96 protein-coding genes (1 of these 96 running past the window's edge) are annotated in these 115,343 nt (G+C 72.2%); 58 read left to right on the plus strand and 38 right to left on the minus strand.

Annotated elements, in window-relative coordinates:
- Positions 1–51: 51 nt before the first annotated feature.
- Positions 52–3,420 (minus strand): NACHT domain-containing protein, encoded by a 3,369-nt coding sequence (locus AB0C21_RS10525; protein WP_500203752.1) that lies wholly within the window; start codon positions 3,418–3,420, stop codon positions 52–54.
- A 180-nt stretch (positions 3,421–3,600) separates the two neighbouring features.
- On the opposite strand from AB0C21_RS10525, the gene drmA reads away from it, so the two are divergent.
- From drmA to AB0C21_RS10550, 5 genes are all read left to right on the plus strand, one after another.
- Positions 3,601–7,437 (plus strand): DISARM system helicase DrmA, encoded by a 3,837-nt coding sequence (drmA, locus tag AB0C21_RS10530; RefSeq protein WP_500203753.1) that lies wholly within the window; start codon positions 3,601–3,603, stop codon positions 7,435–7,437.
- The gene (drmB, locus tag AB0C21_RS10535; RefSeq protein ID WP_500203754.1) at positions 7,434–9,332 is read left to right on the plus strand and encodes a DrmB family protein; all 1,899 of its coding nucleotides are present in this window, start codon (positions 7,434–7,436) and stop codon (positions 9,330–9,332) included. Before drmA ends, drmB begins: the two co-directional genes overlap by 4 nt.
- Before the next feature lie 221 nt (positions 9,333–9,553).
- Positions 9,554–10,363, plus strand: coding sequence for a DISARM system phospholipase D-like protein DrmC (drmC, locus tag AB0C21_RS10540; RefSeq protein WP_500203755.1), 810 nt, complete (start codon positions 9,554–9,556; stop codon positions 10,361–10,363).
- Entirely contained in the window at positions 10,360–12,204 is a 1,845-nt protein-coding gene (locus AB0C21_RS10545) for an N-6 DNA methylase (protein ID WP_500203756.1), read from the plus strand. Before drmC ends, AB0C21_RS10545 begins: the two co-directional genes overlap by 4 nt.
- Before the next feature lie 8 nt (positions 12,205–12,212).
- Complete coding sequence (locus AB0C21_RS10550) at positions 12,213–13,751, plus strand: serine/threonine-protein kinase (protein ID WP_500203757.1); 1,539 nt, start codon at positions 12,213–12,215, stop codon at positions 13,749–13,751.
- 61 nt (positions 13,752–13,812) lie between these two features.
- Here the strand turns inward: AB0C21_RS10550 and AB0C21_RS10555 are convergent, their stop codons facing one another.
- On the minus strand, positions 13,813–14,286 hold the full coding sequence (locus AB0C21_RS10555; protein WP_500203758.1) for a GNAT family N-acetyltransferase: 474 nt from the start codon (positions 14,284–14,286) through the stop codon (positions 13,813–13,815).
- A 104-nt stretch (positions 14,287–14,390) separates the two neighbouring features.
- On the minus strand, positions 14,391–14,774 hold the full coding sequence (locus AB0C21_RS10560) for a nuclear transport factor 2 family protein (RefSeq protein WP_500203759.1): 384 nt from the start codon (positions 14,772–14,774) through the stop codon (positions 14,391–14,393).
- 107 nt (positions 14,775–14,881) lie between these two features.
- Here AB0C21_RS10560 and AB0C21_RS10565 point away from each other — a divergent pair, with 107 nt between their 5' ends.
- Positions 14,882–15,490, plus strand: coding sequence for a TetR/AcrR family transcriptional regulator (locus AB0C21_RS10565; protein ID WP_500203760.1), 609 nt, complete (start codon positions 14,882–14,884; stop codon positions 15,488–15,490).
- A 170-nt stretch (positions 15,491–15,660) separates the two neighbouring features.
- Complete coding sequence (locus tag AB0C21_RS10570; RefSeq protein ID WP_500203761.1) at positions 15,661–16,140, plus strand: suppressor of fused domain protein; 480 nt, start codon at positions 15,661–15,663, stop codon at positions 16,138–16,140.
- On the opposite strand, the gene AB0C21_RS10575 is transcribed toward AB0C21_RS10570, so the two are convergent.
- Complete coding sequence (locus AB0C21_RS10575; RefSeq protein ID WP_500203762.1) at positions 16,094–18,055, minus strand: SpoIIE family protein phosphatase; 1,962 nt, start codon at positions 18,053–18,055, stop codon at positions 16,094–16,096. The two genes, AB0C21_RS10570 and AB0C21_RS10575, sit on opposite strands and share 47 nt — an antisense overlap.
- Positions 18,056–18,427: 372 nt before the next feature.
- Here AB0C21_RS10575 and AB0C21_RS10580 point away from each other — a divergent pair, with 372 nt between their 5' ends.
- The 3 genes from AB0C21_RS10580 to AB0C21_RS10590 all read left to right on the plus strand — a co-directional run bounded on the left by AB0C21_RS10580 (position 18,428) and on the right by AB0C21_RS10590 (position 20,578).
- Positions 18,428–18,805 (plus strand): hypothetical protein, encoded by a 378-nt coding sequence (locus AB0C21_RS10580; protein ID WP_500203764.1) that lies wholly within the window; start codon positions 18,428–18,430, stop codon positions 18,803–18,805.
- Complete coding sequence (locus tag AB0C21_RS10585) at positions 18,799–18,924, plus strand: hypothetical protein (protein ID WP_500203765.1); 126 nt, start codon at positions 18,799–18,801, stop codon at positions 18,922–18,924. The genes AB0C21_RS10580 and AB0C21_RS10585 overlap by 7 nt, the downstream gene beginning before the upstream one ends.
- 202 nt (positions 18,925–19,126) lie before the next feature.
- Positions 19,127–20,578, plus strand: coding sequence for a DHA2 family efflux MFS transporter permease subunit (locus AB0C21_RS10590; protein WP_500203766.1), 1,452 nt, complete (start codon positions 19,127–19,129; stop codon positions 20,576–20,578).
- Here the strand turns inward: AB0C21_RS10590 and AB0C21_RS10595 are convergent.
- The 3 genes from AB0C21_RS10595 to AB0C21_RS10605 all read right to left on the minus strand — a co-directional run bounded on the left by AB0C21_RS10595 (position 20,551) and on the right by AB0C21_RS10605 (position 24,771).
- On the minus strand, positions 20,551–21,099 hold the full coding sequence (locus AB0C21_RS10595) for a hypothetical protein (protein WP_500203767.1): 549 nt from the start codon (positions 21,097–21,099) through the stop codon (positions 20,551–20,553). The genes AB0C21_RS10590 and AB0C21_RS10595 overlap by 28 nt on opposite strands.
- Before the next feature lie 183 nt (positions 21,100–21,282).
- Positions 21,283–23,439, minus strand: a complete 2,157-nt coding sequence (locus tag AB0C21_RS10600; RefSeq protein WP_500203768.1) for a TerD family protein — start codon at positions 23,437–23,439, stop codon at positions 21,283–21,285.
- 72 nt (positions 23,440–23,511) lie between these two features.
- Positions 23,512–24,771 carry an acyltransferase family protein gene (locus tag AB0C21_RS10605; protein ID WP_500203769.1) on the minus strand — a complete coding sequence of 420 codons (1,260 nt, stop codon included), beginning with the start codon at positions 24,769–24,771 and terminating at the stop codon, positions 23,512–23,514.
- A gap of 143 nt (positions 24,772–24,914) precedes the next feature.
- Between AB0C21_RS10605 and AB0C21_RS10610 the strand changes: the two genes are divergently transcribed.
- Both AB0C21_RS10610 and AB0C21_RS10615 read left to right on the plus strand, forming a co-directional pair.
- Positions 24,915–25,442, plus strand: a complete 528-nt coding sequence (locus AB0C21_RS10610) for a VOC family protein (RefSeq protein ID WP_500203770.1) — start codon at positions 24,915–24,917, stop codon at positions 25,440–25,442.
- A gap of 62 nt (positions 25,443–25,504) precedes the next feature.
- Complete coding sequence (locus tag AB0C21_RS10615; RefSeq protein WP_500203771.1) at positions 25,505–26,173, plus strand: nitroreductase family protein; 669 nt, start codon at positions 25,505–25,507, stop codon at positions 26,171–26,173.
- Positions 26,174–26,450: 277 nt separating this feature from the next.
- Here AB0C21_RS10615 and AB0C21_RS10620 read toward each other — a convergent pair whose 3' ends face one another.
- The 5 genes from AB0C21_RS10620 to AB0C21_RS10640 are packed head-to-tail and all read right to left on the minus strand — an operon-like array spanning position 26,451 to position 33,936.
- Complete coding sequence (locus AB0C21_RS10620) at positions 26,451–29,012, minus strand: glycosyl hydrolase family 18 protein (protein WP_500203772.1); 2,562 nt, start codon at positions 29,010–29,012, stop codon at positions 26,451–26,453.
- Positions 29,013–29,021: 9 nt separating this feature from the next.
- A complete protein-coding gene (locus AB0C21_RS10625) occupies positions 29,022–29,642 on the minus strand; it encodes a DUF305 domain-containing protein (protein WP_500203773.1) in 621 nt (206 codons plus the stop codon).
- A gap of 13 nt (positions 29,643–29,655) precedes the next feature.
- Entirely contained in the window at positions 29,656–30,531 is an 876-nt protein-coding gene (locus AB0C21_RS10630; protein WP_500203774.1) for a lytic polysaccharide monooxygenase, read from the minus strand.
- Between the two features lie 53 nt (positions 30,532–30,584).
- Positions 30,585–32,348 (minus strand): chitinase, encoded by a 1,764-nt coding sequence (locus tag AB0C21_RS10635; RefSeq protein WP_500203775.1) that lies wholly within the window; start codon positions 32,346–32,348, stop codon positions 30,585–30,587.
- A gap of 10 nt (positions 32,349–32,358) precedes the next feature.
- Positions 32,359–33,936 carry a chitinase gene (locus tag AB0C21_RS10640; RefSeq protein WP_500203776.1) on the minus strand — a complete coding sequence of 526 codons (1,578 nt, stop codon included), beginning with the start codon at positions 33,934–33,936 and terminating at the stop codon, positions 32,359–32,361.
- 411 nt (positions 33,937–34,347) lie between these two features.
- Here AB0C21_RS10640 and AB0C21_RS10645 point away from each other — a divergent pair, with 411 nt between their 5' ends.
- Both AB0C21_RS10645 and katG read left to right on the plus strand, forming a co-directional pair.
- Complete coding sequence (locus AB0C21_RS10645; RefSeq protein ID WP_200842112.1) at positions 34,348–34,752, plus strand: Fur family transcriptional regulator; 405 nt, start codon at positions 34,348–34,350, stop codon at positions 34,750–34,752.
- A 30-nt stretch (positions 34,753–34,782) separates the two neighbouring features.
- Positions 34,783–36,996, plus strand: coding sequence for a catalase/peroxidase HPI (gene katG, locus AB0C21_RS10650; RefSeq protein ID WP_500203777.1), 2,214 nt, complete (start codon positions 34,783–34,785; stop codon positions 36,994–36,996).
- Positions 36,997–37,128: 132 nt separating this feature from the next.
- On the opposite strand, the gene AB0C21_RS10655 is transcribed toward katG, so the two are convergent.
- Together AB0C21_RS10655 and AB0C21_RS10660 are read right to left on the minus strand one after the other, a co-directional pair.
- Entirely contained in the window at positions 37,129–37,563 is a 435-nt protein-coding gene (locus AB0C21_RS10655; protein ID WP_500203778.1) for a Fur family transcriptional regulator, read from the minus strand.
- Positions 37,564–37,705: 142 nt separating this feature from the next.
- Complete coding sequence (locus AB0C21_RS10660; protein ID WP_500203779.1) at positions 37,706–39,274, minus strand: cellulose binding domain-containing protein; 1,569 nt, start codon at positions 39,272–39,274, stop codon at positions 37,706–37,708.
- 226 nt (positions 39,275–39,500) lie between these two features.
- On the opposite strand from AB0C21_RS10660, the gene AB0C21_RS10665 reads away from it, so the two are divergent.
- Positions 39,501–39,671: a hypothetical protein gene (locus AB0C21_RS10665; RefSeq protein ID WP_500203781.1), complete on the plus strand. Its 171-nt coding sequence runs from the start codon at positions 39,501–39,503 to the stop codon at positions 39,669–39,671.
- Between the two features lie 58 nt (positions 39,672–39,729).
- Here AB0C21_RS10665 and AB0C21_RS10670 read toward each other — a convergent pair whose 3' ends face one another.
- A complete protein-coding gene (locus AB0C21_RS10670) occupies positions 39,730–40,302 on the minus strand; it encodes a cysteine hydrolase family protein (protein WP_500203782.1) in 573 nt (190 codons plus the stop codon).
- Positions 40,303–40,420: 118 nt separating this feature from the next.
- On the opposite strand from AB0C21_RS10670, the gene AB0C21_RS10675 reads away from it, so the two are divergent.
- Complete coding sequence (locus AB0C21_RS10675) at positions 40,421–41,347, plus strand: NAD-dependent epimerase/dehydratase family protein (protein ID WP_500203783.1); 927 nt, start codon at positions 40,421–40,423, stop codon at positions 41,345–41,347.
- Between the two features lie 182 nt (positions 41,348–41,529).
- On the opposite strand, the gene AB0C21_RS10680 is transcribed toward AB0C21_RS10675, so the two are convergent.
- The 3 genes from AB0C21_RS10680 to AB0C21_RS10690 form a co-directional block, all read right to left on the minus strand.
- Positions 41,530–43,257: a serine/threonine-protein kinase gene (locus tag AB0C21_RS10680; RefSeq protein WP_500203784.1), complete on the minus strand. Its 1,728-nt coding sequence runs from the start codon at positions 43,255–43,257 to the stop codon at positions 41,530–41,532.
- A 67-nt stretch (positions 43,258–43,324) separates the two neighbouring features.
- Complete coding sequence (locus AB0C21_RS10685) at positions 43,325–43,804, minus strand: hypothetical protein (RefSeq protein WP_500203785.1); 480 nt, start codon at positions 43,802–43,804, stop codon at positions 43,325–43,327.
- 417 nt (positions 43,805–44,221) lie between these two features.
- On the minus strand, positions 44,222–45,616 hold the full coding sequence (locus AB0C21_RS10690; RefSeq protein WP_500203786.1) for a purine-cytosine permease family protein: 1,395 nt from the start codon (positions 45,614–45,616) through the stop codon (positions 44,222–44,224).
- Between the two features lie 155 nt (positions 45,617–45,771).
- Here AB0C21_RS10690 and AB0C21_RS10695 point away from each other — a divergent pair, with 155 nt between their 5' ends.
- Entirely contained in the window at positions 45,772–47,328 is a 1,557-nt protein-coding gene (locus AB0C21_RS10695) for a PucR family transcriptional regulator (RefSeq protein WP_500203787.1), read from the plus strand.
- A 15-nt stretch (positions 47,329–47,343) separates the two neighbouring features.
- On the opposite strand, the gene AB0C21_RS10700 is transcribed toward AB0C21_RS10695, so the two are convergent.
- The 3 genes from AB0C21_RS10700 to AB0C21_RS10710 all read right to left on the minus strand — a co-directional run bounded on the left by AB0C21_RS10700 (position 47,344) and on the right by AB0C21_RS10710 (position 50,073).
- Entirely contained in the window at positions 47,344–48,210 is an 867-nt protein-coding gene (locus AB0C21_RS10700) for a polysaccharide deacetylase family protein (protein WP_500203789.1), read from the minus strand.
- A 34-nt stretch (positions 48,211–48,244) separates the two neighbouring features.
- Complete coding sequence (locus AB0C21_RS10705; protein ID WP_500203790.1) at positions 48,245–49,375, minus strand: oxidoreductase; 1,131 nt, start codon at positions 49,373–49,375, stop codon at positions 48,245–48,247.
- 89 nt (positions 49,376–49,464) lie between these two features.
- Positions 49,465–50,073, minus strand: coding sequence for a DUF1989 domain-containing protein (locus tag AB0C21_RS10710; protein ID WP_149261344.1), 609 nt, complete (start codon positions 50,071–50,073; stop codon positions 49,465–49,467).
- A gap of 392 nt (positions 50,074–50,465) precedes the next feature.
- On the opposite strand from AB0C21_RS10710, the gene AB0C21_RS10715 reads away from it, so the two are divergent.
- The 6 genes from AB0C21_RS10715 to AB0C21_RS10740 are packed head-to-tail and all read left to right on the plus strand — an operon-like array spanning position 50,466 to position 56,441.
- On the plus strand, positions 50,466–51,299 hold the full coding sequence (locus AB0C21_RS10715; RefSeq protein WP_500203792.1) for an STAS domain-containing protein: 834 nt from the start codon (positions 50,466–50,468) through the stop codon (positions 51,297–51,299).
- Positions 51,299–51,685: an STAS domain-containing protein gene (locus AB0C21_RS10720; protein ID WP_353818301.1), complete on the plus strand. Its 387-nt coding sequence runs from the start codon at positions 51,299–51,301 to the stop codon at positions 51,683–51,685. The genes AB0C21_RS10715 and AB0C21_RS10720 overlap by 1 nt, the downstream gene beginning before the upstream one ends.
- Entirely contained in the window at positions 51,682–52,092 is a 411-nt protein-coding gene (locus AB0C21_RS10725; RefSeq protein ID WP_149261345.1) for an anti-sigma regulatory factor, read from the plus strand. The genes AB0C21_RS10720 and AB0C21_RS10725 overlap by 4 nt, the downstream gene beginning before the upstream one ends.
- Positions 52,080–53,135, plus strand: a complete 1,056-nt coding sequence (locus AB0C21_RS10730) for an ATP-binding SpoIIE family protein phosphatase (protein WP_500203793.1) — start codon at positions 52,080–52,082, stop codon at positions 53,133–53,135. Before AB0C21_RS10725 ends, AB0C21_RS10730 begins: the two co-directional genes overlap by 13 nt.
- Complete coding sequence (locus AB0C21_RS10735; RefSeq protein ID WP_500203794.1) at positions 53,089–54,864, plus strand: sensor histidine kinase; 1,776 nt, start codon at positions 53,089–53,091, stop codon at positions 54,862–54,864. The genes AB0C21_RS10730 and AB0C21_RS10735 overlap by 47 nt, the downstream gene beginning before the upstream one ends.
- Complete coding sequence (locus tag AB0C21_RS10740; protein ID WP_500203795.1) at positions 54,861–56,441, plus strand: SpoIIE family protein phosphatase; 1,581 nt, start codon at positions 54,861–54,863, stop codon at positions 56,439–56,441. The genes AB0C21_RS10735 and AB0C21_RS10740 overlap by 4 nt, the downstream gene beginning before the upstream one ends.
- A gap of 1 nt (position 56,442) precedes the next feature.
- Here AB0C21_RS10740 and AB0C21_RS10745 read toward each other — a convergent pair whose 3' ends face one another.
- Positions 56,443–57,765 (minus strand): metal-dependent hydrolase family protein, encoded by a 1,323-nt coding sequence (locus AB0C21_RS10745; protein ID WP_500203796.1) that lies wholly within the window; start codon positions 57,763–57,765, stop codon positions 56,443–56,445.
- Positions 57,766–57,990: 225 nt separating this feature from the next.
- On the opposite strand from AB0C21_RS10745, the gene AB0C21_RS10750 reads away from it, so the two are divergent.
- From AB0C21_RS10750 to AB0C21_RS10800, 11 genes are read left to right on the plus strand one after another with little or no spacing between them, the layout of a single operon-like run.
- Positions 57,991–58,974 (plus strand): urea transporter, encoded by a 984-nt coding sequence (locus AB0C21_RS10750; protein ID WP_500203797.1) that lies wholly within the window; start codon positions 57,991–57,993, stop codon positions 58,972–58,974.
- Positions 58,975–59,007: 33 nt separating this feature from the next.
- On the plus strand, positions 59,008–59,316 hold the full coding sequence (locus tag AB0C21_RS10755; RefSeq protein ID WP_500203798.1) for an urease subunit gamma: 309 nt from the start codon (positions 59,008–59,010) through the stop codon (positions 59,314–59,316).
- A complete protein-coding gene (locus AB0C21_RS10760) occupies positions 59,316–60,140 on the plus strand; it encodes a sirohydrochlorin chelatase (RefSeq protein WP_500203799.1) in 825 nt (274 codons plus the stop codon). The genes AB0C21_RS10755 and AB0C21_RS10760 overlap by 1 nt, the downstream gene beginning before the upstream one ends.
- A complete protein-coding gene (locus tag AB0C21_RS10765; protein ID WP_500203801.1) occupies positions 60,130–60,561 on the plus strand; it encodes an urease subunit beta in 432 nt (143 codons plus the stop codon). The genes AB0C21_RS10760 and AB0C21_RS10765 overlap by 11 nt, the downstream gene beginning before the upstream one ends.
- A 6-nt stretch (positions 60,562–60,567) precedes the next feature.
- Positions 60,568–62,289 carry an urease subunit alpha gene (gene ureC, locus AB0C21_RS10770; protein ID WP_500203802.1) on the plus strand — a complete coding sequence of 574 codons (1,722 nt, stop codon included), beginning with the start codon at positions 60,568–60,570 and terminating at the stop codon, positions 62,287–62,289.
- On the plus strand, positions 62,286–62,996 hold the full coding sequence (locus tag AB0C21_RS10775; RefSeq protein WP_500203803.1) for an urease accessory protein UreF: 711 nt from the start codon (positions 62,286–62,288) through the stop codon (positions 62,994–62,996). Before ureC ends, AB0C21_RS10775 begins: the two co-directional genes overlap by 4 nt.
- Positions 62,997–63,054: 58 nt before the next feature.
- The gene (ureG, locus tag AB0C21_RS10780) at positions 63,055–63,690 is read left to right on the plus strand and encodes an urease accessory protein UreG (protein ID WP_500203804.1); all 636 of its coding nucleotides are present in this window, start codon (positions 63,055–63,057) and stop codon (positions 63,688–63,690) included.
- A gap of 5 nt (positions 63,691–63,695) precedes the next feature.
- Positions 63,696–64,640: an urease accessory protein UreD gene (locus AB0C21_RS10785; protein WP_500203805.1), complete on the plus strand. Its 945-nt coding sequence runs from the start codon at positions 63,696–63,698 to the stop codon at positions 64,638–64,640.
- An 8-nt stretch (positions 64,641–64,648) separates the two neighbouring features.
- Positions 64,649–65,164 (plus strand): FluC/FEX family fluoride channel, encoded by a 516-nt coding sequence (locus tag AB0C21_RS10790; RefSeq protein WP_500203806.1) that lies wholly within the window; start codon positions 64,649–64,651, stop codon positions 65,162–65,164.
- Positions 65,161–65,517 carry a fluoride efflux transporter CrcB gene (crcB, locus tag AB0C21_RS10795; RefSeq protein ID WP_500203807.1) on the plus strand — a complete coding sequence of 119 codons (357 nt, stop codon included), beginning with the start codon at positions 65,161–65,163 and terminating at the stop codon, positions 65,515–65,517. Before AB0C21_RS10790 ends, crcB begins: the two co-directional genes overlap by 4 nt.
- Positions 65,518–65,529: 12 nt before the next feature.
- Positions 65,530–67,449 (plus strand): FUSC family protein, encoded by a 1,920-nt coding sequence (locus tag AB0C21_RS10800; protein ID WP_500203809.1) that lies wholly within the window; start codon positions 65,530–65,532, stop codon positions 67,447–67,449.
- A 24-nt stretch (positions 67,450–67,473) separates the two neighbouring features.
- On the opposite strand, the gene AB0C21_RS10805 is transcribed toward AB0C21_RS10800, so the two are convergent.
- The 3 genes from AB0C21_RS10805 to AB0C21_RS10815 all read right to left on the minus strand — a co-directional run bounded on the left by AB0C21_RS10805 (position 67,474) and on the right by AB0C21_RS10815 (position 70,246).
- A complete protein-coding gene (locus AB0C21_RS10805) occupies positions 67,474–68,688 on the minus strand; it encodes an ammonium transporter (RefSeq protein WP_500203810.1) in 1,215 nt (404 codons plus the stop codon).
- Positions 68,689–68,781: 93 nt separating this feature from the next.
- Positions 68,782–69,549: a peptidoglycan recognition protein family protein gene (locus AB0C21_RS10810; RefSeq protein WP_500203811.1), complete on the minus strand. Its 768-nt coding sequence runs from the start codon at positions 69,547–69,549 to the stop codon at positions 68,782–68,784.
- A 130-nt stretch (positions 69,550–69,679) separates the two neighbouring features.
- Entirely contained in the window at positions 69,680–70,246 is a 567-nt protein-coding gene (locus AB0C21_RS10815; protein ID WP_500203812.1) for a hypothetical protein, read from the minus strand.
- Between the two features lie 544 nt (positions 70,247–70,790).
- Between AB0C21_RS10815 and AB0C21_RS10820 the strand changes: the two genes are divergently transcribed.
- The 3 genes from AB0C21_RS10820 to AB0C21_RS10830 all read left to right on the plus strand — a co-directional run bounded on the left by AB0C21_RS10820 (position 70,791) and on the right by AB0C21_RS10830 (position 74,172).
- Positions 70,791–71,948 (plus strand): DUF5753 domain-containing protein, encoded by a 1,158-nt coding sequence (locus tag AB0C21_RS10820; RefSeq protein WP_500203813.1) that lies wholly within the window; start codon positions 70,791–70,793, stop codon positions 71,946–71,948.
- A gap of 102 nt (positions 71,949–72,050) precedes the next feature.
- Complete coding sequence (locus AB0C21_RS10825) at positions 72,051–72,878, plus strand: SAM-dependent methyltransferase (RefSeq protein WP_500203814.1); 828 nt, start codon at positions 72,051–72,053, stop codon at positions 72,876–72,878.
- Between the two features lie 256 nt (positions 72,879–73,134).
- On the plus strand, positions 73,135–74,172 hold the full coding sequence (locus tag AB0C21_RS10830; RefSeq protein ID WP_500204097.1) for an NBR1-Ig-like domain-containing protein: 1,038 nt from the start codon (positions 73,135–73,137) through the stop codon (positions 74,170–74,172).
- Between the two features lie 51 nt (positions 74,173–74,223).
- Here the strand turns inward: AB0C21_RS10830 and AB0C21_RS10835 are convergent, their stop codons facing one another.
- The 3 genes from AB0C21_RS10835 to AB0C21_RS10845 are packed head-to-tail and all read right to left on the minus strand — an operon-like array spanning position 74,224 to position 76,990.
- The gene (locus tag AB0C21_RS10835) at positions 74,224–75,174 is read right to left on the minus strand and encodes a peptidase inhibitor family I36 protein (protein WP_500203815.1); all 951 of its coding nucleotides are present in this window, start codon (positions 75,172–75,174) and stop codon (positions 74,224–74,226) included.
- 35 nt (positions 75,175–75,209) lie between these two features.
- Positions 75,210–76,100, minus strand: a complete 891-nt coding sequence (locus AB0C21_RS10840) for a peptidase inhibitor family I36 protein (RefSeq protein WP_500203816.1) — start codon at positions 76,098–76,100, stop codon at positions 75,210–75,212.
- Between the two features lie 41 nt (positions 76,101–76,141).
- Complete coding sequence (locus AB0C21_RS10845) at positions 76,142–76,990, minus strand: peptidoglycan-binding domain-containing protein (RefSeq protein WP_500203817.1); 849 nt, start codon at positions 76,988–76,990, stop codon at positions 76,142–76,144.
- Positions 76,991–77,241: 251 nt separating this feature from the next.
- On the opposite strand from AB0C21_RS10845, the gene AB0C21_RS10850 reads away from it, so the two are divergent.
- Positions 77,242–78,018 carry an aldo/keto reductase gene (locus AB0C21_RS10850; protein WP_500203818.1) on the plus strand — a complete coding sequence of 259 codons (777 nt, stop codon included), beginning with the start codon at positions 77,242–77,244 and terminating at the stop codon, positions 78,016–78,018.
- 4 nt (positions 78,019–78,022) lie between these two features.
- On the opposite strand, the gene AB0C21_RS10855 is transcribed toward AB0C21_RS10850, so the two are convergent.
- The 3 genes from AB0C21_RS10855 to AB0C21_RS10865 all read right to left on the minus strand — a co-directional run bounded on the left by AB0C21_RS10855 (position 78,023) and on the right by AB0C21_RS10865 (position 80,346).
- A complete protein-coding gene (locus AB0C21_RS10855; protein WP_500203819.1) occupies positions 78,023–78,904 on the minus strand; it encodes a helix-turn-helix domain-containing protein in 882 nt (293 codons plus the stop codon).
- Positions 78,905–78,941: 37 nt separating this feature from the next.
- Complete coding sequence (locus AB0C21_RS10860; RefSeq protein WP_500203820.1) at positions 78,942–79,751, minus strand: alpha/beta fold hydrolase; 810 nt, start codon at positions 79,749–79,751, stop codon at positions 78,942–78,944.
- Between the two features lie 67 nt (positions 79,752–79,818).
- Complete coding sequence (locus AB0C21_RS10865) at positions 79,819–80,346, minus strand: TetR/AcrR family transcriptional regulator (protein WP_500203821.1); 528 nt, start codon at positions 80,344–80,346, stop codon at positions 79,819–79,821.
- A 197-nt stretch (positions 80,347–80,543) separates the two neighbouring features.
- Between AB0C21_RS10865 and AB0C21_RS10870 the strand changes: the two genes are divergently transcribed.
- Positions 80,544–81,752, plus strand: a complete 1,209-nt coding sequence (locus AB0C21_RS10870; protein ID WP_500203823.1) for a CapA family protein — start codon at positions 80,544–80,546, stop codon at positions 81,750–81,752.
- A gap of 59 nt (positions 81,753–81,811) precedes the next feature.
- A complete protein-coding gene (locus AB0C21_RS10875; RefSeq protein WP_500203824.1) occupies positions 81,812–82,483 on the plus strand; it encodes a DNA alkylation repair protein in 672 nt (223 codons plus the stop codon).
- 114 nt (positions 82,484–82,597) lie between these two features.
- Here AB0C21_RS10875 and AB0C21_RS10880 read toward each other — a convergent pair whose 3' ends face one another.
- Positions 82,598–82,867: a metal-sensitive transcriptional regulator gene (locus AB0C21_RS10880; RefSeq protein ID WP_353818357.1), complete on the minus strand. Its 270-nt coding sequence runs from the start codon at positions 82,865–82,867 to the stop codon at positions 82,598–82,600.
- 319 nt (positions 82,868–83,186) lie between these two features.
- On the opposite strand from AB0C21_RS10880, the gene AB0C21_RS10885 reads away from it, so the two are divergent.
- From AB0C21_RS10885 to AB0C21_RS10905, 5 genes are all read left to right on the plus strand, one after another.
- Positions 83,187–83,762 (plus strand): rhodanese-like domain-containing protein, encoded by a 576-nt coding sequence (locus AB0C21_RS10885; RefSeq protein WP_500203825.1) that lies wholly within the window; start codon positions 83,187–83,189, stop codon positions 83,760–83,762.
- Positions 83,762–84,670, plus strand: a complete 909-nt coding sequence (locus AB0C21_RS10890) for a sulfite exporter TauE/SafE family protein (protein WP_500204098.1) — start codon at positions 83,762–83,764, stop codon at positions 84,668–84,670. Before AB0C21_RS10885 ends, AB0C21_RS10890 begins: the two co-directional genes overlap by 1 nt.
- Before the next feature lie 106 nt (positions 84,671–84,776).
- Positions 84,777–85,391 carry a class I SAM-dependent methyltransferase gene (locus AB0C21_RS10895; RefSeq protein ID WP_500203826.1) on the plus strand — a complete coding sequence of 205 codons (615 nt, stop codon included), beginning with the start codon at positions 84,777–84,779 and terminating at the stop codon, positions 85,389–85,391.
- Positions 85,392–85,501: 110 nt separating this feature from the next.
- Positions 85,502–85,942 (plus strand): SRPBCC family protein, encoded by a 441-nt coding sequence (locus AB0C21_RS10900; RefSeq protein ID WP_500203827.1) that lies wholly within the window; start codon positions 85,502–85,504, stop codon positions 85,940–85,942.
- A 427-nt stretch (positions 85,943–86,369) separates the two neighbouring features.
- On the plus strand, positions 86,370–87,104 hold the full coding sequence (locus tag AB0C21_RS10905) for a helix-turn-helix transcriptional regulator (RefSeq protein ID WP_500203828.1): 735 nt from the start codon (positions 86,370–86,372) through the stop codon (positions 87,102–87,104).
- Here the strand turns inward: AB0C21_RS10905 and pabB are convergent.
- From pabB to AB0C21_RS10930, 5 genes are read right to left on the minus strand one after another with little or no spacing between them, the layout of a single operon-like run.
- Positions 87,049–89,175 carry an aminodeoxychorismate synthase component I gene (gene pabB / locus AB0C21_RS10910; protein ID WP_500203829.1) on the minus strand — a complete coding sequence of 709 codons (2,127 nt, stop codon included), beginning with the start codon at positions 89,173–89,175 and terminating at the stop codon, positions 87,049–87,051. The two genes, AB0C21_RS10905 and pabB, sit on opposite strands and share 56 nt — an antisense overlap.
- The gene (locus AB0C21_RS10915) at positions 89,163–89,987 is read right to left on the minus strand and encodes an aminotransferase class IV (protein ID WP_500203830.1); all 825 of its coding nucleotides are present in this window, start codon (positions 89,985–89,987) and stop codon (positions 89,163–89,165) included. Before AB0C21_RS10915 ends, pabB begins: the two co-directional genes overlap by 13 nt.
- A gap of 2 nt (positions 89,988–89,989) precedes the next feature.
- Complete coding sequence (locus tag AB0C21_RS10920) at positions 89,990–91,543, minus strand: benzoate-CoA ligase family protein (protein ID WP_500203831.1); 1,554 nt, start codon at positions 91,541–91,543, stop codon at positions 89,990–89,992.
- Entirely contained in the window at positions 91,536–92,120 is a 585-nt protein-coding gene (locus tag AB0C21_RS10925) for a hypothetical protein (protein ID WP_500203833.1), read from the minus strand. Before AB0C21_RS10925 ends, AB0C21_RS10920 begins: the two co-directional genes overlap by 8 nt.
- Complete coding sequence (locus AB0C21_RS10930; RefSeq protein ID WP_500203834.1) at positions 92,099–92,815, minus strand: Phenylacetic acid catabolic protein; 717 nt, start codon at positions 92,813–92,815, stop codon at positions 92,099–92,101. The genes AB0C21_RS10925 and AB0C21_RS10930 overlap by 22 nt, the downstream gene beginning before the upstream one ends.
- Before the next feature lie 446 nt (positions 92,816–93,261).
- Here AB0C21_RS10930 and AB0C21_RS10935 point away from each other — a divergent pair, with 446 nt between their 5' ends.
- From AB0C21_RS10935 to AB0C21_RS10975, 9 genes are read left to right on the plus strand one after another with little or no spacing between them, the layout of a single operon-like run.
- Entirely contained in the window at positions 93,262–99,894 is a 6,633-nt protein-coding gene (locus AB0C21_RS10935; RefSeq protein ID WP_500203835.1) for an amino acid adenylation domain-containing protein, read from the plus strand.
- Positions 99,891–105,341, plus strand: a complete 5,451-nt coding sequence (locus AB0C21_RS10940; RefSeq protein WP_500203836.1) for an amino acid adenylation domain-containing protein — start codon at positions 99,891–99,893, stop codon at positions 105,339–105,341. The genes AB0C21_RS10935 and AB0C21_RS10940 overlap by 4 nt, the downstream gene beginning before the upstream one ends.
- Positions 105,338–106,372, plus strand: coding sequence for a saccharopine dehydrogenase NADP-binding domain-containing protein (locus AB0C21_RS10945; protein ID WP_500203837.1), 1,035 nt, complete (start codon positions 105,338–105,340; stop codon positions 106,370–106,372). The genes AB0C21_RS10940 and AB0C21_RS10945 overlap by 4 nt, the downstream gene beginning before the upstream one ends.
- Positions 106,369–107,505 (plus strand): Gfo/Idh/MocA family oxidoreductase, encoded by a 1,137-nt coding sequence (locus AB0C21_RS10950; protein ID WP_500203838.1) that lies wholly within the window; start codon positions 106,369–106,371, stop codon positions 107,503–107,505. The genes AB0C21_RS10945 and AB0C21_RS10950 overlap by 4 nt, the downstream gene beginning before the upstream one ends.
- Positions 107,502–108,281 (plus strand): thioesterase II family protein, encoded by a 780-nt coding sequence (locus AB0C21_RS10955; protein WP_500203839.1) that lies wholly within the window; start codon positions 107,502–107,504, stop codon positions 108,279–108,281. Before AB0C21_RS10950 ends, AB0C21_RS10955 begins: the two co-directional genes overlap by 4 nt.
- A 31-nt stretch (positions 108,282–108,312) precedes the next feature.
- Positions 108,313–108,684 carry a nuclear transport factor 2 family protein gene (locus AB0C21_RS10960; protein ID WP_500203840.1) on the plus strand — a complete coding sequence of 124 codons (372 nt, stop codon included), beginning with the start codon at positions 108,313–108,315 and terminating at the stop codon, positions 108,682–108,684.
- Between the two features lie 46 nt (positions 108,685–108,730).
- Positions 108,731–109,675 carry an ATP-binding cassette domain-containing protein gene (locus AB0C21_RS10965; protein ID WP_500203841.1) on the plus strand — a complete coding sequence of 315 codons (945 nt, stop codon included), beginning with the start codon at positions 108,731–108,733 and terminating at the stop codon, positions 109,673–109,675.
- Positions 109,675–110,454: an ABC transporter permease gene (locus tag AB0C21_RS10970; RefSeq protein ID WP_500203842.1), complete on the plus strand. Its 780-nt coding sequence runs from the start codon at positions 109,675–109,677 to the stop codon at positions 110,452–110,454. The genes AB0C21_RS10965 and AB0C21_RS10970 overlap by 1 nt, the downstream gene beginning before the upstream one ends.
- The gene (locus tag AB0C21_RS10975) at positions 110,451–111,200 is read left to right on the plus strand and encodes an ABC transporter permease (protein WP_500203843.1); all 750 of its coding nucleotides are present in this window, start codon (positions 110,451–110,453) and stop codon (positions 111,198–111,200) included. The genes AB0C21_RS10970 and AB0C21_RS10975 overlap by 4 nt, the downstream gene beginning before the upstream one ends.
- A gap of 37 nt (positions 111,201–111,237) precedes the next feature.
- On the opposite strand, the gene AB0C21_RS10980 is transcribed toward AB0C21_RS10975, so the two are convergent.
- The gene (locus AB0C21_RS10980) at positions 111,238–111,900 is read right to left on the minus strand and encodes a methyltransferase (protein WP_500203844.1); all 663 of its coding nucleotides are present in this window, start codon (positions 111,898–111,900) and stop codon (positions 111,238–111,240) included.
- Between the two features lie 56 nt (positions 111,901–111,956).
- On the opposite strand from AB0C21_RS10980, the gene pdxH reads away from it, so the two are divergent.
- The 4 genes in view from pdxH to AB0C21_RS11000 are tightly spaced (at most 14 nt apart) and all read left to right on the plus strand, a layout consistent with a single transcriptional unit that may run on beyond the window.
- Positions 111,957–112,547: a pyridoxamine 5'-phosphate oxidase gene (gene pdxH / locus AB0C21_RS10985; protein ID WP_500203845.1), complete on the plus strand. Its 591-nt coding sequence runs from the start codon at positions 111,957–111,959 to the stop codon at positions 112,545–112,547.
- A gap of 10 nt (positions 112,548–112,557) precedes the next feature.
- The gene (locus AB0C21_RS10990; RefSeq protein WP_500203846.1) at positions 112,558–114,123 is read left to right on the plus strand and encodes a (2,3-dihydroxybenzoyl)adenylate synthase; all 1,566 of its coding nucleotides are present in this window, start codon (positions 112,558–112,560) and stop codon (positions 114,121–114,123) included.
- On the plus strand, positions 114,120–115,262 hold the full coding sequence (locus AB0C21_RS10995; RefSeq protein WP_500203847.1) for a 3-deoxy-7-phosphoheptulonate synthase: 1,143 nt from the start codon (positions 114,120–114,122) through the stop codon (positions 115,260–115,262). The genes AB0C21_RS10990 and AB0C21_RS10995 overlap by 4 nt, the downstream gene beginning before the upstream one ends.
- A 14-nt stretch (positions 115,263–115,276) precedes the next feature.
- A protein-coding gene (locus tag AB0C21_RS11000; RefSeq protein WP_500203849.1) for a DUF2461 domain-containing protein crosses the window boundary here: on the plus strand, positions 115,277–115,343 show its 5' end (the start). Its footprint extends 563 nt past the window's final position; 67 of the gene's 630 nt are visible here — the first part of the coding sequence; the start codon lies at positions 115,277–115,279; the stop codon falls past the right edge of the window.

Below are 115,343 nucleotides of genomic sequence, written 5' to 3' on the forward strand. Positions count from 1 at the left end.
CCTCAACGCCTTCGAGATCACCTTCGAAGGCCGCCTGGCCGCCGCCCGCAACTAGACCCCGCAAGATCGAGTTACACCGTTAACTGGACAGACCCGGAGAAACGCCTCCATCGTCGTCGCTCTGCTTCGGCGTCTCGGAGGTGCCCCGTTGTACGCGTCTGCGGGTGCGGCGAACGAGCGCTCTAGATTGGCGCAGGCCCAAGCTGTGCCAATCATGGCGTCCATGCTCAGCCTGCCCAGATCGTCGGCGAAGACGAGGCGCGCCAAGCTCAGGGCGTATGCGAGGTTCTCGTGGATCGGATAGAGCCGAGGAGGACGGGCCTTGGCGAAGGCGAGGGCGAATGAATGGAGTCGCGCGCTTTGCAGTGCGAGGTAGAGTTCACGGGCGTGGTCGCGAGCTTGCTCGTCATCGGCGTCGGCGACGATGCCGCGCAGTGTCCCGGCCGATTTGATTAGGCGGCCGAGTGCGCGATCGACATCTAGAATGCGATCAATGTTGGCGTAGCGGAGGATCCCGCTGGGTGGGCGGACGTCGATGTTGGGCCCGCCGCGCGCGAAGCGGGCAGTGACCCGGTGGCCGAGAGCCGTGTCGATGCTCTCGACGATTTGGTGTGCGGTGTCGGAGCCGGGGCGGTAGCCGGGGAGGTCCGGCCCGAGGGCCCTGGCGAGGGCGCGCGCGTCGGCCAGGTCGCGTTCGAGGCCATCGCTCAGTACCTCTTCGAGGGGCCCGAAGAGGCGCTCGGTGTCGATGCCGCTCCCGAGGGGACTCCTGAGAATGTGGTCGAGGGCTTGTGCGGGGAGGTCGTCCCGGACGGTGTGGTGAAAATGAAGACGGAGAACGTCGAACAGAACGCCGACCAGGTTGTTCGTGCTGTTTTCCCTGTAAGCGGGAGCCCGCCGCAGCCGGGGACCGAGATCGTGGCCCTGTTCCAGGCCGAACCTCTCGGCGTAGCGGAGAGCCTGGTCGCGGAGGCGGTCGAGGTCGAGATCATCCGCCTGGCCGGGGAGGTCTTCGAAGCCGAGGTCGACGGCACGCTCGAAAGCGCGTTCGCGCAGCGGGGCGCGGACCGGCTCGCTGGCGAGGCTGAGGTCCAGGGCGAGGTCGAGGGCATGGAGCAACCGGTCCTCGGCCCGACCGAGGTCACGGGGCCTCGCGAAGGCCAGCAGGTCGACGAAGGTGGTCGGCACCGCGGACGGGAAAAGCCGGAAGAGGACATGGGCGTGCCGGAGGATGAGGGCAGGATAGGCGTCGAGTTGTCGCCCGGAGGGCCGGTGTGGAGAGACGGTTGGTGAGAAGGGGACGAGGCGCACCTGACCGTGGTCGTCGGCCCAGTCCTGATCCGCGGCGTAGAGGATCACCTTGGCCCCGACTCTGGTTCTTCTTGAGAACAGGTCTTGGCCGAGGATCTGGCGTGCCTCTGCCAGCGTGGGTAGACGATAGTCGGTTCCATCGCCGAACAGGCCATTGAGCCAGATGAGAAAGTCCTTGATGTCCCTGGTCCACAGGTCGGCGGACACGTCGGCCGGCAGGTGGCGGCCGCCCATGCGGGCGCGGCAGCGCGCCCAGAGGTCGTCTGAAACGGGGTGAGTGCAGACGCGGGTGCCGTCGTCAAGGGCATGGGTGTCCTGCAAGGTCCGCGCGGCGACGACTCCGTCCAGCAGTCGCCTCTCATCGGCATCACGGGGTGCGGTTCTCAGGAGCCGGTCGAGGCGGGTGCGCAGACCGGGATCGAGTTCGCGTGCCTCCTCCGCGCAGGCGTAGGCGAGGTTGAGCGCGGTGACCGTCCGGTCCTCCAGACAGGCTTCGACGACGGGGCTGGCGTCGGCGCGGGCGGCCCAGAGAAGCGTCACCTCCCGCCACCAGGGGGTGCTGACGTTGTCCATGAGGAGTTGGCGCCGGGACGCGTGTGCGGGCACCAGCATGGAGGCCAGGTACTCCTGCAAGGTGAGGTGCGCGAAGCCGTACCGGCCGTACTGGTGCTCTAGTAGCAGACCGCTGCGCTTGACGTGGATGAGGAAGGCTGCGGGAGTGATGTCCGGCGCGGTTCGCTCCAGGACGGTGCCGATGGCGCGCTCGGCCTCTCCAGCCGGGATGTCGCGCAGTTCGCGCCGCATCATGTACCAGGCCAACTCCTGGACGATGCGCTCCTTCTTCTCTCCGCTCATGCCGTCCACATCGGTGTCGCGGAGGTTCTTGGCCTCCTGGCGGCGGTGGAGGAGGACCTGGCACACCTCCTCGTAGAGCGCGACCCGGCTGCCGGGCAGGCTGCCGCGGTACCGGTGCACATTCGCGATCATGGTTAGCAGCAGCGGGTTCGCGGCCAGGTCCGAGAGCGTGGGACGGCCGCTGACCCGCCGGAACAGGTCGTCGGCGGCCTCCGAGGCGAGCCGGTCGATCTCCCGTGGATCGCCCTGCCGGGCGCGATGCTCGATGGCCCGGTACCAGGCATGCAGGAAGTCGCGGATCTGCCGGCTGGTGAACCGCTGCACCTGGAGGACGTCGGCGCGAGACAACCGGTTGGCGTCATATCCGACAGGGCGGGACGTCACCACGAACGCGTTGGCCGGGTAGCGGCTGATCTGGTCTTCCACCCACTGGACCACACGGCCGCGGTCCCTCGAGTCGGCCACCTCGTCAAGCCCGTCCAGCAGGACCACACAGCGACCCCGCCTCAGCCGCTCCTCCAGCCACTCGGCCGAGACCGCGTCGTTCAGCCACGGCGCGGTCACCGCGATCTGTGCCAGCCCTTTGGGTTCCTCCGTAGCGATCTCTTCAGCGTGGTCGCGCAGATACAACAGCAATGGGAGCTGTAGCCGACGCCTCCATCCGCGCCGGCGCCGCTCCGCGATCTCCAGTGCCGTGTGCCGGACCAGCGTCGTCTTCCCGGATCCTGCGGCGCCCAGGACCGCGAGCACCCGACCTGGGGCCAGGAAGGACGCCAGCGAGGCGCGCCGCCCGGCTTCCGGAGAGGGCACCGAGCCGATGCCGGTGTCGGCGACGGCCTCGGTCACCGGTCGCGGCCGCAGCATCACGTCCACGTAGACCTGGCGGGTCCGCAGGACGTACTCGGCTTGGGTGACCAGCCCGATCGTCTCCATCTGGTCGACCGCCGAGCGCATCCGCCGCAGATAGGCGCGCCGCGATCCCTTCCGCCGCCCTGCCAGCGGGGGAGAGGACGGCGCCGCGTCCGGGGCGGGCGCGGGGGGTTGCGGGGCGGCCTGTGCCAGTGCGCCTGAGACCGTGAACACCAGCGCCAGGTATCCCCAGCTCCAGCTCAGCTTGCCGTTGTCGTAGATCTGGTTGACCGCGACGCCCGCCGCGACCGCCAGCGACGCCCCGACCAGAGCGCGCCCTACGAATCTCAGCTTCCGCACAGCAGTCAGCCCCCGGCCGCTTGACGACAAGACCAGCAAATCCACTTAACCGCGTAGTTCCGCCGTGTGCCGGAGAGTCGCCGATCCGATACCGGCCACCCGGGGGATGGTGGGCGGTTGGCCGATTTCGGTCGGGAGGGAGCGCGGTTCGGCGATGCGTGGCCGCAGTGTCGGTGGGATGTGCTTGTGTAGCGAGTACACGACATCGACTGCCGGAGGCGCGGCGTGAGTGATGATGACGGGGGCCTGTTCCCGCAGCCGGGGGACGTGCAGCTCTCGCTGGTGAAGGGGGAGCCGGCCGAGGCGAAGGCGCCGCTGGACGTCCCGCAGGCGTTCGCGGAACGCACGTCGTTCGAGGTCCGCGACGAGTTGGAGAAGCTCGTCCGGCTCGACCTCCTGGGGCCGTGGGGCGGCCGCGAGGAGACGTTCGCGCCCAAGGCGATGGGGCCGCGCGAGCGGTACCTCGTCGGGATGCTCGGACCGCGCCCGTCGGCGGCGTCCACGATCGAGAACGCCGGCGAGATGCCCGACCCCGAGGTCGGGACGGGCGGCGACGCGGCCGAGGGGCAGCTGCCCGAAGTCCTCAGTCCGCAGGCGCTCGGCAAGATCTGGGCGTCCTCCATGGGGCTGTCGTTCTGCGTCCCCGGTGACGTGGACGCGGTCGTGGTCAAGGCGGCGTGGGGCCGCTACGAACTCCGCGAGGAAGAGGACGAGGAGGGAAAGAAGCTCCGCGTCTGGTCGCGCAAACAGGAGGACCGCGAGGAGGAGGTTCGGCTCGACGCTGAGGAGTCGTACAAGATCCCCCTGACCGGGGAGCACGAGGACGCACCCGGCGTGCTGCTCAGCGTGAGCGTTCGGACCAGGGACGGCAGCCGCGTTGTGGAGGTCGCTCTCGTCAACCAGCAGAGCGAACCCGAGGCCAACAAGGACACCGCCTGGCTCTTCCAGCCCGAACTGACCGTGACGGCACTCGACGGAGCCAAGGCGATCTTCCTCCCGGTCGACGACCCCGCCGACGACCTGGAGGCGGTCGGGGACGACTCTGAGGAGCTGCACCTGCGGCTGCTCTATCGGAACGAGCGCCGCTATGCCGCCGGGCGCAACGTCGCAGTCCACGCCGACGTGGCCGATGGCCGGCGAGTGGCGCACCGGCTCACCACGACCTGGCTGCCGGTCTACAACGTGCCTGCCACGATCGCGCCGACCGGCCCCGGCACCCCGCTCGAGCACGTCGTTCTGTCCATGGACGACCTCGCCGAGGCATCGCCCGCGCAGATCGAACAAGGACTACGGCCCCTGGTCGACGGATACGGCGCCTGGCTGAACGAGAGGGAAGCCGAGATCCCGGGGCTGCCGGCCCCGCTGCGGGAGGCCGCGACCAAGGCCGTCCACCAGGCCCGCAGAGCGGCGAACCGCATCGCCGCCGGGGTGACGCTCCTGTCCGACCCGACCAGCCCGCGCCACAAGGAGGCTCTGGACGCGTTCCACTTCGCCAACAAGGCGATGGCCCTCCAGCGCCGCCACACCGCCATCGCGCCCCTGCGGGAAGAGGGGCTCGGATACGCCGAAGCCCTGGCACGCGTCGAGGCGCGAGGGGAGGCCGCCGCGAGCTGGCGGCCGTTCCAGCTGGCGTTCGTCCTGCTCAACCTGCCGTCGCTGACCGACCCGAGCCACCCTGAGCGCGCCGCCGATCACACCGCCCTGGTCGACCTGCTGTTCTTCCCGACCGGCGGCGGCAAGACCGAGGCCTACCTGGGGCTCACCGCCTACACGTTCGCCATCCGCAGGCTTCAGGGCACCCTGGGGGCCGCCGAGGACGCTCGCGACGGAATGGCGGGCGTCGCTGTGCTCATGCGGTACACGCTGCGGCTGCTCACCGCGCAGCAGTTCCAGCGGGCCGCCGCCCTCGTGTGCGCGGCCGAGATCATCCGGCGGGACGACCCCGCCACCTGGGGAGAGGAGAGGTTCCGCATCGGGCTCTGGGTCGGCGCTGGAGTGTCGCCCAACTGGTTCAAGGACGCCAAGGAGCAGGTCATCGAGGCGCGCGACCAGGGCAGCGGCCACCGTGCCAACGTCCTGCAGACGCTCGCCTGTCCCTGGTGCGGCGAGGAACTACGGGCCGAAAAGGACCTCGACATCGACGAGGAGCGGCGCCGCATCCTGCTGTACTGCCCGCGCGGGGAAGGGGACGCCTGCCCGTTCTCCCGCAGGATGGCCAACCACGAAGGCCTTCCGATCCTCACCGTGGACGAGGAGATCTACCGGTACGCGCCCAGCCTCGTCATCGCCACCGTCGACAAGCTCGCCCAGCTCCCCTGGAGGGGCTACGCCGGGATCCTCTTCGGACGCACCCGGAGCCGCTGCGACCGGCACGGCTACCGCCACGACGACCTCGACGAGAAGACCGGCTGCGCCGGCAAGCACAACAAGAAGGGCTCGCTTCCGGCGGTCAGCGCCCGGCCGGTCGCGAGGCTCCGCCCGCCCGACCTGATCATTCAGGACGAGCTGCACCTCATCTCCGGTGCGCTCGGCACCACGGTGGGCCTGTTCGAGGCCGCCGTGGCGGAGCTGTCGTCCTGGCCGTTCGAGGGACGCCGCACCGGGCCGAAGATCGTCGCCTCCACGGCCACCACCAAGCGGGCGCGCGAGCAGGTCCGCGGCGTCTTCGGCCGCGAGCTGGCCGTGTTCCCGCCGCAGGTGACCGACGTCGCCGACACGTTCTTCTCCCGCCAGGAGCCGGTCACCCCGAAGACTCCCGGCCGGCGCTACCTCGGCATCTGCGCGCACGGCGTCCGCATCAAGTCCGCCGAGATCCGGCTCGCCGAGATCCTCCTGCTGGCCGGTCAGACCCTCTTCGACAAGTACGGCGAACCGGCCGACCCCTACATGACCATGGTCGGCTACTTCAACGCCACTCGCGAGCTGGCCGGCATGCGCCGCTACCTGGACGACGACGTGACCACGCGCGTGCGCCGCCACGGCAGGGCCAAGGGCCTGGCGAACCGGATCGTGCAGCGGGGCGGCATGCTCACCATCCAGGAGCTGACGTCCCGCATCTCCTCCGGCGACATCAGCGACGTCCTCAAGCTGCTGGAGCACGGCTTCGACCCCGAGATCGACACCTCCCGCCGCCGCACCGAGATCGGGGCCGACATGCGGCGGTTCCTCCAAGAGCAGCGCGACTCCAAGGCGAAGGCGAAGGCGGCCCCGCAGCATCCGCTCACCCGCCGGTTCTACGATCGGAACCGTGCCGGGCTTCAGCCGGTGGACGTCGTGCTCGCGACGTCCATGCTCCAGGTCGGCGTGGACGTGTCCCGCTTCGGTCTGATGGTGATGGTCGGCCAGCCCAAGAACACCGCCGAGTACATCCAGGCGTCGTCCCGGGTAGGACGCGACGCCGACCGGCCCGGCCTGGTCGTCACCCTCTACAACTGGTCCCGGCCCCGCGACCTCGCCCACTACGAGGACTTCGAGCACTACCACTCCACCTTCTACCGGCAGGTCGAGGCCCTCTCGGTCACCCCGTACACCCGCCGCTCCCTCGACCGGGGCACGGCGGGGACGCTCGTCGCCGCCGTCCGGCACGCCGCCGAGGAGTTCTCCCGCAACCCCGACGCGTTCGACGTCGACCGCGCCGACCCGCGCGTGGAGGAGATCGTCGACAGGATGCTGGGCCGGGCCGAGGCCGTCGCGGGTGAGCGAGGGCGCGGCTACCTCAAGGAGCGCATCGAGGTCGTCCTCGACGCGTGGGAGGCCCGCAAGACGGTCGGCAGCGCCCGGCTCGGCTACCAGGACGGCACCTGGAACAAGCAGACGATCAGGGGGCTGCTCCGCCCGGCCGGCAACGGCCGTTGGGAGACCATGACCGCCGGCATGTCCATGCGGGAGACCGAGAACGAGATCAACCTGCTCTTCCCGGGCGGCGAAGGCATCTTCCACCCCGTCTACAACGAGCCGGAGTGGTCGTTCGGCCCGCCCGCCGACCCCGACGAGGACGAGCCCGAAGGCGACGAGCTCGGCCAGTCCGCCCTTGACGCGCCGAACGCCAGGGAGACTCGATGACCGAGACCGCGTTCTTCCGCCGCCGTGTCGGCAGCGTCCGCCCGAGCCACCTGATGTTCACCGCGGGTGTCGGGGCGCTGATCGACCTGCCGAACTTCTCCGTCCTGGTCAAGGGGCTGGACGACTGGAGCCACCAGGGCCTGCCCGAGGCGCTGCCGATCGACGAGCCCCGGCTGCTCGCCGCCGTCCAGCAGAGCATCGGCAAGAGCGTCCAGAAGCTGATGCCCGCCCCCTGGATGGAGGGCCTCGACAAGGACCCGACCGGCCCGGCGTCCCGGATCGGCGTGCCCGTCGCGCCGTTCCCCGGCTGGCTGCGCTGCACCGCCTGCAACGAACTCGGCGGCCTCGACTCGCAGGTCTTCGGCTTCGAGAACTCCAACGCCCGCAAGCCGCACGAGGCCCGCTTCTACCACGACAAGTGCAAGAAGCGTAAGCCGCTCGCGGTCGCCGCCCGCTTCGTCCTGTCGTGCACGAACGGGCACCTCGACGACTTCCCGTACGCCCACTTCGTCCACCGCGGCGGGACGTGCCCGAACGCAAGCCACCCGCGGCTGCGGATGGACGACCGGGGCGGCAACCTCGGCGCCAACGTCGAGATCAAATGCGTCAACTGCGGGGAGCACCGCAACATCCGCGACGCGCAGGGCAAGCGCGGCGAGGGGAACCTGCCGCGCTGCCGCGGCCGCCACCCGCACCTGGCCGTCTTCGACCCGCAGGGCTGCGACGAGGCGCCGAAACTGCTGATCGTCGGCGCCTCCAACCAGTGGTTCGCCAAGAGCCTCGCCGCCCTGGCGGTCCCGCCGTCCGGCGCGAGCGCGCTGGACGCCAAGGTCGAGCTGAAATGGGAAGCCATCAAGGACCTCCCCGAGACGATGTATCCCTACGCGCGGGAGCACGTCCCGGCCTTCAAGGAACTCGACCAGTGGAGCAACGAGGAGATCGCCGAGGCCGTCGCTCGGCATCGTGCCAAGCTCGCGGGGGCGGGTGAGGAGAAGACGACCGGCCACGTTGACCTGCGCACCGCCGAGTGGGAGGTCTTCTCCGCCGAGAAGCTCCCCGACCCGAACACCGACTTCACCCTCCGGCGCGGCTACCCGTCGGTCCCGGACGAGCTGACCGGCATCTACGCGGACGTCGTGCAGGCCGAGCGGCTCCGCGAGGTGCGGGCGCTGATCGGCTTCACCCGCCTGGACGCCCCCGACCCGGAGGACCCCGACCTCGTGAAGCTCGTCCGCCTCTCCCGGTCGAACCCCTCCTGGGTCCCGGCCAGCGAGGTCCGCGGCGAGGGCATCTTCCTCAAGGTCCCCGAGGACCTCCTCCAGGCATGGGAGGAACGCGTCGAGAAATCCGAGGCTCTGCGCCTGCACCAGGACGCCTACGCGCGGCACCGCCGCAACCGCTACTCCGACCGCATCGCCACCATGTCGGAGTTCGACGAGATGGCGCACTGGCCCGGCGCCCGCTTCATCGCCCTGCACACCCTCTCCCACCTGCTGATCCGCACCATCGCCCTCGAATGCGGCTACAGCTCGGCGAGCCTGTCGGAACGCATCTACTCCGGCACGGAGGACGACCCGCACCGCAGCGGCATCCTCATCTACACCGCCGTCCCCGACGCGGAGGGCACGCTCGGCGGTCTCGTCTCGCTCGCCGAGCCCGAGCAGCTCGTCCGCCTCACGCGTCGGGCGCTCGCCGACGCGCGGCACTGCTCCTCCGACCCGCTGTGCGCCGAGCGGCTCCCGCACGCCCCCGCCGACTTCCTGCACGGCGCCGCCTGCCACGTCTGCCTGTTCGTGTCGGAGACGACCTGCGAACGCGGCAACAGGTTCCTCGACCGCCGCTTCGTCGTCCCCGTCGCGGGAGCCGACCTCGCCCTCTATCCGGAGCTGCCGTGAACGCCGCGCCACGGCCGATGCCCATCGGGTCGATGCCCATCGGGTCGATGTCCCTCGGGGCGACGCGGTGTCGGGGCGACGGGCCTTGGGGCGATGCGCGGCGGTGCGATGCGCGGCGGTGCGATGCGCGGCGGTGCGACGGGCCTCGGGCCGATGCGCGTCGGGTGGAGAGGCCTCGGGTCGATGCGCGTCGGGCCGGGAGTCGGTGAGGGGATGCATCCGTGAGCGCTATCGAAGATGACGACTTCTTCGACGACGGCGACGGTCTGCACGAAGACGACGAAGCCACGCCTCTCGACAGATTCGAACGGGCCGCGCGCGGGTCCGCCGCGCGGCTCTCCCCGGACGGATTGCGCACCCTGGCCGAACTCTTCGACTGGTCGTCGCCCTTCTCCGTCATCCGCGCGAGCGTGCCGGGGTTCGAGGAGCAGGCGGATGCGATCATCTCGGCCTCCCAGCAGGAGGATCTGCCCGTGTGCGCCGTCGCCGCCTACCTGCGGGGCATGGCGGCGGGCCTGGAGAGGGCGGCCGTGGAGGTCGAGCCAGTGTGGAGCGGGCCCACTGAGCACGGGGTCCCCGTACGGGCCACGGCGCAGGTGCTGTCCCGGCTCGTCCGGCGCGCTCGGCACGAACTCCTGCTCATGACATACTCTGCCAAGCCATACCAGCCGCTGAGGGAGGCGCTCGCCGACGCCGTCGAACGAGGGGTCGTCTCCCGGGTCGTCGTGGAGACCCTCCAGGGGGCGGGCAGCGCGATCTCCGGTGCGGAGCCCGCCGCCGCCTTCCACGGGCTGGGCGTCGAACTCTGGCACTGGCCCGTCACGCGGAGGGCGGAGGAGAAGGGCCGGATGCATGCCAAGATCGCTGTCGCGGACCGCCGTGAACTCCTCGTCTCCAGCGCCAACCTCACCCAGTCCGGGGTGAACAGCAACATCGAGGCCGGGCTGCTGGTGCGCGGCGGTACCGCACCGGAACGGGCCGCCGAGCACTTCGACGCGCTGCGCGCCGCCGGGGTCCTGGAGCGGCTGTGAACGAGGACGTCGTGCTCGTCAGCGCGGCCGAGATCGCCCGGCTGACCGGCTTCGGGCGGGCGGCGGTGAGCAACTGGCGGCGCCGGTACGAGGACTTCCCCCAGCCGGCGGGCGGTACCGCCAACAGCCCCCTGTTCGCCCTGCCGGACATCGAGTCGTGGCTCAACGGCCAGGGGAAACCCCTGAAGCTGACGCCCGAGGAACGGCTGTGGCAGCTGCTGCGCACCACCACGGACGATCTCCGCCTCGGCGAGGTCGTCGGCGACCTTGGCCTCGATGTCTACCTTCAGGAGCGCGGCGTCACCGTCGCGCCGAGCCTGGTCGCCGCCGCGCGTGAACTCCGGGAGCGGCGCGGCCCCGGCACCTTCGAGTACCTCGTGCGGCGCCTCGTCGAAGCCCACGCCAGGCGCATCGTCCCGACACCGGTGGCGACCGCGCAACTGATGGCACGGCTCGTCAGGGTGAAGGGCCGCACCGTCTACGACCCGGCGTGCGGCCTCGGCGACCTCCTGCTCACGGCCCAGAACGGGGGAGCGGCCGGCCTCGCCGGGCAGGACCGGCAGCCGTACGGGGTCGGGATCACCCGCACCCGCCTCCACCTCCACGGTGACAGCGACGTGCGGGTCGTCCTCGGAGACTCGCTCGCCGCCGACGGATTCCCGGATGCGCGCTTCGACGCCGCCCTGTGCGACCCGCCGTTCGGAGACCGGGCCTGGGGATACGACGAGCTTTCCGGTGACCCCCGCTGGGTGCACGGGCTGCCGCCGCGCGGCGAGCCCGAACTGGCCTGGGTGCAGCACGTCCTCTGGCACCTGCGGCCCGGCGGCGAGGCCGCCGTGCTCATGCCGGCCGCCGCCTCGCACCGCCGCTCCGGCCGCCGCATCCGGGCCGCCCTGCTGCGCACCGGGGCCCTCCGCGCGGTCCTCGACCTGCCCGCCGGGGCCGCGGCCGGGTCTCCCGCGACGCCGCATCTCTGGCTACTGCGCCGCCCCGCCGACGGCGACCCGCTGCCCGCCCACGTGCTGGTCCTGGACGCCGCCGCCGAAGACCCCGACGTGGTCGTCTCGCGCTGCACCCGCTTCCTGGACGACCCTTCCGAGGAGACCGGCCCCGGTCGCGGGGTTCCCCTGATCGAGCTGCTGGACGAGGAGGTGGACCTCACCCCGGCGCGCCTCCTGCGCGACGGCGCCGGAATCCTGGCCGGCTACGAGGAGGCGCGGAGCCGGCTCCGGGAGCGGCTGGCCGAGGTCAACGCCCTGGCCGACCGGCTGACGCCGCTCGTGGGAGGCGGCGGGCAGAGTGCCACCACCCTCGCCGAGCTCATCCAGGGCGGCGCGGTCGAACTGCTGAACCCGCCGCTCGCAATGGACCTCGGCGGCGGGGACGTCCCCGTGCTCACCGGAAAGGACATCACCGTCGGGCGCGGCCCCTCCGCACGCACCGCGCCCGCGCCCGGCCTGCTGATGCTCCGTCCCGGGGACGTGGCCGTAGCCCAGACCGGGCGACGGATCAGCCCCCGGGTGATCGACGCCGGTGACATCGCGGCGGGGCCCCAGGTGCAGGTCCTCCGGCCCGACCCGAGCCGCTGCGCCCCCTACTTCCTTGCCTGCTTCCTGCGCGCCGCCGGCCTGCCCGGCGGCACGGCCACCTCGTCCCGCGCCGACCTGCGCCGGATCCGACTCCCCCTCGTTCCGGTCGAGGAGCAGCGTGAGCACGGGGCCGCCTACCGCCGCCTGGCCGAACTGTCCGAGGCCCTGCACGACCTTGCCGCCGCGGGAGACGAGACGGTCGCGCTCGGAATCGAGGGCCTTGGTGGCGGCGGGCTCCGCTCCGGCGGTTGAATGGCGCCGTGACGACCATCGCCGGCCGCTACGCACTGGACCCCGTCCACATCGGGAAGGGCGGGATGGGCGAGGTCTGGGGCGCCACCGACACCCGGCTCAGACGCCGCGTGGCCGTCAAGTTCGTCCGGTTCGGCGACGACCCGGAACTGGTGCGGCGGTTCGTCAGGGAGTCCCAGCTCACCGCGCGCATGGGCCATCCCGGGGTGCCCGTCCTCTACGACGCCGACAAGGTCGCGGGCGGTCCCTTCGACGGACGTCTCTACCTCGTCATGGAACTGGTCGAGGGCGTCAGCGTCGATGACCTGGTCGCCGAGCACGACCCCCTTCCAGTCGGCTGGGCCGCCGCGATCGCCGCGCAGGTCTGCGCCGTGCTCAGCAACGCGCATGGCAAATCGCTCGTCCACCGGGACCTGAAGCCGAGCAACCTGATGGTCGACGTGCACGGCGCGGTCAAGGTCCTGGACTTCGGCCTCGCGGTCGCCCTGGACGCCGACGAGAGGTCCCGGCTCACCAGCACCGGCCAGGCGCTCGGCACCCTCGCCTACATGGCACCCGAGCAGTTCAGGGGGCGGTCCGGCCCTGCGAGCGACCTTTACGCGCTGGGGTGCGTCCTCTACCAGATGCTGAGCGGCCGCAGCCCGTTCGAGGCGACCGACCGCGTCTCGTTCATGCACGCCCACATCTACGAGGACGCGGTTCCCGTGGGCCGCCTGCGCGGCGACGTCCCGCCCGACCTGGACGCCCTCGTCCGGCGGCTGCTCGCCAAGGCGCCGGAGGCCCGGCCCGCATCCGCCGACGAGGTCTTCGACGTCCTGTACCCGTACACGTCCGGCCTGGAGGAACTGCCGGGAGCCGTGCGTGCCGGACGCAGCCCCCTCCGCATGTACGCCGACATCGCCGGCCGAACGCTCGCGAGCCGCTCCGGGACCGCGCCCGGCCCGGCCGCGCCCGCGCCCGAACCAACCGGGGCGAAGCAGCCCGCGGACTCGTTCAGCCTCGGCGACCTGGCTCGGGCCCGGCGCAGCGCCGAGCGGCTCATGCGCGAGTCACGCTTCGAGGAGGCGGCACGGACCCTCCGCCGCACGTCAGCACGAGCCGAGAGCGCCCTCGGCGGCGAGCACTCCGAGGTGATCGCGCTCCGGGGCGAACTGGCCGACGTGCTCTTCAACGCCGGGGACTACGCGGCCGCGGCCTCCGCCTTCCATGCCCTCGCCGAAGGCGCGGCCCGGCGTGACGGCAACGGCTCCGAGACCGCCCTCCGGCTCCGTTTCCAGGAGGCCAACAGCCGGGCGCTCGGCGGCGAGATCGACCGGGCCCTGGCCCAGCTCAAAGACCTCATTGGCGATGAGGCCCGGTTCTTCGGCAAGGACGACGAGAGAGTCCTGGAGCACCGCCGCCAGTTGGGTCTGCTGCTCCATGGTGCCGGACGCGACGCGGCCGCTGCCCGCGTACTGCAAGAGTTGGCAGCCGACTTGGAGCGGCTGCGCGGCCCGGACGACCGGACGCTCCAGAACGTACGCGAAACCCTCGCCCGCATCAGCTGATGGCTCAGGAGGTATCTCCAGCTTCCGTCCGGCCCGGACGTAGTGGGCGGCGCCGCCCGGCTTATGGCCTGCTGTCCGGTTGCCAGTGGAGTGTCATGTCGGGGAGGTTCTCCATGTTGCGGGTGCCGTCGTTGGTGTCGACGACGGTGAAGCCGTGGTGCTCGTAGAACGCGCGGGCCTCGGTGTTCTGCTGGAAGACGCGCAAGGACACTCCGCCAGGGCTGTGCCGTCTTACCTCATCGAGCAGGAGTGTTCCGATGCCCTGCCGGCGCATGTCCGGGCGCAGGTAGAGGTGTTCGAGCATGTCGCGGTCGAGGGCCGCGTAGCCGTTGATCTGCGTGTCGCGCACGGCTACCCAGACGCGGCATTGCTTGAGCAGGACGTCCCTTATCCAGGCGACCACCTGGTCGTGGCTGTGCTCTGGGGGAGGTAGGTACGGCATTGTCGCCGACCGGGAGGTCAGGTGGATGTGCGCGATCTCGGCCGCATCCGCCTCTGACGCGAAGCGGATCCGGGTCCGGTCGTCGACATTCATGCCGGGAACCTGCACACGACGAGAACTCGCACAGTCCGAGATCGTACAAGCTCGGCAAGTCGCGGCCCTCTGTCCGACTCCGATCAAGAGCGCCGGTCAGCGCACTAGGTGAGTAGCTCTTTGGGGCTGGTCATGGTCGGGAAGCCTGTGCTGGCGCCCCGCATTTCGGCGAAGCGGCCGTTCTCGAAGCGGAAGATCTCGAACAGTTCGGGCTGCGTGTCGCCGTTCGGTAGGGGGAGCCCCTCGACGGTCGAGCGGACGGCCGCCCTGTCGCCGTCGACCAGGATGTCCCGGGCGACGACCCGGATGTCGGGGAAGCGGGCGACGAGTGCCGTCCAGGCCGCCTTGCCCGCCTCGAATCCGGTGGTGCCGAGAGGGTGGCTGAAGAAGTCAGGGATGTGCAGGGCGGCGGCCTCGTCGAATCGCCGGCTGTTGAAGCACTCCTGCAATCGTCGCACCAGGGCGGTCGCGTCCTCGCGTGTGGTCATCGGCTTCGTCTCCTTGTGGCCGGTCATGGGCGGCATGCCTAAGCGGTGCGCCGCCCCGGTTAATCACAGACTATACGGTGTGCCGCCCCGGTTATGCTGATGCCGACATGCCAAGCCAGCCACCTGAGCCCCAGCCGCCGGCGGCTCCCCGGCGCGACCGGGAGCTGCGGGCCGACGCGCGCCGCAACCGCGAGCGGGTCCTGCGGACCGCTCAGCGGCTGTTCGCGACGGAAGGCCTGGGCGTCTCGCTCGACGAGATCGCCCGCCGCGCGGGTGTCGGCCCCGGGACCGTCCACCGGCACTTCCCGGCCAAGGAAGAGCTGTATCTCGCCGTCGCGACCGACATGCTGGAAGGGCTGGTCAAGGAGGCGGAGACGCTCGCCGCCACCGGCGATCCTGAAGCGGTGTTCACGCTGCTGGCCCGGATGATGGCCTCCGGCGCCGAGAACGTGGCCGTGAAGAGCGCGCTCGAGGCCGCCGAGTTCGACCTGCGCACCGCCGCCCCGGACGTCGCGGCAGACCTCACCCGCCATGTCGCAGAGCTGCTCGCAAGGGCCCAAGCGGCAGGCGTCGTGCGCGGCGATATCACCGCCGACGAGGTGATGGCCCTGGTCGCCGGAGCCTTCGCCGCCATCCGCCACGCCGGCGCGGAGACCAGCCGCGACCGCTCGGCCCGAATCGCCCAACTCATCCTGGACGGCCTACACCCCCGGTGACGTCTGAACCGTGGGCGGGGTTGGTGCGTCGGGTTGGGGTGTAAGGGACGGGATGCTCAATCTGGACGGGTGGAACGCGATCGACGGGGTGCTCAAGGCGCGGTACGGGGACGCGGAGCGGTTGGAGTGGGACGCGCCCGTGCCGTACCGGCCGATGGGGCCGCTGGGCGATGGGGCATCTGGAGAACCTGGCGTCGTACGTGGTGAAGAGCGGCAACGACTTCCGGCCAGGGCACTGCATCGAGTTCCCGGACGGGCTCGATCCCGAGCGGCCGGACTCGGCCGTGCGGGCCGGGGCGCTGGTGCTCGACCCGGAGCTCGGGCGGGCGGAGACGGCGCTCGGGGACATCGCGTTCCTGCAGTTCGTCGGCCTCACCACCGACGAGCTGCACGCGGCGCAGTCGTGGCGCGTGCAGGGGCTCGTCGAGGCCATGGCGCCGCACCTGCCGCTGCTGGTCACCGACCTCGGACGGATGTCGCTGGCCGACGTGCCCGGGGTCGCGGCGGCGGTGCGCGAGGGCTCCGCGCGGGACGGGTCGGGGACCGGGTTCCTGTTCTTCCAGCGGCTGGCCGCCGACACCTCGCGCGGCGTCACGTGGTCGACTAGCCGGGTTCGGTCGTCGTGTGGGGGAGGGCGACCATCGACATGACGTGTTGGGCGGGGCTGCCCGTTGGGGCGTAGAGGAGGAACGGGCGGCCCGGGGCGTCGGTGCGGGTCTCGGCCTCGAAGAGGACGGCGACGCCGGCGCTGGACAGGTGGGTGACGCCGGTCAGGTCGACGGTGAGGGGGGTGGTGCCGCCGCGGGTGCGCACCACGAGCTCCTCGCGCAGCTGCTCGGCGGTGGCGGAGTCGACCGGGCCGTCCAGCCGGATCCGCTGCGGCCCCGATGTGGGCTGCTCCAGGATCAGCAGCAGTTCCGGCAGGTCGTCCGACGCGGGCGGCGGCGCGACCTCCCCGGCGGTGAGCAGCCGCGCCGGGCGGGTCAGCCGGTGCCGGACGGTCGCCGTCGTCCCGCGCGGCCCCGTCTCGACGTGCAGGTCGTCGGCGAAGTCGCTCGCCATGGCCAGGCCGCGGCCGCGGTCCTCGGTGGGCTGCCACGGCTCGCGCCAGTGGCCGTCGTCGGCGACCTCGACCTCCACCATGCCGCGCCCGGTGCACTCGGCCCGCACCCGGACGGCGCCGGGCGTGCCGTTGTAGGCGTGCTCGACGGCGTTGGTGACCAGCTCGCCGACCGCGTGGCGCAGCAGGATGACGTCCTCGGCGCGGGTGCCGAGGTCGTACAGCCACTCGTCGAGCGCCTTGCGGGCGGCGGGGATCGCCTCCGACTCGGCCGGCAGGTCCAGCAGCAGCGGCGCCGGAGGGGCGGTCCGCTGCGCGGCCAGCAGCGCGATGTCGTCGTCATGCCCGGACGTCCTGACCAGCAGTTCCAGCGTCTGGGTCGTGAGGCGGTCGACGGCGGCGAGCCAGTCCTCGCGCAGCACCCGGCCGGCGGCGACGTCCGCGGCGACGCGCGCCAGCTCGGCGGTGCCGGCCACGACCTCCTCGCCCGACCGGCGCACGATTCCGTCGCTGTAGAGGAGGAGCTGGTCGCCGACGTCCAGGTGGTCCTCGGCGAGCGGGAAGCCGGTCCCGGAGCCGAGCGGCCCGCCGCCCGACGAGCGCAGGAACCGGGCGGGGCCCGCGGACGGGATCAGCAGCGGCGGCGGATGCCCCGCCGTGCAGTACGTCAGCCGCCCGTCGGCGGGGTCTAGGGCGGCGACGCACAGGGTCGCCGCCCGCGCGGCCGGAAGCCGCGACGCCAGCCGGTCGACGGCGGCGAGCGCCTCGCCGATGTCGCCGCTGTGGTCGAGCCGGTCCTCCAGGACGGAGCGGATCCGCCCCATCGCCGCCGACGCCTCGACGCCGCGCCCTGCCACGTCCCCGACCACGAGGGCCGTCCGGCCGTCCGGCAGGGGGACGGCGTCGAACCAGTCGCCGCCCGCGGCGGTCCCGCCGCCCGCGGGCAGGTAGCTGCCGCCGAGCTGGAGGCCCGGCAGGATCGGCAGGCCCGCCGGGAGCAGCTGCCGCTGGAGCACGCCGACGACGTCGACGGGCTCGCCCGGGTCCCGCTCCGCCTCGGCCGCCCGCCGCCGCGCCGCCTGCCGGTCCCGCACCCGCTCGGTGACGTCCAGCGCGAACGCCACGAGCCGGACCACCTCCCCGGTGGGGGACTTCTGCGGGACGATCGTGCAGTCGATGTAGACGTCCTCGTCGTCACCGGTCGCGCGGGGCAGCTGGACGCGCCACTCCCGCGCCGTCACGGTCTCCCCCGTGCGGAACGGGCGCTCGAGCAGCTCGAACAGCTGCTGGGCGACGAACTCGGGGAACAGCTCGGAGGCGGAGCGTCCGAGGACCTCGTCCCGCGCCACCAGCGCGCGGTAGGCGGCGTTCACCGCGACCAGGCGGTAGTCGCCGGGATTCTCGACCGCGGCCACCGCGGCCGGGATCGCTTCGAACACCTCGCGGACGATCCGTGCATCGCCGGTGATCCTGTCCATGTCCTCGTCGCCTGGGGAGTCCTGCATCAACCCTCCGGATGGTCACCCTCCGTGCGTCCCTTTGTTTCCGACACATCCGGGTTAACACCTTGTGACGCACTGGGTGCGCAAGCAGCGGTACCCGCTTGCGCCGAGGAGATTCATCTCACACCGAGGCCATTTCACGCCAGGGCCCGCGGGCTCTCCCGGGCGCCCCGGAAGCCTTTCATGACCTGTGATGATCTTTGTTGCGGAACGGTTCCTTCCGCTTCCGCCGCGCCGCGCCCGGCCGGACCAAGATCGCTTGCGGGTCCGGCGCGCCCGGTGCCAACCTTGGTCCGTCCGCACGGCCGGTTCCGGTCACCTCGACCGGACCAATGTCGCGCGGGCGTGCTGCTGGACTCACGAAAAGGGGATCACGTGAAGTACCGCAAGCTCATCCCGGCCCTCGTCGGCACCGGACTGGCCGCGGGCGTGCTCGTCACCCCGGCCGCGGCGTCGGCCCAGGCCCGCCCGGACGGGGGCGTGTCCGTCAACGCGACGCACCACAAGTCCGCCAAGTGCAAGTCCCCCAAGGGGAAGAAGATCAACATCTCCTGGGGCGACGGCAACGTCTCGACGACCGTCTACTACAACAACCACTGCTCCCAGAAGCGCGCGATCGAGCTGGAGTTCGTCCGCGAGAACGGCACGCGCTTCAACAAGTGCTTCGTGGCCCCCGCCAAGAAGAAGGGCCACAAGAAGATCGACAACAGCAACCCGAACAAGGTCAGCATCCTGTCCAAGGGTTCGTGCTGAGCCGGTCCGGCGGTAGCCGGACCAAGACCTGCAAGACCTCGGTCAAGGCCGACGGCAAGGGCCACAAGGAGTTCCAGGCCGCGTCCATCGTGTCCATCCGGGACCTCGGCCGCGCCTGATCCGAGCCACGGAAGGGGCGTCCACCCGACACGGGTGGGCGCCCTTTCTCGTCGCGTGGGCCCTCCCGATCGCACGCGGGCGGTCAGCGGAGAACCCGACGGAACCGCCCCCGGACCGGGCCCGGGTCCTAGGCCGATCGGACGTCACCGACCGGGACCGCCGACCGACGCGCCGCGCCCGCCCGGCGGCCAGCATGGACGCATGACCGCAGCAGACCTCAACGCCAAGGCGACGGCGCGGCCGGCCACGGCGACGACCCCGGGGTGGGCCGCGCTGCTCGCCGCGTCGATCGGCCAGTTCCTCGTCGTCCTCGACATCTCCGTCGTCAACGTCGCCCTGCCGCACATCCGCGAGGGCCTCGGGCTCGGCGTCACCGGCCTGCAGTGGGTCGTCAACGCCTACATGCTGGCCTTCGCCGGGTTCCTCCTCCTCGGCGGGCGCGCCGCCGACCTCTACGGCCGCAAGCGCGTCTTCCTCGCCGGCCTCGGCCTGTTCACCCTCGCCAGCCTCGCCGGCGGGTTCGCGCAGGACGGCGCCATGCTGGTCACGGCCCGCGCGTTCCAGGGCCTCGGCGCGGCGATCCTCGCGCCCGTCACGCTGTCGCTCGTCACCGCGACGTTCCCCGAGGGCCCCGCCAGGACGAAGGCGATCGCGACGTGGACGGCCGTCGGCACCGCTGGCGGCGCGACCGGCGGCCTCGTCGGCGGGCTGCTGACCGACTACCTGAGCTGGCGCTGGGTGCTGCTGATCAACGTCCCGGTCGGCGCGGTCCTCGCCGTGATCGCCGCCCGCTGGCTGCGCGCCGAGCGCGAGACGGCCGGGCGCCGCCGCCTCGACCTGCCCGGCGCCGTCCTCGTCACCGCGGGCGTGGGGCTGCTCGCGTTCGGCATCGGCGAGATCGGCGACCACGGCTGGAGGGGCGTGCTCCCGCTCGGCGCGGGCGTCGTCCTGCTCGCCGCGTTCGTCGCGGTCGAGTCGCGCGCCCCCGAGCCGCTCGTCCAGCTGCGGCTGTTCCGGCTGCGCAGCGTCGCGGTCGGCAACCTCGCGACCCTCGTCGCGACGATGGCGGGCTTCGCGCTCTGGTACTTCCTGTCGCTCTACATGCAGAACGTCCTGCACTACAGCGCGGTCCGCACCGGCCTGTCGTTCCTTCCGCACACGGCGGGGATCATCCTCGGGTCGCGGCTCGCGCCGCCGCTGATGGCGCGGCTCGGCGTCCGGCGCCTCGCCGGCGTCGGCGGGCTCCTGGCCGCGGCCGGGTTCGCCTGGCAGAGCCTCGTGCTGGACGCCGATGGAACGTTCCTCACCGCGATCCTCGGACCGGGCGCGACCATGGCCTTCGGCTTCGGCCTCCTGATGACGCCGCTGGTGGAGGCCTCGACCAGCGGGGTGCCCTCCGCCGAGGCGGGCGCGGTCGCGGGCGTCGTCAACACCTCCCGCACGATCGGCGGCGCGATCGGGCTCACCGTCCTCGGCACCACCGCCGCGCACGCCGGGCCGGACCTCGTGGACGGCTACTCCGCCGCGTTCGTGGTCGCGGCCGCCATCACCGCCGCCGGCACCGCCATCGTCCCGTTCCTGCCGCGGCCCCGCGCCGAGGAGGAGGGCGAGCGGCGCCAGCGGCCTCAGTCCGAGGCGGACGCCATCGCGTGACGCACGGCGCCGGCCGCGACGACCGCCCACACGATGACGGCGGGCCACAGCAGGACCTCGCCGAGCGTCCCGAGCCAGGGGACGTCGCAGGTCTTCCCCGCCGTCATCGCGCTGACGGCGGTCATGCCGAGCGCGACCGTCAGCATGAACGCGGAGCCGGGCACGCGCCGGCCGAGGCGCCGCAGGACGCGCGGCAGCAGCACCGCCCACAGCACGGCCGCGAGCCCGAGCAGGACCGCGGCCGCCACGGGACGGGAGATCGTCGCCGCGCCGTCGCCGAGGACGCCCGTCGCCGCCACGGCCGTCAGCGCGGCGGGCGTGGACGTCTCCTCCCGCAGGCGCGCGCCGCCGCCCGCGACGAGCCCGCCGAACACCACCGCGAGGACGACCCAAAGGAGAGCGGTGACCGCCAGCAGCACGCGCGCCGCCCACACGAGGCCCGCGAGGTGCAGCCCGACCGCCACGATCCCGGTCGCCATGGCCTCGGGGCCCCACGGGTTGTCCGCCCGATGCTCGCTCACGGAACCACTATGGCCCCCGCACCGGGGGCGGGCCAGGTGGCGGACAAAGGTGCCGGAAAACAGAAAGGGCGCACCGGAAGGCGCGCCCGTTTCTGTCGAAAGCGAGGAAAGCGAAAGGGCTGGTTATCATCTAGAAGTATGAGAAGGAAGCCCCTTCATGGCCTCGCATATTCACCTTAGCAGTCAGGCCGGGACAAGGTCACCCAGATTTTCCGGTGTGTAGACCACCGAGTCCTCGTGCAGGCCCTCCGGGCGTTCCAGGCCGATGAACGTGACCGGTCCGCCGGGCGCCGTGCCGTCCCAGAGGGTGGTCTTCTCGGCGCCGAGGAGGTCCATCAGGTAGCGGACGGTCAGGAAGCGGCGCTCCACGATCCCGCGCAGCAGCATCGAGGTCGTCACCCGGTTGTTCTCGACCCGGTTGAAGTTCGTCCCGCCCTTGAGGTGCAGGTGCAGCCACTTGGCGCTCCACCGGCCGTCGTCGCCGCGCAGGAACACCAGCGGGAGCGCGACCCGGCCGGGCCCGCGCAGTTCCGACTTCATCCGGACGGTCCGCGCCTCGAACGGGCGGCCCTTCTGCTCCGCGTCGCGCAGCATGAACCCGAAGAACGACTCCTCGACGTCCTCGAAGCCCTCCCCGCAGTAGATGTTCACCTGCGGCACGATGAACCGCGCCTTGACCTTGGCCAGGGTCAGGTTGATGAACTCCGAGGCGCCTTCGGGGGCGTCGGTGATATCGCCGGAATGCTCTCCCGCCACGCTCGTGAGGTTGGTGTAGGACAGCCATTCCGGGTTGTCGTAGTCGTCGTCGAGCATGAGCGCGGAAAGGTCGAAGTCCGTCCGCGTCTCGTGCTGCCGCCAGTAGACGAAGAACCGCAGCAGGGCGCCGTCGACGGGCGACACCGAGCCGCGCGGCAGGACGCCGAGGCCGTTCCCGGCGGCCTTCCCGCTGAGCGGCAGCGCGACGTCGAGCGCGTCCGGAGCGACGACGAGGTGCCCGACGGACGGGAGTCGGCCGCGGATCTCCTCGTCCAGCAGCGCCGAGAGCCGCTCCACCGCGGCGGTGTCCAGGGGCGGGCGGGTGTCGGGCATGGCCACGCCGAGGCCGAGCCGGTTGGCGAACAGCCGCGTCCCCCCGGTTTCGGCGGCGCGGTTCAGCAGGTGCTCCCGCACCGACAGCAGCACCCGTCCCGACACGCGGCCGGCCACCGACTCGGCCGTCTTGAGCACCGCGTCCTGGGAGTCCGGTGCGAGGCGCAGCAGCCGGTCCAGGGACCGGAACAGCATCCCGGGCGCGCCCGCCGCCACGCGCGCGGCGCCCGCGACGTCCCCGGACGCCAGGCGCGCCTCGAAGCGCGCCGCGAACGACGGCGCCTTCTTCTCGCCGCGCGCGACCGCGAACACGTCCGCCGCTCCCGCCCACTTCGGGTACTCGTGGGGGTGGAGCCGCTCGCCGAGCCGCTTCCACGGCTCGCGCCAGGCGGCGACGTCGCCGAGCTTGCCGGGGTCGTCGCGGACCACGCCGTCGAGCGCGGCGAGCAGCGCCCGGCGCGTGGGACGCGGCATCGACGCGAACCGCGTGGGCTCCTGGAGGGTCACGTCGCCGTCCGACAGCGCGCACGCCAGGCGCAGCACGTCGGTGACCGTGTCGACGAGCGGCTCGGCGCCGAGCGCGAGGCGGACCCGGTTGACGACGGCGCGGTTCTCCCGGACGGGGATCCGCTCCGGGTGCGGGCCGGAGATGTGGTGCGCGGCGAGCTTCCCGAGCGTGTCGAGGTCCTCCTCGCCGAGCGGGGTGGTGCTCTCCGCGAGGCGCAGGTAGAGCTCCGCGGCCTCCTCTTCGAGGCCGCGCCCGAGGTGCAGGACGGTCACCCGGTCGCTCGCGGCGGCGACCAGTTCGTCCTGCGCCGCCAGCATCTCCTCGTAGGTGTGCTGGTAGCGGCCGTAGCCCTTGAGCGTCAGCAGGTCGAGGACGCCGCCTCGCAGCGACTCGCGCGCCGCCGGTGCGAGGTCGGCGTCCTGCATCGTCTCGTGGAGGAGCCCGAGCCAGAAGTCCAGGGTGTCGGGCACGTTGCGGGGGAAGTCGCGGAAGTAGGAGTTGTGCCGGACGTGGTCGCCCGCCATGTCGCGGACGGTCGCGAGCGTCCGCACCGCGAGGCTCCGGACGGTCTGCTCCGACAGCCCCGACAGCGCGCGCAGGACGTCCCCCGACAGCTTGAAGCCGGCCGACATCAGCGCGGCGTCGAACTGCCGCGCCACCGCCGCCCCTTCTCCGGACGGGCCGGAGGGCGCGGGAATGCGATGCGTGTTCCGGACGACCAATGCCTCAAGCCAGATGTTCACCGCGCCATGGTGACAGAGCACCATAAATTCCCGCATGCCATTAACTGCTTCGCGGTCAATTGACCGTTCGGATCAGGACGCGAGTGCGTGCTGCTCCATCCGCGGATCCGGTGCGGGCGAGCGGGCGAGGCGCCTTCCCAGCCTTTGCGCGGGCGCCTCGATCCAGCGCTGCGAGGCCCAGCTGACCGCGATCAGCACGAGCAGGAAGAGGGCGAGGCCGGCCGCGTCCTCGCGTCCGGAGACGTCGAAGAACTGCGCCGCCACCATCAGCAGCAGCGGATGCAGGAGGTACACCGAGAAGCTGATGGTGCCGAGACCGGTCGCCCACGCGGGGAAGCGCCGGTGCCGCAGCCGCCAGGCCGCCGCGAACGTCGCGGCCGCCGCCAGTACCGCGCCGCACCAGACGAGCTGGGCGTTCCGGCCGTAGGGGGCCGCGTTCCACGTCCCGGCGGCGAGCGCGCCCGTCAGGACCGCGGCGCACGACGCCCCGGCCGCGCGCCGCGTCGTCTGGCCGTGCTCGGCGCGGTGCACGGCGGTGCCCGTGAACATGGCCGCCAGCATGAGCAGGCCCTCCCAGGCGCCGACGCGGCCGTTGACCGCGACCAGCGCGAGGGCGAGCAGCCCGCCGAGCAGCCCGCCCGCGATCCGCGGCGCGGGGCGCCGGGACGACGCCGCCGGGACCGCCACCGCCAGCGCGGCCACCGTCACCGCGACCACCGGGCCCGTGCCCGCGGTGCGCGACAGCAGGGCCGCGGGGGCGTACGCGCCCGTCAGCAGCCCGGTCGCCGTCAGCGCGACCGCCACCAGCGCGACCACCGTGAGGACGACGGCGGCCGGCGCCGAGCGGCGGCTCCCGCCGACCACGAACAGCGCGACGACCAGCAGGTAGAAGGCCATCTCGTAGGACAGCGTCCACAGCACGTTCATCGCGTTCGGGACGTTCAGGACGTCCTGCAGCATCGTCGCGTGCGCCAGGACGGCCGTCGCGGGGGAGTACTCCTCCAGGCCCGCCCTGAGGCCGAGCACGCCCAGCAGGAACGGCAGGACGGCGAGGAAGCACGTCACCGCCAGCAGGGGGTAGATGCGGAAGAAGCGGCCGACCCAGAATCCGCGCACGCTGCCGCGCCGCTCCAGCGAGGCGGGCACGATGTACCCGCTGACCAGGAAGAACACCAGCACGCCGAAGAGGCCGGGATCGAACCAGTCGGCGATCCGCACCCGGAGGTCGGGCAGGTACACGTAGCTGGCGTGGTGCAGCGCCACCGCCAGGGCCGCGGCCCCCCGCAGCGCATCGAGCCACCCAAGTCTGGACGATGCGGGGGAAACCCCCAAGGCGGGAAGCATTCCGACAGAGTAGTAGCTCTTACCTCATCTCTACCATCGAACTCAGGTCTTCCCTGAAACGCATATCTGCCGTGAAATGGACGAGAACGGTTTCCTGTGCGTCGCCTGGAAAGCGGCGGTTTGGAGGGCCAATGCCTGCGATCACGCACCGCTCGACCAGAGAACCCGCGATCAAGTCGCGTTTCCTTTCGCACGGCACGCTCAAGATCACTGATGTGGCGGCGACCCGGCGCTTCTACGAGGAGGTCCTCGGCCTCGAGGTCGTCCAGCCGATGGTGGCGGTGCTCTACGCCCGGCTCGGCGGCGACCACACGTACGTGTGCGTGGAGTCCAAGCCCGACCGCCCCGACATGCCGCTGCTCTACCACAACGGGATCGACGTGGGCAGCGACGGCGAGGTGGACGACGCCTACCGCCGGATCGCGGAAGTGGCCGAGGAGTACGGGGTCAAGGAGCTCAACAAGCCCGTCCGCCAGCACGGGGTCTACTCCTTCTACCTCAAGGACCTCGACGGCAACTGGTGGGAGATCGGCCACCTGCCGCCCGGCGGCTACCGGTTCCGGTTCACCGACGCGCGCAACGACCTCACCGGCCGCACCGACCTCACCCCGCAGGAGGCGAAGGACGTCTTCCTGAACCCGGTCATCGAGGCCGACTGATCCCGCCGGCCCCTGGGCCCCGGCGGTGGGTAGCCCCGGGGCGCCTGGGGACGATGGGGGACATGACGACCGATGAGAGCCGCACGACGCCGCCGCTGAGCCCGGACGAGCTGCTGACCACGACGCGCACCGTGCGCAAGCGCCTCGACCTCGACCGTCCCGTCCCCATGGAGCTGGTCCGCGAGTGCCTGGAGATCGCCGTCCAGGCGCCGAGCGGCAGCAACCGGCAGGGCTGGCAGTGGATCGTCGTCACCGACCCCGGCACCCGCGCCGCGATCGGCGAGCACTACCGGCGCGCGTTCGAGGCCTACGCGCAGGCGGGCGGCACCGGCGCCGCGCGCTACCAGGACGACCCGGAACGCGCCGAGGTCCAGCGCCGCGTCGGGGAGAGCGCCGCCCACCTGGCCGAGCGCATGGGCGACGTGCCGGTCCTGGTGATCCCGTGCCTGCACGTCCCCGGCGGGCGACTGCCGGAGGGCAACCAGGCGGGCCTGTGGGGCTCGCTGCTGCCCGCGGTCTGGAACTACGCGCTCGCGGCCCGGGCCCGCGGGCTCGGCACCGCGTGGACGTCCCTGCACCTGATGTACGAGCGGGAGGTCGCCGAGCTGCTCGGCCTGCCCGAGGACGTCCGCCAGGGCGCGCTCATCCCCACCGCCTACTACACCGGCGACACCTTCCGTCCGGCCCCGCGGGTCCCGCTGGAGGAGATCCTCCACCTCGATCGCTGGTGAGGACGCATAGCAGAGTCTTCCGAGGCCACGTGCCCGGCGGGGCGCGGCTCTTGTCTTATTGGCGTAGCGCCAATAAGCTGCGGTAAGGCTCCAGGTCCTTGCCGGGAGTCCCCGGCGGCCCCGTGTGACCCCCGTCTACGCGCCAGACGCACGCGGGACCGCCGGTCCCCGCCCGTTGGGGAGGATGGCGCAGTTTCATGTCCGTCCTCGCGCGTCCTGATCCCGGGGATGGAACAGGGCCGGCGCCGCGAGCGGGGCAGCGACGCCGGCCCTGGGCTCATTTCAGGCCGTCGTCGAGGGCCTTGGTCAGGACGCCGGGGTCGCCGGACATCTCCCAGATCATGGCGCCGAGCAGGTTCCTGCTCCGCAGCCAGGCGGTCTTCTTCTGGATCGACCAGGCGTCGTCGAACGTCCACCACTGGCCGTTGTCGCCGGTGTAGCAGGACGTCGCCACCGCCTGCTCGTCGTGGACGATCCTGCAGTTGGGCACGCTGGCGAGCAGGTTGCCGTAGCCGCGCGTCCCCGCCTCCTCCTGGAACTGCCCTGGCGCCGCGCCCTTGGCGTCCTGCCATTCGCCGCCCTTGCCGCCGTCGGTCACGTTCTGCCAGCCGCGGCCGTAGTAGGCGAGGCCGATCGTCAGCTTGCGCGGGTTGACCCCGGCGTCCAGGTACGGCTTCACCGCGTTCTCGACGCTGAAGTGGAACGAGTACGGGTCGTCGGTGTCGGCGTAGAGGTTGCCCTGATGGCCCGTCCGGTTGGGCTCCCAGGAGTTGTCGCTGCCCGCGCCGTGGAAGTCGTAGCCCTGGATGTTGAAGACGTCCATGGACTTGGCGACCTCGGCCAGTTCCCAGCCCGCCTCGATCTTCGCCGGGTCGGCGGGGGTGAACGCCGACAGCAGGTACCGCTTGCCGGTCGACCCGGTCAGCTCGTCGAGCTGGCGGCGGAACTCCGCGATGAGCAGCGTGTTGTTGTGCTTGTCGTCCGGGCCGACGTGGTTGCCCGGGTGCCCCTCGGCACCGGGCCACTCCCAGTCGAGGTCGATGCCGTCGAAGATCCCGGCGGCGGTGCCCGGCCCGCCCGCGCCGTTGTAGTCGGGCAGGTTGCCCTTGATGTAGGTGTCGATGCAGGACGCGACGAACTTCTTGCGGGACGCGTCGGTCTTCGCGACGTCGGAGAAGTACTTCGAGTACGTCCAGCCGCCGATCGAGATGAGCACCTTCAGCTTCGGGTACTTGGCCTTGAGCTTCTTCAGCTGGTTGTAGTTGCCGCGCAGCTTCTCCCAGCCCGTGTCGGCCACGCCGTCCACCGACTGGGCGGCGCTGAACGGGCGCCCGTAGTCGGCCTCGGCGTCGCCCGCGCCGTCGCCCTGGCTCGGGTCCTGCGGGTCGGACGTGGTGCCCTTCGTGACGCCTTGCAGGCATGTCAGGTTGACCGGGTCGATGTTCGCGAACGCGTAGTTGATGTGGGTGAGGCGGGCGGCGTTTCCGGTGGTGTCGAGGTTCTTCACGAAGTACTGGCGGCCGTAGATGCCCCACTGGACGAAGTAGCCGACGCGCGCGTACCCGTCGGAGACCACGTCGTCCGTCGTCACCTTCACCGCCGCGCTCGCCGCCGACAGGTTGTCGTACAGGTCGCGCGCCCGGACGGCGAAGGCGTACTCGGTGGACGGTGACAGCCCCGCGACGGTGGCGCTCGTCCCTGGCACGGTCGTGGCGACCTTCCCGTCCACCAGGATGTCGTAGTTCGCGACGCCGGTGTTGTCGGACGAGGCCGTCCAGGCGAGCTTCACGCTGGCGGAGTCCTTGCCCGTGCTGTGCAGCCCGGACGGGACGGACGGCGCCTGCGTGTCGGCGGCCGGGTCGTTGGTCCTGACGGTGACGGGCGCGCCGGCGGGGGAAAGGTTCCCCTTCCGGTCGCGGGCCTTCACCGTGAACGTGTACTCGGTGTCGGGGGTGAGGCCGGTGACCGTCGCGCTCGTCTCGGGGACGGTCGCCGCGAGCGCCGACCCGTTGTAGACCTCGTACGCGGTGACCGGCAGGCTGCCCGCCTTCGCCGCGTCCCAGGCCAGGGAGACGGTCCTGGTCGTCTTCACGGTGGACTTCAGGCCGGCCGGGGCGCTCGGCGGCGTGTCCGGGGCGCCGTCGCAGCTGGCGTCGTTGACGCGGCAGCTCGTCGGCTCGGCGCCGGACCTGCTGACGGTGAACGTCGGGCTGTAGGGCTCGGTCGTCCGCCCGGCCCCGATCGTCGAGTTGTAGTACACGGGGCTGAGCGTGACCGTCGTGCCGCTCTGGCTGACCGTCCCGTTGTCGGCGCTGCTCGCGGTCACGCCCGCGGGCAGGTCGAACACGACGGACCAGTTGCTGATCGACGCGCCGGTGTGGTTCGCCACGACGAACTTGGCCCGCGTCCCGCTGACCGTGTAGTCCGCGGTGATCCCGGTGGGCGCGGGCGGCGGCTCGCCCGTCCCGTCGCAGTTCGCGCCGTTGACCGTGCAGCTCGTCGGCTGGGCGGGGGAGCTGAGCGTGAACGTGGGGCTGTAGGGCTCGGTGCTCCCGCCCGCCTTCACCGTGTTGATGTAGAACGCCGGGGTCAGCGTCACCTTCGTGCCGCTCTGCGACAGCGCGGCGTTCTGCGGGTTGCTCGCCGTCACCCCGGCGGGCAGCTCGAAGACGAGCTTCCAGCCGCTGACGTCGGCCGTCCCGGGATTGCCGACCACGTACTTCCCGGTCGTGCCGGACAGGCTGAAGACCGCCGTGAGCCGGTCGGCCGCCCGCGCGGGCGCGACGGCCAAGGCCGCGACGACGACGAAGGCCGTGAGGACCGCGATTAATCTGCGCATGCCGAACACCTACTTCTGGGGGAGGTTCTTCGGGGTCGGGGAGCCGAGGAGCGCCAGCATCCGCGCGATCTGAGCCGAGCGGGAGCGGTCGACGCGCTGAGCGAGCCGCCTCGTCCACGCGTCCTCGCCCTTGCCGGTCTCCAGCCGCGCCAGCTGGACGGCGTCGTCCTGGTGGGCTATCAGCAGGTTGAGGTACGTGCGCTCGAACCGGTCCGGCGGCGTCCGCGCCAGCGCCTTCAGCTCGGCGTCGGTGGTCGCGGGCATCCCGCCGTGCAGGTCGTGCTCGCGGGAGTGCGGGTCGGCGGTCGGCGGCCGGTGCCAGCCGCGCAGCCGTCCCGCCATGTCCCTGATCTCGGCGAGCTGCGTGGTCTCGATCGCGGCGGCCAGCGTCGCGACCTCGGGGCGGACGGGATGGCCGCGCGCCAGCCGGGCGAGCCGCACGCCCTGGCCCTGGTGCGGGACCATCATCTGCAGGAACATGACGTCGGTGGCGTTGAACCCGGTCCCGCCGCGCGCCTGCACGGGGACCGGCGACGGCGGACCGCCGCCGGCCCCGCACTGGACCGCGAGCAGGACGACGCACGCGGCGATCAGCGCCAGCGAGCCGGACGTCGTCAGGCCGCGCCTCATCGTGGCGGGCTCGTCAGACCGGCTGCCAGAGCGCGGCCGTGGCCGGAGGCTCCCAGCCCGCGATCGCCGTGTGCGCCTGGCGGCACTCGTAGGTGATGCCGTCATAGGTCACCCGGTCGCCCACCGCATAGGACGTCCCGGCCTTCCAGGTGCCGCTCGGCGTCCCGGTGGGGGTGGGAGTGGGGGTGGGGGTCGGCGTCTCGGTGGGCGTGGGCGTCGGGGTCGGGGTGGGCGTCGGCGTCGGGGTGGTGGTCCCGCCGAAGTCGACGTCGGAGCAGGTGTAGAACGCCTCCTGGCTGCCCACCACCCGCTGCCAGATCGAGTACAGGACGTGGCGGCCCGTCCGGGGCGGGATGTTCAGCGTCCAGTTGGTGTACTCGGACGGGTACTGGTGCGTGAAGCTCGCCAGCGGGACGAGGTCGCCCCAGCGCAGCGGCTGCGTCGGGTCCCAGCCCTCGCGGGTGATGTAGAACTCGAAGTTGCTGTCCCCGTGCGGCGCGGTCGCGCGGTAGGTGATCGTCTGCTGGCCGGCCCTCATCGGCTTGGCGGGCCAGTCCGCGCGCTGGAGGTCCAGGCCCCGGTACTTGGCCCGCCCGGCGCTGCACAGCTGCCCGTCCGGGATGATCTCCCGGTGCCGTCCGCCCGCGTCCAGCAGCGACACCTCGTTCCAGTCGTAGAAGGCCTGCGTGCCGCTGGCCGCGACGGCCGCCTTGCAGGCGTCCGACGTCGGGTTCTCCGGCCCCTCCTGGCTGCACACGTACACGCGGCTGGGCGGGTCGGACATGGTGCCGTGCGCGCTCGCGGCGGTCGCCGTGCCGAGCACGACCAGCGCGGACGCGGCCGGAACGGCGGCCGCCACCGCGGCTGCCTTCCTACGGGTGGATGGCATGGGTTTCCTTCCGGTGGGGTGGGGTGCTGCGAGAGGCCGTTCAGGGCGGCCGGTCAGGGGAGGCCGTTCAGGAAGGGCTCGTGGCTGTTCATGAACTCCCAGCCGTAGTAGCGGTCCCAGTTGACCGACCAGGTCATCAGCCCGCGCAGGTCGGGGGACGTCCCGCCGCGCAGCGTGTACGAGCCGCAGCCCTGCCCCTTGGCCAGGCAGTTCACCGCCTGCTGCACCTGGGCGGGCGGCGTGTACCCGTTGCCGGCGCTGACCGCCGCGGGCAGACCGATGCCGATCTGGTCGGGACGCAGGCCGGGGAACGTGCGACCGGTGTTCGCGACCGGGAACCCGGCCTTCACCATGTCGGTCATCGCGATGTGGAAGTCGGCGCCGCCCATGGTGTGGTACTGGCCGTCCAGGCCCATCACCGGGCCGGAGTTGTAGTCCTGGACGTGCAGGACGGTCAGGTCGTCCCGCATCGCGTCGATCACCGGCAGGTACGCGCCCGTCCGGTTGTCGCCGCCGCCCGCGCCGCCGTAGAACTGGTGCCCGACCTGCACGAAGAACGTCTCCGGCGCCATCGTCAGCACGAACTTCGACCCGTACTTCGCCTTCAGCGACTTCAGCGCCGAGATCAGGTTGACGATGACCGGGGTGGTCGGGTTGCGGAAGTCGGTGTCGCCCGCGTTCAGGTAGAGCGAGTGGCCCTCGAAGTCGACGTCCAGGCCGTCCAGCCCGTACCTGTCGATGATGGCCGACACCGACCGGACGAACGCGTCCCGCGCGGCCGCCGTCGTGAGCTGCACCTGGCCGTTCTGGCCGCCGATCGAGATCAGCACCTTCTTGCCCTGCGCCTGCTTCGCGCGGATCGCGGCGACGAACTCCTCGTCGCTCTCCACGTTCGGGCACTCGCTCGCCGGGCAGCGCGTGAACCTGATGTCGCCGGAGGTCGGGGACGTCGGCTCGCCGAACGCGAGGTCGATGACGTCCCACGCGTCGGGGACGTCCGCCATCCGCACGTAGCCGGAGCCGTTGGCGAAGCTCGCGTGCACGTAGCCGATGAGCGCGTGCTTGGGGAGCCCGGTGTCGGTGCAGCCGCCGGTACGCGCGCTGACGGCCTCGGACTTCGCCGACTCCCCGACGTCGTTGTAGGCGGCGACCGTGAAGGTGTGCGAGCTGCACGCCGCCAGACCCGAGATCGTGGTGCTCGTCCCGGTCACCGTGGCCTTGGCCGTGGCGCCCTCGTAGACGCGGTAGCCGGTGACCGTGCCCGACGACGCTCCCCATTGCAGGGCGATCGAGTCGTCGGTGACGGCGCCGGCCTTCGGTGCCGGGGGCACGCCGGGCACCCCGGGCTGCGGCTCGCCGCCGGGGCCGTCCAGGGCGACGTCGTCGGCGTAGTAGGCGCCGTTGCCGTACCAGCCGTGCAGGTAGACCTGGACGGACGTCTGGCTCGCCCCGGTCGTGAACGCCACCGACAGCTTGGTGAAGTCGGCGGCGGACGGCGTCCAGGTGGACGCCCCGCCGGTCACGCCGAGGTACACGTAGCTGCCGCGCACCCAGGCCGACAGCGTGTACGCGGTGTTCGCCTTCACGCTCACGGTCTGCGTGCACTGGCCGGTGCTCCCGGCCGTCACGCCGCCCGCGAGCGCGTGGCCGCCCGTCCGCACCGGGCTGGTCACGACCGATCCGCCGTCGCACGACCAGGGGGTGAGCGAACCGCTCTCGAACCCGGCGTTGGCCAGGACGTTGTCCGCGTGCGCCGGGGTGGTGACCCCGACCGGCAGCCCGGCGAGGAGGGCCGCGAGGACCCAGATCTTCTTCATCTCCGGCTCCCTACGGCAGGGTGTCCAGGTGCGGGCCGACGGTCCCGGCGAAGCCGCCGCCGTTGGTCACGTCCCAGTTGACGGACCACGTCATCGCGCCGCGGATGTCGGGGTAGGTCCGGGACGGCTTGAACGTGCCGCAACCGGTGCCCTTGGCAAGGCAGTCGAGCGCGTTGTTGACGACCGACGGCGCCACGACGCCGCCGCCCGCCGCGCCCGGCCCGGCCGGGAGCCCGAGCGAGACCTGGTCGGGGCGCAGCCCGTTCTCCAGCTGGATGCAGGCCAGCGCGGTGATGAAGTCGACCGTTCCCTGCCCGTACACCTTCTGGTCGCAGCCGAGCATCGCGCCCGAGTTGTAGTACTGCATGTGGACGACGGTGAGGATGTCCTTGATCTTCAGCGCGAGCTGGAAGTACGACCCGCCGGTCGACTGCATGTCGATCGTCTGCGGCGCCATCGTGATGATCAGGTCGGCGCCGGCCCTGGCGCGCAGCGCCCGCAGCGCCTGCTCCATATAGGTCGGGTTGAGGCCGTTCTCCAGGTCGATGTCGACCCCGTCGAACCCGTACTGCGTCATGAGCCCGGCGATCGAGTCGGCGAAGAGCTGCGCCGAGGCGCCGTCGGCGACGCGGATGGCGCCCTTCTCGCCGCCCACCGACAGGATGACCTTCCTGCCCTTGGCGTGCAGGCCGGCGATGTCGGCCTTGAGCTGCGCGTCGGTGTACCCGCCGAGGGCGGTGGACAGCTCGGGGTCGACCCGGAACGCGACCTCGCCGGACCGGGCGGTGGCCTCGCCGAACGACACGGCGACCAGGTCGTACTGGTCGGGGACCTGGGAGAGCCTGAGCTCCTGCGCCGGGTTGACGAAGTTGTGCCAGTAGCCGGTCAGGAAGTGCTTGGGCAGCGGGCCGGTCGCGCATCCGCTGGTCGTCCCGGTGACGGCCGCGCTGGCGGGCGACTCGCCCTTGTCGTCGTAGGCCTTGACCGTGTAGCTGTGCGTGGAGCACGCGGCGAGGCCGCCGATGGTGGCGGTGGTGCCGCTGACGGTCGCCTTCAGGTCGGAGCCCTCGTAGACGCGGTACCCGGCGGGCGTCCCGCTGCCGGCCTGCCAGGCCAGCGTCAGCGAGGTGTCGGTCCGCGCGGTGACGGCGGGCGTGCCGGGGGCGCCGAGCCCGCCCGGGGGATCGGTCGTCCCGCCGCCCTCGCAGGGCTTCCCGTTGAACGTGCAGTTCTGTGGGCTTCCGGGACCGTTCCCCAGGAACCCGAACGTCACCGACCCGCCGGGCGGGACGACGGCGTTGTAGTCGCGGTTCTGGAAAGTGCTGTGCTGGCCGTCCTTGGTGAGGAGCGCGTCCCAGTAGGACCCGACGGACGTCCCCGAGGGCAGGTCGAACTCGACCCGCCACCCGTTGATCGCCGTGTCGGTGCCGTTGGTGAGGGTGAACCGTCCCTCCCATCCGGAGCCCCAGTCGGAGGGCTTGCTGAAGGTGGCGGTGGCGGCGCCCGGCGCGGCGGCGCGGGCGCCGGGCGCGATGGCGAGGACGAGGAGCAGGGCGGCGAGGGCGCTGAGAGCAGAGCGGGGGCGCAAGGGCTCACTCCATCGGTGCGGAAAGGCTGGCGGATTCCCCCGAACCCCGAGATCGTTCACGTATTGGATAGGAAGGTTTCCTATCTATTTAGGGCCAAGGTAGCCAGTGCCCGCGGCGCGGGCAAGACCCTCGCGGGAGTGCTGGACCGTGGCAGGGGGATCACCCCAGCTCGCGCACCGAACCAGCTCCGGCGATCTTCGAAATCGGCAACTCTCGCCGGAACGGGCGGCGATCGACGGCGAACATCGCCAGGTGACCGGCCGCCGCCGCCGATCTACGCTCGGAAATCCGTCCTCCTGGCATGGGGTAAAGAATCGATACACCTCTGAACATGGTTCATTCAATATCTTGACTCATTCCAGATAAGAGGGCAGGCTGGGGGCGTGGCCGGCTCCTTGGACTTCCACGAGATGCTGCGTGCGGCCGCCCTGCGCGCGACCCGCCCGCGGCTGGCGGTGCTGAGCGCCGTGCACGCGCACCCGCACACCGACACCGAGTCGGTCATCGGCGCCGTGCGCGAGGAACTTCCGAAGGTGTCCCACCAGGCCGTCTACGACTCGCTGCGCGCGCTGACGGCGGCGGGCCTGCTGCGGCGCATCCAGCCGTCCGGTTCCGTGGCCCGCTACGAGTCGCGGATCGGAGACAACCACCACCACGTCGTGTGCCGCTCGTGCGGGGCCATCGCCGACGTCGACTGCGCCGTGGGGGAGGCCCCCTGCCTGACGGCGTCCGACGACCGCGGCTACCTGATCGACGAGGCCGAGGTCGTCTACTGGGGCCTGTGCCCCGACTGCTCAACCGCCGAGAGTTCCTGATCCACCCACGGTCGTCCTGGAAGGAATCACATGTCTGAGAACAACGAAGCCGCCGCAGGCGGTTGCCCGGTCGCCCACGAGCGCGCCGCCCACCCGACCCAGGGCGGCGGCAACAACCGCTGGTGGCCGGAACGCCTCAACCTGAAGCTGCTCGCCAAGAACCCGCCCATGGCCAACCCGCTGGGCGAGGACTTCAACTACGCCGAGGCGTTCGAGAGCCTCGACCTCCCCGCCGTGAAGCAGGACATCGCGCGCGTGCTCACGGACTCGCAGGACTGGTGGCCCGCCGACTTCGGCAACTACGGGCCGCTGATCATCCGCATGGCGTGGCACAGCGCGGGCACCTACCGCGTCAGCGACGGCCGCGGCGGCGCCGGCGCGGGCCAGCAGCGCTTCGCGCCGCTCAACAGCTGGCCGGACAACGCGAGCCTCGACAAGGCCCGCCGCGTGCTGTGGCCGGTCAAGAAGAAGTACGGCCGCAAGATCTCGTGGGCCGACCTGATGATCCTGGCCGGCAACGTCGCCCTGGAGACGATGGGCCTGAAGACCTTCGGCTTCGCCGGCGGACGCCGGGACGCCTGGGAGGCCGAGGAGGACGTCTTCTGGGGCCCCGAGACCGCCTGGCTCGACGACGAGCGCTACAGCGGCGAGCGCGAGCTGGAGAAGCCCCTGGCCGCGGTGCAGATGGGCCTCATCTACGTCAACCCGGAGGGCCCGAACGGCAACCCGGACCCGGTCGCCGCGGCGCGCGACATCCGCGAGACGTTCGCCCGCATGGCGATGAACGACGAGGAGACCGTCGCGCTGATCGCCGGCGGCCACACCTTCGGCAAGACGCACGGCGCGGCCCCGGCCGACAGCATCGGCGTCGAGCCCGAGGCCGCCCCGCTGGAGGACATGGGCCTCGGCTGGAAGGGCACGCACGGCACCGGCAAGGGCCGCGACTCCTACACCAGCGGCCTGGAGGTCACCTGGACGCCGACCCCGACCAAGTGGGACAACAGCTTCTTCGAGGTCCTGTTCGGGTACGAGTGGGAGCTGACCAAGAGCCCCGCCGGGGCGAACCAGTGGCGGCCGAAGAACGGCGCCGGGGCGAACACCGTCCCCGACCCGGAGGACGGCACGCTGAACCGCCAGCCGATGATGCTGACGACCGACCTCTCGCTGCGCTTCGACCCGATCTACGAGCCGATCTCGCGGCGCTTCATGGAGAACCCGGACGAGTTCGCCGACGCGTTCGCCCGCGCGTGGTTCAAGCTGACCCACCGCGACATGGGCCCGGTCACGCGCTACCTCGGCCCGGAGATCCCGTCCGAGACGCTGATCTGGCAGGACCCGGTCCCGGCGGTGGACCACGAGCTCGTCGGCGCCGATGACGTGGCGGAGCTCAAGCGCCGGCTGCTGGACTCCGGGCTGTCGGTCTCGCAGCTCGTCACCACCGCGTGGGCGTCGGCCGCCTCGTTCCGGGGCACCGACAAGCGCGGCGGCGCCAACGGCGCCCGCATCCGGCTGGAGCCGCAGCGCAGCTGGGAGGTCAACAACCCCGACGAACTGCGGCAGGTGCTGCGCACCCTGGAGCAGGTCCAGGAGGCGTTCAACGCCGAGCAGACCGGCGGCAAGCGCGTCTCCATCGCCGACCTGATCGTGCTCGGCGGGTGCGCCGGGGTCGAGCAGGCCGCCAAGGCCGCCGGGTACGACGTCGAGGTGCCCTTCACGCCGGGCCGCACCGACGCCTCCCAGGAGGAGACCGACGTCGAGTCCTTCGAGGTGATGGAGCCGACGCACGACGGCTTCCGCAACTTCCTCCAGAAGGGCAACATGCTGCCGGGCGAGTTCCTCCTGATCGACAGGGCGAACCTGCTCACGCTGACCGCGCCCGAGATGACCGTCCTCGTCGGCGGCCTGCGCGCCATCGGGGCCAACTACGACGGGTCGTCGCTCGGCGTCCTGACCGACACCCCGGGGTCGCTGACCAACGACTTCTTCGTCAACCTGCTCGACATGGGCACGGTGTGGAAGGCGACGGGCGAGGACTCCGCGACCTCCGAGACGTTCGAGGGCCGCGACGCGTCCGGCAACCTCCGGTGGACCGGGAGCCGCGCCGACCTCGTCTTCGGCGCGAACTCCGAGCTGCGCGCCGTCGCGGAGGTCTACGCGAGCGACGACGCGGGCGAGAAGTTCGTCCAGGACTTCGTCGCCGCGTGGGACAAGGTCATGAACCTGGACCGGTACGACCTCACCTGATCGGGAACATCCGGGACGTCCGGGCCGGCCGCCGCGGCGGTCGGCCCGGACGCCTTTCGGGCCGTGCGCGGGGACGCGGGACGCGGGACGCGGGACGCGGGACGCGGGTTCCGGGTTCCGGGTGCGGCAGGGTCAGCCGGCGTCCGTCCGGCACGCCGGGCACAGGCCCCAGAACGTGACGTCGGCCTCGTCGACCAGGTATCCGGCGTCGTCCACCGGGTCGAGGCAGGGCGGGTGCCCCACGGCGCAGTCGACGTCCCTGATCGCGCCGCAGGCGCGGCACACCAGGTGGTGGTGGTTGTCGCCGACGCGCCCCTCGAACCGGGCCGGGCTCCCGGCCGGTTCGATCCGGCGGACCAGGCCCGCCGCGGTGAGCGCGTGGAGCGCCTCGTACACCGCCTGGAGGGAGATGTGGCCCACGCGGTCGCGCACGCCCGCGGCCAGCGCCTCGACGCCGAGGTGGTCGCCCGCCCGGACGGTCTCCAGCAGGGCCACGCGGGCGGCCGTCACCCGCAGGCCGGCACCGCGCAGCTCCTCGGCGGTGGACGGGGTCTGGGACGCGGTCATGGCGCCGAACCTTCCCTCACAAACGCGAATCATTTAAGTCAACAAATGAGGCAAGTCTAGCCGGGCGGCCGCGATGCGGGCGCGGCCGGACGCCGGCGCGGCCCGCGCCCCGAGCCGGGACGCGGGCCGCCGGAGGGGCCGGTCAGAAACCGGCGGTGATCTTGGTGAACTCCCAGGGCTGCTGGTCGGTGCCGCTGCAGTTCTCGGCCACGCCGCCGCCCGGGCAGGGCCGGTCCCGGTTGACCGACCAGAATGCCAGCCTGGCCAGGCCCTTGGACCCCGCCCAGTCGCGGATCTTCGTCCAGGTCGCGGTCGAGGTCAGCTCCTGCTGGTCGGACAGGCCGTTCATGCCGGAGATCCCCATGTGCGAGTAGGCGGTGGCGTCCGACCATCCGAACGCCGACTTCAGCTCCGCCTTGAGGCCCTCGGACGCGTTGACGGTGCTGCCGTACATGTCCGCGCCGCCCCCGAAGTCGAACGGCATGATCGTGAACACGTCCACGTCCGCCTGCAGCGCCGCGGCCTGGCCGATGAGCCGCTTGCCCCAGTAGTTCGGCCCGGTGGTGGTCGTGCCGAACGTCAGGATCGTCTGCAGGCCCGGGTTGTTCCGCTTGAGGATCTTCAGTGCGCCGAGGACGCGGTCCTGGACCGCCGCGTTCTCGAACTCGTCGCTGTTCTCGATGTCGATGTCGATGGCCTTGAGCCCGTGGGCGTCGATGACCTTCTGGTACGCGCCGGCCAGCGCCTCGGGCGTGGAGCAGTTCGGGCCGAGCTTGTTGCCCGACCAGCCGCCGACGGACGGCAGCACGTCGCCGCCGGCCGCGCGGATCTGCGCGATCGCCTGCTCGTCCACGCCGCCCTTGAGCGGGCGCTGCCCGTCCCATCCGGGGTTGCAGCCGCCGCTGGAGAGGATGAACGCCATCGTGAACCACTTGATCCCGGTGGCGCTCATGACGGTGGACGGGCTCGGCGGGTCGCCCCAGCCCATGTACAGGTAGGGCGCGGCGCGCCGACTCGCGGGCGGCGGCTCCGTGCAGCCGGTCGTGGTGGCCGTGACCGGGCCGCTCGCCGCGGACTCGCCCGCGGAGTTGTACGCCTTCACCGTGTAGGTGTGCTCCGAGCAGGCGGTCAGCCCGCCGATGGTGGCGCCGGTCCCGGTGGCGGTCGCCCTGACGGCGGTGCCCTCGTAGACGCGGTAGCCGGTGACGGTGCCGGAGGAGGCCGACCACGACAGCGTCAGCGAGGTGTCGGTCCTGGACGTCACGGTCGGCGCGCCGGGTGCGGAGGGCGTGCCGGGCGGAGGCGTGCCGCCCCCTGTGCAGGAGGCGCCGTTGACGGTGCAGTTCTGCGGCGTCCCGGCCCCGTTGACGATGAAGCCGAACGAGACGCTCGCCCCGGCGGCCACGCTGCCGTTGTACTCACGGTTGGCGAACGCGGCGTGCTGCCCGGACGTGGTGAGCAGCGCGTCCCAGTAGGTCCCGACCGAGGAGCCGGAAGGCAGGTCGAACTCGACCTTCCAACCGCTGACGGCGGAGGCGGTCTCGTTCTTGATCGTGTACTTGGCCTCGTAACCCGAGCCCCAGTCGGAGGCCTTGGTGAAGGTCGCCGTCACCGAGGCGGCGGCGCCGGCCTGGACGGGGACGAGCAGGGCGAGGACGAGGGAGCAGAGGGCGGTGAGCAGGAAACCGGGGAGAAGCCTTCTTCTTCGCAATGTCACTCCCGGGAAGGAGACGTGGACGAGCGGGAATCCCCCGAACCCCGAGTCGGTCGTGCGGTGATCTGATAGGAAACTTTCCTATAAAACCCGAATGCACCGTAACCATCGGCCCGCCGCTCCGCAAGCCCCTGGAACGCGCCGTCCGGCAAATCCCATGGAGCATGTCAGGAGTCACTGGCTTGATCGTCCGCGTCTCAGAACAGGACAGGACGGTACGTCGATGCCTCCCAGATTCGTTTCCGGCGCCGTCGCGCTGGGCCTGGCAGCCGGTGTGCTCACCGCCGCCGGCGCCACCGCCGCGCAGCGGGACGGCTACTGGCGCGCCTACTTCCCCGGCACGAGCAACTTCGACCGCCAGAAGTCCCTGGACGACTTCGTCGACGTCCGCTGACCCGGCTCGAAAGCGCGAACGCCCCGCCCGTACGGCGGGGCGTTCCGCGTACCGGGCCTCAGAAGCAGCGGTCGGCGGTGACGATCTCGGCGCGCATGTTCGACTCCATCATGCGCAGCGCGGCGTCGCCGAGGTCCGCGTCGATGTGCGCGACCGCGTCCTCGACCACCCTGAGCCGGAAGTGCCGGACGTAGGCGTCCAGGGCGCTGTAGAGGATGCACTGCTCGGTGACCTGGCCGGTGAGCACGACCTGCTCCACCTTCTCGCGGGACAGCAGGTACTCCAGCGCGGTGCCGTAGAAGGCGCTGTGCCTGACCTTGGACATGAACCCGCAGCCGGGCTCCGGGACGATGGGCTCGATCAGGTCGGGCCGCCGCCCCTTCAACGCGCGGTCGATGAGGTCCTTCCGGTCGGCCGAGAAGTCGCCGTAGTTGTCGTTGACGTACAGGACGCGCACGTCGTCCCGGCGTCTGGCCTTCTCCAGCAGCCCCCGCAGGGGGTCCACCACCTCCTGCACGCTCTCGATCAACGCGTCCGCGTCCTCGTGCTCGTACGGGTTCAGCATGTCGATGACGACCAGTGCGCTCGTGCTCACGGCCGTGCCCTGCCCGGTCAGGACGGCCGCAATCATCACCTCTTCCGCGCGCCCGCCCGCCCCCCGACCACGAAAAAGGCGGCGCAGGGATGTCACAGACCCGTATGGACGGGTCGTCTATCGGGGAGGAGCACATAAGGGAAGGAACGAGAGCATGCGAGTTTTCGTCACGGGAGCCACCGGGGCGCTGGGACGCCACCTCGTCCCCGGACTGCTCGCCGCGGGCCACGAGGTCACCGCCACCACCAGGACGCCCGTCAAGGCGGCGGCCCTGCGCGGGACGGGCGCGGAGGCGGTCGTCCTGGACGGACTTGACCGCGACGCCGTGGTCGCGGCGGTGCGGGCCGCGGCGCCGGACGTGATCGTCCACCAGATGACGGCGCTGGCGGACATGGGGAGCCTGCGCAAGGTCGACCGGGAGTTCGCCGCGACCAACGAGCTCCGGACCCGGGGCACCGACAACCTGCTGGAGGCCGCGGAGGCCGCGGGCGTCCGCAGGGTCGTCGCGCAGGGCCACAACTTCCTGTACGCGCATTCCGGCGGCCCGGTGAAGACCGAGGACGACGAGGTCGAGACGCGGCCCGTCCCGTCCGCCGCGCGGACGGTGGCGGCGATCAAGTACGTGGACGAGACCGTGCGGCTCAGGTCGCCGGAGGGGATCGTGCTGCGGTACGGCACCTTCTACGGGCCCGGCGCCTCGGACTCCATGGTGGAGATGGTGCGGAAGCGGCAGATGCCGGTGGTCGGCGGCGGGCAGGGGGTCTGGTCGTTCGTCGACACCGCCGACGCCGCGTCCGCGACGCTCGCGGCGATCGAGGGCGGCGCGCCGGGGGCGTACAACATCGCCGACGACGACCCGGCGCCGGTCGCGGAGTGGCTGCCCTACCTCGCCGAGGTGGCGGGCGCGAAGCCGCCGATGCGGGTGCCGGCCTGGCTCGGGCGCCTGCTCGCCGGCGAGTTCATCGTGTCCAAGATGACCAGCGCGCGGGGCGTCTCGAACGAGAAGGCGAAGAAGGAGCTCGGCTGGGAGCCGCGCTACCCGAGCTGGCGGGAGGGGTTCCGCGCCGCGGTCGGCGCGTAGCCGCGGGGGCCGGTCGCGCCCGGGGTCAGCCGTGGATGTACCCGGGCGGAGACCGTAGGGCGGAGAGGATGTCACATGCCGATCGCCTACCGCGCCCGGCAGGCGGCCCGCGCCCAGGAGCGGCTGGAGCGCGCCCTGGCGTACCGGCTCGTGTAAATCGCCGCAGGAGGTCCCGACGGCCGCTACGCCAGCGGCCGGACGCTGCGGAGGATCCTCTCGACCACGTCCTGGTCGGCGAACTTGATGCCCGGGCCGGTCAGGACGGAGAACGCGAACGGTCCGCCGTTGCGTCCGGGGATCCGCGACGCGGCCGTCAGGACGTGGACGCGGGCCCCGCCTCTGGCGGCGTTGCACTCGGTCGCGCCGGCCACCGACCGGACCGTGAACGTGTGGAGCTGGGCCTGGACGCCTCCCGCGAGGGCGAGGGTCCGGTGCGCGCCCGCGTCCAGGACCGGGGGCCTGCCCTGCACGCTGAACGCGCCCCGGGCCCATTGGCGCGCCTGCTTCTCGGCCTCCCGGGCCAGCGCGCCGGCCTGGCCCTGCGCGGCGCCGACGATCCCGCCCGTGCCGCCGCGCACGCCGGCGAGGGCGAGGTAGCAGCCGTCCCCGTCCCCGTTCTCCTGCTTGATGTAGGCGATGCTCGCCGCCCCGATGATCGGCTGCTCCGCCGCGCCGAAGTACGCCATCTCGTAGCCGGAGGACCCCGCCGTCCAGGTGGACGGCACCTCGTAGGCCACCCCTCGCTCCTTCGACACGACCACCTGCCAGCCATCGTTCGTCGGGGTGGTCGCGGTGCCGCTCGGCGTGGACGGGGTGCTGGAACGAGGCGGTGGGGACGGGTCCGAGCCGCCGTTGGAGGCGACCGCGAACGCGGTGCCCGCCGCCGCGACCACCGCCGCGGCCCCGACCGCCGCCGCTGCCTTGAGGCCTCTGCCCCCGGGGCGCCGCCCGCCGTCGGTCCGGGTCGCCTCGTCGGGCACGGAGACCCGCGTCACCGGCGCACCCGTTCCCGTCCCCGCTCCAAGCGGCATCGGCGGCATCGGCGGCGGTCCTTCGGGCTCGGCGCCGACCGCGCGCAGCCGCCGCGCGACCGTCGCGGCGTCGGCCGGGCGGGCCTCCGGATCCTTGGCGAGCAGGTCGGCGACCAGCGCGCGCAGCTCCGCGGGCACCGAGCCGGGCAGGGGCGCGGGCGCGGCGTTCAGATGCTGGTACATCAGCTGCGCCATGCCGCCCCCGCCGGTGAACGGCGGCGCACCGGTCAGCAGCTCGTACAGGACGCAGCCCAGCGAGTACAGGTCGGTGCGCGGGCCGACCGCCCCGCCGAACTGCTCGGGCGCCATGTACCGGGGCGTGCCGATCGTGCCGCCGTCGACGGTCAGCCGGGTGGTGGTGTCGGCCAGCCACGCGATGCCGAAGTCGCAGATCTTCACGCGGCCGTCCGGCAGGACGAACAGGTTCGCCGGTTTGACGTCGCGGTGCACCACGCCGCGCGCGTGCGCGACGGCCAGCCCCTCGGCGACCTGCGAGGCCAGCGACACCGCCTGCGGAACCGGCAGGCCGCCGGGCGCGACGCCGAGGACGGTGCGCAGGTCGCGGCCCTCCAGCAGCTCCATCACCAGGTAGACCAGGTGCCCGCCGGGAACGCCGGGGTGGGGCTGCTCGCCGATGTCGAACACGACGGTGACGGCCGGATGCTGCAGCGTTCCCGCCGTCTCGGCCTCGCGCCGCAGCCGCGCCACCGCGGTCCCGTCCGTCCCCGCGTCCAGCGAAAGGATCTTCACGGCCACCGGGCGGCGCAGGCGCCGGTCGGATCCGCGCCAGACCTCGCCCATGCCGCCGCGGCCGATGAGCGCCTCCAGGCGGTACCGGCCCCCCAGTTCCATCTCGGCCTGTCCGATGGGATGTGTCATCAAGATCAGCAGACTAGTCCCGCGCATCCCGAGAGGTGCCGGCTTCCACGGAGATCGCCGCTTCCGCCTAGGGGTGGGCGCGTTCGGTGCGGCGGTGGGGGGTCTTCGGCTCGGGGTCCGGAGGGCGGGCCCAAGGTGATCGCTGGGGTGGCTGGTGATGGCGGGGTCTGCGCGCGACGGCGTTCCCTCCGAACGCGGAGGCCGTCCTCGGCGGGCGCTGGGTCAGGTACTCCTCCGGGACGTCGTCGCTGAAAGGCGGCGACGCCGGGACGGTGCCGCGGTCGGCGGTCCGCGCCGATGTGATCGTGAGCTCGTAGTGCGCCCACACCATGGCGGCGTTCTCCAGCCGGCGGGCCGCGGCGTCGACGAGGTAGACCTCGGACAGGGCGGTGACGATCAGCAGGACGGACGGGTCGCGGTCCAGGTCGGCCGCGGTGGGACCGGAGGGCCAGACCGCCATGCGCAGGTGCCGGTCGCCGACGACGCGGAGTTCGCCCCAGTCCGGGACGCAGACCCGGGGCCGCCCGTCCGGGGCGCAAGTGATCATGATGACGGGTTGGTGACGGGCCGGCGCGCCGCTGAGCGCTTGGACGGCGGCTGGGAGCACCTCGGGGGAGAACGCCATCGGCATGTCCGCCTTACGTCGAAGGTCCTGTACGTCGAAGGTCCTGCCGGCCCGGGGGTCCGCGCCGGTCCCTGCTCGAAGGGTTCCCGCTCATTCGATCATATGTTCGATATTAGAGGCGGGCGAGCGGTATTTCCACGAGCGGGGACGCCTGGTTCATTCCCGCCCCCGACGGGTCGCCATGCGACAACGTGGCGTGCGGGAGACATGGATGGCGCGTCGAGGATGGGTCGGTTTCGACGGTATGCGCACGGTGAGCCGCCGACCGTGATGGTCTCGGCGGCTCACCGTGGGCTGTGCAGGACCGGGGACCAAAGGAGTGGTCCCCTCAGACCTCTGTCAGGAGACCTCCTCGGCCAGGGCCGGGGCGGGAGGCGCCTGCCGGTAGGCGCGCCGGGCCAGCGCGTAGTACAGCCCGCCCGCGACCAGGCCGCCCGAGAGCCAGGAGAAGTCGGTGTGCCCCAGCGTCCGCGCGATCGGCCCCTGGAGCGCGGGCACCATGCCGAACTGCCACGCCCATGCCGCCACCAGCCCCAGGGCCAGGCTGACCAGGGCCCGGGCGTTCGCGCCGCCGTCCTTGTAGAGGGTGGCCACGTCGATCCGGCCGCGCCGCAGCACGAAGAAGTCCACCAGGACGATGGCCGCCCACGGGCTGATCCAGACCAGGATGGACGCCATCCAGTGGTCGAAGGCCTGGGCGAAGCTACTGGCGTGGAGGAAGACCGCCAGCACCGCGGACGCCACCGCCCCGGCCACCAGCGTCACCTTCCACCGGGCGACCCGGATGCCGACCGACAGTGCGGCGAGCGAGCACGAGTACAGGTTCAGGATGTTGGTCGCCACGGGACCGTGCATGATCAGCAGCAGCACGGGCACGGCCATCACGCCGAACGTGCCGGTCACCAGGCTGGACGGGTCGCCGCCGTCGCCCGCGCTCGCCAGGCACGCGCCGAGCGCGGCCAGCCACACGGTGGGGACGTACATCCCGAGCGCGGTGGACCAGAACACCGACCGGTCCGAGGACCGCGGGCGCACGAAGCGGCTGTAGTCGGCGGAGTAGGGCAGCCAGCTGATGCCCCAGCCGATGCCGATGGCGGTGAGCAGCTGGGTCACGGCGGTGAACTTGTCGCCCGGCGTCGCGGCGGTCGCGGTCGTCCAGTGGAGGTCGGCCTGCCCCAGGGCCAGCCCGGTCATGACGACCATGACCAGCACCGTCGCCGGGACGGTGTACTTCTCGAACGTGCGGATCGCGTAGAAGCCGTAGAGGGCCAGGACGAGCTGGGCGGCCATGATGAGCCCGGCCACCAGGTAGCGGAGCCCGGTGCCGCCGTGCACCCCCATCTGGGCGAGGATCTCGATCACCAGGTCCAGCACCACCCAGGTGTTGACGCCGACCCAGCCCATGGTCAGCAGCCCCTGCACCAGGCCGGGGACGATGGCGCCGCGCCGGCCGAACGGCCCGCGGCCGAGCACCATCTGGTTGACGCCGGTGCGGTGGCCGATGACGTTGAACAGCCCGAAGACCGCGCAGCCGACCAGGTTGCCGAGCGCGACGACCACCAGGGTCTCCAGCAGGCTCAGGCCGAGCGTGATGCCCAGCGCGCCGAGCACCCAGTTGATCGGTGCGATGTTGGCCCCGCACCAGATCCAGAACTGCTGCCACGGCGTGGAGTCGCGGGAGGAGGCCGGGATCGGCTCGATGCCGTGTTCGTCGAAGCGAACCGGTTCTTCCAAGCGAACCGGTTCGGCTGAAAGGCTCTGGTGTGCGGATTGATTGCTGGACATGGTTCCTCCGTCCGTGACGTACAGCACACCAAAGCACCGCGCCGTTCCGTCCAGAAGTAGAGAAACCTCTAGCATTGACCGCGATGGCTGGATAGGTTCACAGGGTGTTCACGCTGGCGTCCCTGCTGGAGGACGAGTCGCTCGGCCTCACCGTTCTGGTCCCGGGCCCTGAGGGGGCCCTTGAGGAACCGGTCGCCTGGGTCCACAACACCGAGCTGCCCGACCCCTCGGGCTACGTGCGGCGGCGCGAGCTGGTGCTGACCAACGGCCTGTGGGACGACCGGATCGAGGCCTCCGGGTTCGTCGCCAACGTCCAGCGGGCCCAGGCGGCGGGCATCGTGTTCGGCCTGCGTCCGGAGCGCCGCACCACGCCGGGGGAGCTGGTCACCGCCTGCCGCGCCGCGGGCGTGCCCCTGCTGGAGATCGCGGCGGACGTCCCGTTCACCGCGATCTCCGAGGCGGTCGCCACCCGCTACACCGAGGAGCGCCAGGGCGCGCTCGTCGGCATGGTCCGGCGCGGGGACGCGCTGGCCACGGCGATCTCCCGGGGCGCGGGCGCGTCGGGCGTCCTGCAGGTGCTGCGCCGCGACCACGAGCTCCCGCTCGCCGTCATCGACCGGATGGGCCGGCTGCTCGCCTCGGCCGGCGCCGACCTGGACGCCGCCCAGCTCCACACGGTCGCCACCGGGCTGACCCGCCGCCCGCCGCCGCTGGAGCTGGATCTCGGTCCCGCAGGACGGGCCGCGCTGTACCTGGTCGGGGCGGTCGGCGACGTCGACGCGGCGCTGATCTGCCTGCGGCCGGTGAGCGAGCTGACCCGCGTCGAGCAGGACGCGCTCGACCAGGCGGCGCGCTTCCTCAGCCTGGAGGTCGCCAAGCAGCAGGCCGTGCAGGCGATCGAGCTGCGGTTCGCCAGCGAGCTGCTGGAGATGGTGCTGTCGGGCGGCAGCCGCGACGCCGAGGTGCCCGGCCGGCTGCGCGCCTTCGGGGTGGACCCGGACGGGCCGCTCGCGGTGTGGACGACGGCGTTCGCGGGCCCGGAGGCCACCCTGCCCGGGCTGGCGGAGGTGGTCGGCGAGTTCTTCGCCGCCGCCGGCGTCCCGGTGGTGGTGGCGGCCGGATCGCAGGACGTGGTGGCGGTCCTGTCGTGGCGGCACGGCGAGCGGGAGGCGGCGCCCCTCGCCGAGCGGCTCGCCGCCGCGGTGGGGGAGCGGTTCCCCGGCCGCCGCGCCGTCGTGGGGCTCGGCGGGACCGTCCGGGGGCCGGCGGCGCTGCGCGAACCGCTCATCAGGGCGCGCGAGGTCTGCCGGACCCTGCGGCGCGGCGGCGCAGGGCCCGCCGTCCGGACCTTCGCCGAGCTCGGCCCCCACCGGCTCCTGCTCGGGACGCAGAACGCCGCGGCCCTGCGGACCCTCGCCGACGGCGTGCTCGCCCCCATCCGCGAGCACGACGCCAGGCGGGGCGGCGAGCTTGAGGCCACGCTGCGCGCCTTCCTCGACCACGACGGGCACTGGCAGGCCACCGCCGCCGCCCTCCGGGTGCACGTCAACACGCTGCGGAACCGGCTCGCCAAGATCGCCGAGCTGACTGGCCGCGACACCTCCCGCACCGCCGACCGCGTCGACCTCTTCCTGGCCCTCCAGGCCGCCGACATGGCCTGACCTGCGGGCGGGCGGTCAGTGCGGGTGGACGTCCGGGTCCACCCGCGGCGGACGATGCGGGCGCGGCCGGACGTCCGGGTCGGCGAACGCCGCCTCCGCCACGTCCCGGCAGCGGGCGAACGCCACGTCGCCGCACTCCCGCGCGTACTCGATGAACTGGCGCAGGGCCAGCGCCCGGCCCGGGCGCCCGGACAGGAACGGGTGCACGCAGAGGTTGAACAGGCACCGGTACCGCCGCATGCCGTCCAGCTCCGCGCGCCACAGCTCCAGCACCTTGCGCGGCGACTCGATCACCGCGCCGACGTGCGGCTCCGGCAGGTAGGCGTACTGCTCCCAGTCGTCCAGCGACCAGTGCACCGGCAGCTCGACGATCTCGCCCGCCCCGGTCGGCACCCGGTACGGCCGGTCGTCGCCCATCAGGGACGAGTCGTAGCGCAGCCCGTGCTCGGCGACCAGTTCCGCCGTCGTCCAGGACGCCTCCCACAGCGCCGCCCGGTGCCCGGCGATCTCGATGCCCTGCCGGTCGAACACCTCCAGGGCGCGCTCGAAGTCCGCGCGCTCCTCCTGCGGGGACAGCGAGGTGGGCGGGCGGTGGGAGTAGGAGTGGTGCGCCACCTCGTGACCGCGCTCGACGACGGAGGCGGCCAGCCCCGGACGCTGCTCGGCCACCCAGCCCGGCACGAAGAACGTCGCCGGGACCTCCATCTCGTCCAGCAGGTCCAGGATGCGGGGCAGCCCCACGTCCGGTCCGTAGGCCTGGTGCGACATGGTGCTCGCGTGCGCGGCGTACCGGCCGCCCTGGGCGAGGACCGGCGTCTCGGCGTCCACGTCGAAGCCCAGCGCCACCACCGCGGCGGCCCCGCCGTGCCAGCCTCCGCTCATGCCCCCGCCCCTCTCGCCGTCTCCGCCCGCCGGATCAGGCGTCCGCACGGGCCGCCAGCCGCCAGCGCCGGACGTTGTCCAGGGTGACCATCGGCGACAGCATCGCATGGTCGAAGCGCTCCGGCTCCCGGCCCTCGGCGAGGCGGCGCGGCAGGTCGGGGTGCACCAGGGCGCCCCTGGCGATCGACACCAGGTCGGCGTGCCCGTCCGCCAGGACCTGCGCCGACAGGTCCGGGTCGTGCATCCCGCCGTTGGCGATCACCGGCAGGCCGCTGACCCGGCGGGCCAGGCCGGTGACGGTGAGCCCCCGCTCCAGCTGCGCGGAGTCGAGCCAGTTCCGCCCCTCGCTCGCGACGTGCAGGTAGGTCGCGCCCGCCTCGGTCAGCGCGGCGAAGATCACCTCAGCGTCGTGGGCGCCGCCCGGCCACCGGTACCGGAAGTCGTTCACCTTGGTCTGGGACACCCGGACCCCGACGCACCAGTCCGGCCCCACCTCCGCGCGGATCGCCGCGACGACCTCCGCCATGAGGCGCACGCGGTCGGCCACCGTCCCGCCGTAGGAGTCCTCGCGCAGGTTGGTGTAGTCGGTGAGGAACTGGTCCAGCAGGTAGCCGTTGGCCCCGTGGACCTCCACACCGTCGAACCCGGCCTGCCTGGCGTTCACCGCCGCGGCGACGAAGCCGTCCACGGCCTCCTTGATGTCGGCCGTGCTCATCTCCTTCGGCGCCGGCCACGGCCCGTGCCCGCCGTACTCGGGCATCTTGACCCCCTGCGGCACGACCGCCGACGGCCCAGCGGTGTCGTCGCGGTAGGGGTTGCCCTGCGACAGCGCGCCCGCGTGCATCAACTGGGCCACGATGGAGCCCCCGGCCTCGTGCACACCGGTGGTGACCTCGCGCCAGGCGGCCGTGTGGCGCTCCGACACAAGGCCCGGCTGGTTGAGGTAGCCCTGGCTGTAGGCGGCGTCGGTGTAGACCCCCTCGGTGATGATCAGCCCGAAGCCGCCGCGGGCGAAGTCCGCGTAGTACTCCGCGATCTCGGGCGTGGGCGTGCCGTCCGGCGCGGCCGACACCCGCGTCATCGGCGCCACCACCATTCGGTTGGACGTCCGCAGTCCGCCGACGAGTCCCGGCTCAAGCGCGGGATGCGCGGTCGTGACGGTCATCTTCGCTCTCCTTCTCGTTCCTGCCGTGCACCCGTTCATCGCGTGCACTTGTTCAATGAGTGCGCGGACCGGCTCCGGGCCGGTCCGCCTCACAGGACGTCGATCGCCAGCGGGGTCGGTCCGTCGCCGTTGATGGGGTTCAGGTCCTGCGGGCACGCCGACACCACGACCACGCAGTCCATGAGCGCCTCGAAGGTGATCGCGTCCCCCGGCCGGCTCTCTGCCGCCAGCCACCGCAGCCGCCCGGACTCCTCCACCGGAATCCGCATGAACACGTTGACCGGCTGCGGGGTGACGGCGACGGCCGGTACCGTCCCGGCCGGCCCCAGCGCCGCCAGCGCCGATTCCAGGTTCCCCGCGCACGAGGCGTGCCCGGGCACCCCGAGGGCCTCGTACCGCGCCGGGTCGCAGGCGGCGATCAGCATGTCGTGCGTCCCCGGCGAGGTGTCGTCCACCAGCGCCAGGATCGGCCGCCGGCGGTCGGTGACGAACGACTCGCCCACCTGGGGGAAGAGCCGGCTCGTCACGCTCCGGGTGTGCGCGGCGCTCAGATGCTCGCGCGGATCGTCCGCGGCGAACGCGAACAGGTCGCCGACCTGCCCGCCCTCGACGTCCACCACCCGTACCCGCCGCCCGGCGCCCACCCGCACCGCCCGGCCTTCTCCGGCAGGCACCATCGTCCGTTCCGTCGTCACCATGCGGGCAAGCACACCACCGACCGGGCAGGGCTATCCATGGAGCTACATCTAGTCCCAGACGGGGATATTGGATTTTCATCCATGGTGTGCGGCCTGAGCGGCCCGCGGCCCGCTCGGCGGCCGGAGAAGAGGCGGGGCCCCGCCCGCACGGGCGAGGCGCGACCTGACGTTCACGCTCCGTCACTGCCGGAGACCTGGCGGCGCCGGGTTACCGACGAGTCGGGTCCGGGTGCGCGTTCCGCCCGTCCGGCGCCGCCCCCACTCGGAGCCGATTCGCGCCGACCGTGGATGATCATGGCGAAAAGTCCGTTTCTCTCTGTTATGGGCGGTAGCCTTCCCGCAGGCACTCGCGTGCCGAAGAGGACCCGGCGGTCAGAGAGGGAGCACGGCTTTTGAGCAAGGGAACAGGCGACGCGCATCTTCCGGAGCTGCTGCGCTCCCGGCGGGACGCCGTCCTTGACCGGTGGGTCGAGCTGGCCGTCGCGGGCGTGCGCGGCCGGATCACGGAGAGTGAACTCAGGACCGAGCTCTCCGAGCTGTACGGGCTGATCGAGAGGTCGGCCGGCGGGGAGAGCGAGGCGGCCGGGGAACTCCGGGCCGCCCTGACGGAGATCTCGCGCACCCGGGCCCGGCAGGGGTTCAGCCCCAGCGAGACCGCGGTGAGCGTCTTCGCGCTCAAGCAGGCGGTCCTGGAGCAGGTCGGCACCGTCGGGGACGTGGCGGCCTACAGCGAGTTCGCGGGGTTCTCGGCCCAGATCGACGACCTGGGGCTGGTGACCTTCGAGACCTATGCCGCCGCGCGCGAGCAGGTCATCGCCGACCAGATGGAGCAGCTGCTCGAACTGTCCACCCCGGTCGTGAAGCTGTGGGAGGGCATCCTCGGGGTGCCCCTGGTGGGCACGCTCGACTCGGCGCGCACGCAGGTGGTGATGGAGACCCTGCTGGAGCGCCTGGTGGAGACCGGCTCGCAGTTCGCGGTGATCGACATCACCGGGGTGCCGGCCGTGGACACCGAGGTGGCCCAGCACCTGCTGAAGACGGTCATGGCGGCCAGGCTGATGGGCACCGAGTGCGTGATCTCCGGCATCCGGCCGCAGATCGCCCAGACCATCGTGGCGCTCGGGATCGAGTTCGGCGACATCCCGACGAAGGCGTCGCTGGCCGACGCCCTGGCGTGGGCGCTGGAGCGCAGCGGGACCCGGGTCGTCGCCGGGGCTGGTGCTTGATGGAGCGGGTGCCGATTCTCAAGATCGGTGACGTCCTGCTGGTGTCGATCCAGATCGACCTGCAGGACCAGAGCGTCCTGGCCCTCCAGGAGGACCTGGCCGACCGCATCGTCAAGACGGGCGCACGAGGGGTGATCATCGACATCACCGCGGTGGACATCGTCGACTCCTTCATCGGCAGGATGTTCGCCACCATCGCCTCGATGTCGCGGCTGATGGACGCCGAGACGGTGGTCGTCGGCATGCGTCCCGCGGTGGCGATCACCCTGGTCGAGCTCGGGCTGTCGCTGGGCGGCGTGCGCACCGCCCTGGACCTGGAGAAGGGCATGCGGCTCCTCGGCGCACCGCTGCCGTCCGTCGGCCCGGGCGCCGTGGACGGGCCGTGACGACTCCGGCGGGCGACTCCCTTCCCATCGCCTCCAACGACGACGTGGTCCGCGTGCGGCAGCTCGTGCGGACCGCCGCCGCGTCGGCCGGGATGTCGCTGGTCGACCAGACCAAGATCGTCACGGCGGCGAGCGAGCTGGCCCGCAACACCTTCGTGCACGGCGGAGGCGGCACGGCGCGCGTGGAGTCCGTCGTCAACGCGCGGGGACGCGCCGGCGTGCGGCTCGTGTTCACCGACGAGGGCGGGGGGATCCCCGACGTGGCGCAGGCGCTGACCGAGGGATGGACCAGCGGAGGCGGCCTCGGCCTGGGCCTGCCGGGCGCGCGGCGCCTGGCCGACGAGTTCGAACTGGAGACCGAGGTCGGGAAGGGCACCACGGTGACGGTGACCAAGTGGATCCGCTGACCGGCACCGGATGGATGACCAGCCCGCCCTCCGACGACGCGGTGTGGCTCCGTGCCGAGGAGCCCAGTGCGGCGGCCGGCGCGCGGCGCCAGGCCGTCCGCCTGGCCGAACGGCTCGGCTTCGCCGGGGAGCGTCTCGGCCAGATCCAGCTCGCGGTGACCGAGGCGGCCTCCAACCTCGCCAAGCATGCGGTGCAGGGAGAGATCCTCGTACGGATCGTCCGGACGGGGGAGGACGCCGCGCTGGAGATGGTGTGCCTGGACCGCGGGCCCGGGATGGCCGATGTCCGCGCCTCCCGCCTGGACGGCCACTCCACGTCCGGCACGCTCGGCCTGGGGCTCGGCTCGATCGAGCGGCTCGCCGACCGCACCGGCGTGCACTCGCTCCCGGGCGCCGGGACCGTCCTGTACGCCGGGTTCTCGCCGTCCGGCGGCAAGGGCGCCTCCCCGGCGCCCGCGCCGCCCTTCGCCGGCCTGACCCGGCCGATCGACGGGGAGCGGGAGTGCGGCGACGCCTTCGCCGCGCGGCTGGACGGCGGGACGGTCTACGCCATGCTCTGCGACGGCCTCGGGCACGGGCCGATGGCGGCGCGGGCCGCCCAGGAGGCCGTCAGGGCGATGCGCGAGGCCGTGCTCCCGGCGCGTCCCATCGACCTGCTGCGGCAGGTGCACCAGCGGCTCGGCGCGACCCGGGGCGGCGCGGTCGCGGTGGCGTCGGTGGACCCGGCGGCGGACGTGGTGCACTACGCCGGGCTGGGCAACGTCGCCGGATGGATCCTCGGTCCCGACCGCCGGCACGGCATGATCTCGGTGCCGGGCATCGCCGGCGCGAAGACCAGGACGATGCGCGAGCACACCTACGCGCTGCCGCGGGGCGCCGCGGTGGTGATGCACTCCGACGGGCTGACCGACAAGTGGGACGCCGCGGGCCTGCCCACGCCCTCCCGCGGGCCGCTGCTGATCGCCGCGGACCTGCTGCGGTCCGCCGGAGTGCGGCATGACGACCGCTGCGTCCTCGCCGTCACGACCCCCGGGCGGCGGTGAGCCCGTGGCGGAGGAGCTGCTGCGGTTGCGGGTGGCCGACGACGAGGGCGTCTTCGCCCTCCGGCAGGCGGGCCGGCACGTCGCCGCCGCCGTCCGGCTGGACTTCCAGGACCAGGTTCGGGTCGCCACCGCGCTCAGCGAGCTCGGCCGTGAGCTCGTCGCCCACTCGGGCACGGTCGCGGTCGTCTTCTGCCTGGAGCGGGGGCCGGCGCCGCGGCTGGTGATCGAGATGGAGTACGAGGCCGCGCGGGGCGCCGGACGTCCGAAGCAGGGCGACGCCGCGGCCGCACGCCTCCTGGACCTCGTCGAGGAGGCGGGGACGGGACCGCGGCGGGTCGTCCGGCTCGCCAAGGGCCTGCCCGCGGACGCCGCCGCGGTGGCCGGCCCGACGCTGACCGACCTCCGGGCGCGGCTGGGGCGCCTCCAGCCCGCCACCGCCCTGGAGGAGCTGCGGACCCAGAACGCCGAGCTGGTGCGGACGCTGGAGGACGTACGGCGGCAGAGCGAGGAACTCCGCTCGCTGAACAGCGAGCTGGAGGAGACCAACCAGGGCGTGATGGCCCTCTACAACGAGCTGTCCACCGAGTTGGAGGAGACCAACCGGGGCGTGGTGGCGCTGTACGCCGAACTGGAGGAGAAGTCCGACCAGCTCCGCGAGGCGGGCGAGGCCAAGAACCGCTTCTGGGCCAACATCAGCCACGAGCTGCGCACCCCCGTCAACGGCGTCATCGGCCTGGCCCGGCTGCTCCTCGACCCCGCCGCCGAACCCCTCACCGAGGAGCAGCGGCACCAGGTCTCGCTGATCGCCGGGGCCGGCGAGACGCTGCTGTCGCTGGTGAACGAGCTGCTGGACATGGCCAAGGCCGAGCAGGGCAGGCTCGCGCCGCGCCGCGGCTTCGTCGAGGTGTCCTCGGTGCTGCGGCAGCTCGCGGACCTGATGACGCCCATGGCCGACCAGTCGGGGGTGCGGCTGCGGGTGGACGCCGCCGAGGCCGGGGCCCTCACCATGGTCACCGACGAGGTCATGCTGACCCGCATCCTGCGCAACCTGGTGGCCAACGGGCTCAAGTTCACCGACGAGGGCGAGGTGCGCCTGACGACCCGGCGCACCCCCGAGCACCTGGAGTTCGTCATCGCCGACACGGGCGTGGGGATCCCGCCCGGCGAGCAGGAGCGCGTCTTCGAGGAGTTCTACCAGGTGCCCGGCGGCAAGCCCGGGGGGACGGGACTCGGGCTCACCTACTCCCGCCGCCTCGCCCAGGCCCTCGGCGGCGGCCTGTCGCTGGAGAGCGAGGTCGGCGTGGGAACCACGGTGACGCTGCGCGTCCCCCCGTACGAGAGCCTGGCCGAACTCGGCATCTCCCACGTACTGATCGCCGACGGGCGCGACGCCATGCGGCGGACGCTGCGCGACATGCTGGGCGACGCCGCCGAACGCGTCACCGAGGTCGGCGGCCCGGAGGCCGTCCGCGACATCGCCGCCTCCTCCGACCCGCCCGACCTGATCGTGCTCGGCCCCGACATCTCCTGCGCCGACGCGGTCGGCGAGCCGGCCGCGCTGCCGCCCGCCACCGCCGTCGTGCTGGTCGCCTCGTCAGACGCGGCCCCCTCGGACGGGACGCGGCCGGAACGGGTCGACGCCGTCCTCGCCCAGGCCCAGCTCGCACAGGTCATGCTCGCCGACGCGGTGGCACGGGCCCGAGCACGACGAACGGCCCGAACGCCATGACCGACTCCATACCGACCGGGACCGCCCTGGTCGTCGACGACAACGAGACCAAGCGCTACATCATCGGCAGCTGGCTGCGCCGCGCCGGCCACACCGTCGTGGAGGCGGCCACCGCCGCGCAGTGCTGGGAACGGCTCGCCGAGCACCAGGTCGACCTGGTCGTCCTGGACGTCCGGCTGCCCGACGCGAACGGCATGGAGGTCTGCGAGCAGATCAAGGCCGCCCCCGCCACGGCGTCGCTGCCCGTCATCCACATCTCCGCCACGGCCGTCGACACCACCGACCGCACCCGCGGGCTGCGGCGCGGCGCCGACGCCTACATGACCGACCCCATCGACCCGAGCGAGTTCATCGCCACCGCCGAGGCGGTCCTGCGCTACTACCAGGCCCGGCGGCGCGCCGAGCGCATCGCCGAGCGGCTGGCGGCCTTCACCCGCACCTCGCTGGCGATCAACGCCGCCCAGACCTTCGACGGGCTCGCGGCGGTGGGGGCGCGCGGCGCCTTCGACATCTTCGGGGTGCCCGCGGCCGTGTTCGTCCACCCGCCGGACGGACAGGTGCGACGGACCGTCCACCTGGGCGGCGACTCGTGGAACCGGCCCTGCGCCACCGACGTGCCCGCGCGGCTGGCCGAACTCGCCGGCCTCGCCGACGACACCGGCACCCGCATCGTCAGCGTGCCGGAGGCGCGGTGGCGGGAGATGCTGCCCGACAGCGCCTCCAAGGGCGACGTCCTCCTGGTCACCTCGCGGGTCAAGCGCGACCGCCCCGCGATCGGCGTGGCGATCGAGGCCCGCGGCGCGTCCGACGAGGACTCCGCCCACCTCCTGCGGCAGCTCGGGCAGTCGGTGGCCCTGGCGATGGAGGCGCTGCGCTCCTACACCGAGGAGCACCTGATCTCGCTGACCCTGCAGCGCAGCCTGCTGCCCGCCGTCCACCCGGCCATGCCCGGCTGGGCGTTCAGCGTCCGCTACGAGCCGGCCAGCGACCAGGCCGAGGTCGGCGGCGACTTCTACGACGTCATCCACCGCGACGGGGACGTCCTGGTGGCGATCGGCGACGTCCAGGGGCACTCCCTGCACGCGGCCACCGTCATGGCCGAACTGCGGCACGCGATGCGCGCCTTCGCCGCGGAGGGCCACGGCATCGCCGCCATCCTCCGGCTGCTCAACACCGTGATGCAGCGCTACCACGACGACCAGACCGCCACGGTGTGCCTGATGTCCCTGGACCCGCGGACGGGACGGCTCCAGGTGGCCAACGCGGGCCACCTCCCGCCCCTCCACATCGCCGGCGGACGCGCCGAGTACGGCTCCCGCGGCGGCCTGCTGCTCGGCTTCCCCGCCGAGCGGCTCCGCCTGGAGGAGGCGACCGTCCCGCCGGGCGGCACCGTCGTCCTCATCACCGACGGGCTGATCGAGGACCGCTCCGTCCCCCTGACCGCCAACCTCGAACGCCTCAGGACCATCGCCACGGACGTGGACGACGACCTGGAGGCCTACAGCGACCGCATCATCGCCGAGTTCGGCCACCGCGAGGACGACGTCGCCCTCATCGTCCTGCGCCGCGACCCCTGACTCAGGGCAGGGTGTTCTTGTGGATGCGTCCGTCCTTGATGATGACTTTCAGGTTGGCGGGGTCGGCCAGTAGGCGCAGGTCTCGGGTGGGGTCGCCGTCGACGAGGAGGAGGTCGGCCCAGGCGCCCTCGGCGATGACGCCCAGGTGGGCGACGTGCGGCCCGTCTCCGTACGCTGCGGTGTCGGCCGGTGCCGGGTTCTGGTAGGGGTCGCGCGGTTTGGCTTTGCGGAACAGCTCGGCGTTGCCGGACGTGGCGATCTTCAACGCCGCCGGCGGCCCGCCCACCAGCCCGGCCATGCGGGCGAGCATCTCGCTCTGCCTGGTACTGCTGGCGGGGTCCAGCAGCAGGTCGGTGCCGAACGCGACGCGCACGCCGTGCTCCAGCGCCCATCCGAAGACGCGCTCCACCCCATCGCACACCCGCCGGTTCTTCTCGGCCGACGCCGGATCCGGGAAGGAGTGGTCGGTCTCGGCGAACGGCTGCCCGCACAGCCAGACGTCGTGCTCGGCCATGAAGGCGATGTCGTCCTCCCCGGCCAGGTGCCCGTGCTCGATCACCTGCACCCCGGCCCGGACCGCCCGGCGGATGCCTTCCCCGGTGTAGACGTGCACCGCGACGTAGGTGCCCCAGTCGGCCGCCGCCTGCACCCCGGCGCGCAGCTCCTCGGCGGTGTACTGCAGGACGTCCAGGTGGTCGTAGGCGGACGCGACCCCGCCGCCCGCCATCATCTTGATCTGCGAGGCGCCCTTCTTCAGCTGCTCGCGCACGCCGGCGAGCACCTGCGCCGTGCCGTCGGCGATCCGCATCAGCCCGAGCTGCTCGGCGCGCGTGGCGGTCCCGCCCAGGGCGGTCGGGACGTCGTAGACCATGCCGAAGTCGCCGTGCCCGGCGGTCTGGGACAGGCCCGCGTGGCTGGGATAGATCCGCGGCCCGGGCAGCGCGCCCGCGTCGATCAGGCGCTTGAGGTCGCCGGTGTCCCCGGCCATGTCGCGCACGGTCGTGAACCCGCGCATCAGCATCGCGCGGGCCTCGGCCGCGCCCCTGAGGTATCCGACGCCCGCGCCGCCGAGCATCAGCTCGACCTGCGTGGCCCCGGCCAGGAGGAGGTGGACGTGGGCGTCGCTGAGGCCGGGGATGAGCGTCGCCCCGCGCCCGTCGACGACCGTGTCCGCCGCGCCGGGGACGGGCGGGTCCCCGTCGCCCACGGTCTTGATCTTGGTGCCCTCGGTCAGCACGTGCCCGCTCCGGACCCGGTCGTTCACCCCGTCGAAGATCCGCACATCGCGGATCAGGATCGTCCCGGCGGGCCGCTGTTCGCTCACGACGGGGTCCTGCCCGCCGGGTCGCCGGCGCGAGGCCGACCGCCGAGGGATATCGCCCAGGGATGAACGAACCTTTGCCCGCCCCGCGAAGCCGCCGGACCCGCCGAACGGATTGACCCAAAGCGTGCACTCTCTTGGGCTAGTCGATCGAGGCGTCGGGAAACAGGCCGGTCGTACGGGACCCTCGTCCCGCGATCACGCGCGTCGCCTCAGGGAGTTGGCCTCTTGTCCTCGGCACCCGACCCGTCGGATCCTTCGGAACCGGCGGCGAATCCGGAGCGGCGACGAGTCCTCGACCATCTGCTCATCATTCCGAGAGGCGTCGCCCAGGTCGATTTCCAGCCGAACTACTGGACCGGCCTGGTCTTCCTGGCGGCGCTGTTCGTGGGCGGCTGGCAGTTCGGCGCCTTCGGGCTGCTCGGAACGGTGGCCGCCACGCTCACCGCCTATGTGTTCGGCGTCTCCTGGCGGGACCGGATCGCGCTGGGACTGGAGGGCTTCTGCGGCACGCTGATCGGCGTAAGCCTGGTGCTCTACCTGGACACCCGGTGGATCACGGCCGCGCTCGTCGTCGGCGGCGCCATCGCCGGCAGCGTCCTCACCTCGGCGCTGAGGGCGGTCCTCACCCCGTACAACCTGCCCACGTTCACCGCGCCCTTCTGCGTGGTCACGTCGGTCATGGTGATCGGCGGACCGTCCTTCGGCCGGATCTGGGCGGAGCACGCGGGCTCGGCCCCGCCGTCCGCGACGGCCCCCGGCACGACGATGACCTGGGACTACTTCTGGAAGGGCACCTTCAACGGGGTCGGCCAGGTGTTCTTCCAGAACAAGTGGTACGTCGGCCTGATCTTCCTGGCCGGGCTGGTCGTCGCCGGCCGGGTGACCGGGCTGGTGGCGCTGGCCTCCAGCCTGCTCGGCCTGCTCACCGGCTGGGCGCTGGGCGCGCAGGCCGCCGACCTCGGGGCGGGCCTGTACGGCTACAACTCCGTGCTGACCGGGCTCGCGCTGTTCGGCACCTTCGTCGCGGTCAGCCGGGTGAGCGCCGTCTACGCCGTGGTCGGCACCGTGGCGGCGGCGGGCCTGACGGCCGGCATCGGCACCCTGTTCGAGGTGGTCGGAGGCCACACCCTCACCTGGCCGTTCGTGCTGGTGAGCTGGGTCTTCCTCGCCGCCGTCCCGATGTTCGACAAGATCCGGCGCGCCGGTTGACCGCCGGCGAGCCGGGCGCGGAAAGGAGCACTGATGAATCTGACCCCGCGGGAGATGGACAAGCTGGTCATCTTCACCGCCGCCCAGATGGCGCAGCAGCGCCGGGACCGGGGCCTGAAGCTGAACTACGCCGAGACCGTGGCGCTGATCAGCTCGACGGTCGTGGAGGCGGCCCGGGACGGCCGGACCGTCGCCGAGTGCATGGAGCTCGGCAAGCAGGTCGTCGGACCCGGCGACGTGCTGCCCGGGGTGCGCGCGATGCTGAAGCTGATCCAGATCGAGGCCGCCTTCGACGACGGCACCAAGCTGGTCTCCTGCCACGACCCGGTCGGCGGCAAATAGTGTCCGGCGGCCGGAAGGTGCTCCTGGTCGGCGGGCATGAGAGCCGGCAGGGGCGGAGCCTTCCGGGCCTGGGCGGGGACGGGGGGCCGCACGTCCACGCTCCCGGGCGGGACCTGCAGGCGGCGCTGCGGCGGCGGGAGCCGGCCGTGGCGGTGCCGATGACGCTCGGACGCGACCCGGACCTGCCGGTCGTCGCCGCGCAGAGCCTGAGGTGGGCGGCCCGGGACCGCGCGCCGGGGGAGCTGCTGCTGGCCGGTCCGCTGGGCACGACGGAGCACCTGGTCTCCTGGATCAGGAGCGCGGTGACCCGGGAGCTGCGCGACGGACCGGGGGAGCGGGCGGTGCTGCTGGTGGCGCCCGCCGCCGGGCCCGAGCCGGACGCCGACCTGTTCAGGGTGGCGCGGCTGGTGTGGCAGTACACGCCCGTCCGCTGGGTGGAGGTCGCCCTGTCGGGCGGCGAGCCGGACGTGGACGAGGGCGTCGAACGCTGCCGGCGGCTGGGTGCGGAGGACGTGGTGCTGGTGCCCGCCTCCTTCGTTCCGGCGCCCCGGCGGGCTGAAGCCCGGACCGCGGGCCCGCTTCTGGGCCCGGCCGCCCTCGCCGCGCTGATCCGCGAACGGGTGGCCGAGGCGGAACGCCGGTGGAGCAGGGACGGCGACGACGGGCTGGCAACCGCCCTTCACGGACATGGACACGGCCACGGCCACGGCCACGGCCATGAGCACCGCGATGAGCACGCCCCCGATCAGGAGGACGGTCATCTCCGGGAAATCCCACGCCGGGTGATGGCGGACATGAAAGGAGCGAAATCCCATGTCGGATGACGTTTACATTTATGGCGAGGGTGAGATCGAACTGAACGCCGGGCAGCCCCGGGAGACCATTCTGGTGCACAACACCGGTGACCGCGCCGTCCAGGTCGGCTCGCACTTTCATTTCTTCGAGACCAACCGGGCGCTGAAGTTCGAGCGCGACAAGGCGTTCGGAAAACGGCTGGACATACCGTCGGGAACCGCGGTCCGGTTCGAGCCCGGGGACACCAAGGAGGTGACCCTGGTCGAATACGGCGGAGGGCTGCGGCTGGTCGGGTTCGGCGGGCTGCTCAACGGCAGCGTCCGGTCCAGCGAGGCGCACCGCACGGCGCTGCGGAGGCTGCACAAGCGCGGCTACCTCGACGAGCCGGTCGAACCGCCGAAGAAGTCGTCCAGGAAGACGAAGTCCGCACGTTCCGGGAAGAAGGGCTGAGCCGCCATGGTCACGATGAGCCGCCAGCAGTACGCGTCCATGTACGGCCCGACGGTCGGCGACCGGGTCCGCCTCGGGGACACCAACCTCGTCGTCGAGGTGGAGAAGGACCACACCGAGGGGCACTACGGGGACGAGGCCCAGTACGGGGGCGGCAAGACCGCCCGCGACGGCATGTCCGCCGACCCGGCGTCGGGGCGGTCGGTCGCCCTGGACGTGGTGGTCACTAACGCGCTGATCCTCGACCCGGTGCTGGGCGTCGTCAAGGGCGACATCGGCATCAAGGACGGGCGGATCGCCGGGATCGGCAAGTCGGGCAACCCGCACACCCAGAACGGCGTCGACCGGCGCCTCATCATCAGCGCCACGACCGAGGTGGTGTCCGGCGAGAACTTCATCGCCACGCCCGGGGCGATCGACACCCACGTCCACTTCATCTCGCCCCAGCAGGCCCAGAACGCGCTGAGCAACGGGATCACGACCCTGGTCGGCGGCGGCACCGGTCCGGCGGACGGCAGCCGCGGCTGCACCACCACCCCCGGCCCGTGGAACATCTCCCGCATCCTCCAGGCCTACGAGGAGATCCCGATCAACATCGCCGTCTACGGCAAGGGAAACAGCAGCCTGCCGGGCCCGCTCGAGGAGCAGATCGTCGCGGGCGCCGCCGGGCTGAAGGTGCACGAGGACTGGGGCTCCACCCCGGCCGTCATCGACTGCGCGCTGTCGGTCGCCGACGAGCTGGACATCCAGATCAACATCCACACCGACACGCTGAACGAGGCCGGCTTCGTCGAGGACACCATCAACGCGATCAACGGCCGCGCGATCCACACCTACCACTCCGAGGGCGCGGGCGGCGGGCACGCCCCCGACATCCTGCGGGTCACCGGCGAGCCGAACGTCCTCCCGGCCTCCACGAACCCGACGCTGCCCTACACCGCCAACTCGGTGGACGAGCTGCTGGACATGACGATGGTCTGCCACCACCTCAGCTACGACGTGCCCGAGGACGTGGCGTTCGCCGACAGCCGGGTCCGCGCCGAGACCATCTCCGCCGAGACGGTGCTGCACGACCTCGGGGTCATCAGCATCATCGGCTCGGACTCCCAGGCGATGGGCCGCGTGGGCGAGTCGTTCACCCGCGCGTTCCAGGTGGCCCACCACAACAAGGACAAGAGGGGCGCGCTGCCCGAGGACTCGTCCCGCAACGACAACTTCCGGGTGCTGCGCTACCTGGCGAAGCTGACCATCAACCCGGCCCGCGTCTCCGGGATGGCCGACACGATCGGCTCGCTGGAGGACGGCAAGCTCGCCGACATCGTGCTGTGGCCGATCCACTCCTTCGGGGCCAAGCCCTACATGGTCATCAAGGGCGGCATGGTGAGCTGGGCGCAGATGGGCGACCCGAACGCGTCCCTGCCGACCCCGCAGCCCGTCTACTACCGGCCCATGTACGGGGCCTTCGGCAGGGCGCTGTCGGGCACCTGCGTGACCTTCATGTCGGGCGCCGCGATCGAGGCGGGGGTGCCCGAGCGGCTCGAACTGAAGCGGCTGGTCAAGCCGGTGCGGCAGTGCCGGACCGTCGACAAGCGGCACATGCTCCGCAACTCGACGCTCGCCGAGATCAAGGTCGATCCGGAGACCTACCGGGTGACCGTCGACGGGGAGCCCGCGCACATCGAACCGGCCACGGAGCTGCCGCTGAACCGGCTGTTCTTCCTGGCATGAGCGCAGGCCCGGACACCGCGGACCTGGATCCGCTGCTGGCCCAGCTCCAGCTCACCGACTCCGGTTTCCCGAGCGGGATGTACACGTTGTCGCACGGGCTGGAGGGCTACGTCCAGATGCGGATCACCGGGTCCGGGAACCTGCGCGAGCTGCTGACCGACCTGCTGTACAACACGGTGGGCCCGGCGGACGCGACCGCGCTGGCGCTGGCGCACCGCGCGGCCCGCGAGGGGGACTGGGACGGGCTGGTGCGCGTCGACCGGCGGCTGCACGCGATCAAGCTCAACAGGGAGCAGCGGGGCGCCTCGACCAGGACCGGCCGGCAGGTGCTCGACACGGCGGCCTTCGCCTTCCCGGTGCCCGAGGCCGCCCGGCTGGCGGACCTGGTGGCGGAGAAGGCCACGCCGGGCAACCACGCGGTCGTGGTGGGCGCGATCCACGCGGGTCTCGGCGTGTCCACCGCGCACGCGGTCGCCGCCGACCTGTACGCCTTCGCCGCGAGCTGGACGGCGGCGGCGGTGCGGCTCGCCCGGACCGACTTCCGCCGCGCCCAGGGGCTGCTGTGCGAGGTCCGCCCGGACCTCGCCCGGGTCGCGCGGGCGGCGCTCGCCGCCCGGGATCCGCGGGAGATGCACGGCTCGGTGCCCGTCGCCGACGTCGTGTCGGCCGCGCACGAGCGGGCGGCGGCGCGCCTGTTCGTCACCTGAGCCGTTCGCAGGCCCGGTCCGTTTCGCAGGCCCGGTCCGTTCACGAGAAGGAGACGAGATGGAGCTGGAGAAGGTCTTCAAGGTGGGCGTCGGCGGCCCGGTCGGGTCCGGCAAGACGGCGCTGATCGAGGCGCTGGTGCCGAGACTGCGGACGCTGGGCCACCAGATCGGCGTGATCACCAATGACATCTACACCCAGGAGGACGCCGAGCACGTCCGCCGCACCCTGGCCGGGACGCTCGACCCCGAGCGGATCGTGGGGGTCGAGACGGGCGCGTGCCCGCACACCGCCGTCCGCGACGATCCGACGATGAACCTGGCGGCGGCGGCCGAGATGCTCGACCGCTTCCCCGAACTCGACCTGCTGCTGTTCGAGAGCGGCGGCGACAACCTCACGCTCACCTTCAGCCCGGCGCTGGCCGACGTGTACATCTTCGTCCTGGACACCGCCGAGGGCGAGAAGATGCCGCGCAAGCGCGGCCCCGGCACCACGGACTCCGACCTGCTGGTCATCAACAAGATCGATATTGCCCCGTACGTCCGGACCGACCTGGCGGTCATGGAGCGGGACGCGCGGGCGGTGCGCGGCGAGGGCCCGGTCGCGCTGACCGACTGCCTCGCGGGCACCGGTGTCGCCGAGGTCGTCGACTTCATCGAGGCGCGGGCGGGAGCGGCGTGTACCTCGCCGGTGTAGGGACGGTGAGCGGCTCCGGGGGGACCGACCGCCTCTCGCCTGAGCGGTACCTCCCCCGATGGGTGCCCGACGCGGTGCGGCGCCACGCGTCCGCCGTGGACATGCTCCCGGTCGGCAGTCCCGGCAAGGTCGGGATCCTCGACCTGGAGTTCGAGCGGATCGGCGACCGGACGGAGCTGACCGGCCGCTACCAGAAGGCGCCGCTGCACATCACCCGGCCGCTCTACCCCGACCCGGGGGCACCGGACCTGCCGTACGTCATGCTCATGTCGTCCGGCGGCGGCGTCCTCCAGGGGGACCGCTACCGCGTGGACATCTCCTGCGGCGCGGGGGCGTCCGTGCACGTGACCACCCAGGGAGCCACCCGCCTCTACCGGATGGAGCAGGACTACGCCACGCAGCTAGTCACGCTCGCCGTGGGCCCCGGCGGCTATCTGGAGTACCTGCCGGACACGACGATCCCCTTCGGCGGAGCCCGCTTCTACCAGCACGTCGCCGTCACCGCCCACCCGGACGCCACCGTCGTGGTGGGCGAGACGCTGCTGGCAGGACGCCTCGCCCGCGGAGAACGGCACGCTTACACGGCGCTCTGCAGCGACGTCGAGGTGCACGACACCACGGGAAGGCTGCTGTTCGCCGATCCGCTCCACCTGGTCCCCGAGGAACGTGCGGTGACCGGCCCCGCGGTGATGGACGACTTCGGGGTCCTGGCGTCCTTGTACGTCGTCACCGGGGCCAGACCCGCGCAGGCCGTGGCCGACTCGATGCACGAGGCGCTCGCCGGCACGGGGCTGCGGGCCGGAGCCAGCGTCCTGCCGGGGGATCGGGGCGCCTGGGCGCGCGTCCTGGGGGAGCGTTCGCCCGAGGTCGAGGACGCCTTCATGCGGGCCTGGGACGCGGTCCGCCGCCTGCTGCTCGGAGTGCCCGCGCCCGACCGGCGCAGGTGGTGACACCGGCCATGGGAGACCCGGGAGGGAAGGAGGGACGGCTGCTCCGGCGCGAGGCGGCCGAGACCTCCGTCCTGGACCGGCACCGGAAGGGGCCGCCCCGGCACCCGGGGATACGGCCCCGCGCCCTCCTCGACGTCGCCATCGGAGGAGCGGTCGGGGCCCTGGCGCGTGATCTGATCATCAAGGCGATGCCCGGAGCCCGGCACGGCTTTCCCTGGGGGACCCTGCTGGTGAACATTCTCGGCTGCCTGTTCATCGGCATCCTGACGACGTACCTGCTCAAGGGGCGGCCGCATCCCGTCGCCCGGCCGCTGCTGGTGACCGGCTACCTGGGAGGCTTCACCACCTTCTCCCACCTCATCGACGGGGTCCATGCGCTCGGCCGTGCCGGGATCTGGGACCAGAGCGTCGGCTACGCGGCGGCCAGCGTGGTGGGCGGATGGGTCGCGGTCGCGGTGGGCCTGTGGGCCGGAGGGCTCCTGCCCTACCGTGCGGCGAGGCCCGAGGACGGCGCGCCGACATGATCTACGTGCTGGTGCTCGTCGGAGGGGCGTTCGGCGCCATGCTGCGCTTCGTCCTCGACACGCTGGTGAAGAAGCGGTTCGGCAAGGCCTTCCCGTGGGGGACGCTGACGGTCAACCTTCTGGGCACGGGGATTCTGGGAGCGCTGCACGGCGCGAGCGTGAGCGCGGGACCGGAAGGTCTGGTCGGGACGGGCTTCTGCGGCGCGCTGACCACGTTCAGCACCTTCGAGCTGGACACCGTCCACCTCTTCCAGGACGGGAAGTACGCCAGGGGCGCTGCGAACGTGCTCCTCTCCCTGGGGCTCGGCGCCGGCGTCTTCACGCTCCTGTACGCCGCGTTCCAAGCGGTCTGACGCGGTGCACGGATGGGCGCGACTCGGGTCGACGCGGGGAACTGGCTGAGCCGGGCGCTCGCGCTGTCCCATGGGCCCGTGCCCTGGCTCGACGCGGTCCGCACGGCGTTCGCGTTCGGCGCGGCGGTCGCGGTCGCGCTCGCCCTGGACGAGCCCCGCGCCGGGCTGCTCGCCGCGGCCGGCATGGTGCTGGCGTCGATGCGGCCCAACACCGGGCCGTACCGGTCGAGGGCGCTCGGCCTCCTCGTCCCGCAGTTGGTGGGCGCCGCGGGCCTGGTGATCGGCCAGCTCGCCCACGGGCACGGCTGGTGGACGGTGGCGATGACCACGGTGGTCGCGCTGCTGTCCGGGCTGACCAGCTCGATCGGCAACGTCGCGTCGGCGGCCTCGCTGGCGCTGCTGTTCCTGAACGTGATCGGCACCGGGCTGCCCCGGCTCGGGGAGTGGTGGTTCCCGCCGCTCTGCCAGCTCGCGGGCGGAGCCTTCTTCATCCTCCTGGCGCTGCTGAGCTGGCGGCCGTGGAGCTCCCGTCCCGGACCCGAGCACCGCGCCGTCGCCGACGTCTACGACAGGACCGCCGACCTGATCGATGCCGCCCGCCACCCGGGCGGCGCCCGGCTCGCGGTCAGCATGGCGATGGACGCCGCCCAGGACGCGCTGATGCGCCATCACGTCCGGAAGGCGGAGAACTGGGGCGGGGAGACGCGGTGGCTGGTCGCCATGCTCAACGCGGCCATGCCCCTGCTGGAGTCGCTCACGCTGCTCATCCGGTCCGCGCGGCCCGCGCCGCCGGGGCTGTCCGAGGCGGTGCGGCGGATCGCCGGCGCCGTCCGGAGCGGGGACCGGAACGCGCCGGTCCCGCCGTTCGAAGGGGAGCCGCGGTTCGCCCGGCCCGTCGAGTTCGCCCGGCGGCGGCTGTCGGAGACGCACCCTGAGGACCCCGACTGGCTCGGCCTGCCGAGCCCCCTTCCGGTCCGGGCGTACCGGGCCGCCCTGATGGCCCTCACCTCGGCGGCGGCCTGGCGGTACGGGCTCCGGCTGGCCCTGTGCATGGCGATCGCCTCGGCGTTCGTCGAGTTCCCGGGCGTGCTCCACGACCTGTGGATCCCCACGGTGCACTCCCTCTGGCTTCCGCTGACGGTCGCCGTGGTCCTGAAGCCCGACTTCGGCTCGGTCTTCGTCCGGTCCCTGCTGCGGGGGCTCGGCACGATCGCCGCGACCGTCCCGACCCTGCTGGTGCTGGCGGTCGTCCCGCGCGGCTGGGCGGCGGTCCCGCTCGCGGTGTTCTTCGGCGGGCTGATCCCGATATTGAAGGGCAGGTCCTACGCGATGCGGACGGTGGCGGTCACCCCCCTGATGCTCTTCCTGTTCGACATGGTCTCGCCGCAGCCGTCCGACGAACTCGTGCTGGCCCGCCTGTCCGACACCCTCCTCGGCTGCCTGATCGTCCTGGTCTTCGGCTATGCCCTCTGGCCGGGAGGCCGCCGGATCCGGATCGGCGAGCGGTTCACCGCCGCGTTCCGGTCGCTCGCCGACTACATCGACGAGGCCTTCACCGGCTCCCAGGACGTCCGGTCCCGGGACCGGCGGGCGCTCCGCCGCAGCCTCGACGCCGTCCGGGTCGACCTGCGGCAGGCCGAAGCCGAGCCCCCGCCGGCAAGCCGCACGGCCGCCGCCTGGTGGCCTGTCCTAGGCGCGCTCGACAAACTCGTGGACACCGTCACCGCCGCCTCCGTCCGGGCCCGCGGAGGCGCCGAGCCGCTGCCGGAGCAGGCGGTCGGAGCCCTTTCGGCGGATCTCCGGGAGATGGCGGCGGCGGTCCGCGAGGGACGTCCGCCGCGGACGTGGGACCTGCCCGGGCCGTCCACCGAGGACGTCCTCGGCGAGGCGGTCGTCCAGACCCGTCGCCTGAGCGGAACCCTTCCGCTGTGACACCAGGCCTTCATCGGGCGCGCATCACCCGATGCGGAGTTCGGTGTCGAGGCCCGCGGCCTCCTCCCGCGCGCTAGGGCGGAAGGCCATCAGGACGTCGACCACCTTGCCGATGGCGTAGGTGAGCACGAAGCTGTAGGCGCCGACGGCGAGGATGGCGACGATCTGCTTGCCCAGCAGGGAGAGGGAGCCGCCGTAGGCGAGGCCGGCGATGGGGCTGCCGTACTTGCCGGTGGCGAAGAACCCGAGAAGCACCACGCCCACGATGCCGCCCGCCCCGTGGATGCCCACCACGTCCAGGGTGTCGTCGTACCCGACGGACGTCTTGACCTCGACGGCGTAGGTGCAGACCGCGGCGACGATGATGCCGATGACCGTCGCGCCGAGCAGGTTGACGTACCCGCACGCCGGTGTGATCGCCACCAGGCCGGCGAGCGCGCCGGTCGTGCCGCCGAGCCTGGAGAACCGCCCGAAGCGGGCCCGTTCCAGCAGCATCCAGACCAGCATCGCGACGCATCCGCACATCATGGTGTTGACCACCGCGTTCGCCGCCAGGGCGCCGTCCGTCAGCGCCGATCCGCCGTTGAACCCGAACCAGCCGAACCACAGCAGCCCCATGCCGGCCATCACCAGCGGGATGTTCTTCGGCTCGGGAGGGCCCTCCCTGCGGAAGCGCAGGCCGGGTCCGAGCACCAGCGCCAGCGCCAGGCCCGCGATCCCGGAGTTGAGCTCGACGACCAGGCCGCCGGCGAAGTCCAGCACGCCCCACCGGTTGATCCAGCCTCCCTTGGAGAACACCCAGTGGGCGACCGGGAGGTAGACGAGGGTCACCCAGACCACCCCGAAGACCATCCAGGGCCCGAGCCTGACGCGGTTGGCGACCGAGCCGCTGATCAGCGCGAGCGTGATGATCGCGAAGACGAGCTGGAACACCGAGAACACGTACTCCGGGATGACGCCCCGCAGGACCGACGGCGTGGTCTTGAGGAACTGCCACCTGCCCCAGCCGATGAGGCCGGCCCCTCCCACGTCGTCACCGAACGCCAGACCGTACCCGTAGGCGAACCAGACGACGGTCACCACGGCGATCGACACGAAGCTCATATAGAGGACGCTGACGAGATTCTTCGCACGGACCATTCCGCCGTAGAAGAGGGCCAGGCCCGGCGTCATGAGCAGCACCATGGCGAAGCTGACGAGCACCCATGCCGAATCGCCGGTATTCAACCCGAATCTCATGCCCAACTCCTGGCTCCTGGCAGCACCATTGAGGTATGGGCATGCGATGAGCAGGTGAAACGCGCCGGGAGTGTGCGCCGGACAAAATTCCGGTCAGCGTGTGGGGTCGCCGGGGCCGAGCGCCGGGCCGTGGTCGAAGGTGAAGCGCGGTCCGGGCAGGCCGCTGGGCCCGGGGTGCGACGCCTCGGTCGCGCGCCGCTCACCCAGGCAGTAGGCGGCCTGGTCGCGGAGCCGCGGCAGCAGGGCGTACAGGACGTCGCCGGGGCAGGCGGTGCTGTTGTAGTCGCGGTGCCCGACGATCGCCGCGTGCGGATCGAGATCGTAGACGTCGCACAGCCACGCACAGGTCCGGACGAGCTTTCGCCACAGCGCGCCGGTGGGCTCCGCGGTCATGTAGGTGCCCTCGTTCTCGATGCCGATCGTGTGGTCGTTCTCGCCGAGGGTGTGCGCGCCGACGACGTGCGTTTCCGTGCGGACGGCCTCGAGGGTGCGGTTGCGGCCCTCCATGAGATGACCGCCGCGGCTGATGGTGAGCTGCTGGCCGGTGTCGTCCCAGCCGTTGGTGTCCATGTGGAAGTCCTGGATCGACCGGGACAGGGCGAGAGCGTGGTCCAGCGAGTAGTCCGTGGAGTTCGGCGAGGCGGTGTGGTGGACCACGATGTGGTCGGGAGCCTGGTCCAGCACGGTCGCCGGCACCTCGGGCGGCCGCGCCTCCCACTCGGCGCGGGTGTAGACGCGGGGCACGGCCTGCGCCGACGCCACGGCGTGCGGCCCGGCCAGCGGGCCCACCAACGCGCCGCACACGAGGGCGGTGGTGCCCTTGAGCAGGCTGCGGCGGGGAAGATGCGGGTCGGCGGGCATGAGCGTTCCCTCCAGGAGTCGATCAGCCGATAAGGCGATCTCGCGGGAAGATAGTGGAAATGGCGCGATATGTACTAGTCGTGTCTGTGGTCGCGTTCGGGAGCGAGAACGCGACCGCTGTGATCAGAATCTAGTGCCGTGGCGGTAGCCACAGATGCGCCTTGGCTTTACGTGTCTGCTTGCAGGTGACGCTCAATGGGGCGTAGGCGTTCGGGTCGATGGCGCCGTCGCCGGCCGCGGCGCGGTAAAGGTGGTCGGAAACGACCATGCCGAGGTCGGCGTCCAGGGCGCCGGCCATGGCCCGCTTGAACGCGGGGGCGTCCAGCAGTCGGAAGAGGTGCGTGACGGCCTGGCCGAGGACGCCGTGGGCGTCGTGCTGGACCTCGCCGCAGTGCACGGCCATCCGCAGCCGGAGGCGGGTGATGTCGTTGGCGAGCCGGTTGGAGCGCCGCAGCAGCGCCGCCAGGTGGTGCGCCAGGGGGTCGAGCGCGGCGAAGGAGTCCACGGTCGGCGGTGCGACGATCAGCGCACCGTCGCCGCGGTCCTCGCGGTGGCAGGACCACCAGGGCAGCCGCGTCATGGCGAAGGAGTCCGCCAGCAGCTCGTACATGGTGGCGCGCAGCAGGCGCTGGACATCGTGCGTGCGGCGCTCGTCGCCGAAGCCGGGGATGTCCAGGGCGATCAGGGTGGTGTTCATGGTCGGGGACGGCTCACTCGGCTGGGGTCGGTGGGGACTGGGAATCGTCTGACATCAGGTGGTCCGCCCAGAAGTCTTCGAGTTCCTCCGCGCTCAGTTCGGGCACGGGGGAGGCCGGCAGCGGACGACCGGTGCGTATCGCCCAGACCGTCATGAGCGCCAATGCCATGTACGCGTCGTCGCCGACCGGTCCGATAGCGGTTCGGGGCATTTCGCGGGCACAAGTCTGGGGAGGCATCCGTGTCCTTCTCGGGAGTTTCGTGCGGACGGGGTCAACCTTGGTCGTTCTCGCCTGGAGGCGAGGCGCGAACGTCCAACCCCGGATGACTCGGACGCGACGGAGCTACCATCCAGTACATCCGAAATTGATCCGGGATGCTCCTGGGACGTGGCGGTTGCCGACTGATGGACCGCCAACGGGGCTCTTGTTATTCGCTGTAACCAGCGCCACGAAATGTGTCATGTGACCGAACCGTCCCTGTCGGAGCTGGCAGCATGTCGATGCCGAAGATCCATCGGGGCTCTAGCGTGGACGGAGTCGATCATGGCGGACGGGGTTCCCGGCGGTCGCTTCGCGCCGATGGTCTCCCTCCTGAGGCACAACCGCCGCGTCGCGGGAGTGCCCAGTTATCAGACGATCGAGAATATTTCGGCGGAGTTGGAAGCCGCCAAGCGCCCTTTTTGTGGCGTTTTAGTGTGGCGTGTTCCGCGCTCGACCGCTCATGACCTCTTCAAGAAGTCCAGGCCGCGCATCCCGCGATGGGAACTGCTGGAGTCGCTGTGGGCGACGCTGTACCGCTACGCCGAGCTGAGAGGCCGCGAGACGAAAGGGATGTTCTCCCTGGCCGACCTCCAGCGCAGTTACCGGGAGGCGCAGAACGCGCCCGACGTTCCCGCCGAGAGCGCGCACCGCGCACGGCCCGCCAGCGCCCCCGAGGGCGCCCTCGATGTCGGGGCGGGCGCCGCGGAGCTCCAGGGGCCGCTGGACTGGGGCGCCCTCCTGGCCGACTCGCTGCCGACGCCGGGCGCCGCGGGCGACGTCCCCGCCGAGTCCCGCCCGCGCGAGGTCGACCAGCAGTTCGTCGCCGAGCTCCAGAAGCGCGGTGGCCGGGCCCTGGTGCAGTCCTATCGGGACGTCATTCCGGACTGGTTCGTGCTCTACGTGCTGGCGGAAGCGGAACTGGCCGAGATCAGGGCGTACGCGCCGCTCCGGATACCCGGCCTGCTGCAGACCGGCGAGTACGCCCGCCTGGTCATCGCCCACGACCTTCCGGACATCTCCGAACCGGAACTGCGCCGCAGGGTGGATCTGCGGCTGTCCCGGCAGGACGTCCTGTACCGCCCCGGCGGCCCGAGAGTGTGGGTGATCATGCATGAGCGCGTGCTGCGCGACGACGTGGGAAGCCCGGCGGTCCTGCGCGCGCAGATCCGGCACCTGATCGGGCTCGCGGGATATGCGAACATCACGCTCCAGGTCATTCCGGCCGAGGAGATGAACCGGCTGTTCGCGGACAGCCCGCTGACGGTGATGCGGTTCCGCGAGCCCCACATCAATGACATGATCTTCCTTGAGTTCCCCGGGTACGGGCTCTACCTGCATCGCCGGCGCGACATCCTGTATTTCTCCGAGCATTTCGCGACTTTCATGGTCAGCGCCCGGTCCCCGGACGAGAGCATTCGCTTTCTCCACGGCCTCCTGTGACCACCTCCAGCCATCGGATCCGAGCCGGTGTCCTCCTCCCCGGTTCTCTGGTCTCATGGGTGGGGAAACGATCAGCCCCCGAAGGCCTTCTGGAGGATCACGATGTCGAGCGGCCCCGAGGAAATCCAGGCCAGAGCCGGCAAGGACCTCATGCGCGGGATCGACACCAGCGTCCCCCACTCGGCGCGTATCTGGAACTACTGGCTCGGCGGCAAGGACAACTTCGCCGTCGACCAGGAGGCCGGCGACCAGTACGCCCGCCTCTTCCCCGGGATCTTCGATCTGGCGAAGGCCGAACGGGCCTTCCTCGGCCGCGTGATCCGCTACCTGGTCGGCGAGGCGGGGGTCCAGCAGTTCCTGGACGTCGGAACCGGCCTGCCCACCGAGGACAACACCCACCAGGTCGCCCAGGCGCTGGCCCCCGAATGCCGCGTCATCTACGTCGACAGCGACCCGCTCGTCCTGGCCCACGCGCAGGCCCTGCTCGTCAGCAGCCCCGAAGGCGCCACCGCCTACATCGACGCCGACATGCGCGACCCCGACCGCATCCTCGGCCAGACCATGAGCCTGCTGGACTTCGACCGGCCCATCGGCCTGCTGTTCATGGGCGTGCTCGGGCACATCACCGACGACGCCGAGGCCCGGGGCATCGTCTCGCGCCTGGTGGAGGCGCTGCCCTCCGGCAGTTACCTCGCCCTCAACGACGGCGCGAACACCGATGCCGAGTTCAACCGGGCGCAGCAGAGCTACGACGACACCGGAGCCGTTCCGTACCGGCTGCGCAGCCCGGACGAGATCGCGCGCTTCTTCGAGGGCCTGGAGGTGGTCGACCCGGGCGTCGTCCCCATACCGCTCTGGCGCCCTGATCTCGGCGACCCGGGGGCGCCCCGGGCGATGAACGCGGTCGGCGGTGTCGCCAGAAAGGCATAGCCCGGCGACTCTGGGTGACAAGGATGATCTGTCAGGAGTCCGAAGAATGAGGCCGAGGCCGGAAATGAAAAGGGTTCTTGTCGATCAGGTGACCGTCCCTCGCGAGGTGGGAGACCGGACCACCCCGTCATAAGACGGGCCGGTTTACCGGTGATCCGAACCCGGGTGAGAAGTGCCGTCTCGCCGGGCCGCCACCGATATCGATTCGAGCTTGAGGGGAGGCCGTGGGCGCTGTTAGCTTCACCCGGTGGACGACATGCGTGCACAGGCGGACGCGGTCGCGGACTTCGCGGCGGCTCTGCGAGAACTGCGCGAATCGGTGGGCAACCCGCCTTTCCGGGAGATGTCCGGCCGGTCCGGGGCGATCTCGCACACGACACTGCACGAGGCCACGAAGGGCAACCGGCTCCCGAGCTGGGGGACCACCGCCGAGTTCGTCAAGGCCTGCGGCGCCGACCCGGCGGCCTACCGCGAACGCTGGGAGCGGGCGAACCTGGCGGTCAGGTCGGCGGGCGTAGGAAGGCCCGCCGCCTCGGCGGCCTTACCTCTTGACGAGCCAGAAGGCTCCGCCGCGAGCGCGGTGGAACCGTCGGGTACGTCCATCGCCATCGAGCCGCAGGCGTCCGAGCCGACCGAGGGGACGGCCGTGTCCGTGCCCGCGCGGCGGCCGCCGGGCGGGATCGCGGGTGGGGCTCGGCCGCCGGCCGCCGTCCCGAGAGGGCGAGGGCCCTCGCGGCGGGCCCGCCTGGTGAAGATCGCGCTCGTGACCGCGGTCATCGGCGCGGGGACCGGGGCCGTCATCGTGTACGCCGTCGAACGCGGCTCCGGGTCCGGCAGGGACGGCCCCGGCGCGTCCGGCAACCGGGCCAAGGCCGCGCTCTCTCCCGCGGACTGCCCGGTGCACGCGACCAACCCGGCGCCGGCTCCGCCCACGCACAAGGGCGATGCCGCCCGTTTCGTCGCGGACATCACGCTCCCCGACTGCACGCGCGTCGGCGCCGGGAAGTCCGTGACCAAGGTGTGGCGGCTCAAGAACACCGGGACGGTCCCCTGGGAGGGCTATTCGCTGCGCCGCCTCGACCTCCCGCAGAAGGCCGACAACTGCCAGACCATCTCCGAGGTGCCGATCGCCGACACGAGGCCGGGCCAGGTGGTCGACATCCGCACCGACATCACCACGCCCAAGAAGCCCGGTCTCTGCTACGTGCGGTTCAAGATGGTGGACGGTGCGGGACGGGTCGCGTTCCCCGGAAGCCGTCCGGTCAACTTCCAGGTCATCGTCGAAGGACCCTGATCCCCCGCCGCGGAGGGGCACGGCGGGGAACCAGGGTCCGGGGGAGCGGGATCAGGAGATGGTGATCCCGCTGTAGTAGGCCCTGAGGATGGTGGAGTAGCTCTGCCCCGCGTTGGCCTTGTCACGGGAGCCGTACTGCGACATCCAGTCCCCGTTCACCCAGCCGCCGCACGCCGTCGTCGTGGAGCAGTAGTGGGCTTCCAGGATCTTTCCGCCGCGGGTCATCCGCTTGCCCCACGTCGCGTCCACGGCGGAACTCGTGGACGCCTTCGCCGATCCGGGCTTGTACACCTGGCTCGACGTGGTGTCGTAGACGTCGAAGCACTGGCCGCCCGACGTCTTGCGCGTCGAGTGCAGCGCCCAGTACCAGCCGTAGCTCTTGACGGCCATCGCGCCGGCCTTCAGCGACTCGCTGGGCCAGCTCGACACCCACTCGTTGGGCAGGACGTTCTTGACGTAGGTCTTGAACGACACCCGGTCAACCCGGCCGAGGGACACCCGGTACACCAGGATCGTCGAGGGGAGCTTGCTGTCGGTGCCGTCCGTCTTGCATCCGGTGGGCGGCGTGGTGGAGCTCAGGAACTTGTGCGAGGCGTTCTGGTTCTTCAGGCTGGAGTTCAGGTTGCCCTTGGCTCCCGCTTTGAAGTCCTGGTACGTGCCGCCGTAGTTGCTGTTGTAGTAGACGCGGACGGTCTTGGTGCTGCGGTTCCAGACCGACGCGGCGTTGTTCTTGACGCACTTGCCCTTGCCGGACCCCGACCCCTTGAAGTCGTAGCAGGAGGGCTGGGCGGTGCCGTAGTCGGCGACCGAGCCGGTGAAGTCCGAGACCGACCCTTCGTTGCCGCTGTTGAAGTAGTAGCAGAACTCGCCGCTGTCGCAGACGCCGTCGCGTCCCGCCGCGGAGGCGGGCGCGGACGCCGAGACGAGGGCCGCTCCGCCGAGCGCCATCGCGGCGGTCGCCGCGGTGGCCCGCGAGATCAGCCGCACGGTTCGTGTCGACACAGTCGTCTTCCTCTACTGGTGGAGGCCGCAGCGCTCTATCGGACGTTGTAGCCCTGGGAGTTCCAGAACGAGGTCGGGTTCGGGTTGTCGAGGACCGGGTCGTTCACGCTCTTGGACGCGTGCGTCTGCTTGCCGGGCCGCATCTCGACGTGGGTGTGCGCGCCCGAGCTGGACGACACGCCGTGCCACGACTCGTCGGCGATGATCTGGCCCTTGCTGATCGACTGGCCCACGCTCAGCGACGACCGCGGAGCGGTGTGCAGGTAGATGACCGTCTTGTTCGCCGAGGCGTTGTAGACGGCGATCGTGGACAGGCCCGAGCTGCCGGTGGCCCCGCGCGCGATGTAGGTGATCTTACCGCTGACCAGGGCGTGCACGTCGGAGCCGACGCTGCGGGCGATGTCGATGCCCTCGTGCCGGCCGGGGGTGCTGGTGTAGCCGTCGAAGCCGCAGGTGATCCTGCCGCCGCTCGCCTTGTACAGCGCGTAGGACATGTTCGTGCGCGACGACGGAGAGAACTGGTGGGAGGCGTTCTGGTTCTTCAGGCTGGAGTTCAGGTTGCCCTTGGCTCCCGCCTTGAAGTCCTGGTAGGTGCCGCCGTAGTTGCTGTTGTAGTAGACGCGGACGGTCTTGGTGCTGCGGTTCCAGACCGACGCGGCGTTGTTCTTGACGCACTTGCCCTTGCCGTTGCCCGCGCCCTTGAAGTCGTAGCAGGAGGGCTGGGTGGTGCCGTAGTCGGCGACCGAGCCGGTGAAGTCCGAGACCGACCCTTCGTTGCCGCTGTTGAAGTAGTAGCAGAACTCGCCGCTCTCGCAGACGCCGTTGCGGCTCGCGGCCGAGGCGGGCGACATGACGAGGGCCGCCGTCCCGCCGAGCGCGACGGCGGCGGTCGCCGTCGCGGTGAGGACCTTGTTGAGCGTGTTCATGCTGTTCTCCTTGTGTATGCGTAACATGATTTCCGGATCGATCAGCGGCGCTGGTACTCCTCCCAGGTGCGGATGGTCACCTTCGGGCCGTCGTCCGGGCCGCGGCCGGAGAGCCCGTTCAGGCCGAGGTAGTAGTCACCGATCTGGTGCTGGGCCTGGGTCGAGAGGTCGGTGTCGTTGATGGCGACGGCGTGGATGTGCCACGGCCAGTCGCCCTGGGCGGGGCTGCGCACCCAGGCCGCGAAGCCGACCTGGCGCAGCGCGCGGGCGACCGAGGTGCGGGTGGCGGAGGACATCCCCTTCACCGAGATGTCGACGACGCCGCCGCCGTCATGGGTGCCCGCGGACGTGGGGTCGCCGCCGGGGTTGTAGGAGCCCTGGTCCAGCGCGAGGTTCCGGCCGGCCAGCCGCTTGGCCTCGGCGAGCATGCTCTGCGTCCGGGTGTTGATCACGACGCCGCCGGTGGACACCCGGGCGCCCGGACCGATGGGGCGGCTGACCGTGAAGCGGTCGGCTCCGAGCTTGGCGAGCGACGCCTTGCCCGGCAGCCCGTTGGCGCCGAGACCGCTGTAGCCGAGCGACTTCTGGTACTTCGCGTAGGCCGCGACCGTCGTGGTGCCGAAGTAGCCGTCCACCCACTTCGCGTCGAGCAGGTGCCGGTCGCGCAGCGCCTGCTCGACGAGCAGCACGCTCGCCTTCGCGCCGGGGGTCAGCGTGTCGTCGGCCCGCCGCGGGTCGATCTGGGCGGCCTTGACGGCGGCCTCCATGTTCACGCTCGGAAGGGCCGCGGCGCCGTCCCTCTGGGCGGCGGCGGCCGTGACGGCCGTTCCCGTGAGCGAGGTGAGCAGGGTCGCCGTCACGAGGGCGGCGGCATAGGAAGGAAGCTTCATCGGGTCTCCTGGTGGGGGGAGCTCGGGGCGAAGCCCGCGGCGGGGACCACCGTCACCCGGCCGCTCACCTGTCCACAAGAAGATCCGTGTTGTCAGCCTGTTCGCCAGGCATTTCCGTACACGCGTACACAAGATCTGACAGCCGAGACACCGCCGAACTACACGTCCGGACGTCCACATCGAGCCGTGTTCGGAGGGCTGACACGGCCGCTTCAGCGACCGGCGGGGCGAGCGCGGGCAGAATGCGGTACATGACTCGGACTGTGGACCTGCCCGGTGGCACCGCGCTGCCGCTGATCGGTTTCGGGACCTGGCAACTGGGGTCCAGGGCGGCGTACGAGGGGGTGCGCGCGGCGCTCGAGATCGGCTACCGGCACATCGACACCGCGACCCTGTACCGCAACGAGGCGGACGTCGGCCGGGCCGTGAAGGACGGCGGCGTCGACCGGGAGGACGTCTTCATCACGACCAAGCTGCGCCCGCAGGACGCGCGGCACGCCCGCCGCACCCTGGAGTCGAGCCTCCGCCTGCTCGACACCGGCTACGTGGACCTCTGGCTGATCCACTGGCCGACCGCCCAGGACGAACTCGTCCCGACGTGGCGGGAGCTGCTGTCCGCCCAGGAGGCGGGGCTGGTCCGCAACGTGGGGGTGAGCAACTACAGCCCGGCGCAGATCGACCTGCTGACCGAGGCCACCGGCCGGCAGCCGGCGGTCAACCAGATCTCGTGGAGCCCGGCGCAGCACGACCCGGCCCTGCTGGACGAGCACCGCCGCCGGAGGATCGTCGTGGAGGGCTACAGCGGCCTCAAGAACACCGACCTGCGCGATCCGGTTCTCACCGGGATCGCCCGGCGGCACGGCGCCACGCCCGCCCAGGTCGTCCTCCGCTGGCACCTGGAACACGACATCGCGATCCTTCCGAGGTCGTCCCGCCGCGAACACATAACCGCCAACTTCGACCTGGAAGCCCTGCCTCTCACCAAAGAGGACATCGCCGCCATCGACACCCTCTCCCGAATCCGATGATCCTTCAGCGCAGCCGAAGGACGCGTTGCCGGCTGTTCGCGTGGAGGCGGGGCGGTGGCGGCGTCGGCCAGGCTGTGTCGTCTATGGCGAGCCAGGGGGCGGTGGCCACGCCTGCGGGGGTCAGGTCGGTGAACGTCCTGACCTCGCGGTGGAGGTGGGACTGGTCGACGTAGCCGCACTCGGCGGCGACGTCGACCGGGGTGCGGCCCGCGGCAAGGAGGTGGGCGGCGTGGTCGAAGCGCACGAGGCGGGCGGCGCGCTTGGGCGTGATGCCGAGTTGGGCCCGGAAGCGCGACCACAGGCGCTTGCGGCTCCAGCCGACCTCGTCCGCCAGGCCCTCGACCCGTACCCGTCCCTGGCCGGTGAGCGTCCGCCGCCAGATGTGGGCCACCTCCGGATCGACCGGCGGGCGGGGGGCCGGCCGGCGGCCGAGGATCTCCGCCGCGATCGCGAACCGCTCGTCCCATGTCGCGGCGGCGCGCAGCCGGTCCTCGGCCTGGTCGGCGTCGCGGCCCCAGACGTCCTTGAGGGGCGCCACCGTCCCGGTGAGCTCGGCCGATGCTCCTAGGACCGCGGCCGCCGCGACCGGGCCCAGCCGGATCTGGAGGCACTCGCCGACCCGGCCGCCCACCCGGAGGCCGGCGGGATGGAGCCCGGCGACGAAGCTGCCGTACCGGCGCCGGCCATGGACGCCGTGGACGATGCCCTCCCCGTCGCTCAGGTCGAGGAGGAGGGTGACGGACGGGTGCGCGACCATGGCGATGTCCACGGGCGCGGGGAGGCGCTGGCGGAACCCCGCCATGGCGACCCCCGGCAGCCGGGCCGCCGGGCGCGGGACGGCGATGTCCACCTCCGCCCAGTCGGGGGACGTCCCGGTAGGCAGCACGTGACCAGTCTAGGCCGGGGGCTCGCAGGCCATCGGGTCAGCGGACCGCGGCCGTGAAGTCCAGCAGCAGCTCGCTGGTCGCCTCGGGCGCTTCGAGCGGGGGCAGATGCCCGACGTCCGGCAGCATCTCGACCCGCGCGTTCGGTACCGCTTCGTACCGGCGCACCGACGAGGGATCCCAGCGGGGGTCGGCGGCCCCGAACACCACCAGCACGGGTACCTCCAGGGCGGCGAGGCGCTCGGGGACGCTCCGCTCGGCGACGTAGGCGGTGTTTCGGCGCAGGACCGTTCTCATCGAGCCGTAGGTGATGGCTTGTACGCCGGTGACCAGGTCGTCCGGGACGTCCACCGGGTGCGCGGCCGTCGCGGCGATCCCGCGGCGGATCATCGTGTCCGAGCGCCTCGCCCACAGGAACGGACCGAGCGGCGGGGACAGCAGGACCCGGAGGAGGAGCGGCTGCCGGAGGAACGCGTCGAGACTCGGACCGCTGCTGATCAGCACGAGCGAGCCCACGAGGTCGGGCCGCCGTTCGGCGAGCGCGGTGGCGACGTAGCCGCCGCTGGAGTGCCCGGCCACGGCGGCGCCCCTCAGCCCGAGGTCGTCCAGCAGGGCGGCGACGCGGTCCGCCTGGTCGGGAACGTCGTACGACGGCGCGGGCGGGGACTGCCCGCAGCCGGGGAGGTCGACCCGGATGACGTGGTGGCGTCCGGCGAGCGCCGGGATCATGGGGTTCCACGTGGCGCCCGAGGCTCCCGACCCGTGCAGGAGCAGCAGCGGCGGCGCCTGCCGCGGCCCGTCGTGGACCACGTGCATCCCATGCGAGCGCTTGACATCGACTTCACTCATGCATCGACCATGCACGGCCGACCGTCCACCGGTCTTGGACAAATGTTCCGGTCGAGCGGCGGCTCGATCAGTCCGGAGGGAGGACGCCGGTCAGGTACTCGCGGACCGTGAGGCGGAGGTCGTCCAGGGCGGGCTCGTGTCCCGCGCCCGCGATGGCGTCGAACATCACGCCTTCCATGAAGGCGACGAGGGCGTGCCCGTGCCTGTCGGGGTCGGTCGAGCCGGCCGCGGCCATGAGCGAGACGGCGGCACGGCGGAAGTCGCGTCCGATCGCGTCGTAGATCGTGCGCAGCTCCGGCCGGCGGGTGGCTTCGAGCGCCAGTTCGTACCGGGCCAGCGTGCGGCGCCGGTCCTCGTGCAGGGCGCCGTGCAGGAAGCGCGCCAGCGCCTCGGCGAGGCCGCCCTGCTGCGGGCCGAGGCCGGCGAGGCCGCGCTTCTCCAGTTCGGTGAGGTGGACGAGGGCGAGTTCGAGGAGTGCGGCGCGGCTCCGGGCGACGTTGGACGTGGAGCCGGGAGGGAGCCCGCCCTGCCGGTCGCGGCGCGCAACGCGATGGTGTGGCTGGGCGGCAGGCTCGGCCCCTCGGCTGCCAGGCACGACAAGAAGCCTTAAAAGGGCATAAGGGAGCTAGTTTGGAAATCGCCCATTGAGAATCCCCGCGCGTCATCATCCCGGCAACGCGCGCCTTCGGCATCCGATCTACATGATCTCGACAAAACATCACCAGCGATGATCGCTCTTACGGTAAATGCCCGTTTCGGGCGACGTGAGCTGTTGATACAGCAACTATGCGAATGTCGATATCAACCCGGAAATCGGCTATCGGTCGGCGGCCTGCCGCCGGCCGGGCCGCGACGAGCGCCCTGCTGGTCGGCGTGCTGGGGCTGGCGGCGTTGTCGGGATGCGACGGCGATGAGCGCCGGCCCGCGACACTCCAGCGGGCGACCAAGTCGAATCACCCTAAAACCGCACAATTCACGGTCGCGGCCACCGGCGACTTTCTGCTGCACCGGATCCTGATCGACCAGGCGGCCTCCGATGCGCGCGGCAGAAAGCGGGGCGGATACGACTTCATGCCGATGCTCGCCCGGCTCAATCCCGTGATCAGTCGAGCGGACCTGGGGATCTGCCATGTCGAGACGCCCCTGGCCCGGCGGTCGGGGCCCTTCCTCGGCTACCCGGCGTTCAACTCGCCGCCGCAGATCGTGGACGCGATCCGGGGGCTCGGCTACGACTCCTGCTCCACCGCGTCCAACCACTCCATCGACCAGGGCGAACCGGGGGTGCGCCGCACGCTCGACGCCCTGGACAAGGCGGGTCTCAGGCACGCCGGCACGGCCCGCAGCGCGGCGGAGGCGAAGCAGACCAACCTCCTGGACGTGAAGGGGGTCAAGGTCGCACACCTCTCCTACACGTACGGCACCAACGGCATACCGAAGCCCTCCGGCAAGCCCTGGCTGGTGAACGACGGGCTGGACCCGGCCAGGATCCTCGCGGACGCGGCCCGCGCCAAGCGGTCCGGTGCCGACATCGTCATGATCAGCCTCCACTGGGGCGAGGAGTACCAGCACGAGGCCACCCCCGAGCAGCGGCGCCTGGCGGCGACGCTGCTGCGCTCCCGCGATGTCGACCTGATTCTCGGCGACCACGCGCACGTCGTTCAGCCCTTCGAGCGGATCAACGGCAAGTGGGTCGTCTACGGGATGGGCAACCAGGTCGCCAATCCGGTCGCGAACATCCAGGCCACCCACGAAGGGCTCGTCGCCCTGGTCACCTTCACGTGGGACGCCCGCGAACGGCGGTGGAAGGAGAAGCCCTCCTTCGTCCCCACCCTCGTCGCGCCCGGCCCGCCCATCAGGCTCCGGACCCTGGTCCGCGGCGACTCGGCCGACCAGGCGGCCATCGACGACACGACGAGAGTCGTCCGCAGCCTCGGATTCAAGGTCCCCGACGCCTCGGACCAGGTCACCTCGGTGAAGCTCCAACGCCCCGGGAGACGCTGAGCCCCTGCCGCGGCCTCGCGTCGTAGGGTGAGGGGCACCCGGGACGGACGGGAGGCCGGATGACCGAGGCGACGGTGGCCGGGGTGATGGCGGAGCTGGCCGGGCTCCAGGACCCGAAGATCCGCGAGGTGAACGAGCGGCACGGAGACGACCACGGGGTGAACCTCGGCAAGCTGCGCGCGCTCGCGAAGCGGCTGAAGACGCAGCACGAACTCGCGTGCCGGCTCTGGGAGACCGACGACAGCGCGGCGAGACTGCTGGCGCTCCTGATCTGCCGCCCGAAGGCGTTCGAGCGCGACGAGCTGGACGCCATGCTGCGCGAGGCGCGCACGCCCAAGGTGCACGACTGGCTCGTGAGCTACGTGGTGAAGAAGAACCCGCACTGCGAGGAGCTGCGCTTGGCCTGGTCCGCCGACCCGGACCCGGTGGTCGCGAGCGCCGGCTGGGCGCTCACCGCCGAACGCGTGGCGAAGAGGCCCGAGGGCCTCGACCTCGCGGCTCTGCTCGACGTCATCGAGGCCGAGATGCGGGACGCCCCCGACCGCCTGCAGTGGGCGATGAACACCTGCCTCGCCCAGATCGGGATCGAGCACGCCGACCACCGCGCCCGCGCCATCGACATCGGCGAACGCCTCCAGGTCCTGAAGGACTACCCGACGCCCCCGAACTGCACGTCCCCGTTCGCCCCCATCTGGATCACCGAAATGGTGCGCCGAAAGCAAGGCGCCTGACCCGCACTCCAGCGTGCGGCCTTCGGGAGATGGGGTGCGCCGAGGCGGGCCTTGCCGCACGATCTGCGGGGGCTGATCCGCTCGTCCGGGGCGGTGGTCGTTCTCGGGGCCGGGTCAGGCGAGGCTCATGAAGAGCTTCTCCAGCTGGGCGCGGTCGAGTGCGGCCTGCTCGGGGTCCGCGCCTTCCTGGACGCACTTCTCCAGGCCCGTTGCGATGATCTTGAAGCCGGCGCGGTCCAGTGCCCGCGAGACCGCCGCGAGCTGGGCGATCACGTCCTTGCAGTCCCGCTCGTTCTCGATCATCTGGATGACGCCGCCGAGCTGCCCCTGGGCGCGCCGCAGGCGCACGAGGACATCGGCCAGCGATTCCGCCTCGAATTTCACGTCGCCCTCCTCATACCGGCCAGGGTATAGGGTCCGCGCCGCGATCCGGCGGGCCGGACGGGCCCGGTCCGCGGCCCGCTCCCCCCGCGACGAGCCGGCGGGCTGACCGGGCGGGCCCACCCGCACATGGCGTCCCCGATACCCCCAGGGGTATTTGCGCATCCTTTCCCTTCTCGGCTACCCTCCGAAACATACCCCCTGGGGTATCTGATATGTCCGTGACCTGCGCGTCCGGCGACCGCGGCCTGCTCGCCCCCGGTGGACGGCGGCAGCGGCGCCCCGGGGTCCGGACCGGCCTCCACGACGAAAGAAGATGGATATGCCCCGTTTGTCCCCGAAGATCGACGCGGCCTCGCTGCGCGACCGCCTCGCCGCTCCGGACTCGCCGCGCCTGCTGGACGTGCGCACGCCCGCCGAGTTCGCCGCGTCGCACATCCCCGGCTCCTACAACGTCCCCCTCGACACGCTGCGGGAGCACCGTGCCGAACTGCGCGGCTCCCTGGACGAGGTGGTGCTCGTCTGCCGGAGCGGCGCCCGCGCGGCCCAGGCCGAGGAGGCGCTCGCCGAGGCGGGCATGACCAACGTGCACATCCTGGACGGCGGGATCGTCGCGTGGGAGGCCGCGGGCGCGCCGCTCAACCGGAACCGGTCCCGCTGGGACCTGGAGCGGCAGGTGCGCCTGGTCGCCGGGTCCCTCGTGGTGGCCGGCGTCGTCGGCGGCCTCGTCGTGCCGGGGCTCCAGTGGCTCGCCGCCGGGGTCGGCGCCGGCCTCACGGTCGCGGCCCTGACCAACACCTGCACGATGGGGATGCTGCTGTCGAAGCTGCCGTTCAACCGGGCGCCGTCCTGCAGCGTCGTGACGATGGCCGAGCTGCTGAAGGAGCGGCGGCCATGATGACACTCGCGCTGACCCTGATCGCATCGCTCGCCATCGGCGTCTCGCTCGGCCTGCTCGGCGGCGGAGGCTCCATCCTGACCGTCCCGATCCTCGTCTACGTGGCCGGGGTCGAGGCGAAGCAGGCCATCGCCATGTCGTTGTTCGTGGTGGGGGCGACCTCGCTCGCGGGCATCCTGCCGCACGCCCGCGCCGGCCGCGTCCGCTGGCGCACCGGCCTGCTGTTCGGCGGCGCCGGAATGGCGGGCGCCTACGCGGGCGGAAGGCTGGCGGAGTTCATCCCGGGCGGGGTGCTACTGGGCGCCTTCGCGGTGATGATGGCCGTGACCGCGGTCGCGATGCTGCGCAGCCGCCGCACCCCCACCGGCACTCACGCGGACCGGCCCATCTTCCGGATCCTGGCCGAAGGGGTGACCGTCGGGCTCGTCACCGGGCTGGTCGGGGCCGGCGGAGGCTTCCTCGTCGTTCCCGCGCTCGTCCTGCTCGGCGGCCTGTCCATGCCCGTCGCGGTCGGCACCTCGCTGCTGGTCATCGCGATGAAGTCCTTCGCGGGCCTGGCCGGATACCTCTCCAGCGTCCACATCGACTGGCCGCTGACCCTCGCCGTGACCGCCGCCGCGGTGCTGGGCGGCCTCGCCGGCTCGCGCCTGGCCGGACGCGTCGACCCGCAGCGGCTCCGCCAGGCCTTCGGCTGGTTCGTCCTGGTGATGGCCGGGGTCGTGGTGTCCCAGCAGGCCCCCGACCCGGTCCGCCACGCCCTGTTCGCCACCCCCCTCGGCTGGGCGGTGCTGGCGGCCGTCACCGTGGCCGCGTCCGCCGCGCTCCTGGCGCACAGGACCAGACGGCGCGGGCCGGCCGCCGTCCACGAGGCGAAACACGCCGCTCCGCCGGAAGGGGTGCGGCACTGATCCGCCGGCTCGGCGGCGCGGGAATTCCCGCGCCGCCGGGCATGAGCGCGGCGCGTGAGGGGGACGGCGACGAAGATGGAACGGGACGTCGAACGTGGAGGTGGCCGTGGACAGCGCGGAGTGGGATCGCCGGTACGCCGGCAGCGACCTGGTCTGGTCGGCCGGGCCCAACCGGTGGGTCGAGGAGGTCGCGGCGGACCTGCCGGCGGGCCGCGCCCTCGACCTGGCGGCGGGGGAGGGACGCAACGCGCTGTGGCTCGCCGAGCGCGGTTGGACGGTCACCATGGTCGACTTCTCCGCCGTCGGCTTGGAGCGGGCCCGCTCGCTCGCCGAGCGGCGGCTCGGTGAGCACGCGGACCGGCTCCGGCCGGTCGAGGCCGATCTACGGGAGTACACCCCGCCACCCCAGGGCGCCGACCTGGTGATCGTCGCCTATCTGCAGGTCGCCGAGCGGTTGCGCCGCAGCGCCCTGCGCGCCGCCGCCGACGCGGTGGCCCCCGGCGGGCTGCTGCTCGTGGTGGCCCATGACAGCGACAACCTCGCGCACGGCGTCGGCGGCCCCCAAGATCCGGCCGTGCTCTACACCGCGCAGGACGCGGTGTCCGACATCGAAGGCTCCGGCCTCCGGATCCTGCGGGCGGAACCCAGGACCCGCGAGGTCACCACCGACGAGGGCTCCCGCGCGGCCATCGACGCGTTCCTCCTCGCCGACCGCCCGTGACCTGCCCGATCACCCCGGCGAGCCGGCGCTCGCGACCAGGCTCCACCTGTGGAGGCAAAGCCTGGCGAGGCGGAACGACGCCGGCCCGGCGCGGTGAAAGAATGATCGGCATGGGACAAGTCGTGGTGACCGCGGAGAGAACGCTGGCAGCGAGCCCGGACCAAGTGCTCGGAGCGCTCGCCGACTACACCGGGGTGCGGTCCCGGATGCTGACGGAGCACTTCAGCGAGTACGAGGTGCGGGAAGGCGGTCAGGGCGAGGGCACGGTGGTGCACTGGAAGCTGGCGGCCACCAGCAAGCGGGTGCGCGACTGCCTCTTCACCGTGAGCGCCCCCGCCGCCGACCGCCTGGTGGAGCGGGACGCCAACTCCTCGATGGCCACCACGTGGACGGTCACCCCGGCAGGTGGAGGCGCGCGCGTCCAGGTCACCACCACCTGGGACGGAGCGGGCGGCATCGGCGGCTTCTTCGAACGGACCTTCGCCCCCAAGGGCCTGCAGCGCATCTACGACGCCCAGTTGGCCAAGCTCGACTCCGCGCTGAGCGCGTGACCGGCGCGCCGTAGCGGCCCGTCACTCCATCCCTTTGTGAACGACTGCAAGCGGTCGGCGATATCTCTTTGGGCCGCCGACCGCTGACGTGTTTCGCATCCTGCGAGTAAACGATGAGCGAACACGCGGGACCGTCTTGAGGCTCCATGCAGGGACCGCACGTGGCGCGGTGCGATGCGGTCTCCGAGCCGTAGGCTCCGCGAATATGGGGACGCCTCCGACGTGCATGGTTGTAATTTCAATTAAAGGCGGCATTCGTTCCGCCGACGGCCGAGTCCCGGTGTGCGTGCCCTCTGGTCCTCCATAAGTCGCCTATTTGCCGCCGCATGGGGGACTTTATCCTGGGTATTACGATAGAGAGAGTTGTTTTCGGCGGGGGCATAAATGGAGTTACGGTCATGGCTCCCCTGATCGACGACGGGTTCTGATGACTTCGAATCGGCAGGCAGGACGGAACGGCTCCCGCGTCGCCCTGGTCTCCCTGGGGAGCGAGGTGGTCCGGTGCGGGGTGGGCGCCATGCTGCGCGAGCTGGACATGTTGGATGACGTGGTCGCCAGCGGCAGCTTCGACCACAGCATGGAGCTGCTGCACTCGGGCCGGCCCACGCTGCTGGTCCTGAACCACGGGGACGAGCCCCGGCAGGCGGAGAAGCTCGCGAGCACGGCCGTCGGCTTCGGCGTGCGCGTCCTGCTGATGTTGAGGGCCGCCACCGCGGAGGCGCTCGCCCAGGTGGCGAGCGTGCCCGCCGACGGCTACCTGCTGGAGCCGACGCTGACCCGCGAGGCGCTGGTGAACGCGCTGGGGGACCTGGAGAGCGGGCTGGTGCCGATTCCGCATCCGGTGGCGCGCAGGCTTCTGGCCGAGGTCGGCCCCCTCGAGCCCTCCGAGCCCGAACCGATCGCGGTGCCTCCCGCGCGCGGGGACGGCGAGCCCGCCCCGCTGACGGATCGCGAGATGGAGGTGCTGGCCCTGATGGTCGAGGGGCTGAGCAACAAGCAGATCGCGCGCCGCCTCGGCATCTCCGAGCACGGCGCCAAGCGGCACGTGGCCAACATCCTGGCCAAGCTCAACTGCTCGAACAGGACGCTGGCGGCCGCCGTCGCGCTCAGTCGCGGACTGGTTCGGGTCCCCGGGACCTCGCGGCGGGCCCGCCGCCGGTGAGCAGGGGCCGCTCCCGGGCCAGGGCGGCCAGACCGCGCAGCGGGGCGCGGGCCTTGAGCAGCATCTCCTCGTACTCGGACTCGGGATCGGAGTCCAGCACGATGGCGCCGCCCGCGCCCACCGACAGGCGGCCCGGGTGCGCGACCACGGTCCGGATGACGATGTTGAGGTCGGCGGTGCCGTCCAGGCCGAAGAAGCCGATGGCGCCGGAGTAGAGGCCGCGCGCCCGCCCCTCCAGCCGGTCGATGATCTCCATGGTGCGCAGCTTCGGGGCTCCGGTCATCGATCCGCCGGGGAAGCACGTCCTCGCCGCCTGCACGGCGGTCACCCCGTCGTGCAGGCGGCCGCGCACGGTCGAGACGAGCTGGTGCACGGTCTCGTAGGACTCCACCGCCATGAAGCGCGGCACCCGCACGGTGCCGATGTCGCTGATGCGCCCCAGGTCGTTGCGGAGAAGGTCGACGATCATGAGGTTCTCCGCCCTGGTCTTGCCGGAGGAGGCCAGCTCGTCGCGCAGGGCCGCGTCCACGTGCGGTTCGGGGGCGCGCGGCGCGGTGCCCTTGATCGGCTTGGACTCGGCCACCCCGTCCCTGTCGACCTTCAGGAAGCGCTCGGGGGAGGAGCACAGGGCATGCATCTCGCCCATGCGCAGGTACGCGGCATAGGGAGCGGGGTTGAGCCGCCGCTGGGCCAGGTACAGGTCGTAGGGCGAGCCGTCGAAGGGGATCTCCGCCGTGTCGGTCAGGCAGATCTCGTAGCTCTCCCCGGCGCGCAGCAGCCGCAGGCACTCCTCAATGTCCGCCAGGTAGCGCGCTCGCGGCCGGACGAGCCACGGTTCCGGATCGAACTCCACGCTCGGCCGGGGGGCCGGCCGCGCCCGCTGCCTCCGCCTGCGGCAGACGTCGGCCGCCCTGGCGACCCACGCCCGCGCCGCGGCGCGGCTCCCGCGCCCGCCGTCGGTCAGCGCGAGCGCCCAGGTCTCCCCGGCCTCGTGGTCGATCGCGACGAACCGGCTCGCCGACATCCAGACGGCGTCGGGCGAGGACGAGACCTGCGTCGCGGGGGCGCCGCAGTCGCGCTTCAGTTCGTAGCCGAGGTAGCCGACGTAGCCGCCGTTCAGGTCGAACGGAAGCGCCGGGTCGCTCGGGACGGCCCGCGCCGCGATACGGGCGTCGAGCACGTCGAAGACCGAGGCGCGGACCGCGGACTCAGCGCCGCCGGCCCGTACCAGCACGCTGTCGGATCCCGGTCCGCAGCACAGGATCTCCCCGTGCGGTCCGCCCGCGTCGCCCAGGAAGGAGAAGCGGGACAGGCCGGGCTCGACCCGGCTGCTGTCCAGCCAGAAGGAGTACGGCTCGTCCGCGAACAGCTCGGCGAAGACGTCCTCGGCCTCGGAGACGCCGAAGACGCGCTCGGCCTCCAGCGCCCAGCGCGGCTCCTCCGGCGGTCGCGGAGCGAGAGCGGCGGCGCCCCCGGACCTCGCCGTCCCGTTGTTCTCCATGGCGAGGTCGCGGAAGTTGGACATCAGCTTCGGCCCGTACTCGGTGGAGACCGACTCCGGGTGGAACTGCACGCCCCACCAGGGCATCCGCCGGTGCCGCAGGCCCATCACGACCGAGTCCGCGGCCCATGCGGTGATCTCCAGGTCGTCGGGCGCGGGGGTGGCCACGCACAGCGAGTGGTACCGCACGGCCTGGAAGCGCTGGGGCAGACCGCGGAACAGGTCGCGTCCGCAGTGCCTGATCTCCTCCACGTGGCCGTGGACGGGTGCGGGCGCGGGCACCACGTCGGCCTTCGACAGCCAGGCCAGCGCCTGGTGGCCGAGGCAGACGCCCAGCGTGGGCAGCCCGGAGTCGCGGATCAGGTCGAGCGTGACGCCGATGTCGCGCCGCTGCTGCGGGCGTCCGGGGCCGGGGGAGATGATGAGGGCGTCGAAGCGGCTCGGATCCAGCTCCGCCCAGCCGGGGTCGTCGTTGGGCATCACCACCGGCTCGACCCCGTAGGTCTGGGCGGCGAGCTGGAACAGGTTGTAGGTGTAGGAGTCGTAGTTGTCGACGATCAGTGTGCGCACGGCAGTTCCCAGAGGTTGAAGGCGGGCAGCACGGCGCGGTGCCGTACGGCCCGCCGCCAGTCCGCCGCCCGCGCCGTGACCCTGGCGGGCGTCGGGCGGCCGTCGGCGCCGATCCAGGCGCGCACCGGACGAAGACCGTGCAGGGCGTTGAGGGTCCAGGTCTCCAGCCCCGGCAGCTCCGAGAGATCGGCCTTCTCCTGCCGGACGGTGAACCGCCAGCACTCGGCCAGCCGCTCCAGATGCGTCCTGGTGACCGACGGGAGCACGGCGAGCCCGGCGTCGGGCACGCACAGCTCGTCGCCGCGCCACCACACCAGTGCGCTGTGGGCGGTCTCCAGTACCGTGCCGCCGCTCTCGTAGAGCACGGCGTCGTCTGCGCCGACCGCCTTGGCCCGCTCGCGCAGCGCGGCCAGGACCCGCAGGTCAGGGCCCTTGACCAAGGGGCGCGTGCGGGGATCCGGATCCGGCGGGATCCACAGCCTGACCTCGCCGGCGCCGGGGGCGGGCGCGGTTCTGGCCCAGAGGGCCAGCCGGGGCTCGGGGCCGCCGTACGCCTCGATCCTGGGGAACCAGCGGCCGCGCGGCGGCAGCCAGAGCCGCACCGCTTCCAGGAAGCGGTGGACGGTGTCGGGCGGAAGTTCGGGCACCAGGTCGGCGCAGGCGCGCTGGAACCGCTGCCCGTGCAGCGGCAGGTCGCGGACCCGCCCCTCGGCCACCAGCCAGGAGTCGACGACCGCGGGCTCGTCCGGCCGCCGGCCGGCAGCGGGGGCCAGGCCGGACCGCTCGCTCCACACCAGGCGGGAGTCCGGCATGGTCACCACCTTCCCTCGCGCACCGCGAAGCGGCGCAGCTTGCCGGTCGGGGTACGCGGCAGTCTCGGCCGGAGCTCCACGCTGCGCGGCACCTTGTAACCGGCCAGCCGGCGCCGCGCCAAGGCGATCAGCTCGTTCTCCAGCTCGGCGGGATCCGTCTCCCGGCCGGGCACCACAAAGGCGCGCAGTTTGCGGGCGCCGTGCTCGTCGGCGATGACCGCCACCGCCACCTCGGACACCGCCGGGTGCTCGGCCAGCACGCGCTCGATCTCCAGGGGGGAGACGGTGATGCCGCCCACCATCTCCATGTCGTCGTTGCGGCCGCAGTGCTTCAGCGCGCCGCCGTCCACGCGTTCCGCCAGGTCCCCGGTGCGCAGCCAGCCGCCGCGCAGTGCCAGGGAGGTCTGCTCGGGACGGCCCAGGTACTCGGCCATGACCGAGGCGCCCCGCACCCATATCTCTCCCTGGCCCTGCGCGACGGGGGCGCCGTTCTCGTCGCGCAGCACGATCTCGTATCCGGGCAGGGGACGGCCGATGGTGCCGGGCTCGTCCCGCCAGGCGGTGTTGGAGCAGAAGGCGTGGCCGACCTCGGTGGAGCCGAGCTGGTCCAGCACCGGGGCGCCGAGCAGCTCGCGGGTCCTGGCGCCGAGGGCGGTGGACAGGGACTCGCCGGCCGAGACGGCGAGCCGTACCGAGGAGAACGCCGCGGGAGGGCATTCGGCCGCCATGTTGGCGTACGCGGACGGCACGCCGTACAGGAGCGTCACACCGTGCCGGGCCACGGCCTCGGCGATCTCCGCCGGCGCGGGCCGATGGGGCAGCAGCACCGCGGCGGAGCCGGAGAAGAGCGGGAAGACCAGCGCGTTCCCCAGGCCGTAGGCGAAGAACAGCTTCGATATCGACAGCGTCACATCGTCGTGTCGCACGCCCACCACGCCGTCGCCCGCGGCCCGCTGGTAGAGCAGCGGGTCGGCGTGGCGGTGCAGCGCCGCCTTGGGGGTGCCGGTCGTGCCGGAGGTGTACTGGGCGTACAGCGGCGTGTCGCCGGTGACCTCGGCGGCCGGCCCGGAGGGGGCGCTCGCGGCCAGCCGCATCAGGCGCTCGCCCGCCAGGACGGCGCGGCGGTCGAAGCGGTCGACGAGGCGCTCGTCCGCCACCACGAGGCGGGCCCGGCAGTCGTCGGCCATGAAGGCGTGCTCTTCGGGGATCAGGTCGGGGTTGACCGGGATCGCCACAGCGCCGAGCCTCGCGGCCCCGAGGAACGCCGTCACCCATGCGATGCCGTCGCCCATCGCGATGAGGATCCTGTCGCCCGGGCGGACGCCTTGGTCGGCGAGGACCGAAGCGGCGGAGGCGGCGAGGGCGTGCACCTCGCCATGCGTCCAGGAACGTTCCGGGGTGTGGAAGGCGGGGCGCTGACCCCAGCCCTCCCGAAGAGCCTTGGCGGCCAGGTGCGCCGCGTAGTTCGCGGGCGCGGGCCCGGCGGCCGTCCGCCCGCCTCGCTCCGGGGCGGTCGGCGCCTGCACGGCGGTGCGGCCGGGCGGGACCTCAGGCATGGCGGGACCTTTCTGGCACGCCGCCGCGGGGACGGCTCGGCAGGTCGAGGGGGGCGACGAGGAAGGCGCCGTCCACGGGACCCACCGGCCACCAGCCGCCGGCGACCAACTCGGCGAGCACGTCGTCGCGGTCGCCGGTCAGCGCGTCGGCGACCAAAGTGCCGAGGAGCCAGAGGACCGCACCGGACATCGCCAGCGCGTCGGCGTCGCCGGGATCGGCGGGCCGCAGCCGCGGGGTGGCGACCAGCATCGCCACGTGCTCGGCCAGGTCCAGCCGGTCCTCGCGGCCGGCGTCGAGGAGCCTTCGCCGGGCGTCGTTCCGGCGGCGCTCCAGCCGGGCCAGCCAGCCGCCGTCCACCCGGTCGAGGAGGGGCGCGGGGACGTCGTCCACGACTCGCACGGGCGCGCCCGCCACCGCTTCCGGGAGCCGGTCCCCGTCCCGCGGCGGAAGGTGCGCGCCGTCTCCGCGGAGGTGCTCGGACACGCCGTCGAGCAGTGCGGCGACGCGCTCGCCGCCGGGGCCGAGGTCGCGGGCGAGCCCCTCGGGCGGGGCGCTCAGCTCGTAGTACCGGGCCATCGCGTCGGCACCTCCGGGTAGTCCAGTCCGAGGTCGTCGCACAGCAGCGCCCGGGTGCGGCGGACGAACTCCGTCCGCGCCTCGTCGTTGGTCAGCCGCTTGATGCCCCACCTGCGGAAGACCTCGTTGTTCCGGGACTCGCTGCGGCCGAAGAAGGGCAGGGTCATCGCGATGAGGCGGTGCGCCGACGAGCGGACCTCCTCGCGGGCGTCCGGATCGGCGGCCAGCCGCTTGGCGCTCGTTGTCCCGAACCGGACGTGGAAGCGCTCCTCCGGCATCAGCGACCGGCAGAGCCGGCGCAGCGGCAGGTACGAGCACTCGCAGAGGTCCTCCATCAGGACGACCTCGGCGAGATCGACGATCGCCTTGGTCATCACGTATCCGGCCCACGACTCCACCTGGTAGTCGAAGACCGAAAGCGGCGGACGGTCGCGGGCGTCCTCCAGCCCCAGCTCGTTCGCGAGCTTGTTGAACTTTAAATGGTGACCGTACTCCTCCATGGCCATTCTGCAGGCGAGCCACTTCTCGCGCGGAGTGGGAGCCAGGGAAATGGACGGCTCATCGAACACCGCCGCCCCGGTCGCCTCATTTCGCACATGGCTGTTAATGATCTTTCCGAGCGCCGCGACGTACTCGTCGCCGAGCGCGTGCGCCTCCGCGGCGTCCTGGGCTTCCCGAGTGAGTGCCGGCGGCATGCCCCTCCTTCCGGACGTCATCGACGGAAGCTATGGAGGGGTCGGAGCGGAGGCAAGTGCCCGGACGGGCACCTCGAAAGAGCAGTACCCGACCTGGGGCGGCGCGTCGTCCGGGCACCGTTGGCGCGTTCCCGCTGATCAACCTTTCCCGTTCGGGCAGTTAGGTAAGGCAAGCCTAACAGTCGAACGGGTACCCGGGGCACCTGAAATAAAAGTCCGAGATTCGTCAGGTCTTTAGGGATATGCCACTGTTGGGCGTTATGACGGAAACGGCGATGCGTTCCCCCTGCGTGTCCGTGCAAGGCCGGCTGCTTTCGTCCGACGATGTCGAAACGGCCGTTCGCGAGCTGACCGGATCGCCCTGCCGCGCCTTTCAGACCGTTCACGGCGGAGGCCTGACCGTAGTGGTGGAATCGGCGCCGGGCGCCGGGCCTTCGCCCAGGCAGGTGCGAAGCGCCGTCATCGACGCGTGCGGCGCGGTCGTGGAGACGGTGGCCACCGTCGACCCCGGCTCGCTGGCGGGCGACGAGGCGGAACTCGTGACGCGCTACCGGCGCGGGCTGCTGCCGCTGCGCACCACCGACACGCTGGCCGCTCCGCCCGTCCCTCTGGACGCCGCGCCGGCTCCAGCCCCCCGGGCCGGGAGCGCGCCCGCGAGCCCCGCCGTCCCCTCGCCGCAGGCTCCCGCCCTGGAGGAGGTCGCCCGTGCCGCGGCCGACCTGCTCGGCGTCCGTCCCGAGGATCTCGGGCATGGCGAGGACCTCATCGCCCAGGGCCTCGACTCCATCCGCATCATGCAGCTCGCCAACGACTGGCAGCGCCAAGGGCTGAACGTCAGGTTCGCCGACCTCGCGGAGTCCCCGACGATCGCGTCATGGCATGCCCTGCTCCGGTCGGGAACCGCCGCGCCGCCGCCCGCCGCGGCCGAACCGGTCGACCGCGGCGCCCCCTTCGGTCTCACCCCGCTCCAGCACGCCTACTGGTTCGGCCGCCGCGACCGCCAGGTGCTCGGCGGCGTCGGCTGCCACTTCTACATCGAGTTCGACGGCCGGGACATCGACCGCGGCGCCCTGGAGCGGGCCGCCCGCGCCCTGTTCGAGCGGCACGAGCTGCTGCGCGCCCGGTTCCTCGACGACGGCACCCAGCAGATCCTGCCGAGCAGCCCCTGGCCGGGCCTGACGGTCCACGACCTGCGCACGGCGGAAGACACCGAAGGGATCCTGCTCGGACTGCGCGAACGGCTGTCGCACCGGCGCCTGGAGGTGGAGCGCGGAGAGGTGCTCGACCTGGCGCTCTCACTGCTGCCGGACGGCGCCCACCGCCTGCACGTCAACATCGACCTGCTCGTCGCGGACGTGCGCAGCATCCAGATCGTCCTGGAGGACCTGGCCGCCCTCTACCGCGGCGAGGACGCCGAACTGCCGCCGCTGACCTACTCCTTCCCCGACTACCTCGCCCAGCGGGAGCTGCTGCGGGCCGAGGAGCACGAGGCGGACCGCCGCTACTGGGCCGACCGCCTGCCGGAGCTGCCCCCCGGCCCGCCGCTCCCGCTGGCCGTCGGTCCGGAGAGGGTGGAGCGGGTCCGGGTGGTGCGCCGCGACCGCCGGATCACCGCCGAGGAGAAGGGGCGGCTGGCCGAGCGCGCCCGCGCGCACGGCGTCACGCTGCCCATGGTCATGGCCGCCGCGCTGGCCGAGGTCGTCGGCGCCTGGAGCGGCGCGCCGCGCTTCGTCCTCAACGTCCCGCTCTTCGACCGGCAGGCGATCCATCCGGACGTGGAGCGCATGGTCGCCGACTTCTCCAACCTCATCCTGCTCGAGGTTGACCTCTCGCGCTCGCAGACGTTCGCCGAACGGGTGGCGACGCTCCAGGCGCGCTTCCAGCGGGACGTGGCGCACTCGGCCTACTCCGGCGTCGAGGTTCTGCGCGATCTCAACCGGGGCGGCCGGCACGACCAGGTGACCGCGCCGGTGGTCTTCACCAGCGCCCTGGGAATGGGCGACCTCGTGGGCGCGGACGTGCAGCGGAGCCTCGGCCGCCTCGGCTCGATGCTGTCCCAGACGCCGCAGGTGTGGATCGACCACCAGGTGGTCGAGGTGGACGGGGGTCTGCTGGTCAACTGGGACGCGGTCGAGGAGCTCTTCCCGGCGGGTGTGCTGGACGGCATGGCCGACGGTTACGGCCGCCTGGTGGAGTGGATGCTGGAGCATGACTGGGATGCGGTCGCTCCGCCGCTGGTGCCGGCGTCGCAGTCGGCGGTGCGGGCGGCGGTCAACGACACGGCGGCGCCGGCTCCCGAGGGCACGCTGCACGGCGGCTTCTTCGAGCGGGCGCGCCGTGATCCGTCGCGCGTGGCGATCTGCCCGGACGTCTCCTATGGCGAGTTGGCCGATCGGGCGTTGCGGGTGGCGGGTTTCCTGCGCGAGCGCGGGGTGGGCGGCGGCGATGCGGTGGCGGTGTCCCTGCCCAAGGGCGCTGATCAGGTCGCGGTGGTGCTGGGGGTGCTGGCGGCCGGGGCGCTGTACGTGCCGATCGGTGTGGACCAGCCGCCGGCGCGGCGTGCGCAGATCATGGAGCGTGCCGGTGCCCGCGAGCTGCTGACCGAGCTGCCGGAGGGCGAGCCGCTGGCGGCTCCGGTCGAGATCGACCCTGGCGCGAGCGCGTATGTGATCTTCACGTCGGGGTCGACGGGTGAGCCGAAGGGGGTGGAGGTCTCCCACCGCGCCGCCCTGAATACGGTCCTGGACGTCAACGCGCGTTTCGGTGTCGGTGAGGACGATCGTGTGCTGGCGGTGTCGGCGCTCGATTTCGACCTGTCGGTGTGGGACGTCTTCGGGTTGCTGTCGGCAGGCGGGTCGCTGGTGATGGTGTCCGAGGACGAGCGCCGCGACGCCGCCCAGTGGGCGCGGCTGGTGGCCGAGCACCGGGTGACGGTGTGGAACACCGTCCCGGCGCTGCTGGACATGCTGCTGGTCGCCGAGCACGGTCACTTGGAATCGCTGCGGTTGGCGATGGTGTCGGGCGACTGGGTACCGCTGGACATGTCCGCCCGGCTTGCGCAGGCGGCGCCGGAGTGCCGGCTGGTGGCGCTGGGCGGGGCGACGGAGGCGGCGATCTGGTCGAACTACTGCCCGGTTCCGGTGGAGGTTCCGGCGGAGTGGGTGTCGGTGCCCTACGGGCGTCCGCTGGCCAACCAGTGCTTCCGGGTCGTGGACCAGATGGGCCGCGACTGCCCCGACTGGGCTCCGGGGGAGTTGTGGATCGGCGGCGCGGGCGTGGCCGAGGGCTACCGCGGCGACCCGGAGACCACCAAGGCCAAGTTCGTCGAGCACGAGGGGGTGCGCTGGTATCGCACCGGTGACATGGGGCGCTACTGGCCGGACGGCACGCTGGAGTTCCTGGGCCGGGTGGACCACCAGGTCAAGGTCCGGGGCCACCGGATCGAGCTGGGCGAGATCGAAACGGCGCTGCTGGCCCATCCCGAGGTGGAACGGGCCGTGGCCACCACGATCGGCGGCGCCACCCGCGGACTCGCCGCCCTGGTCGTCCCCGCGGGGGACCTCGACCACGACCTCGACCCCGCCGACCTGCACGACCATCTGGCCGAGCACCTTCCGCCCTACATGATCCCCGACCAGCTCACCCAGGCCGCCCGCCTGCCCCTCAGCCTCAACGGCAAGATCGACCGCGGCGCCGTCCGGGACATCCTCACCGAGCATCTCGCCGAGCGTGCCGAGCGGTTCGATCCGCCCCGCCCAGGGGTGGAGACCGCCGTGGCGGAGATCTGGGCCGAGCTGCTCGGGCTGCGCGCCGTCGGCCGCGACCAGAACTTCTTCACCCTCGGCGGCGACAGTCTGCTGGCGACCCGCCTCATCACCCGCCTCCAGGCGGCCGGTGCGGCCGGTGCCGAGCTGACGAACCTCTTCGACCACCCCGAGCTCGCCGCGTTCTCCCGGACCGTGCGCCTGGGGGACGAGAGCGAGGTCTCCGTACCGTCCCTCCTGCGCGCCGACCCGGAACGACGACACGAGCCGTTCCCGCCCACCGACGTGCAGCGCGCCTACTGGTTCGGACGCACCGACGACTTCTCCCTCGGGGGCGTCGGCTGCCACTTCTACACCGAGTACGACTTCGACGATCTGGACCTGGAGCGTCTCACCGCCGCATGGAACCGGCTCATCGAACGGCACGAGATGCTCCGCGCGGTCTTCCTGCCCGACGGCACCCAGCGGATCCTGCCGACGGTGCCGGCGCTGACCGTCCCCGTCACCGAGGCCGGCGGCGGGGACGGCGAGCGGGCCCTCACCGAGCTGCGCGAGTCCATGTCGCACCAGCTCATCGACGCCACCCGGTGGCCGCTGTTCGATGTTCGGGCCGTCCGGTACGGGGAGGGCCGCACCCGCCTCGGCGTCAGCTTCGACAACATCGTTCTGGACGCGCTCAGCATCATGACCCTTCTGGACGAACTGGACACCCTCTACCGCGATCCGGACGCCGAGCTGCCGGAGATCGGGCTGTCCTTCCGGGACTACGTGCTCACGGTCAAGCCCGAGGCCCAGGCGCTTCGGCGCGCCGAGGAGTACTGGTCGGCCCGGGTCGCCGACCTGCCGCCCGCGCCGCAGCTGCCCCTGGCCAAGGACCCGGAATCGCTGGGCCGCCCGCGCTTCACCCGGCGCCAGATCCGCGTTCCGGCGGAGCAGTGGCAGGCCGTCAAGGACACGGCCCGGCGGCACGGCCTCACCCTCTCGACCGTCCTGGCCACGGCGTTCGCCGAGGTGCTCGGCGCGTGGAGCGCCCGCCGCGACATGACGATCAACCTCACGCTCTTCGACCGGCGCCGCGTCCACCCCGACATCGACGCCGTCCTCGGCGACTTCACCTCGCTGCTGCTGGTCGCCTACGAGCCGGAGGAGACCTGGCTGGAGAGCGCCCGCCGGCTCCAGCGCCGGGTGGCGCGCGACCTCGAGCACAGCGAGGCGTCCGCGCTGTGGGTGATGCGCGAACTCGCCAAGAGCACCGGCTCGGCCGACGTCACGATGCCGGTCGTGTTCACCAGCACGCTCGGCGTGACGGGTGAGGACGGCGCGCTGGCCGACACCCTCTTCGCCGACCCGGTATGGGGCGTCTCGCAGACGCCGCAGGTGTGGATCGACCACCAGGTGGTCGAGGTGGACGGCGGCCTGCTGGTCAACTGGGACGCGGTCGAAGAGCTCTTCCCGCCGGGCGTGCTGGACGGCATGGCCGACGGATACGGCCGCCTGTTCGAGTGGATGCTGGAGCACGACTGGGAGGCGCCCGCCCCGCCCCTGGTGCCGGCGTCGCAGCTGGCCGTGCGGGCGGCGGCCAACGACACCGCGGCCCCGCTGCCCGACGGCACGCTTCACGGCCGCTTCTTCGAGCTGGCCGGCCGAGACCCCGGTCGCCCGGCGATCCGCCCCGGCATCTCCTACGGCGACCTGGCCGGACGGGCATTGCGGGTGGCCGGATTCCTGCGCGAACGCGGTGTGGGCGCGGGCGACGCGGTGGCGGTGTCGCTGCCCAAGGGGCCTGATCAGGTGGCGGCGGTGCTGGGGGTGCTGGCGGCCGGGGCGCTGTACGTGCCGATCGGTGTGGACCAGCCGCCGGCGCGGCGTGAACAGATCATGCGGCGCGCGGACGTCCGCCTGCTGCTGACCGAGGTTCCCGAGGGCGAGCCGCTGGAGGCTCCGGTCGAGGTGGACCCGGACGCGAGCGCATACGTGATCTTCACGTCGGGCTCGACGGGTGAACCCAAGGGAGTGGAGGTCTCCCACCGCGCCGCCCTGAACACGGTCCTGGACGTCAACACCCGCTTCGGCGTAGGTGAGGACGACCGCGTGCTGGCGGTGTCGGCGCTCGATTTCGACCTGTCGGTGTGGGACGTCTTCGGGTTGCTGTCGGCCGGCGGGTCGCTGGTGATGGTGTCCGAGGACGAGCGCCGCGACGCCGCCCAGTGGGCGCGGCTGGTGGCCGAGCACCGGGTGACGGTATGGAACACCGTCCCGGCATTGCTGGACATGCTCCTGGTCGCCGAGCACGGTCATCTGGCCTCGCTGCGGTTGGCGATGGTGTCGGGCGACTGGGTTCCCCTCGACCTGTCGGCAAGGCTGGCGCAGGCGGCACCGGAGTGCCGGCTGGTCGCGCTGGGCGGGGCGACCGAGGCGGCGATCTGGTCGAACTACTGCCCCGTCCCGGCGGAGGTGCCGCCGGAATGGGTGTCGGTGCCCTACGGCCGACCCCTGGCCAACCAGTGCTTCCGGGTCGTCGACCCGCTGGGCCGCGACTGCCCCGACTGGGGCCCGGGGGAGTTGTGGATCGGCGGCGCGGGCGTGGCCGAGGGCTACCGCGGCGACCCGGAGACCACCAAGGCCAAGTTCGTCGAGCAGGACGGCCTCCGCTGGTACCGGACCGGTGACATGGGGCGCTACTGGCCGGACGGCACGCTGGAGTTCCTTGGCCGCGTGGACCACCAGGTCAAGGTCCGGGGCCACCGGATCGAGCTGGGCGAGATCGAGGCGGCGCTGCTGGCCCATCCCAAGGTCGAGCGGGCGGTGGCCACCACGGTCGGGAGCGCGGCCCGCAGGCTGGCCGCCCTGGTCGTCCCGGCAGGCGGCCCGGACGGTGACGGCCTCGACCCCGACGAGCTGCACGACCGGCTGGGGGAGCACCTTCCGCCCTACATGATCCCCGACCAGGTCATCCAGGTCGCCGCCTTCCCGCTCACCGCCAACGGCAAGGTCGACCGCGGCGCGCTCGCCCGGCTGGCCGAGGAGCACGGGAGCGGCCAGGCCCAGGACGCTCCGCCCACCGGTCCCGTCGAGGAGGCCCTCGCCCGGGTCTGGCGGGTGCTGCTCGACGTCCCGGAGGTGGGCCGGCACCAGAACTTCGTGATCCTCGGCGGCGACAGCGTCCTCGCCACCCGCCTGGCCGAGGAGATCAGGATCGAGTTCGGCGTCGAGCTTCCGCTGCGGACGCTGTTCGCCGGGCCGACCATCGCCGAGCACGCGGCCCTGATCGAACAGCATCGCGACGAGGGAGCCTTCGAGGAGGGCACGATATGACCGCTGGTCAGCTCATCGCCGAACTGGCCCGGGAGGGCGTGCACCTGTGGGAGGAGGCGGGCCGGCTGCGGTTCCGCGCTCCCCAGGGCGTCCTCACCGACGAGCGGCGCGCGCTGCTGGCCGCCCGCAAGGACGAACTGCTCGAGTACCTGAGCCGCCCGGCCGCGCCCGAGCTTGTACCCGACCCGGCCGCCCGGCACGAGCCGTTCCCGCTCACCGACGTGCAGGCCGCCTACCTGCTCGGCCGGGGGGACGCCTTCGACTACGGCGGCACGGCCTGCCAGGTCTACGCGGAGCTGGCCATCGAGGACCTCGACCCGCGCCGGATGGAGGACGCCTGGAACCGGCTCGTCGAGCGGCACGACATGCTGCGCTGCACCTTCCACCTGGAGGGTTACCAGGTCACCGCTCCGGACGCGCCCACGTACCGCATCGAGGTCGCCGACCTGCGCGGCCGCTCCGCCGCCGAGCTCGACGCGCATGTGGCCGCCACCAGGGCCGCCATGGACAGCCGCGTCTACGACCCCGCCACGTGGCCGCTGTTCGACGTCCGGATCACCCGGACCGGCGACCGCGACCTGCTCCACGTCTCCATCGACTTCCTCATCGCCGACTACCTGAGCATCCAGCTGCTGCTCACCGAGTTGAAGCGCCTCTACCTCGACCCGGCCGCCGAGCTGCCGCCGCTGGAGATCACCTTCCGCGACTACGTGGCCGGGGCCCGCGGCCTGCGCGACGGCGCCGCCTACGAGCGCGACCGGGCCTACTGGGAGGACCGGCTGGGCGAGCTGCCCGGCGCGCCCGAACTGCCGCTGCGGGAGGACCGCGAGGTCCAGGCGACCGGCTCCTTCACCCGCCACGAGGTCCGCTTCGAGCCCGAGCGGTGGCGCGGGCTGCGCGAGCGCGCGGCGGCGCACGGCGTCACCCCCTCGACGGCCGTGCTCGCCGCCTTCGCCGAGACCGTCGGCCGCTGGAGCCGCCAGCCGGCGTTCTGCCTCAACCTCACGCTGCTCAACCGGCACCCCCTCCACCCGCAGGTGGGTTCCCTTGTCGGCGACTTCACCACCGTCAGCCTCCTGGAGGTGGACGGCGCGGCCGGCGACTCCTTCGCCGCCCGCGCCGGCGCCCTCCAGCAGCGGCTCTGGGACGACCTGGACCACCGGCTCTACTCCGGCGTGGAGCTGATGCGCGAGATCGCCCGCCGCCGGGGCCGGCAGGCCGCCCTGGTACCGGTCGTCTTCACCAGCACCGTCGGGCTCAGCGACGAGAACGAAGGCATGGACGGCCTGGCCGAGGTGGTGTACGGCAGGAGCCAGACGCCCCAGGTGTGGATCGACTGCCAGGCACTGGTCGAGGGCGGCGTCCTGGAGGTCAGGGCCGACGTGCGCGACGGCGTCTTCCCCGACGGCCTGATCGAGGACCTGTTCGGCGCCCTGCGCGCACTGCTGCTCGACCTGGCCGCCTCCGACACCGCCTGGGAGTCGGCCTCACCGGTCCGGCTGCCCGCCGCGCAGGCCGAGCGGCGCGACCGCGCCAACGCCACCGCGGCGCCCCGTCCCGCCGGGCTGCTCCATGAACCCGTCGTGGCGCAGGCGGCGGCCACACCGGACGCGCCCGCCGTCATCACCGAGGAGCGCACGCTCACCTACGGCGAGCTGCTCGCGCGGGCCACGGCCGTGGCCGAGAGCCTCGCGGGGGCGGGCGACGCGCCCGTGGCCGTGCTCATGCAGAAGGGCTGGGAGCAGGTCGCCGCCGTGCTCGGCACGCTGCTGGCCGGCCGCGCCTACCTGCCCGTGGACGTCGGGCAGCCGCCCGCCCGGCGCGACCGCATCCTCGCCGACGCCGGGGTGACCACGGTGCTGACCCAGTCCCGGATCACGGAGCGCCCGCCCGGGATGCGCTGCGTGGACGTCGACACGACGCCGCCCTCCGCCGCCCCTGCGCCCCCCGGCCGCGCCCGTCCCGGCGATCTGGCATACGTCATCTACACCTCGGGGTCCACCGGCGACCCCAAGGGCGTGATGATCTCCCACGAGGCGGCGCTCAATACGGTGGCCGACATCAACCGCCGCTTCTCGGTCACCGCGGACGACCGCGTCCTCGGACTGGCGAGCCTCGGTTTCGACCTCTCGGTCTACGACGTCTTCGGCCCCCTCGCCGTGGGCGGCGCCCTGGTGCTGCCGAGCCCCGAGGGCCGCGGCGACCCCGGCCGCTGGGCCCGGCTGATCGCCGACCACGGCGTCACGCTGTGGAACTCCGTCCCCGCGCAACTCCAGATGCTGGAGCACTACCTGGCCGCGAACCCCACCGGCCTGCCCACGCTGAGGCTGGCCCTGCTCAGCGGCGACTGGATCCCGATCACGCTGCCCCCGGCCGTGCGGACCCGCCTGCCCGGACTCGAACTGGTCAGCCTCGGCGGCGCGACCGAGGCCTCGATCTGGTCGATCCACCACCCGATCGGCGACCTCGCGCCGGACTGGACGAGCGTCCCGTACGGCAAGCCCCTGGCCAACCAGACCTTCCATGTCCTGGACCACGCGATGCGGCCGTGCCCGGACTGGGTGGCGGGCGAGCTCCACATCGGCGGCGCCGGAGTGGCGCTGGGGTACCTGGGCGACGAGGAGAAGACGCGGCAGCGGTTCGTCCGGCATCCGGAGACGGGCGAGCGCCTCTACCGCACCGGCGACCTCGGGCGCTACCGCGAGGACGGGCTGATCGAGTTCCTCGGCCGCGAGGACCGGCAGGTCAAGATCCGCGGGCACCGCATCGAGCTCGCGGAGGTCGAGGCCGCCGTCCAGGAGCATCCCGCGGTCGCCGCCGCCCACGTGCTGGTGGACGGCGACGGGATGGAGCGCCGCCTCGCCGCCTTCGCCGAGCCGGCCCGCACCCCGTCGCCGCGGATACCGGAGGCGTCGGCGGAGGAGCTCCGCACCGCGGGTTCCGGGGCCGGGGACATGCAGACCGCGCACATCGACCGCGAAGAACTCATGGAGTTCATGGCCCGGCTGGACAGGGCGGCGGTCGTCGGCATCATGCGCGCCCTCACGCGCCACGGCCTGTTCGAGCGTCCCGGAGACACCGCGACCGCGGAGCAGGTCATCGAGGCCGTCGGGGCCGCGCCACGGCATCAACGGCTCGTGCGCCGCTGGCTGCGCGTCCTCGAAGACGAGGGGTACCTGGAGCGGAACGGGGACGTCCGCCGCGCCGTGCGCACCGCCACCGGGAACGACCTCGACGCCGCCTGGCAGGCGGTCACGGAGCTGCAACGCGAGGACAGCTATCCCGAGGCCCTGATCTCCTACTTCCGGACCAGCACCGACCATCTGCCGGAGCTCGTCCACGACGAGATGGACCCGCTGCCGCTGCTCTTCCCGGAAGGGCGCCTGGAGATCTCCGAGGCCGCGTACCGGGAGAACATCATCAGCCGCTACGTCAACCACGCCGCCATCGAGATGCTGCACCGCATCGCCGGACGGCACGACGGCGGCCTGCGGCTGCTGGAGGTCGGCGCGGGCGTCGGCGGCATCAGCGCGCAGATGATCCCGGCGCTGGCGGAGCACGACGTCGACTACCTGTTCACCGACGTCTCGCCCTTCTTCCTCAACGAGGCCCGCAAGCGCTTCGGCGACCGCCCCTGGGTGCGCTACGGGCTGTTCGACATCAACGAGGACTTCCGCGAGCAGGGGTACAAGCCCAACGACTTCGACGTCATCCTCTGCGTCAACGTGCTGCACAACTCCCGCCACGCGGGACGGGTGCTCGGCAGGCTCGTGCAGATGCTGCGGCCGGGCGGCTGGCTGGTCTTCGTCGAGACCACCAAGGACAGCCTCCAGATCATGACCTCGATGGAGTTCATGATGCCGGAGAAGGACCCGCGCAAATGGGACTACGAGGACTCGCGCAAGGGCCTCGACCAGACCTTCCTCGGCCGCGGGCAGTGGCTGGAGCTGCTGCGCGAGGCGGGCGCCGGCACGACCGTCTGCCTGCCCGGACCGGGGGACGTGACCGATCCGCTCGGGCAGCACGTCTTCGCCGCCCGCTTCAAGACGGACCGGCACCCGCTGGACGTCACCGCGCTGGCGGGGCATCTGGCCGGGCGGCTCCCCGAGTACATGATCCCGGCGCATCTGCAGATCGTCGACGAGCTGCCGCTGACCCGCAACGGCAAGGTGGACACGGCGACGCTGCGCTCCTGGCTGCCGCGCGCCGCCGCCCGCCGCGCCTCGGCGGGCGGGCCGCCCCGCGACGACCTCGAACGGGAGCTGGCCGCCACCTGGGCCGAGGTGCTCGACGTGGCCGAGGTCAACCGCGACGACGACTTCTTCGACCTCGGCGGCGACTCGCTCGTGGTCGCCAAGCTGGCCGCCACCCTGCGCGAGCGCGTGCCGGCCGCGGCGCGGGCGCACTGGGACGACCTGGTCCGCCAGGTCCTGCACCGGCCGACGGTGGCCGCGCTCGCCGAGGAGCTGCGCAGGGACGGCGACCGGGACGAGGGCGACCGCCGCGCGGAGAGCTCCCCGCTGGTCCCGCTCGGGGGCGAGCTCCCCGGCGACGGGCCGCTGCCCGTGCTCGTCCACGAGGGCAGCGGCACGCTCGCGCCCTACCGCGCCCTGTCCCGGCTGCTGGCGGGCAAGGGCGGTCCGCTGGTCGGACTCGCGGTCACCGACGTGGAGTCCTACCTGGCGGAGGAGCCGCGCGGCCTGATCGAGCGCCGCGCCGCCCGGTACGCCCGCGCGCTGCTCGACACCGGCGCCGGCGCCTTCCACGTGGTCGGCTACTGCATGGGGGGCCTGCTGGCCACGGAGATCGCCAGGCAGCTGACCGAGGCGGGCGCCGACGTCAGCAGTCTCACCGTGGTCAGCAGCTACACGATGCCGCGGATCATCGAGGACGAACTGGTCGTGGAGTACGTCTTCGCCAAGGTCATGGGCGCCGACCCCGCCGAGGCGGGATACCCCGGCGACGAGGAGGCCATGTCCGAGGTCTTCGAGCTGCTGCTCCGCGAGGACCCGGACCGGGTGCCCGCCGGGCGCGTCACCGCGCTCACCGGCGGGCTGGCGCCCACCGCCGAGGCCTTCCGCGCCCAGGCCGCCCGCCCGCAGGACGAGCGGCTGGCCGCCATCGGCCGCGCCGCGGGCCGCCACGCCGGCTCGGACGCCGACGTCGAACGGCACGTCGCCACCTTCTACCAGGTGGTGCGGCACAGCCTGCTCGCGGTCGGCGCCCACGAGCCGGAGCCGTACGCCGGCGACATCACCTTCCTGCGCCAGCTCGGCGACACCCGTTTCCTGCCGTGGCTGCGCGACGACATGACCGGCTTCTGGCGCGAGCTGTGCCTGGGCGAGCTGAGGGTCGCCGACATCCCCGGCGACCACTTCAGCTGCCTCCAGCCCCCGCACGTGGAAGAGGCCGCCGCGATGCTGACCCGGAGGTGGGAGCGGCCATGACCGTCGGCGTGATCGGATGCTACGGCGCCGTGGGCCGCGCGCTGGTGCGCCGCCTGCCGGAACCGCTGCGCCTGGGCGGCAGGGACACGGCCCGCACGCGGGAAGCCGCCCGGCCCGGTGACGAGGCCGTCGCGGTGGACATCGCCGACGCCTCCCGGCTGGCGGGATTCTGCGCCGGCTGCGACGTCGTGGTGAACTGCGCTGGTCCCTCGGCCCGCATCGGCGACACCGTGGCACGGGCCGCGCTGAAGGCCGGCGCCCACTACGTGGACGTGGCCGGAGAGCAGCTCGACCGCCTCCGCCTGACGGCGCTCGCCGGGGACCGCGCGGCGGTCCTGGCGGCGGGGATGATGCCCGGCCTGTCCGCGCTGCTGCCCCGCGCGCTGGCCGAAGGCGCCGACCGGCCCGCCCGGCTGGTCGCCCACGTCGGCGGCCTCGACCGCTTCACCAGGGCCGCCGCGCTCGACTACATCGCCTCCCTGGACGGCGAGCACGCGACCCCCCTGGCCGCCTGGCGCGGCCACCAGCCGATCCGCGGCGCCCTGCGTCCCGCCGAACGCGTCGCCCTGCCGCACTTCCCCGGCCGCGTCAGCGTCCACCCCTACCTGAGCCGGGAGACCGAGCGGCTGGCCCGCGCGCTGGAGCTGGCCGAGATCGAATGGTGGGGGGTCTTCGACGGCGACCGGACCCTCCAGGCGCTGTCCGGAGCGGGCGGCAAGGAGCCCGCGCGGGCCGCCGAGGACCTCGAACTCGCGGCCCGCCTCGACGCCCTCGGCCGCCGGCCGTACTTCCAGCTCGTCTTCGACCTGGACGGCAGGGTCCTGATCGTCCGCAGCGCCGACGGTTACGAGCTGACCGCCGCGCTCGCGGCGACCGCCACGCGGGCGGCGGCAGCGGGCCGGGTGCCCCCGGGCGCCCATGACGCGTCCGACGTGCTGGACCCGTCCGGCGTGCTCCAGGACCTGTGCGAAGACCCGGTCGTGGACGTCGCCCTCCCGTCGCAAGCGCCGGTCGAGGAGGGGGTCCTGTGAGCACGGGCGCCGATGCGGGCGCGCCGGACGCCGCCGGTCGCGGGGCACCGGGGAGCCGGCGCCCGCGCGTGCTGGTGTGCGGCACCGGTTTCGGACGGGTGCACCTGGCCGCTCTCAGCGCGCCCGGCGCGGCCTTCGAGCTCGCCGGCATCCTGGCCAAGGGCGGCTCGCGCTCCCAGGCGTGCGCGGAGGAGGCGGGCGTCCCGCTCTGGACCCGCGTCGAGGACGTGCCCGGCGACGTCGACATGGCCTGCGTCGTGCTGCTCGGCGACGTCAACGGGGGACCCGGCACCGCGGTGGCGGCCGAGCTGATGGCCCGCGGCGTCCACGTCCTGCAGGAGGGGCCGCTGCTGCGCGACGAGCTGGCCACCGCACTGCGCGCCGCCCGCCGCAACCGGGTCGTCTACCAGGTGAACACCCACTACGTGCACCTGCCTTCGGTGCGGAGCTTCATCGCCGCCGCCCGCGCCCTGCGGCCGGTGTACGTCGAGGCCACCTGCGGCGTCCAGGTCTCCTACCACCTGTTCGACATCCTCGGCCGGGCGCTCGGCGGCCTGCGCCCCTTCGACCTGCCCGCGCCCACGGGCCGCGGCCCGTTCCGCACCATCGACGGCACGCTGGCCGGCGTCCCGTTCACGCTGCGCGTGCAAAACCAGCTGCACCCCGCCGACCCCGACAACCACGCCCACCTGCTGCACCGCGTCACCATCGGCGCGGACGGCGGCACGCTCACACTGGTCGAGACCCACGGCCCCGTCCTGTGGTCGCCCCGCCCCCACCTGCCGGCCGAGGCCAGGCGCACGACCCGGCTCGACGCGGCGGCCGATCCCGGCCTCGACCTGCCCACCACCAGCGCGATCGGCCCCGCCGAGCCCCCGACCTACCGGGAGATCCTCGCGGCCCTGTGGCCGGAGGGCGCCCACCGGGCGATGATGCGTACATGGAGGGCCGTGAGTGACGGGACCGATCCGATGCGTGAGGGGCAGTACTACCTGTCCGTCGGCTCGGCCTGGCAGGCGATGGCCTCCGTCCTCGGCTTCCCCGAGCGCCTCTCCGGCCCGCCGCACCGCCCGATGCCCGCCGACGAGCTGATCGCCACCGCGAGAACGGAGCTGGAGGAATCACCGGCATGACCATCCCGACCGTCCGGCAGCGCGAGCGGTGGCTGCGTCCCCTGCGCGTCCAGGACGTGCCCCGGCTGCGCCTGGTCTGCTTCCCGCACGCGGGCGGCGCCGCCGGCTTCTTCAGGACGTGGGGGGCGCGCCTGCCCGACGGCGTCGAGCTGTACGGCGTCCAGTACCCGGGCCGCCAGGACCGGGTGCGCGAACCGTACGCCCAGGGCATCGACGAGCTCACCGAGCCGGTCGCCGAGGTCCTGGAGTCCATGGGCGAGGTCCCGCTGGCCCTGTTCGGGCACAGCATGGGCGCCGCCGTGGCGCACGAGACGGCCAGACGGCTGGAGAGCGCGCTCGGGCGGCCCCAGGCCGGGCTGATCGTCTCCGGCCGCCCGGCTCCGGACCGGCTGCGCCCGTCCGCCGTCCACCTCGGAGGCGAACCGGCGCTTCTGGAGGACCTGCGCAGGCTGGGCGGCACCAGCGACGAGGTCCTGGACGACCCCGCGATGCGCGCCCTGATCCTGCCGACGCTGGCCGCCGACTACCGCCTGATCGAGACCTACCGGCCCTCGGACACGGCCCCGGTCCGCACCCCGGTCTGCGCGTGCGTCTCCGACGCGGACCCCGAGGTCGACCCAGATGAGGCCGCCGGCTGGGAGTACCACACAACGGGGCCGTTCCAGCTCCGGGTCTTCCCCGGCGACCACTTCTACCTGGTACCGCAGGAGGACGAACTGGTCGAGCGGATCCTGCTCTTCTGCGGCCTGCCCGGCCGCTGGCCCTCCACCCCCTGAAGCCCCGTCACCACCACGAAAGGAGCCCGCGATGAGCCTCGAGAACGAACTGCGCGAAATGGAGGAGAAGGGCTGGGCGGCCATCTCGGTCGGCAACGGCGACTTCTACCGCGGACTGGTCACCGACCGCACCGTCTGCGTCGAGCCCGACGGCCTGCAGACCGGCCACGAGCTCGCCGACGACATCGACGCCAACAAGGCGCCGTTCGACGACTACACGCTCGACGACGTCAAGGTGCTGCCCCTGGGCGGCGAGTCGGCGCTGATCACCTACCGGGCCACCGTGCGGCTCAGCGAGGCCGACTTCTCCTTCCAGCTCTACATGACCAGCGTGTACGAGCGCGGCGAAGGCGGCTGGAAGCTCGTCTTCCACCAGCAGACCCCGGTGAAGCAGGAGGGCTGACAGGCACCGGCCGCACGAGGACCACCCGCGACAGGAGGTAGCGCTCATGCACGAAGGGGGAGTCGAAGTCGAAGGCCTCCGCAAGAACTTCGGTAAGAAGACGGCGCTGGAGGAGGTGTCGTTCACGGTGCCGCCGGGTGCCGTGGTGGGGCTGCTCGGCCCCAACGGCGCCGGCAAGACCACGATGGTCAACTGCCTGAGCACGCTCCTGCCGCTGGACGGCGGCCGGGCGTCGGTGGCCGGTCACGACGTGGCGCGGGACCCGGCCGGGGTCCGCGCGTCCATAGCGCTGACCGGCCAGTTCGCGGCCGTCGACGACGTGCTGACCGGGCGGCAGAACCTGGTCCTGTTCGGCCGGCTGCTCAAGCTGGACCGCCGGGCGGCCGCCGCCCGGGCCGAGGAGCTGCTCACCGGGTTCCGCCTGAGCGATGCCGCCGACCAGCCCGTCAAGTCCTACTCCGGAGGCATGCGCCGGCGCCTGGACCTCGCGGCCAGCCTGGTGGTCAAGCGCCCCGTGATCTTCCTGGACGAACCGACCACCGGGCTCGACCCGGCCGGCCGCCAGGAGATGTGGGACCTCGTCGCCGGGCTGCGCGCGGAGGGCGCCACGCTGCTCCTCACCACCCAGTACCTGGAGGAGGCGGACCGCCTGGCCGACCGGATCGTCGTCATCGACCGCGGCAGGGTGATCGCGGAGGGCACCCCGGGCGAACTGAAGGACCAGGTCGGCGGGCAGGTCTGCGAGGTGCGCGCAGAGCCGCGCGAGCAGGTGCTGCGGATGCTGCGGGAGCGGTTCGGCGACGTGGACGAGTCCGGCGGCGTGGTCACCGTGCGCGGAGCGGACGCCGACACGCTGACGGACGTCGTCGCGCTGCTGCGCGAGGCGGGGATCAGGGCCGACGACATCATGCTGCGGCGCCCCACGATGGACGAGGTGTTCTTCGCGCTGACCGGCGGGGAGGCCGCCCGGGAGCCCGAGGAGGTCGGCTGATGGCGACCTCGACCGAGGCCGGCCTGGGCAACCTCTTCGGGCAGGGGCTGCTGCTCGCCGGGCGCAACCTCCGTCTCAACTCGACGGCCGACACCGTCAGCACGATGGTGGTGTTCCCGGTCGTCTTCGTCCTCGGCTTCCTGGCGCTCTTCCGGAACCTGCTGCGGACGCACGGCGTCGACTACGCCCAGTTCCTGCCCCCGGCGATCGTGGTGCAGTGGATGTTCTCGGTGGCCATCACCGCCGCCTTCTTCTTCGCCTCCGACCGCCGCAACGGCATGCTGGCCCGCTACCGGTCGCTGGCCATCAGCCGGGGCGCCGTGGTGGTGGGCCGGATGGCGGCCGACAGTGCGCGGGCGCTGCTGGCCATCGTGGTGATCGTCCTGACCGGGTACGCGGTGGGCTTCCGGTTCCAGGCCGGTCCGGCGGCGGCCCTCGGCTTCGTCGTGCTGGCGGTGGGCTTCGCGCTCACGGTCTCGGCGGGCACGAGCGCTCTCGGGCTGGTCTCCCGCGATCCCGAGGCGGTCTCGTCGACGCTGCACGTGATCTACCTGCCGCTGCTGATGATCTCCTCGGCCTTCGTGCCCGCCGACGCCTTCCCCGCCTGGATCGAGCCGTTCGTCCGGCACCAGCCGGTGACCGCGGTGCTCGACGCGCTGCGGGCCCTCGCGGACGGCGGTCCGACGGCGGGGCCGGTGCTGAAGGCGGTGGCATGGCTGGCCGGGCTGCTGGTGGTCTTCTCGGCCGCGGCGGTCCAGGCGTTCAGGAGGGCGGCATGAGCGTCATCACCGAGACGGGCGTCCTGGCCGGACGCAACCTGCGGCGCTACGCCAAAAGCACGCAGCTGGTCGCCGACTCGTTCCTGTTCCCGCTGATCCTGCTCTTCCTCATGCTCCTGGTCTTCGGGGAGCTGGTCGGCGACGCCTCCGGCGGCCGCTACATCGACCGGCTCGCCCCGGCCATCGTCCTGTTCAGCGCGGCGTACGGCGCGGTCGGCACCGGGCTGGGGTTCCACACCGACCTGCGCACCGGCATCGTCGACCGGTTCAGGGCCATGAACATCAGCCGGCTGTCCGTGCTGGCCGGCCGCATCGCCGGCGACCTGGTGCGGGTCCTGCTGGTGGCGGCGATCACCACGGCCGTCGCGCACACGGTCGGGTTCCGCTTCAGGCAGGGGCCGTCGGCCGCGCTCGGCTTCTTCGCGGTCGTCGTGCTCTTCGCCTGGATCTTCCTGTGGCTCGCGGTCGTCGTGGCCATGTCGGCCAAGAGCGAGCAGGCGGTCAGCGGAGCGCTCAGCAGCCCCATCACGCTGCTGCTGTTCCTCTCCTCGGGATTCGTGCCGGTCGACCAGTTCCTCGGATGGCTGCGGCCCGTGGTGCGAGCCAATCCGCTGTCGCTCGCCTGTGACGCGATGGTCGGTCTTTCCAGCGGCGGGGAGGTAATGCAGCCTGTGCTTTTCACCGCCGCCTGGGCGGTGGCCGCGACGGTGATATTGGTGCCGCTCGCCGTGCGCCTTTACAAGTGAATCGGCCGGGCCTCAGCGGAGGCCCGGCCGGAGCGGTTCAACCGGCCCGCGTGAATTCGAGGAGCCGGTATTCGATATGCCCTTCTTCGGCGGCGCATTTCGCGGCGCGCAGCAATGCGGGGCGCCAGCCGTGCGCGGCCGCCAGCGTGCGCACGCGCTGCTCGTCGCCCAGATCGGTGAAGCCCAGCAGCAGCCTGCCGCCCGGCTCCAGGTGCGCGGCGGCGCCCCGGAAGAAGGCCTCGTGCGCCGCATAGCCGGAGTCGAAGAAGGCCCGCTCCAGGGCGTCGGCCGGCTCGCCCTCGACGAAGTTGGAGTTCCAGTAGATGGCGTCGAACCTGTCCTCGCTGGTCAGCGGCTCGAACATGTCACCGCAGGCCACGCGGACCCTCGACCCGGCGCCGTGCCGCCGGGCGTTGAGCCGGGTGTTCTCGGCGGCCGCCTCGCTGACGTCCAGGGCGGTCACCGAGGCGCAGCCGCGCAGCGCAGCCAGCACCGAGATGTAGCCCGTGCCGCAGCCGACTTCGCAGAACGAGCCGTGCAGCGGATAGGGCAGCCATTCGGCGTACAGCGCCGACGACTGCGACAGATGGGGCGCGTAGACGCCGGGCAGGAGATCCCATTCCATGCCGAGCAGACGGAATGTTCGGGGACTGGTGATTTCTCGGTGGCGGTCGATGAGAGTGCGCGCGACTTGTTGCATGCGGCCGATTATAGGCAATATTGTCTAGAAGACCACTGAATGACGGGATCAAGAGAATGCCGACTCAGTTGCCGACCGACCCGCTGCAGCAGTTCGCGCGCTGGCAGGAGGAGCAGCGGGCGGCCGAAGCGCAGATGCCTCCCGCCTCCGCCGTCCTGGCCACGGCCGACCACCGGGGCCGCCCCTCGGCCCGGTGGGTGGACGTGGCCTACGTCGACCACGGCTTCGTCTTCTTCACCGGCCATGGGAGCCGCAAGGCCTCCGACGTGGCCGTCAACCCGGTGGCCGCGCTCTGCTTCGGCTGGCTGGAGAAGGGGCGCCAGGTGAGGGCCGAGGGCCCGGTCAGCCGGTTGAACGACGTGGAGTCCGACGCCTACTTCGCCACCCTGCCCCGCGGCATCCAGCTGCTGGCCTGGAGCAGTGACCAGCGTGCCGAGATCGATGACCGCCAGGCCGTGCGCGAGCGCTTCGACACCGAGCGCGCACGCTTCACCGGCCAGGAGATCCCGCGTCCGGCCCACTGGGGCGGCTACCGGCTCACTCCGGAGGAGATGGAGTTCTGGCAGCGCAGGGCCGACGAGATCCAGGACCGCCTGCGCTACCGCCGCCACGAGGAAGGCTGGCGCGTGGTGCGGGTGGCGCCGTGAGGAGGATTCGATGATCCCCGGATGTACGCCCTGGCCCGCGGAGACCGCGGAGCGCTACCGCGAGCTCGGCCTGTGGACCGGCCAGACCCTCGACGTCCTGCTGCGCGCCCACGGCGAGCGCACCGCCCTGGTCTCGGGCGGCACCCGCCGCACGTACCGGGAGCTCGCCGAGCGCGCCGCCCGCCTGGCCGCGGGATTCCACGGCCTGGGACTGCGGCGCGGCGACAGGGTGATCGTGCAGATGCCCAACACGCCGGAACTGGTCGACACGCTGTTCGCCCTGCTGGCGCTGGGCGCCGCCCCGGTGCTCGCACTGCCCCCGCACCGGCGCGACGAGATCGGGCACCTGGCCGCGCACACCGAAGCCGCCGCCTACGTCGTCCCCGCCGTCCACCAGGGCTTCGACCACCGCGCGCTGGCCAGGGAGATCCGCGGCCCGCGGCACGTGATCGTCGCCGGCGAGCCGGAGGAGTTCACCCCGCTGTCGGCGCTCTACGCCGAACCCGCCGAGCTCCCGCCGCCCGAACCGGGCGACGTGGCCTTCTTCCTGCTGTCGGGCGGCACCACCGGACGCGCCAAGCTGATCCCGCGCACCCACGACGACTACCTGTGCAACATCAGGCTCAGCGCTCGCAACGCCCGCCTCGGTCCGGACGACGTCTACCTGGCCGCGCTGCCCATCGCGCACAACTACGCGCTCGGCTGCCCCGGCGTGCTGGGCACGCTGTACGCGGGCGGCGGCGTCGCGCTCTGCCCGACGCCGAGCCCGGACGACGCGTTCCCCGTCATCGAGGGGGAGCGCGTCACCGTCACCGGCCTGGTGCCGTCCCTCGCGCGGCTGTGGGCGGACGCCGCCTCCTGGACCCGGCACCGGCTCGCGAGCCTACGCCTGGTGCAGCTCGGCGGCGCCGGCGTCAGCCCCGAACTGGCCCGCGACGTCCGCGCGCGCCTCGGACCGGTGCAGCAGTCGTTCGGCATGGCCGAGGGGCTGCTCAGCCAGAGCCCCCCGGACGACCCGCCGGAGCTGGTGACCACCGTCCAGGGCAAGCCGCTCTCGGAGTACGACGAGGTCCGCGTCGTGGACGAGACCGGCGCCGAGGTGCCGGCGGGTGAGGCCGGGGAACTGCTCGTCCGCGGGCCGTACACGATACGGGGCTACTTCCGCGCCGAGGAGCACAACAGCCGGGCCTTCACCCCCGACGGGTTCTTCCGCACCGGCGACCTGGCCCGCCGCACCGAGACGGGCCACCTGGTCATCTGCGGCCGGATCAAGGACGTCATCAACCGCGGCGGCGACAAGGTGCCCGCCGACGAGGTCGAGGAGCACCTGCTGGCCCACCCGGACGTGCGGGCCGCCGCCGTCGTCCCGGTGCCCGACCCCTACCTCGGCGAGCGCACCTGCGCCTACATCGTCGCCCGTGACGAGCCGCCCACCCTGCAGACGGTCGCCGCCTTCATGCGCGAGCGCGGCGTGGCCGCCTACAAGATCCCGGATCGTGTGGTCGTCGTCCCGGGACTGCCGCTCACACCGGTCGGCAAGGTCGACAAGGCCCGGCTCCAGGAAGCGTCGCCGTGATCAGCAAGGTCGCGCAGCAACCCGACTGGGGCGACCCGGCGCTGCTCGACCATGTCACCGGCACCCTGCGCGACATGCCGCCGCTGGTCACGCGGGCGGAGTGCGTCCGGCTCAGCCAGGCCGTGGCCCGCGTCGCCCGTGGCGGCGGCTTCCTCCTGCAGGGCGGCGACTGCGCCGAGCGCTTCCGCGAGTCCGGTCCCGCCGAGGTGCGCGCCAAGCTCGCGCAGCTCTACGGCCTCGCCGAGGTGATCCGCTCGGCCACCGGGAGCCCGGCCGTCCCGCTGGGCCGCCTGGCCGGCCAGTACGGCAAGCCCCGCTCGTCCCCCTACGAGCGCATCGCCGACGGCACCCTCGTCCCGTCCTACCGGGGCGACGCCGTCAACAGCCCCGCCGCCGACTCGCGAGCCCGCCATCCCGATCCGACCCGGCTCCTGCGCGCCCGCGAATGCGCGGAGCGGGTGCTGGGGGTGGTGCGCGACTCCTGGGCGGGGCGGCCGCCGCTGGAGCGGGCCTACGTCTCCCACGAGGCGCTGCTGCTCGACTACGAGCGCCCGCAGGTGCGCGGCGACTACGCCTCCTCGGCCCACTCCCTGTGGATCGGGGACCGCACCCGCCGGCCCGACGGCGAGCACGTCGCCTTCGCGCGTTCCGTCGTCAACACCGTCGGCGTCAAGATCGGGCCCGTGATCAGCCCCGCGCAGGCCGTGCGGCTCACCCGCCTGCTCAACCCCGACGGCGAGGACGGCAGGCTGGTCTTCATCGTCCGCCTCGGCAGCACGCGCGTGCGCGGCCTCCTGCCCGAGCTGGTGGAGGAGGTGAGCAGGCGGGGCAGGCCGGTCGTGTGGCTGTGCGACCCCATGCACGGCAACACGACGCGCATCGGCGCGGGCCCGAAGACCCGGCTCATGGAGGCGATCCTGGACGAGATCGTGGCGTTCGTCCGCGTCATGCGGGCCCGCCGGAGGCATCCGGCGGGACTGCATCTGGAGATGACCCCCGATGACGTCACCGAGTGCACCACCACACCGAAGCCGTTCCGGGCGCCGCCCGCACTGCCGCACTACCGTACGGCCTGTGACCCCCGACTGAACGCCGCCCAGGCCGCCGAGGTGGTCGAGCGCTTCGCCGCCCTGCTGTGAGGAAGGAGGAATCGATGGCCTTCGACGGCATCCCCCGCAAGGCCTTCGACTTCTACAAGGAGCTGGAGGCCGACAACACCC

Origin of the sequence: Spirillospora sp. NPDC049024, assembly GCF_040649235.1 — a bacterium.
In the GTDB taxonomy this organism is placed as follows: Bacteria; Actinomycetota; Actinomycetes; order Streptosporangiales; family Streptosporangiaceae; genus Spirillospora.

Bases quoted from the DNA above. Each gene is read 5' to 3' on its own strand.
- AB0C21_RS10635 (WP_500203775.1), bottom strand. From the start codon at position 32,348: ATGAAGAAGATCTGGGTCCTCGCGGCCCTCCTCGCCGGGCTGCCGGTC.
- AB0C21_RS10680 (WP_500203784.1), bottom strand. From the start codon at position 43,257: ATGACACATCCCATCGGACAGGCCGAGATGGAACTGGGGGGCCGGTAC.
- AB0C21_RS10990 (WP_500203846.1), top strand. From the start codon at position 112,558: ATGATCCCCGGATGTACGCCCTGGCCCGCGGAGACCGCGGAGCGCTAC.
- AB0C21_RS10575 (WP_500203762.1), bottom strand. From the start codon at position 18,055: ATGCAGGACTCCCCAGGCGACGAGGACATGGACAGGATCACCGGCGAT.
- AB0C21_RS10945 (WP_500203837.1), top strand. From the start codon at position 105,338: ATGACCGTCGGCGTGATCGGATGCTACGGCGCCGTGGGCCGCGCGCTG.
- AB0C21_RS10955 (WP_500203839.1), top strand. From the start codon at position 107,502: ATGACCATCCCGACCGTCCGGCAGCGCGAGCGGTGGCTGCGTCCCCTG.
- AB0C21_RS10980 (WP_500203844.1), bottom strand. From the start codon at position 111,900: ATGCAACAAGTCGCGCGCACTCTCATCGACCGCCACCGAGAAATCACC.
- AB0C21_RS10810 (WP_500203811.1), bottom strand. From the start codon at position 69,549: ATGCCCGCCGACCCGCATCTTCCCCGCCGCAGCCTGCTCAAGGGCACC.
- AB0C21_RS10775 (WP_500203803.1), top strand. From the start codon at position 62,286: ATGAGCGCAGGCCCGGACACCGCGGACCTGGATCCGCTGCTGGCCCAG.
- AB0C21_RS10700 (WP_500203789.1), bottom strand. From the start codon at position 48,210: ATGAGCGGAGGCTGGCACGGCGGGGCCGCCGCGGTGGTGGCGCTGGGC.
- crcB (WP_500203807.1), top strand. From the start codon at position 65,161: ATGATCTACGTGCTGGTGCTCGTCGGAGGGGCGTTCGGCGCCATGCTG.
- AB0C21_RS10565 (WP_500203760.1), top strand. From the start codon at position 14,882: ATGCCAAGCCAGCCACCTGAGCCCCAGCCGCCGGCGGCTCCCCGGCGC.
- AB0C21_RS10630 (WP_500203774.1), bottom strand. From the start codon at position 30,531: ATGCCATCCACCCGTAGGAAGGCAGCCGCGGTGGCGGCCGCCGTTCCG.
- AB0C21_RS10840 (WP_500203816.1), bottom strand. From the start codon at position 76,100: ATGAACACGCTCAACAAGGTCCTCACCGCGACGGCGACCGCCGCCGTC.
- AB0C21_RS10740 (WP_500203795.1), top strand. From the start codon at position 54,861: ATGACCGACTCCATACCGACCGGGACCGCCCTGGTCGTCGACGACAAC.
- AB0C21_RS10755 (WP_500203798.1), top strand. From the start codon at position 59,008: ATGAATCTGACCCCGCGGGAGATGGACAAGCTGGTCATCTTCACCGCC.
- AB0C21_RS10920 (WP_500203831.1), bottom strand. From the start codon at position 91,543: ATGCCTGAGGTCCCGCCCGGCCGCACCGCCGTGCAGGCGCCGACCGCC.
- AB0C21_RS10670 (WP_500203782.1), bottom strand. From the start codon at position 40,302: ATGATTGCGGCCGTCCTGACCGGGCAGGGCACGGCCGTGAGCACGAGC.
- AB0C21_RS10830 (WP_500204097.1), top strand. From the start codon at position 73,135: ATGCGTGCACAGGCGGACGCGGTCGCGGACTTCGCGGCGGCTCTGCGA.
- AB0C21_RS10555 (WP_500203758.1), bottom strand. From the start codon at position 14,286: ATGAATGTCGACGACCGGACCCGGATCCGCTTCGCGTCAGAGGCGGAT.
- AB0C21_RS10925 (WP_500203833.1), bottom strand. From the start codon at position 92,120: ATGGCCCGGTACTACGAGCTGAGCGCCCCGCCCGAGGGGCTCGCCCGC.
- AB0C21_RS10790 (WP_500203806.1), top strand. From the start codon at position 64,649: ATGGGAGACCCGGGAGGGAAGGAGGGACGGCTGCTCCGGCGCGAGGCG.
- AB0C21_RS10845 (WP_500203817.1), bottom strand. From the start codon at position 76,990: ATGAAGCTTCCTTCCTATGCCGCCGCCCTCGTGACGGCGACCCTGCTC.
- AB0C21_RS10570 (WP_500203761.1), top strand. From the start codon at position 15,661: ATGGGGCATCTGGAGAACCTGGCGTCGTACGTGGTGAAGAGCGGCAAC.
- AB0C21_RS10915 (WP_500203830.1), bottom strand. From the start codon at position 89,987: ATGCCGGACTCCCGCCTGGTGTGGAGCGAGCGGTCCGGCCTGGCCCCC.
- AB0C21_RS10825 (WP_500203814.1), top strand. From the start codon at position 72,051: ATGTCGAGCGGCCCCGAGGAAATCCAGGCCAGAGCCGGCAAGGACCTC.
- AB0C21_RS10720 (WP_353818301.1), top strand. From the start codon at position 51,299: ATGGAGCGGGTGCCGATTCTCAAGATCGGTGACGTCCTGCTGGTGTCG.
- AB0C21_RS10890 (WP_500204098.1), top strand. From the start codon at position 83,762: ATGACACTCGCGCTGACCCTGATCGCATCGCTCGCCATCGGCGTCTCG.
- AB0C21_RS10815 (WP_500203812.1), bottom strand. From the start codon at position 70,246: ATGAACACCACCCTGATCGCCCTGGACATCCCCGGCTTCGGCGACGAG.
- katG (WP_500203777.1), top strand. From the start codon at position 34,783: ATGTCTGAGAACAACGAAGCCGCCGCAGGCGGTTGCCCGGTCGCCCAC.
- AB0C21_RS10975 (WP_500203843.1), top strand. From the start codon at position 110,451: ATGAGCGTCATCACCGAGACGGGCGTCCTGGCCGGACGCAACCTGCGG.
- AB0C21_RS10850 (WP_500203818.1), top strand. From the start codon at position 77,242: ATGACTCGGACTGTGGACCTGCCCGGTGGCACCGCGCTGCCGCTGATC.
- AB0C21_RS10705 (WP_500203790.1), bottom strand. From the start codon at position 49,375: ATGACCGTCACGACCGCGCATCCCGCGCTTGAGCCGGGACTCGTCGGC.
- AB0C21_RS10965 (WP_500203841.1), top strand. From the start codon at position 108,731: ATGCACGAAGGGGGAGTCGAAGTCGAAGGCCTCCGCAAGAACTTCGGT.
- AB0C21_RS10960 (WP_500203840.1), top strand. From the start codon at position 108,313: ATGAGCCTCGAGAACGAACTGCGCGAAATGGAGGAGAAGGGCTGGGCG.
- AB0C21_RS10620 (WP_500203772.1), bottom strand. From the start codon at position 29,012: ATGCGCAGATTAATCGCGGTCCTCACGGCCTTCGTCGTCGTCGCGGCC.
- AB0C21_RS10940 (WP_500203836.1), top strand. From the start codon at position 99,891: ATGACCGCTGGTCAGCTCATCGCCGAACTGGCCCGGGAGGGCGTGCAC.
- AB0C21_RS10765 (WP_500203801.1), top strand. From the start codon at position 60,130: ATGTCGGATGACGTTTACATTTATGGCGAGGGTGAGATCGAACTGAAC.
- AB0C21_RS10900 (WP_500203827.1), top strand. From the start codon at position 85,502: ATGGGACAAGTCGTGGTGACCGCGGAGAGAACGCTGGCAGCGAGCCCG.
- AB0C21_RS10875 (WP_500203824.1), top strand. From the start codon at position 81,812: ATGACCGAGGCGACGGTGGCCGGGGTGATGGCGGAGCTGGCCGGGCTC.
- AB0C21_RS10625 (WP_500203773.1), bottom strand. From the start codon at position 29,642: ATGAGGCGCGGCCTGACGACGTCCGGCTCGCTGGCGCTGATCGCCGCG.
- AB0C21_RS10860 (WP_500203820.1), bottom strand. From the start codon at position 79,751: ATGAGTGAAGTCGATGTCAAGCGCTCGCATGGGATGCACGTGGTCCAC.
- AB0C21_RS10905 (WP_500203828.1), top strand. From the start codon at position 86,370: ATGACTTCGAATCGGCAGGCAGGACGGAACGGCTCCCGCGTCGCCCTG.
- AB0C21_RS10675 (WP_500203783.1), top strand. From the start codon at position 40,421: ATGCGAGTTTTCGTCACGGGAGCCACCGGGGCGCTGGGACGCCACCTC.
- AB0C21_RS10560 (WP_500203759.1), bottom strand. From the start codon at position 14,774: ATGACCACACGCGAGGACGCGACCGCCCTGGTGCGACGATTGCAGGAG.
- drmB (WP_500203754.1), top strand. From the start codon at position 7,434: ATGACCGAGACCGCGTTCTTCCGCCGCCGTGTCGGCAGCGTCCGCCCG.
- pdxH (WP_500203845.1), top strand. From the start codon at position 111,957: ATGCCGACTCAGTTGCCGACCGACCCGCTGCAGCAGTTCGCGCGCTGG.
- AB0C21_RS10685 (WP_500203785.1), bottom strand. From the start codon at position 43,804: ATGATCACTTGCGCCCCGGACGGGCGGCCCCGGGTCTGCGTCCCGGAC.
- AB0C21_RS10820 (WP_500203813.1), top strand. From the start codon at position 70,791: ATGGCGGACGGGGTTCCCGGCGGTCGCTTCGCGCCGATGGTCTCCCTC.
- AB0C21_RS10655 (WP_500203778.1), bottom strand. From the start codon at position 37,563: ATGACCGCGTCCCAGACCCCGTCCACCGCCGAGGAGCTGCGCGGTGCC.
- AB0C21_RS10885 (WP_500203825.1), top strand. From the start codon at position 83,187: ATGCCCCGTTTGTCCCCGAAGATCGACGCGGCCTCGCTGCGCGACCGC.
- AB0C21_RS10710 (WP_149261344.1), bottom strand. From the start codon at position 50,073: ATGGTGACGACGGAACGGACGATGGTGCCTGCCGGAGAAGGCCGGGCG.
- AB0C21_RS10645 (WP_200842112.1), top strand. From the start codon at position 34,348: ATGCTGCGTGCGGCCGCCCTGCGCGCGACCCGCCCGCGGCTGGCGGTG.
- AB0C21_RS10870 (WP_500203823.1), top strand. From the start codon at position 80,544: ATGTCGATATCAACCCGGAAATCGGCTATCGGTCGGCGGCCTGCCGCC.
- AB0C21_RS10805 (WP_500203810.1), bottom strand. From the start codon at position 68,688: ATGAGATTCGGGTTGAATACCGGCGATTCGGCATGGGTGCTCGTCAGC.
- AB0C21_RS10610 (WP_500203770.1), top strand. From the start codon at position 24,915: ATGCCTGCGATCACGCACCGCTCGACCAGAGAACCCGCGATCAAGTCG.
- AB0C21_RS10665 (WP_500203781.1), top strand. From the start codon at position 39,501: ATGCCTCCCAGATTCGTTTCCGGCGCCGTCGCGCTGGGCCTGGCAGCC.
- AB0C21_RS10970 (WP_500203842.1), top strand. From the start codon at position 109,675: ATGGCGACCTCGACCGAGGCCGGCCTGGGCAACCTCTTCGGGCAGGGG.
- AB0C21_RS10590 (WP_500203766.1), top strand. From the start codon at position 19,127: ATGACCGCAGCAGACCTCAACGCCAAGGCGACGGCGCGGCCGGCCACG.
- AB0C21_RS10735 (WP_500203794.1), top strand. From the start codon at position 53,089: ATGACGACCGCTGCGTCCTCGCCGTCACGACCCCCGGGCGGCGGTGAG.
- ureG (WP_500203804.1), top strand. From the start codon at position 63,055: ATGGAGCTGGAGAAGGTCTTCAAGGTGGGCGTCGGCGGCCCGGTCGGG.
- AB0C21_RS10930 (WP_500203834.1), bottom strand. From the start codon at position 92,815: ATGCCGCCGGCACTCACTCGGGAAGCCCAGGACGCCGCGGAGGCGCAC.
- AB0C21_RS10800 (WP_500203809.1), top strand. From the start codon at position 65,530: ATGGGCGCGACTCGGGTCGACGCGGGGAACTGGCTGAGCCGGGCGCTC.
- ureC (WP_500203802.1), top strand. From the start codon at position 60,568: ATGGTCACGATGAGCCGCCAGCAGTACGCGTCCATGTACGGCCCGACG.
- AB0C21_RS10615 (WP_500203771.1), top strand. From the start codon at position 25,505: ATGACGACCGATGAGAGCCGCACGACGCCGCCGCTGAGCCCGGACGAG.